At 26.0% G+C, this 115,343-nt stretch carries 128 protein-coding genes (2 of these 128 only partly in view); 94 read left to right on the forward strand and 34 right to left on the reverse strand.

Annotated features, from left to right (window positions below; translation table 11 throughout):
• From AMYT_RS04690 to AMYT_RS04705, 4 genes are all read left to right on the forward strand, one after another.
• Positions 1-1,983, forward strand: partial view of a TonB-dependent receptor gene (locus AMYT_RS04690; RefSeq protein ID WP_114841397.1) — the 3' portion only. The gene continues 3 nt to the left of window position 1, outside the view; 1,983 of the gene's 1,986 nt are visible here — the last part of the coding sequence; its start codon lies beyond the left edge, outside the window; its stop codon occupies positions 1,981-1,983.
• A 9-nt stretch (positions 1,984-1,992) separates the two neighbouring features.
• Positions 1,993-2,982 (forward strand): methyltransferase, encoded by a 990-nt coding sequence (locus tag AMYT_RS04695; RefSeq protein WP_114841398.1) that lies wholly within the window; start codon positions 1,993-1,995, stop codon positions 2,980-2,982.
• A 3-nt stretch (positions 2,983-2,985) separates the two neighbouring features.
• Positions 2,986-4,164 carry an MFS transporter gene (locus tag AMYT_RS04700; RefSeq protein ID WP_114841399.1) on the forward strand — a complete coding sequence of 393 codons (1,179 nt, stop codon included), beginning with the start codon at positions 2,986-2,988 and terminating at the stop codon, positions 4,162-4,164.
• Positions 4,165-4,277: 113 nt separating this feature from the next.
• Positions 4,278-4,874, forward strand: a complete 597-nt coding sequence (locus AMYT_RS04705) for a TetR/AcrR family transcriptional regulator (protein WP_114841400.1) — start codon at positions 4,278-4,280, stop codon at positions 4,872-4,874.
• Between the two features lie 12 nt (positions 4,875-4,886).
• Here the strand turns inward: AMYT_RS04705 and AMYT_RS04710 are convergent, their stop codons facing one another.
• The 3 genes from AMYT_RS04710 to AMYT_RS04720 all read right to left on the reverse strand — a co-directional run bounded on the left by AMYT_RS04710 (position 4,887) and on the right by AMYT_RS04720 (position 7,237).
• Positions 4,887-5,099: a hypothetical protein gene (locus AMYT_RS04710; RefSeq protein ID WP_196779630.1), complete on the reverse strand. Its 213-nt coding sequence runs from the start codon at positions 5,097-5,099 to the stop codon at positions 4,887-4,889.
• A gap of 119 nt (positions 5,100-5,218) precedes the next feature.
• Complete coding sequence (locus AMYT_RS04715; protein WP_114841401.1) at positions 5,219-6,541, reverse strand: MATE family efflux transporter; 1,323 nt, start codon at positions 6,539-6,541, stop codon at positions 5,219-5,221.
• A 270-nt stretch (positions 6,542-6,811) separates the two neighbouring features.
• Positions 6,812-7,237, reverse strand: a complete 426-nt coding sequence (locus AMYT_RS04720; RefSeq protein WP_114841402.1) for a DoxX family protein — start codon at positions 7,235-7,237, stop codon at positions 6,812-6,814.
• A 222-nt stretch (positions 7,238-7,459) separates the two neighbouring features.
• Here AMYT_RS04720 and AMYT_RS04725 point away from each other — a divergent pair, with 222 nt between their 5' ends.
• Positions 7,460-8,983 (forward strand): methyl-accepting chemotaxis protein, encoded by a 1,524-nt coding sequence (locus AMYT_RS04725; protein WP_228197917.1) that lies wholly within the window; start codon positions 7,460-7,462, stop codon positions 8,981-8,983.
• Between the two features lie 164 nt (positions 8,984-9,147).
• Here AMYT_RS04725 and AMYT_RS04730 read toward each other — a convergent pair whose 3' ends face one another.
• Entirely contained in the window at positions 9,148-9,534 is a 387-nt protein-coding gene (locus tag AMYT_RS04730; protein ID WP_114841404.1) for a class II SORL domain-containing protein, read from the reverse strand.
• A gap of 148 nt (positions 9,535-9,682) precedes the next feature.
• Between AMYT_RS04730 and AMYT_RS04735 the strand changes: the two genes are divergently transcribed.
• The 3 genes from AMYT_RS04735 (at position 9,683) to AMYT_RS04745 (ending at position 12,039) form a co-directional block, all read left to right on the forward strand.
• Complete coding sequence (locus AMYT_RS04735) at positions 9,683-10,507, forward strand: thiamine-phosphate kinase (RefSeq protein ID WP_114841405.1); 825 nt, start codon at positions 9,683-9,685, stop codon at positions 10,505-10,507.
• 11 nt (positions 10,508-10,518) lie between these two features.
• Positions 10,519-11,583 carry a tRNA pseudouridine(13) synthase TruD gene (gene truD / locus AMYT_RS04740; protein WP_114841406.1) on the forward strand — a complete coding sequence of 355 codons (1,065 nt, stop codon included), beginning with the start codon at positions 10,519-10,521 and terminating at the stop codon, positions 11,581-11,583.
• A 96-nt stretch (positions 11,584-11,679) separates the two neighbouring features.
• Positions 11,680-12,039: a hypothetical protein gene (locus tag AMYT_RS04745; RefSeq protein ID WP_114841407.1), complete on the forward strand. Its 360-nt coding sequence runs from the start codon at positions 11,680-11,682 to the stop codon at positions 12,037-12,039.
• A gap of 19 nt (positions 12,040-12,058) precedes the next feature.
• On the opposite strand, the gene AMYT_RS04750 is transcribed toward AMYT_RS04745, so the two are convergent.
• Positions 12,059-14,251, reverse strand: coding sequence for a methyl-accepting chemotaxis protein (locus tag AMYT_RS04750; RefSeq protein WP_114841408.1), 2,193 nt, complete (start codon positions 14,249-14,251; stop codon positions 12,059-12,061).
• Between the two features lie 137 nt (positions 14,252-14,388).
• On the opposite strand from AMYT_RS04750, the gene ruvA reads away from it, so the two are divergent.
• The 9 genes from ruvA (at position 14,389) to AMYT_RS04795 (ending at position 21,931) form a co-directional block, all read left to right on the forward strand.
• Positions 14,389-14,949 (forward strand): Holliday junction branch migration protein RuvA, encoded by a 561-nt coding sequence (gene ruvA / locus AMYT_RS04755; protein WP_114841409.1) that lies wholly within the window; start codon positions 14,389-14,391, stop codon positions 14,947-14,949.
• Between the two features lie 16 nt (positions 14,950-14,965).
• Entirely contained in the window at positions 14,966-16,006 is a 1,041-nt protein-coding gene (locus AMYT_RS04760) for a D-alanine--D-alanine ligase (RefSeq protein ID WP_114841410.1), read from the forward strand.
• 1 nt (position 16,007) lies between these two features.
• Positions 16,008-16,727, forward strand: a complete 720-nt coding sequence (locus tag AMYT_RS04765) for an alpha/beta fold hydrolase (protein WP_114841411.1) — start codon at positions 16,008-16,010, stop codon at positions 16,725-16,727.
• Positions 16,714-18,150: a Mur ligase family protein gene (locus tag AMYT_RS04770; protein WP_114841412.1), complete on the forward strand. Its 1,437-nt coding sequence runs from the start codon at positions 16,714-16,716 to the stop codon at positions 18,148-18,150. Before AMYT_RS04765 ends, AMYT_RS04770 begins: the two co-directional genes overlap by 14 nt.
• Before the next feature lie 9 nt (positions 18,151-18,159).
• Entirely contained in the window at positions 18,160-18,648 is a 489-nt protein-coding gene (locus tag AMYT_RS04775; RefSeq protein ID WP_114841413.1) for an HIT family protein, read from the forward strand.
• 136 nt (positions 18,649-18,784) lie between these two features.
• Positions 18,785-19,600 (forward strand): phosphate ABC transporter substrate-binding protein, encoded by an 816-nt coding sequence (locus tag AMYT_RS04780; RefSeq protein WP_196778993.1) that lies wholly within the window; start codon positions 18,785-18,787, stop codon positions 19,598-19,600.
• A complete protein-coding gene (locus AMYT_RS04785) occupies positions 19,593-20,435 on the forward strand; it encodes a PstC family ABC transporter permease (protein WP_114841414.1) in 843 nt (280 codons plus the stop codon). The genes AMYT_RS04780 and AMYT_RS04785 overlap by 8 nt, the downstream gene beginning before the upstream one ends.
• Positions 20,425-21,294 carry a PstA family ABC transporter permease gene (locus tag AMYT_RS04790; protein WP_114841415.1) on the forward strand — a complete coding sequence of 290 codons (870 nt, stop codon included), beginning with the start codon at positions 20,425-20,427 and terminating at the stop codon, positions 21,292-21,294. Before AMYT_RS04785 ends, AMYT_RS04790 begins: the two co-directional genes overlap by 11 nt.
• Positions 21,281-21,931, forward strand: coding sequence for an ATP-binding cassette domain-containing protein (locus AMYT_RS04795; RefSeq protein WP_114841416.1), 651 nt, complete (start codon positions 21,281-21,283; stop codon positions 21,929-21,931). The genes AMYT_RS04790 and AMYT_RS04795 overlap by 14 nt, the downstream gene beginning before the upstream one ends.
• Positions 21,932-21,947: 16 nt before the next feature.
• Here the strand turns inward: AMYT_RS04795 and AMYT_RS04800 are convergent, their stop codons facing one another.
• Positions 21,948-22,211 (reverse strand): hypothetical protein, encoded by a 264-nt coding sequence (locus tag AMYT_RS04800; protein WP_114841417.1) that lies wholly within the window; start codon positions 22,209-22,211, stop codon positions 21,948-21,950.
• 151 nt (positions 22,212-22,362) lie between these two features.
• On the opposite strand from AMYT_RS04800, the gene AMYT_RS04805 reads away from it, so the two are divergent.
• Positions 22,363-23,604 (forward strand): NAD(P)/FAD-dependent oxidoreductase, encoded by a 1,242-nt coding sequence (locus AMYT_RS04805; RefSeq protein ID WP_114841418.1) that lies wholly within the window; start codon positions 22,363-22,365, stop codon positions 23,602-23,604.
• A complete protein-coding gene (blaOXA, locus tag AMYT_RS04810) occupies positions 23,601-24,359 on the forward strand; it encodes a class D beta-lactamase (RefSeq protein ID WP_114841419.1) in 759 nt (252 codons plus the stop codon). The genes AMYT_RS04805 and blaOXA overlap by 4 nt, the downstream gene beginning before the upstream one ends.
• Positions 24,360-24,377: 18 nt before the next feature.
• Here the strand turns inward: blaOXA and AMYT_RS04815 are convergent, their stop codons facing one another.
• Entirely contained in the window at positions 24,378-24,794 is a 417-nt protein-coding gene (locus tag AMYT_RS04815) for a hypothetical protein (RefSeq protein WP_114841420.1), read from the reverse strand.
• Between the two features lie 377 nt (positions 24,795-25,171).
• Here AMYT_RS04815 and rpsJ point away from each other — a divergent pair, with 377 nt between their 5' ends.
• From rpsJ to AMYT_RS04935, 24 genes are all read left to right on the forward strand, one after another.
• Positions 25,172-25,486 (forward strand): 30S ribosomal protein S10, encoded by a 315-nt coding sequence (rpsJ, locus tag AMYT_RS04820; protein ID WP_114841421.1) that lies wholly within the window; start codon positions 25,172-25,174, stop codon positions 25,484-25,486.
• 15 nt (positions 25,487-25,501) lie between these two features.
• Positions 25,502-26,080: a 50S ribosomal protein L3 gene (rplC, locus tag AMYT_RS04825; protein ID WP_114841422.1), complete on the forward strand. Its 579-nt coding sequence runs from the start codon at positions 25,502-25,504 to the stop codon at positions 26,078-26,080.
• Complete coding sequence (gene rplD, locus AMYT_RS04830; protein WP_114841423.1) at positions 26,077-26,688, forward strand: 50S ribosomal protein L4; 612 nt, start codon at positions 26,077-26,079, stop codon at positions 26,686-26,688. Before rplC ends, rplD begins: the two co-directional genes overlap by 4 nt.
• 2 nt (positions 26,689-26,690) lie before the next feature.
• Positions 26,691-26,972: a 50S ribosomal protein L23 gene (locus AMYT_RS04835; RefSeq protein ID WP_114841424.1), complete on the forward strand. Its 282-nt coding sequence runs from the start codon at positions 26,691-26,693 to the stop codon at positions 26,970-26,972.
• Positions 26,973-26,984: 12 nt separating this feature from the next.
• Positions 26,985-27,812, forward strand: a complete 828-nt coding sequence (gene rplB / locus AMYT_RS04840; protein WP_114841425.1) for a 50S ribosomal protein L2 — start codon at positions 26,985-26,987, stop codon at positions 27,810-27,812.
• 9 nt (positions 27,813-27,821) lie between these two features.
• The gene (rpsS, locus tag AMYT_RS04845) at positions 27,822-28,100 is read left to right on the forward strand and encodes a 30S ribosomal protein S19 (RefSeq protein ID WP_114841426.1); all 279 of its coding nucleotides are present in this window, start codon (positions 27,822-27,824) and stop codon (positions 28,098-28,100) included.
• Between the two features lie 2 nt (positions 28,101-28,102).
• The gene (rplV, locus tag AMYT_RS04850; protein ID WP_114841427.1) at positions 28,103-28,435 is read left to right on the forward strand and encodes a 50S ribosomal protein L22; all 333 of its coding nucleotides are present in this window, start codon (positions 28,103-28,105) and stop codon (positions 28,433-28,435) included.
• Entirely contained in the window at positions 28,435-29,133 is a 699-nt protein-coding gene (gene rpsC, locus AMYT_RS04855; protein ID WP_114841428.1) for a 30S ribosomal protein S3, read from the forward strand. Before rplV ends, rpsC begins: the two co-directional genes overlap by 1 nt.
• Positions 29,134-29,135: 2 nt before the next feature.
• Complete coding sequence (rplP, locus tag AMYT_RS04860; protein WP_114841429.1) at positions 29,136-29,561, forward strand: 50S ribosomal protein L16; 426 nt, start codon at positions 29,136-29,138, stop codon at positions 29,559-29,561.
• Positions 29,548-29,739 (forward strand): 50S ribosomal protein L29, encoded by a 192-nt coding sequence (gene rpmC / locus AMYT_RS04865; RefSeq protein ID WP_114841430.1) that lies wholly within the window; start codon positions 29,548-29,550, stop codon positions 29,737-29,739. The genes rplP and rpmC overlap by 14 nt, the downstream gene beginning before the upstream one ends.
• Positions 29,740-29,750: 11 nt before the next feature.
• A complete protein-coding gene (rpsQ, locus tag AMYT_RS04870) occupies positions 29,751-30,002 on the forward strand; it encodes a 30S ribosomal protein S17 (RefSeq protein WP_114841431.1) in 252 nt (83 codons plus the stop codon).
• Positions 30,002-30,370 (forward strand): 50S ribosomal protein L14, encoded by a 369-nt coding sequence (gene rplN / locus AMYT_RS04875; RefSeq protein ID WP_114841432.1) that lies wholly within the window; start codon positions 30,002-30,004, stop codon positions 30,368-30,370. The genes rpsQ and rplN overlap by 1 nt, the downstream gene beginning before the upstream one ends.
• Positions 30,371-30,372: 2 nt before the next feature.
• Positions 30,373-30,612, forward strand: coding sequence for a 50S ribosomal protein L24 (gene rplX / locus AMYT_RS04880; RefSeq protein WP_114841433.1), 240 nt, complete (start codon positions 30,373-30,375; stop codon positions 30,610-30,612).
• Between the two features lie 2 nt (positions 30,613-30,614).
• Positions 30,615-31,163, forward strand: coding sequence for a 50S ribosomal protein L5 (gene rplE / locus AMYT_RS04885; RefSeq protein ID WP_114841434.1), 549 nt, complete (start codon positions 30,615-30,617; stop codon positions 31,161-31,163).
• Positions 31,163-31,348 carry a type Z 30S ribosomal protein S14 gene (locus AMYT_RS04890; RefSeq protein WP_114841435.1) on the forward strand — a complete coding sequence of 62 codons (186 nt, stop codon included), beginning with the start codon at positions 31,163-31,165 and terminating at the stop codon, positions 31,346-31,348. The genes rplE and AMYT_RS04890 overlap by 1 nt, the downstream gene beginning before the upstream one ends.
• A gap of 13 nt (positions 31,349-31,361) precedes the next feature.
• A complete protein-coding gene (gene rpsH, locus AMYT_RS04895) occupies positions 31,362-31,760 on the forward strand; it encodes a 30S ribosomal protein S8 (RefSeq protein WP_114841436.1) in 399 nt (132 codons plus the stop codon).
• A 9-nt stretch (positions 31,761-31,769) separates the two neighbouring features.
• The gene (gene rplF / locus AMYT_RS04900) at positions 31,770-32,306 is read left to right on the forward strand and encodes a 50S ribosomal protein L6 (protein ID WP_114841437.1); all 537 of its coding nucleotides are present in this window, start codon (positions 31,770-31,772) and stop codon (positions 32,304-32,306) included.
• 10 nt (positions 32,307-32,316) lie between these two features.
• Positions 32,317-32,676, forward strand: coding sequence for a 50S ribosomal protein L18 (rplR, locus tag AMYT_RS04905; RefSeq protein ID WP_114841438.1), 360 nt, complete (start codon positions 32,317-32,319; stop codon positions 32,674-32,676).
• A 9-nt stretch (positions 32,677-32,685) separates the two neighbouring features.
• Positions 32,686-33,129: a 30S ribosomal protein S5 gene (rpsE, locus tag AMYT_RS04910; protein WP_114841439.1), complete on the forward strand. Its 444-nt coding sequence runs from the start codon at positions 32,686-32,688 to the stop codon at positions 33,127-33,129.
• Positions 33,130-33,133: 4 nt separating this feature from the next.
• Positions 33,134-33,532 (forward strand): 50S ribosomal protein L15, encoded by a 399-nt coding sequence (rplO, locus tag AMYT_RS04915; RefSeq protein ID WP_114841440.1) that lies wholly within the window; start codon positions 33,134-33,136, stop codon positions 33,530-33,532.
• Between the two features lie 2 nt (positions 33,533-33,534).
• Positions 33,535-34,797 (forward strand): preprotein translocase subunit SecY, encoded by a 1,263-nt coding sequence (gene secY / locus AMYT_RS04920; protein WP_114841441.1) that lies wholly within the window; start codon positions 33,535-33,537, stop codon positions 34,795-34,797.
• 4 nt (positions 34,798-34,801) lie between these two features.
• Positions 34,802-35,563: a type I methionyl aminopeptidase gene (map, locus tag AMYT_RS04925; RefSeq protein WP_114843151.1), complete on the forward strand. Its 762-nt coding sequence runs from the start codon at positions 34,802-34,804 to the stop codon at positions 35,561-35,563.
• A 16-nt stretch (positions 35,564-35,579) separates the two neighbouring features.
• Positions 35,580-35,798: a translation initiation factor IF-1 gene (gene infA, locus AMYT_RS04930; RefSeq protein ID WP_114841442.1), complete on the forward strand. Its 219-nt coding sequence runs from the start codon at positions 35,580-35,582 to the stop codon at positions 35,796-35,798.
• A gap of 105 nt (positions 35,799-35,903) precedes the next feature.
• Complete coding sequence (locus tag AMYT_RS04935) at positions 35,904-37,160, forward strand: GGDEF domain-containing protein (protein WP_114841443.1); 1,257 nt, start codon at positions 35,904-35,906, stop codon at positions 37,158-37,160.
• Positions 37,161-37,248: 88 nt separating this feature from the next.
• On the opposite strand, the gene AMYT_RS04940 is transcribed toward AMYT_RS04935, so the two are convergent.
• Entirely contained in the window at positions 37,249-37,461 is a 213-nt protein-coding gene (locus tag AMYT_RS04940) for a hypothetical protein (protein ID WP_191287685.1), read from the reverse strand.
• Positions 37,462-37,586: 125 nt separating this feature from the next.
• On the opposite strand from AMYT_RS04940, the gene AMYT_RS04945 reads away from it, so the two are divergent.
• The 8 genes from AMYT_RS04945 (at position 37,587) to AMYT_RS04980 (ending at position 47,910) form a co-directional block, all read left to right on the forward strand.
• The gene (locus tag AMYT_RS04945) at positions 37,587-38,252 is read left to right on the forward strand and encodes a uracil-DNA glycosylase (RefSeq protein WP_114843152.1); all 666 of its coding nucleotides are present in this window, start codon (positions 37,587-37,589) and stop codon (positions 38,250-38,252) included.
• Complete coding sequence (locus AMYT_RS04950; protein WP_114841445.1) at positions 38,249-39,364, forward strand: hypothetical protein; 1,116 nt, start codon at positions 38,249-38,251, stop codon at positions 39,362-39,364. Before AMYT_RS04945 ends, AMYT_RS04950 begins: the two co-directional genes overlap by 4 nt.
• A 44-nt stretch (positions 39,365-39,408) precedes the next feature.
• Entirely contained in the window at positions 39,409-41,160 is a 1,752-nt protein-coding gene (gene aspS / locus AMYT_RS04955) for an aspartate--tRNA ligase (protein ID WP_114841446.1), read from the forward strand.
• A gap of 83 nt (positions 41,161-41,243) precedes the next feature.
• The gene (locus AMYT_RS04960; protein WP_162919471.1) at positions 41,244-41,957 is read left to right on the forward strand and encodes a metal ABC transporter solute-binding protein, Zn/Mn family; all 714 of its coding nucleotides are present in this window, start codon (positions 41,244-41,246) and stop codon (positions 41,955-41,957) included.
• A 105-nt stretch (positions 41,958-42,062) separates the two neighbouring features.
• The gene (locus AMYT_RS04965; protein WP_114841448.1) at positions 42,063-44,654 is read left to right on the forward strand and encodes a cache domain-containing protein; all 2,592 of its coding nucleotides are present in this window, start codon (positions 42,063-42,065) and stop codon (positions 44,652-44,654) included.
• 71 nt (positions 44,655-44,725) lie between these two features.
• On the forward strand, positions 44,726-46,477 hold the full coding sequence (locus AMYT_RS04970; protein WP_114841449.1) for a YgiQ family radical SAM protein: 1,752 nt from the start codon (positions 44,726-44,728) through the stop codon (positions 46,475-46,477).
• Between the two features lie 84 nt (positions 46,478-46,561).
• A complete protein-coding gene (locus tag AMYT_RS04975) occupies positions 46,562-47,131 on the forward strand; it encodes an adenylate kinase (RefSeq protein WP_114841450.1) in 570 nt (189 codons plus the stop codon).
• A gap of 14 nt (positions 47,132-47,145) precedes the next feature.
• A complete protein-coding gene (locus tag AMYT_RS04980) occupies positions 47,146-47,910 on the forward strand; it encodes a competence/damage-inducible protein A (protein WP_114841451.1) in 765 nt (254 codons plus the stop codon).
• On the opposite strand, the gene AMYT_RS04985 is transcribed toward AMYT_RS04980, so the two are convergent.
• The 4 genes from AMYT_RS04985 to AMYT_RS05000 form a co-directional block, all read right to left on the reverse strand.
• Positions 47,907-48,572 carry a tetratricopeptide repeat protein gene (locus tag AMYT_RS04985; RefSeq protein ID WP_114841452.1) on the reverse strand — a complete coding sequence of 222 codons (666 nt, stop codon included), beginning with the start codon at positions 48,570-48,572 and terminating at the stop codon, positions 47,907-47,909. The genes AMYT_RS04980 and AMYT_RS04985 overlap by 4 nt on opposite strands.
• The gene (locus AMYT_RS04990; protein WP_114841453.1) at positions 48,569-49,591 is read right to left on the reverse strand and encodes an alanine racemase; all 1,023 of its coding nucleotides are present in this window, start codon (positions 49,589-49,591) and stop codon (positions 48,569-48,571) included. The genes AMYT_RS04985 and AMYT_RS04990 overlap by 4 nt, the downstream gene beginning before the upstream one ends.
• Before the next feature lie 4 nt (positions 49,592-49,595).
• On the reverse strand, positions 49,596-51,428 hold the full coding sequence (gene uvrC, locus AMYT_RS04995) for an excinuclease ABC subunit UvrC (protein WP_114841454.1): 1,833 nt from the start codon (positions 51,426-51,428) through the stop codon (positions 49,596-49,598).
• Positions 51,429-51,560: 132 nt separating this feature from the next.
• On the reverse strand, positions 51,561-52,469 hold the full coding sequence (locus AMYT_RS05000) for a hypothetical protein (protein ID WP_114841455.1): 909 nt from the start codon (positions 52,467-52,469) through the stop codon (positions 51,561-51,563).
• Positions 52,470-52,579: 110 nt separating this feature from the next.
• Here AMYT_RS05000 and AMYT_RS05005 point away from each other — a divergent pair, with 110 nt between their 5' ends.
• Positions 52,580-53,260: an SOS response-associated peptidase gene (locus tag AMYT_RS05005; protein ID WP_114841456.1), complete on the forward strand. Its 681-nt coding sequence runs from the start codon at positions 52,580-52,582 to the stop codon at positions 53,258-53,260.
• On the opposite strand, the gene AMYT_RS05010 is transcribed toward AMYT_RS05005, so the two are convergent.
• Together AMYT_RS05010 and pnuC are read right to left on the reverse strand one after the other, a co-directional pair.
• On the reverse strand, positions 53,235-53,999 hold the full coding sequence (locus AMYT_RS05010; protein WP_114841457.1) for a phosphotransferase: 765 nt from the start codon (positions 53,997-53,999) through the stop codon (positions 53,235-53,237). The two genes, AMYT_RS05005 and AMYT_RS05010, sit on opposite strands and share 26 nt — an antisense overlap.
• Positions 53,986-54,642, reverse strand: coding sequence for a nicotinamide riboside transporter PnuC (gene pnuC, locus AMYT_RS05015; protein WP_322934328.1), 657 nt, complete (start codon positions 54,640-54,642; stop codon positions 53,986-53,988). Before pnuC ends, AMYT_RS05010 begins: the two co-directional genes overlap by 14 nt.
• Positions 54,643-54,702: 60 nt before the next feature.
• Here pnuC and AMYT_RS05020 point away from each other — a divergent pair, with 60 nt between their 5' ends.
• On the forward strand, positions 54,703-54,981 hold the full coding sequence (locus AMYT_RS05020; protein WP_114841459.1) for a putative quinol monooxygenase: 279 nt from the start codon (positions 54,703-54,705) through the stop codon (positions 54,979-54,981).
• Between the two features lie 10 nt (positions 54,982-54,991).
• Positions 54,992-55,612 (forward strand): hypothetical protein, encoded by a 621-nt coding sequence (locus AMYT_RS05025; protein ID WP_114841460.1) that lies wholly within the window; start codon positions 54,992-54,994, stop codon positions 55,610-55,612.
• A gap of 1 nt (position 55,613) precedes the next feature.
• Here AMYT_RS05025 and AMYT_RS05030 read toward each other — a convergent pair whose 3' ends face one another.
• Positions 55,614-56,108, reverse strand: coding sequence for a SprT-like domain-containing protein (locus tag AMYT_RS05030; protein ID WP_114841461.1), 495 nt, complete (start codon positions 56,106-56,108; stop codon positions 55,614-55,616).
• Between the two features lie 3 nt (positions 56,109-56,111).
• Positions 56,112-56,573 (reverse strand): J domain-containing protein, encoded by a 462-nt coding sequence (locus AMYT_RS05035; RefSeq protein ID WP_114841462.1) that lies wholly within the window; start codon positions 56,571-56,573, stop codon positions 56,112-56,114.
• 274 nt (positions 56,574-56,847) lie between these two features.
• Between AMYT_RS05035 and AMYT_RS05040 the strand changes: the two genes are divergently transcribed.
• Both AMYT_RS05040 and AMYT_RS05045 read left to right on the forward strand, forming a co-directional pair.
• Positions 56,848-58,539, forward strand: a complete 1,692-nt coding sequence (locus tag AMYT_RS05040) for an L-lactate permease (RefSeq protein ID WP_114841463.1) — start codon at positions 56,848-56,850, stop codon at positions 58,537-58,539.
• A gap of 78 nt (positions 58,540-58,617) precedes the next feature.
• Positions 58,618-59,787, forward strand: a complete 1,170-nt coding sequence (locus AMYT_RS05045; RefSeq protein WP_114841464.1) for a cache domain-containing protein — start codon at positions 58,618-58,620, stop codon at positions 59,785-59,787.
• Here AMYT_RS05045 and AMYT_RS05050 read toward each other — a convergent pair.
• On the reverse strand, positions 59,784-60,407 hold the full coding sequence (locus tag AMYT_RS05050; protein ID WP_114841465.1) for a DsbA family protein: 624 nt from the start codon (positions 60,405-60,407) through the stop codon (positions 59,784-59,786). The two genes, AMYT_RS05045 and AMYT_RS05050, sit on opposite strands and share 4 nt — an antisense overlap.
• 128 nt (positions 60,408-60,535) lie before the next feature.
• Here AMYT_RS05050 and AMYT_RS05055 point away from each other — a divergent pair, with 128 nt between their 5' ends.
• The 5 genes from AMYT_RS05055 to AMYT_RS05075 all read left to right on the forward strand — a co-directional run bounded on the left by AMYT_RS05055 (position 60,536) and on the right by AMYT_RS05075 (position 63,429).
• Positions 60,536-60,802, forward strand: coding sequence for a DnaJ domain-containing protein (locus AMYT_RS05055; RefSeq protein ID WP_114841466.1), 267 nt, complete (start codon positions 60,536-60,538; stop codon positions 60,800-60,802).
• Between the two features lie 9 nt (positions 60,803-60,811).
• A complete protein-coding gene (locus tag AMYT_RS05060; protein WP_114841467.1) occupies positions 60,812-61,666 on the forward strand; it encodes an ADP-ribosylglycohydrolase family protein in 855 nt (284 codons plus the stop codon).
• A gap of 8 nt (positions 61,667-61,674) precedes the next feature.
• Positions 61,675-62,094: a phosphate-starvation-inducible PsiE family protein gene (locus AMYT_RS05065; protein WP_114841468.1), complete on the forward strand. Its 420-nt coding sequence runs from the start codon at positions 61,675-61,677 to the stop codon at positions 62,092-62,094.
• Positions 62,085-62,966 carry a radical SAM protein gene (locus AMYT_RS05070; protein ID WP_114841469.1) on the forward strand — a complete coding sequence of 294 codons (882 nt, stop codon included), beginning with the start codon at positions 62,085-62,087 and terminating at the stop codon, positions 62,964-62,966. The genes AMYT_RS05065 and AMYT_RS05070 overlap by 10 nt, the downstream gene beginning before the upstream one ends.
• Positions 62,967-63,138: 172 nt before the next feature.
• A complete protein-coding gene (locus AMYT_RS05075) occupies positions 63,139-63,429 on the forward strand; it encodes an RNA recognition motif domain-containing protein (protein WP_114841470.1) in 291 nt (96 codons plus the stop codon).
• A 43-nt stretch (positions 63,430-63,472) separates the two neighbouring features.
• Here AMYT_RS05075 and AMYT_RS05080 read toward each other — a convergent pair whose 3' ends face one another.
• The 5 genes from AMYT_RS05080 to AMYT_RS05100 all read right to left on the reverse strand — a co-directional run bounded on the left by AMYT_RS05080 (position 63,473) and on the right by AMYT_RS05100 (position 66,060).
• Positions 63,473-64,258 (reverse strand): exodeoxyribonuclease III, encoded by a 786-nt coding sequence (locus AMYT_RS05080; protein ID WP_114841471.1) that lies wholly within the window; start codon positions 64,256-64,258, stop codon positions 63,473-63,475.
• Complete coding sequence (locus tag AMYT_RS05085) at positions 64,259-64,837, reverse strand: TetR/AcrR family transcriptional regulator (RefSeq protein WP_114841472.1); 579 nt, start codon at positions 64,835-64,837, stop codon at positions 64,259-64,261.
• Positions 64,838-64,845: 8 nt separating this feature from the next.
• Positions 64,846-65,499: a peroxiredoxin-like family protein gene (locus AMYT_RS05090; RefSeq protein ID WP_114841473.1), complete on the reverse strand. Its 654-nt coding sequence runs from the start codon at positions 65,497-65,499 to the stop codon at positions 64,846-64,848.
• Between the two features lie 83 nt (positions 65,500-65,582).
• Positions 65,583-65,819: a hypothetical protein gene (locus AMYT_RS05095; RefSeq protein ID WP_114841474.1), complete on the reverse strand. Its 237-nt coding sequence runs from the start codon at positions 65,817-65,819 to the stop codon at positions 65,583-65,585.
• Positions 65,791-66,060 (reverse strand): CBU_0592 family membrane protein, encoded by a 270-nt coding sequence (locus tag AMYT_RS05100; protein ID WP_114841475.1) that lies wholly within the window; start codon positions 66,058-66,060, stop codon positions 65,791-65,793. The genes AMYT_RS05095 and AMYT_RS05100 overlap by 29 nt, the downstream gene beginning before the upstream one ends.
• A gap of 101 nt (positions 66,061-66,161) precedes the next feature.
• On the opposite strand from AMYT_RS05100, the gene AMYT_RS05105 reads away from it, so the two are divergent.
• From AMYT_RS05105 to AMYT_RS05135, 7 genes are all read left to right on the forward strand, one after another.
• Positions 66,162-66,617 (forward strand): hypothetical protein, encoded by a 456-nt coding sequence (locus AMYT_RS05105; protein WP_114841476.1) that lies wholly within the window; start codon positions 66,162-66,164, stop codon positions 66,615-66,617.
• Positions 66,618-66,715: 98 nt separating this feature from the next.
• Positions 66,716-67,432, forward strand: a complete 717-nt coding sequence (locus AMYT_RS05110; RefSeq protein ID WP_114841477.1) for a sulfite exporter TauE/SafE family protein — start codon at positions 66,716-66,718, stop codon at positions 67,430-67,432.
• On the forward strand, positions 67,429-68,610 hold the full coding sequence (locus AMYT_RS05115) for an MFS transporter (protein ID WP_114841478.1): 1,182 nt from the start codon (positions 67,429-67,431) through the stop codon (positions 68,608-68,610). Before AMYT_RS05110 ends, AMYT_RS05115 begins: the two co-directional genes overlap by 4 nt.
• A 116-nt stretch (positions 68,611-68,726) precedes the next feature.
• Positions 68,727-70,169, forward strand: a complete 1,443-nt coding sequence (locus AMYT_RS05120) for an alanine/glycine:cation symporter family protein (RefSeq protein WP_114841479.1) — start codon at positions 68,727-68,729, stop codon at positions 70,167-70,169.
• A 29-nt stretch (positions 70,170-70,198) separates the two neighbouring features.
• On the forward strand, positions 70,199-70,888 hold the full coding sequence (locus AMYT_RS05125; protein WP_114841480.1) for an aspartate/glutamate racemase family protein: 690 nt from the start codon (positions 70,199-70,201) through the stop codon (positions 70,886-70,888).
• A gap of 42 nt (positions 70,889-70,930) precedes the next feature.
• Complete coding sequence (locus AMYT_RS05130) at positions 70,931-72,055, forward strand: sensor histidine kinase (RefSeq protein ID WP_114841481.1); 1,125 nt, start codon at positions 70,931-70,933, stop codon at positions 72,053-72,055.
• Positions 72,056-72,058: 3 nt separating this feature from the next.
• Positions 72,059-72,739 carry a response regulator transcription factor gene (locus tag AMYT_RS05135; protein WP_114841482.1) on the forward strand — a complete coding sequence of 227 codons (681 nt, stop codon included), beginning with the start codon at positions 72,059-72,061 and terminating at the stop codon, positions 72,737-72,739.
• An 18-nt stretch (positions 72,740-72,757) separates the two neighbouring features.
• On the opposite strand, the gene AMYT_RS05140 is transcribed toward AMYT_RS05135, so the two are convergent.
• The 3 genes from AMYT_RS05140 to AMYT_RS05150 form a co-directional block, all read right to left on the reverse strand.
• Entirely contained in the window at positions 72,758-74,107 is a 1,350-nt protein-coding gene (locus tag AMYT_RS05140) for an MmgE/PrpD family protein (RefSeq protein ID WP_114841483.1), read from the reverse strand.
• A gap of 15 nt (positions 74,108-74,122) precedes the next feature.
• Positions 74,123-75,559, reverse strand: a complete 1,437-nt coding sequence (locus tag AMYT_RS05145; RefSeq protein WP_114841484.1) for an aspartate ammonia-lyase — start codon at positions 75,557-75,559, stop codon at positions 74,123-74,125.
• Between the two features lie 129 nt (positions 75,560-75,688).
• Positions 75,689-76,351 (reverse strand): winged helix-turn-helix domain-containing protein, encoded by a 663-nt coding sequence (locus tag AMYT_RS05150; RefSeq protein WP_191287686.1) that lies wholly within the window; start codon positions 76,349-76,351, stop codon positions 75,689-75,691.
• A 121-nt stretch (positions 76,352-76,472) separates the two neighbouring features.
• On the opposite strand from AMYT_RS05150, the gene aspA reads away from it, so the two are divergent.
• Positions 76,473-77,885, forward strand: a complete 1,413-nt coding sequence (aspA, locus tag AMYT_RS05155; RefSeq protein ID WP_114841485.1) for an aspartate ammonia-lyase — start codon at positions 76,473-76,475, stop codon at positions 77,883-77,885.
• On the forward strand, positions 77,882-78,376 hold the full coding sequence (locus AMYT_RS05160; RefSeq protein WP_114841486.1) for an asparaginase domain-containing protein: 495 nt from the start codon (positions 77,882-77,884) through the stop codon (positions 78,374-78,376). Before aspA ends, AMYT_RS05160 begins: the two co-directional genes overlap by 4 nt.
• 13 nt (positions 78,377-78,389) lie before the next feature.
• On the opposite strand, the gene AMYT_RS05165 is transcribed toward AMYT_RS05160, so the two are convergent.
• Positions 78,390-78,902, reverse strand: a complete 513-nt coding sequence (locus tag AMYT_RS05165; protein ID WP_114841487.1) for a ferritin — start codon at positions 78,900-78,902, stop codon at positions 78,390-78,392.
• 114 nt (positions 78,903-79,016) lie between these two features.
• Between AMYT_RS05165 and AMYT_RS05170 the strand changes: the two genes are divergently transcribed.
• The 6 genes from AMYT_RS05170 to AMYT_RS05195 all read left to right on the forward strand — a co-directional run bounded on the left by AMYT_RS05170 (position 79,017) and on the right by AMYT_RS05195 (position 83,839).
• Positions 79,017-79,937, forward strand: coding sequence for a manganese-dependent inorganic pyrophosphatase (locus tag AMYT_RS05170; RefSeq protein WP_114841488.1), 921 nt, complete (start codon positions 79,017-79,019; stop codon positions 79,935-79,937).
• Between the two features lie 53 nt (positions 79,938-79,990).
• Positions 79,991-80,758, forward strand: a complete 768-nt coding sequence (locus tag AMYT_RS05175; RefSeq protein WP_114841489.1) for a sulfite exporter TauE/SafE family protein — start codon at positions 79,991-79,993, stop codon at positions 80,756-80,758.
• 8 nt (positions 80,759-80,766) lie between these two features.
• A complete protein-coding gene (locus AMYT_RS05180) occupies positions 80,767-81,195 on the forward strand; it encodes a GNAT family N-acetyltransferase (RefSeq protein WP_114841490.1) in 429 nt (142 codons plus the stop codon).
• The gene (locus AMYT_RS05185) at positions 81,192-81,962 is read left to right on the forward strand and encodes a helix-turn-helix domain-containing protein (protein ID WP_114841491.1); all 771 of its coding nucleotides are present in this window, start codon (positions 81,192-81,194) and stop codon (positions 81,960-81,962) included. Before AMYT_RS05180 ends, AMYT_RS05185 begins: the two co-directional genes overlap by 4 nt.
• Before the next feature lie 162 nt (positions 81,963-82,124).
• A complete protein-coding gene (locus AMYT_RS05190) occupies positions 82,125-83,438 on the forward strand; it encodes a 2-isopropylmalate synthase (protein WP_114841492.1) in 1,314 nt (437 codons plus the stop codon).
• 74 nt (positions 83,439-83,512) lie between these two features.
• The gene (locus AMYT_RS05195; RefSeq protein WP_114841493.1) at positions 83,513-83,839 is read left to right on the forward strand and encodes an antibiotic biosynthesis monooxygenase family protein; all 327 of its coding nucleotides are present in this window, start codon (positions 83,513-83,515) and stop codon (positions 83,837-83,839) included.
• Between the two features lie 9 nt (positions 83,840-83,848).
• Here the strand turns inward: AMYT_RS05195 and AMYT_RS05200 are convergent, their stop codons facing one another.
• Positions 83,849-84,910, reverse strand: a complete 1,062-nt coding sequence (locus AMYT_RS05200) for an agmatinase family protein (protein ID WP_114841494.1) — start codon at positions 84,908-84,910, stop codon at positions 83,849-83,851.
• A gap of 151 nt (positions 84,911-85,061) precedes the next feature.
• Between AMYT_RS05200 and AMYT_RS05205 the strand changes: the two genes are divergently transcribed.
• The 5 genes from AMYT_RS05205 (at position 85,062) to AMYT_RS05225 (ending at position 91,516) form a co-directional block, all read left to right on the forward strand.
• The gene (locus tag AMYT_RS05205; protein ID WP_114841495.1) at positions 85,062-86,135 is read left to right on the forward strand and encodes a DNA alkylation repair protein; all 1,074 of its coding nucleotides are present in this window, start codon (positions 85,062-85,064) and stop codon (positions 86,133-86,135) included.
• Entirely contained in the window at positions 86,132-86,599 is a 468-nt protein-coding gene (ybaK, locus tag AMYT_RS05210) for a Cys-tRNA(Pro) deacylase (RefSeq protein WP_114841496.1), read from the forward strand. Before AMYT_RS05205 ends, ybaK begins: the two co-directional genes overlap by 4 nt.
• A gap of 124 nt (positions 86,600-86,723) precedes the next feature.
• Positions 86,724-89,912, forward strand: a complete 3,189-nt coding sequence (locus AMYT_RS05215; protein ID WP_114841497.1) for an NAD-glutamate dehydrogenase domain-containing protein — start codon at positions 86,724-86,726, stop codon at positions 89,910-89,912.
• Between the two features lie 110 nt (positions 89,913-90,022).
• Positions 90,023-90,235 carry a hypothetical protein gene (locus tag AMYT_RS05220; protein WP_114841498.1) on the forward strand — a complete coding sequence of 71 codons (213 nt, stop codon included), beginning with the start codon at positions 90,023-90,025 and terminating at the stop codon, positions 90,233-90,235.
• 3 nt (positions 90,236-90,238) lie between these two features.
• Positions 90,239-91,516, forward strand: coding sequence for a SagB family peptide dehydrogenase (locus AMYT_RS05225; RefSeq protein WP_114841499.1), 1,278 nt, complete (start codon positions 90,239-90,241; stop codon positions 91,514-91,516).
• An 8-nt stretch (positions 91,517-91,524) separates the two neighbouring features.
• On the opposite strand, the gene AMYT_RS05230 is transcribed toward AMYT_RS05225, so the two are convergent.
• Positions 91,525-91,959 carry a globin domain-containing protein gene (locus AMYT_RS05230; RefSeq protein WP_114841500.1) on the reverse strand — a complete coding sequence of 145 codons (435 nt, stop codon included), beginning with the start codon at positions 91,957-91,959 and terminating at the stop codon, positions 91,525-91,527.
• A 199-nt stretch (positions 91,960-92,158) separates the two neighbouring features.
• Here AMYT_RS05230 and AMYT_RS05235 point away from each other — a divergent pair, with 199 nt between their 5' ends.
• Positions 92,159-93,094 carry a hypothetical protein gene (locus tag AMYT_RS05235; protein ID WP_114841501.1) on the forward strand — a complete coding sequence of 312 codons (936 nt, stop codon included), beginning with the start codon at positions 92,159-92,161 and terminating at the stop codon, positions 93,092-93,094.
• A gap of 22 nt (positions 93,095-93,116) precedes the next feature.
• On the opposite strand, the gene ciaB is transcribed toward AMYT_RS05235, so the two are convergent.
• The 3 genes from ciaB to AMYT_RS05250 all read right to left on the reverse strand — a co-directional run bounded on the left by ciaB (position 93,117) and on the right by AMYT_RS05250 (position 98,716).
• Positions 93,117-94,994: an invasion protein CiaB gene (gene ciaB / locus AMYT_RS05240; protein WP_114841502.1), complete on the reverse strand. Its 1,878-nt coding sequence runs from the start codon at positions 94,992-94,994 to the stop codon at positions 93,117-93,119.
• A 104-nt stretch (positions 94,995-95,098) separates the two neighbouring features.
• The gene (locus tag AMYT_RS05245) at positions 95,099-95,479 is read right to left on the reverse strand and encodes a DoxX family protein (RefSeq protein ID WP_114841503.1); all 381 of its coding nucleotides are present in this window, start codon (positions 95,477-95,479) and stop codon (positions 95,099-95,101) included.
• 36 nt (positions 95,480-95,515) lie between these two features.
• Positions 95,516-98,716: an EAL domain-containing protein gene (locus tag AMYT_RS05250; protein WP_114841504.1), complete on the reverse strand. Its 3,201-nt coding sequence runs from the start codon at positions 98,714-98,716 to the stop codon at positions 95,516-95,518.
• Positions 98,717-98,954: 238 nt separating this feature from the next.
• On the opposite strand from AMYT_RS05250, the gene htpG reads away from it, so the two are divergent.
• The 8 genes from htpG (at position 98,955) to AMYT_RS05290 (ending at position 109,393) form a co-directional block, all read left to right on the forward strand.
• Positions 98,955-100,868: a molecular chaperone HtpG gene (htpG, locus tag AMYT_RS05255; protein ID WP_114841505.1), complete on the forward strand. Its 1,914-nt coding sequence runs from the start codon at positions 98,955-98,957 to the stop codon at positions 100,866-100,868.
• Positions 100,869-101,035: 167 nt separating this feature from the next.
• Positions 101,036-103,234: a tetratricopeptide repeat protein gene (locus AMYT_RS05260; protein WP_114841506.1), complete on the forward strand. Its 2,199-nt coding sequence runs from the start codon at positions 101,036-101,038 to the stop codon at positions 103,232-103,234.
• A 114-nt stretch (positions 103,235-103,348) separates the two neighbouring features.
• The gene (locus tag AMYT_RS05265; RefSeq protein ID WP_114841507.1) at positions 103,349-104,092 is read left to right on the forward strand and encodes a sulfite exporter TauE/SafE family protein; all 744 of its coding nucleotides are present in this window, start codon (positions 103,349-103,351) and stop codon (positions 104,090-104,092) included.
• 10 nt (positions 104,093-104,102) lie between these two features.
• Positions 104,103-104,921 (forward strand): LysR family transcriptional regulator, encoded by an 819-nt coding sequence (locus AMYT_RS05270; protein WP_114841508.1) that lies wholly within the window; start codon positions 104,103-104,105, stop codon positions 104,919-104,921.
• Between the two features lie 115 nt (positions 104,922-105,036).
• Positions 105,037-105,990 carry a tetratricopeptide repeat protein gene (locus tag AMYT_RS05275; RefSeq protein WP_114841509.1) on the forward strand — a complete coding sequence of 318 codons (954 nt, stop codon included), beginning with the start codon at positions 105,037-105,039 and terminating at the stop codon, positions 105,988-105,990.
• A 107-nt stretch (positions 105,991-106,097) separates the two neighbouring features.
• A complete protein-coding gene (locus AMYT_RS05280) occupies positions 106,098-107,039 on the forward strand; it encodes a TAXI family TRAP transporter solute-binding subunit (RefSeq protein WP_114841510.1) in 942 nt (313 codons plus the stop codon).
• On the forward strand, positions 107,039-108,835 hold the full coding sequence (locus tag AMYT_RS05285) for a TRAP transporter permease (protein ID WP_114841511.1): 1,797 nt from the start codon (positions 107,039-107,041) through the stop codon (positions 108,833-108,835). Before AMYT_RS05280 ends, AMYT_RS05285 begins: the two co-directional genes overlap by 1 nt.
• A gap of 75 nt (positions 108,836-108,910) precedes the next feature.
• Complete coding sequence (locus tag AMYT_RS05290) at positions 108,911-109,393, forward strand: GNAT family N-acetyltransferase (protein ID WP_114841512.1); 483 nt, start codon at positions 108,911-108,913, stop codon at positions 109,391-109,393.
• Here AMYT_RS05290 and AMYT_RS05295 read toward each other — a convergent pair.
• On the reverse strand, positions 109,390-109,857 hold the full coding sequence (locus AMYT_RS05295) for a hypothetical protein (RefSeq protein ID WP_114841513.1): 468 nt from the start codon (positions 109,855-109,857) through the stop codon (positions 109,390-109,392). The genes AMYT_RS05290 and AMYT_RS05295 overlap by 4 nt on opposite strands.
• Positions 109,858-109,995: 138 nt before the next feature.
• Here AMYT_RS05295 and AMYT_RS15125 point away from each other — a divergent pair, with 138 nt between their 5' ends.
• From AMYT_RS15125 to AMYT_RS05305, 3 genes are all read left to right on the forward strand, one after another.
• Complete coding sequence (locus AMYT_RS15125; RefSeq protein ID WP_265936030.1) at positions 109,996-110,118, forward strand: hypothetical protein; 123 nt, start codon at positions 109,996-109,998, stop codon at positions 110,116-110,118.
• Positions 110,119-110,240: 122 nt separating this feature from the next.
• Complete coding sequence (locus AMYT_RS05300) at positions 110,241-110,804, forward strand: hypothetical protein (RefSeq protein ID WP_114841514.1); 564 nt, start codon at positions 110,241-110,243, stop codon at positions 110,802-110,804.
• A gap of 1 nt (position 110,805) precedes the next feature.
• On the forward strand, positions 110,806-111,396 hold the full coding sequence (locus AMYT_RS05305; RefSeq protein WP_114841515.1) for a hypothetical protein: 591 nt from the start codon (positions 110,806-110,808) through the stop codon (positions 111,394-111,396).
• A gap of 1 nt (position 111,397) precedes the next feature.
• Here AMYT_RS05305 and AMYT_RS05310 read toward each other — a convergent pair whose 3' ends face one another.
• A complete protein-coding gene (locus tag AMYT_RS05310; protein ID WP_114841516.1) occupies positions 111,398-112,198 on the reverse strand; it encodes a DUF4197 domain-containing protein in 801 nt (266 codons plus the stop codon).
• Positions 112,199-112,830: 632 nt separating this feature from the next.
• Here AMYT_RS05310 and AMYT_RS05315 point away from each other — a divergent pair.
• Complete coding sequence (locus AMYT_RS05315; protein ID WP_114841517.1) at positions 112,831-114,717, forward strand: sensor histidine kinase; 1,887 nt, start codon at positions 112,831-112,833, stop codon at positions 114,715-114,717.
• Here AMYT_RS05315 and AMYT_RS05320 read toward each other — a convergent pair.
• Positions 114,714-115,343, reverse strand: partial view of a methyl-accepting chemotaxis protein gene (locus AMYT_RS05320; RefSeq protein ID WP_114841518.1) — the 3' end only. 1,599 nt of this gene lie beyond the right edge of the window; only the last 630 of its 2,229 coding nucleotides appear in the window; the start codon falls outside the window, past its right edge — the gene reads right to left on this strand; its stop codon occupies positions 114,714-114,716. The genes AMYT_RS05315 and AMYT_RS05320 overlap by 4 nt on opposite strands.

A 115,343-nucleotide genomic window follows, 5' to 3' on the forward strand; every position in this document is an offset into this window, starting at 1 on the left:
AAAAAAACAAAAGTATTATTATCTTTTTCTTTATTGCTTATAACTGAACTATTAGCAAAGAATATTACTGCATTAGATGATATTACCGTAACTGCACAAAAGAAAGAAGAAAGAGTTATTGATGTACCTATTAGTTTAAGTGTATTTGATGAAATATCAATTGAAGATAAATCTATCTCATCTTTAGAAGATATTGGAAAATATACTCCAAATTTGATACTTTATAATACAGGACAAGAGGGATTAATCGTTCCTTCAATTAGAGGAATAAGTGGAAATGTTTTATCTTATTCAACACCTGTAGGGCTTTATGTTGATGGGATTCCAACTACTAGTGCTTTTGGTTTTGATGACGCATTAGGTGATATTGAAAGAATAGAGGTTTTAAGAGGGCCACAAGGAACACTTTATGGTAAAAATTCTGAAGCTGGAGTTATAAATATCATTACAAAACAGCCAAATAATGAAATAAGTGGAAAAATCTTTTCAACAATAGGAAATAATAAAAGAAAAGATGTTGGATTTAATATATCAGGGCCAATAGTAAAAGATAAATTTTATGTAGGTGTTACTTATAAACATCAACAAAAAGATGGTTTTATAAAAAATAGTCTTACAAATGAGTATATAAATGATAAAAAAAGTGATTATGGAAAACTTATTTTACGAACTACTCCAACTGATAATTTAGATTTATCCTTAATAATCTCAAAAAATAAAGAAGATAATGGTGCTCATAATTGGGTAAGTTCTAAAGATAACAAAAAGGAAGTAAGTTCAAATCTAAAAGGTTATTCAACTCCTATAGATACCACTTATGCTTTGAATATTAATTATAATTTAGATGAATATTCTAAAATAAAATCAATAACTACAAAAAAAGAGTATAAAGATAAAGCTATTGTAGATGCAGATATGACTCCTTTGACTTTAAGGCATATATATAAAAATAATGAATTAAATACAATTTCTCAAGAATTAAGATATGAAACTTTATTTGATAAAGTAGAACTAATTTCAGGAATATATTTAGATAAAAAAAATGATGATTTACATACAAGAATAGTAACTCCTTTTAATCCAACAGGCTTTGCCAATCCACAAGAAATGAATTCAAAAAGTGTTGGAATTTTTACAAATATTATTTATCCATTAAATGAAGATTGGATTTTAAAAGCAGGAGTTCGGTATGACAAAGAAAAAAAACAATTAGAAGTTAAAAATACAAATATTGATTTAGAAAGTAGTTATAGCAATATTTCTCCAAAAATAGGAATTCAATACAATATAAATCAAAATCAAATGAGTTATTTTACAATAGCAAAAGGTTATAGAAGTGGTGGATTTAATCCCTATGCTCCAGTAAATAAACAAGCTTATGGTGAAGAAAAGTTAATCTCTTATGAGCTGGGATATAAAGGTATATTTTTTGATAATCGTCTAAAATTTAATACAAATATTTATTATATGGATATAAAAGATATGCAAGTTGAAGAGGCACCAGTTGCTGGTACTATTTATATGGTAAATGCAGCAACGGCAACTTCAAAAGGTTTTGAAATGGAAGTTGAAGGAATGATAACTAATGAATTAACTTTATTTGCAAGTGTTGGAATAAATAAAACAACATTTGATAATTTTAGTGATTTAGCAGGTAATTATAGTGGAAATTATAATCTTCTTGCTCCCAAATATAATTTTAATATAGGAACTCAGTATAGAGCAAATAATGGCTTATATGCAAGAGTTGATTTTAATGGTTATGGAAAAACATATTTTGATAAAGCAAACACAAACTATCAAAAAGCGTATAGCTTAGTAAATATGAAAATGGGTTATGAAACAAATAATTTTGATATATATTTTTATGTAAATAATCTATTGGATAAAAATTATGATGCTATTGGTGCATATTTTAATGGAACAACAACTATTTTAAGAGAAGAACAAGAGTTTGGTATTAAATTAGCTTATAGATTTTAAGGAGTTTAAATGAAAAATATAAATAAATATTTAAATATGTTATTAATTCAACAAAAAACAGAAATTTTAGAAATAGCTTTAAATTTAAAAATTTTTAAATTAATACAAGAAGGTGTAAATAGAGTTTTTGATATTTCTTTAAAAATAAAAATAGATGATTCTAAAACTAAAATATTATTGGATAGTTTAGTTTTTATGGAATTACTTGAAGTAAAACAAGATAAATATTATGTTACACAATTTGCTAAAGAATTTTTTATTTGTGGAACTTCTTCATATTGTGGTGATGTTTTTTTACATAGAAAACAAATGATAGAAAATGGAAAAAAGATGATTAAATCACTATTAGAAGAAGATATAAAATTAAAAGATAATAAAACTGCAAAACTTTGGGCTGATGCTTCAAAAAAATTTTTAAAGCAAGAACAAAGAAATCTAATTGCTCCAATTGCACTTGATATTATAAAAAATTTAAAAGAGTTTAATTTTATAAATAAAATGCTTGACTTAGGTTGTGCTTCTGGAATTGTTGGTTTAGAAATTACAAAAAATCATCCAACTTTAAAAACTACTCTTTTTGATTATAAAGAAGTAACAGATATTGCAAAAGAGCATATTAAAGAGTATAAATTAGAAAAGCAAGTTACAGTTTTAAGTGGAGATATTGAAAAAGATGAAATAGGAACAAACTATGATTTAATTTGGTGTAGTAATATTTTCTATTTTTTTAAAAATAAAAAAGAAGTGATTGAAAAAATTTACAATTCCTTAAGTCCTAATGGTATTTTAGTAAGTTGTCATGTGGAGATTGATACAAAAAATAATCTTGATGAAAATAGTTTTTTTTATTTTTTATCTTTAAATTTGCAAGGTAAAAACATATTAAAACCTATGGAATTATCAAAAATTTTTGAAGAAGTAGGATTTAGTACTATAAATTCATACACAACATATAAAACTCCTATGACACCAAGTCAAATTCATATTTGTAAGAAGTAAATTATGAATCAATTGACAAAAAAAAATATCTTATTTTCAATTTTATTTACATCAATTTTAACTCCTATGATTTTTTTTGTTATGGGACTTCCTATGATTTTGCAAATAAAAGGTTTTGATGCATCATTAATTGGAATTTTTCAATTAGCTGGTTTACCAATGATATTTAAGTTTTTAATGTCACCTCCAATAGATAAAATAGTATTTGATAAAAAACATTATAAAAAATGGATATTTTATATAGGAATATTTTATATTTTTCTATTAATTGTAATTAGTTTTTTATCCTTAGAAAATAGTATTTATACGGTTTTTATAGCTATTTTAATAACAGCTTTTGTTTCGACTTTTATGGATATTCCACTTAATGCTTTGGCAATTAAAACTTTTAAAAAAGAAGAAAGAATTAGTGCAGGAAGTTATAAAATAATTGCCTATGGTACGGCATCTTTATTGGGAGGTGGAGTTTTTTTACTTATTTTTAATTATTTAGGTTGGAATTTTACATTTATTTTAATGGCTTGTTTTATTCTTTTTTCACTATTTGCTTTACATTTTATAGAAGAAAATAATGAAGTTATAAATACAGAGAAAATATCTTTAAAAAATATAATCACTTTTTTTAAACAAAAAAATATTGGAATTTGGATTTTTATTTTAAGTTTTTATTTTGTTTCAATAAGTGCTCTTTGGGTATTTATGAAGCCATATTTAATAAATAAAGGTATATCTGCTAATGATGTAGCTATTTATGTGGGAATTTATGGAAGTTTTGTAGCTATTTTAGGAGGAGGTTTAAGTAACTATATTGGGCAAAAATTTTCAAAGAGAAATTTACTTATTATTTTTATGATTTTTAATATTTTAAGTACATTAATTTTAATTTTTATTGAATACTATAATCTAACATTTTATTATCTAATAATAAGTATTACTTTTATAGCTTTAGCTATTTCTTTATCTTCAGCTATAATTTTTTCTATGATAATGGATTATTCAAGGAAAGAATCACGAGCAATTGACTATTCAATTCAATCAAGTATTTTTTCATTTACTAGGATTATTTCAGCCGTAATAGCAGGAATTATAGTCTCAAATTTTGGTTTTGCAAAAATGTTTATTTTTGAGCTTATATGTTTAATTATAGTTGTATTTTTTATTTATAAAAAATACAAAGATTGAATTGAGGGAAAGTATGTTTTGTAAATAATTAGATTAACTCAAAAGTAAAAATAACAAACTTTTTAGTCAAAATATCTTAAGATATTTACAAAATATATAATATGGAACAATAAATGCCAAAAATAGTTAACTTTGATGAAAAAATTGATTTTATATGTGAAAAAGCATACGAAGAATTTATAAAAAATGGAGTAAACAATTTTTCTTTAAATAAATTTATTGAGTCTTTAAATATGTCAAAAGGACAATTTTATTATTACTTCAAAACAAAAGAAGAGTTGATTTTTGAAGTAATTGATAAAAAAAGTGAAAAATTTTTTATTGATACGGAAAAAGAGATAAATGAGGCTCAAACATTTTCTGAGAAACTTTTAGCTCTTTTTTCTTTCTATTTAGTTCTATCAGATCCTGAAAATAAATCTTTTGATAAATTAATGAAAGATACATTTTATATGTATTTAAATGTGGAAAATGAATTTATAAAAGAAAAAAATGCTGAGTGCTATGATTATTTATTTAGTGTTACAAATGAAATCTTTGATGATATGATTGCAAAAAAAGTTTTGAAAGAAAATGCTAAAAATTTTATTCCAAGTTTAATTGCAACAGCAGATGGAATGTATCTGCAATCTATGATTTTAGAAAATTATGACTTGAAAAAGAATCTAATTGATTATATTAAAATGTTAGAAGATTTATTAAAAAGATAAATTTTATATTTTTTACATTTGTTTTTCAAACTTAAACATTTCATCATCTTCCTCATCAAAATTTTGATTTGACTTAAAATTTGGATCGGGATGATATTTACTAAAATATTCCACAATTTTAAAGCCACACTTATTTACATAAAAATGAATATTTCTTTTTTCAAAATAGGGTGTAGTAGTTTCCCATACTTTTGTCTTTGGATGATTTTTTCTATTGCTTTCCAAGCTTTATATCCACTACCTTGACTATGACAATTAGTTGATATAAAAAATAATATTTAATTTATTTGTATGGTTTTTCATAATTCATTTCCTATTTATATAGTTTTATTAATTCTATTTTCTTAAGTGATTTTTCTAGGGTTAAATTTTCTATATAAAATTACTGCGATTATAAAAGTAATAAATTCAGCCATTGGTATTGCTATAAAAATACCATCTAAATCAAATAAAAATGGTAATGTAAATATAAAAAATACAGGAAAAATAAAACTTCTTGATAACGCAATAATCATTGATTGTAAAGGCTTATGAATTGCAGTAAAATAAGCAGAAATCACAAGATTAATACCATCAAAAAGAAAAACTATCCATATAAATGTAGCAAAATTTAAAACTAATTGTTTTGTTTTATGATTAGTATCTTCTAAAAAAATATTTGCAAGTTTATCTGGAATAAATATAATTAAGCTTATCATTATAAGACCAACTAAACTTGTAGAAATAAAAGCTAATTTTAAAAACTCTTCTATTCTTTTACTCTGTTTTGCACCAAAGTTTTTACTAATAATTGGTTGTAAAGAGTCACTTATTCCAAAACTTATCATTATTCCAATAAATAAAAGATAATTTATAACTGTAAATGCTGCAATTCCTTCTACACCAAAATTCTTTATCATAACATAGTTAAAAATTAAAGTCATTATTCCTATTGAAATTTCATTTACAAACTCTGAAGCACCATTATAACAAGCTTTTGCAATTTGAATATAACTTCCTATAGGTTTTACAAATCTAAGAGTTGCTTTTTTTGAAAAAAAATGAGGTAAAAGAATAATCAACAAAGTAAGTTGAGAAATACCTGTAGCTAGAGCTGCTCCAAAAATACCTTTTTGTAAATATACAATCATAAACCAATCTAATATAAAATTTATTAGAGCACTAGAAAGTAAAGCTATAAAAGCAAGATTTGGTCTATTATCAATTCTTACAAAATAATCTAAAACTATTCCAATCATTAAAAAAGGAATAAAAAATAACATAATAGATAAATACTGTATGGCAACATTTGTTAAGTATTCATCTGCCCCAAAAAAATGTAAAATAGTCTCAATATTTAAAAATAAAACACTGCAAATTATAAAACTAAAAATAGTTACACAAATCATCGTTTTAGTAAAAATAATAGAGGCTTTTTTAATTTCTCCTTCACCTATTAGTTTTCCAGCTACAACACTACTACCAATTGCTAACATAAAAGCAAATCCAAATAAAAAAGAGAAAATAGGTAAGCTTATATTTATTGCTGCAAGTCCAAAATCTCCTACATAATTTCCTATAAAAAATCCATCAACTATATTTGCTGATGAAATTGCTAACATACCTAATACAGATGGTATTGAGTATTGAAAAAAGACTGATAATATTTTATTTTTTGTTACATTCATATAAATTTCTTTTTCGTATCTTATTATGATACATAGCTAAATCAAAGAATTTAAGTATTTGTTTCTTGATTTTCTATGATAGTTTTCTTTATTTATTATTCTAATAATATTTTCTAAAAATAAGTAATTTAATACTAGCAAAAGAATACTTTCATTTAAATAAACCACTAGTTTATTTAAAAAGTATTTTTAAATATTTAGGTTTCTTTTTAATAAAGTAGTAAGTTTTTTATAGTTTAAAAAGTGAAGAATAGACTCTTTTAAAAGAGTCTATTTTCTATATTTTGCATCTAGGCTATATTTACCTGCTCCTATAAATATTATTGAAATAGAAATTAATAGATAAATTAAAGGTAATTCAATTACTAGACCACCTGTTTCTTCTAAAGTAAATATATCTGTACTATGGGCTAAAAATATGGCAAAAAACATTGTTAAAGCAAAAAATAAAGATGAAATCCTTGTAAATAAACCAATGATTATCAAAATTGGAAAAATAATTTCCCCCAAATAAACACCATAAGCTATAAATTCAGGAAGTTTTGCTTGTGTAACTAGGAATTTTATTCCATCAATTCCATTAAAAAGTTTAAAAAAACCATGAAATAACATAAGTCCTGCTATACTTAATCTTAAGATTAATTTACCAATATTTTCATTTAAAACACAAGCTAATCTATTTTCGCAACTTGTCAAAATGTATCCTTTTTTTAATTTTTGGGATTATATTTTTTTAATGTTTAATAATTGTTAAGTAATAAAATTTTAATAATAATTTATCAAAAAATAAAAATTTTTAGATAAATTTTGTTACAATAGACACAATTAATTGGTAAAAGTGACACTTTTATTTAGATAGGAGATATTAAAATGTTTAATTTTGGAAAAACTGAAGAAGAAATAGGAAGACTTAATGCAATGGAAGAAAACTTTGCAATTATATCTTTTGAACCAAATGGTAAAATTATACATGCAAATGATAATTTTTTAAATGCTTTAGGATACAAACTTAATGAAGTTGTTGGTAATCACCATAGAATATTTTGTGATAAGACATATACAAATTCAAAAGCTTATACCAAATTTTGGAATGATTTAGCAAATGGAATATCTCAAATAGATGAATTTGAAAGATTTAAAAAAGATGGTACTTCTATTTGGATTCAAGCTTCTTATACTCCTGTAAAAAATAAAAGTGGCAAAGTAACAAGAGTTATTAAATTTGCACAAGATATTACTGATTCAAAAAAAGTGATAGATGCTGTTAAAAATTCTATTGATTTAGCAAAAACAGGAATTATGAAACAAACTATAACTGAATCAACTAAAAATGAAGGAATTGAAAATCTTAAAAATGGTATAAATGAACTATATCAAATTGTCTCTTCTAAAGTTGATGGAGATTTAAATAAAATATCTACTTCTTTAACTTCTTTTCAAAATTTAAACTTTACACATAGAATAAGTGGTGATTTAGGGGAAGTATCAATAGGATTAAATAATCTAGCAGATATTATAAATGAAATGTTAGTTGAAAATAAATCAAATGGTCTAACTTTAGATGAAAGTTCAAATATCCTTTTATCAAATGTAGATAAATTAAATATTAGTTCTAATGAAGCAGCAGCTTCTTTAGAAGAAACAGCAGCAGCACTTGAAGAAATAACATCAAATATTAGAAATACTACAAGTAATATAGCAAAAATGTCTAGTCTTTCAAATAATGTAACTACTTCAGCATCACAAGGTGAAAAGCTTGCAAGTAAAACAACTGTTGCTATGGATGAGATTAATACTCAAGTAAGCCTAATTACTGAAGCTATAAGTATAATAGATCAAATTGCATTTCAAACAAATATTTTAAGTTTAAATGCAGCAGTTGAAGCTGCAACAGCAGGAGAAGCTGGTAGAGGGTTTGCCGTTGTTGCACAGGAGGTTCGAAATTTAGCTTCTAGAAGTGCAGAAGCAGCAAAAGAGATTAAAAATATTGTTGAGACGGCTAAAAGTAAAGCAGATGAAGGGAAAGAAATAGCAAGTCATATGATAGATGGATATAAAGAGTTAAATCAAAATATTCAACAAACTATAACTCTTATTTCTGATATAGAGATGTCAAGTAAAGAGCAATTAACTGGAATTGAACAAATAAATGATGCTGTAACTCAACTAGACCAGCAAACTCAACAAAATGCACAAATAGCATCACAAGCTCATGATGTGGCACAAATAACTGATAATATAGCAAAATTAGTTGTAAATGATGCCAATACAAAAGAGTTTATTGGTAAAAATGAAGTTAAAGCAAAAAATATTAACTTAAATAAATCAAATTCGCATAATTCAAATTCAATTTATCAATCTTCTAAAAAAACTCCTATAAAAGTTGAAAGAAGTAAAACTATTACACCTAAAAATAATAATGATGAGTGGGAAAGCTTTTAAACTTCTCTCTCATACTTATATTTAACTTGTGTGATTTTTAATATATGATTATGTTTTTATTTTAAAGTGCACAAATTATAAATTTTACTTGCTAATAAGCTATTAAAATAAAAAAGGTAAGAAGTTTTTACTTCTTACCTTCCTAATAGAATAGGGCTTATAGCTTATTCTGCAACTTCTACTGTTACGGGTGTACCTTCCCAGATACCATGCTTAGTACAGTATCCATGAGCAACTAAGTTAAGTTTTTTACCAGTTGGAATAATTGTAAAAGTTGTAGTATTATGAGCTTTAACATTTCCTAATGTTCCAGGTACATAAGTAGCTTTTGCTAATAATGTTTCCCCATTAAATAATGATACAGACTCAATATAGTGATCAAAATCATCTGGATGAGTATATTCATTACCCATTTTTACAGTTACTTCAAATGGCTCTCCTGCTTTTGCAGTTTCATTACAGTGAATAAATGGCGAGTGTCTATCAATTAAATCTTTTTTCGCTTCTCTTTCAACAGTATCTATATCAACATATTTGTTAATCTTTGGCATAGTTCTAACTCCTTAAAAAAATTACAATTATTATATAATAAAAATTATTAATTAAATTGCAAGTATAGCTTTGTAAAATTATTATTTAAGAAAAAACTTAGTTTTTAACTTCAACTACTTTATACAATTATTAGGTATAATTTCCCCCATGAATAAAGAAGACTTTTTTATAGAACAATTTTCCAAACAAACTAAATTTATTGGTGATGATGGAGCAGTTATAAAAGACTTAGTTTACTCAAGTGATGCGTTTTTTGAAAATGTACACTTTAAAAAAGAGTGGATGAGCTTAAAACAAATTGCTGCAAAAGCTATGCTTGTAAATATCTCAGATGCAATTGCTATGAATGCAAGACCCCTTTATGCTCTTTTAACTGTTGCTATCCCTAAAGACTATACTCAAAGTGATTTAAGAAAATTAGCTAATGGCTTTAAAAAAGTAGCCAAAGAGTATAATATTCAAATCATAGGTGGAGATACAATATCAAATGAAAAATTAGATATTTCTATTACAATTATTTCAAAAACAAATAATCCAATATATAGAAGTGGGGCAAGAATAGGGGATTTAGTTTGTTATACTGGAGATTTGGGAACTTGTAAAAAGGATTTAAAAAAACTTTTTAAAGGTAAAAAAATTTCTTCAAAATCAAAATTTATAAAACCAAAACTAAAAGCAGAGTTTTTTTATGAAATTTCAAAATATATAAATGCTTCTTTAGATATATCTGATGGATTATTTTTTGAATTACAAAGGGTTTCAAAAGCAAGTAAAGTTGGTTTTAAATTTTTTGAAAAAATAGATGAAAATATTGGAACTTCAGGAGAAGAGTATGAGTTACTATTTACTTTTCCCAAAAAGCATTTAGAAAAGATTATGAGTGCTGCTAAAAAGCACAAAGTACCTTTAAATATATTTGCAAAAACTATAAAAGGTAGTTTTGAAACTACTTTTAAAAATCACCATTTTTAAGGAATATTATATTGACAAATTTACAAAGATATTTAAATCATTCAAAGATTGATGTTGTTTTCAAGCAAAGCAAAGAGGATTTTGTTGTTACAGAAATACCTTTATATGATTTTAGCAATGAGGGTGAACATTTAATTATTAAGTTTAGAAAAAAAGATTTAACAACTTGGGATGCTCTTTCAATTTTTGCAAATCATTTTGGTTGTAAAAGTAGAGATATTGGATATGCAGGATTAAAAGATAAAAATGCAATGACAGTTCAACATATCTCTGTGCATAGAAAATTTGAAGAAAAACTTGCTACTTTTTCCCATGACCAAATAAAAATTCTAGATACTACATATCATAATAATAAGATAAAAATTGGGCATTTAAAAGGCAATAAATTTTTTATTAGATTAAAAAGAGTAAATCTTGTAGATGCAAAAAAAATAGAACAAGTTTTAGGACAAATTGCCACTTTAGGTATGCCAAATTATTTTGGTTTTCAAAGATTTGGAATTGAGCAAAATAATTATGAAAAAGGTGAAGCGATTATAAATGGGACTTTAAAAGAAAAAGATAGAAAATTAAAGCAAATGTATATCAACGCTTATCAAAGTTATTTGTTTAATAATTGGCTTTCAAAAAGAATAGAAATCTCTAAGCTTATTGATGCTTTTGAGCCAAAAGAGATATATGAAAAAATATCTTTACCTTTAGATTTAGTAAAAAGTATGAAAAAACAAGCCCATCCTTTTAAGATATTAACAGGGGATTTAATGTCTCATTATCCTTATGGAAAGATTTTTCATGCCCAAGAGTTAGAAGCTGAAGCTGAAAAATTTTACAATAGAGATAGGGTACCTACAGGATTACTTTGTGGAAAAAGAGTAAAAAAATCAATAGATGAAGCATTAACTTTTGAAGAAGAGTTTACTAAAAATATCCCAGAAGATGGTGCTAGAAGATTTGCTTGGATTTTTCCTGAAGAAGTTGAAAGTAACTATAAAGAAGATAAAAATTGGATGGAACTTCAATTTTATTTACCAAAAGGTTCTTACGCTACAGAGTTAATTTCAGAATTAATTCATTAAAAAATCAAAAAAATGTCATCTTTGACCTATTTTTCTTATATTTATAAGTAAAAAAAAGATAGACTTATATATCTAAGTTTATCTTAAGGGTCATAGATGAAATATGAAGAGTTAATTAAAGAACTATGTGATGTAATTAAAGAGTCAGAACATAATGCTTGCAAAATATATGAAGACTTTGAATTCATCCAATCTACAATTGAATCTTTTGATTTATCAATCAGAGAAAAAGAAAAAATCTCAGAAAAAATTTCAAATTCTTTAGGCTTATTACAGCATCAAGACTTACATAGACAAAAAATTGAAAGAGTTGTTAATTTTGTTTGCGAAAAAAACAACATTGATAAATCTTTATATAATTTAGCAACTTCAGCTAAAACTATTGGTCCTTGTGATTGTAATGATACTATTTCAGATGATGAGTTAGAAGCTTTAATTAAACAGATGCAACAATAAAAGAAGTTTTAAACTTCTTTTATTTTAGTTTTTTACAAGCTACTTTTTTTAGATTATTTAATTCTGTAAATATTTTAAGAGATTCTACTTCTACTTCTTTTGCTCTATCATTTAAAGCTTTATTATCTTCTTTATTACTATTTGCTTCAACTAATTTTTGAAGTTTAGTATTTAAATTTGAATTTAATACTTTTAAATTCTCTAAAATAGCAGTATCTGCTAATGTATTTGATGATGAGTAGTTTGTTATCCATTCATTCATAGATTTATCTTCAGCTACTTTCCATTTTTGGTAAGTACCTAGTTTAGAATATACATTATCTTTTAGTCTTAAAATTTCAACTTTTAATTTAGCAGTATCATATACTAAATCTACATTTGCAACACCTTCTCTTGCTTCTTGTAAGAAACTTGCTCTTGATGCTGCAGTTACTAGTGAGTCAGACATATGTGCAATTTGAGCTGACATTTTAGAAATATCATCTGCAACTGATGCATTTTTTTGAGTTGCTTGGTCTAAGTTTGTAACTGCATCATTAATTTGAATAATTCCTCTTTCTTGTTCTTTAGATGCAGTTGCAACACTATCAATCATCTCAATTGTATTAGAGATTTGCTCATTTAGTTCTTTATATCCATCAATCATATTATCAGAGATTGATTTACCTTCATTTGTCTTTGTTGTAGCATCTTCCACTAAATCTTTTATCTCTTTAGCAGCTTCAGCACTTCTATTTGCTAAGTTCCTTACTTCTTGTGCAACAACAGCAAATCCTTTTCCTGCTTCACCGGCAGTTGCTGCTTCAACTGCTGCATTTAATGAAAGAATATTTGTTTGAAATGCAATTTGATCAATTACTTCAATAGCTTCATTAATTGCACTTACTTTTTGGTTTATCTCTTCCATTGCAGTTGCCGTTGTATTTGCTAACTGCATACCTTTTTTAGCTGAATTTGTAACATTTTGAGCTAAAGAGGCCATTTTTACAGTTGCTTCTGTATTTCCTTTAATATTAGCTGTAATTTGCTCTAATGCTGCAGCTGTTTCTTCTAAAGAAGCTGCTTGTTGATTTGAAGAACTAGATAAATTATCAGATGCTTTTGATAATAAATGAGTATTTTTACTTAATTCATCACCCGTATTCATAATCATTGCTAAAATTTCAGAAGTATTATTTCCTACAAGTTTAATTCCAGCAGCCAAAGAACCTAAGTCTCCATATATACCTTTATCATCAATTTTATAATCAAATTTTGATTCAGAATAATTTCTTAAAGTTTCATTGATTTTATCTAAAGTGGCTTTTGTACTTAATATCATCATATTTAATTTATTTTTTAAATCTTCCACATAAGGGTTAGATGCTGTTGCATTTACTTTATAAACAAAAAAACCATTTCCAGTTTTTTCCAATACATCATTTGCTTCTTCAATAACAAGTTCGTCTTTTTTTAAGCCTTCTCTTACTTTATCCATATATGAATTAAATAAGACTGCAACTTCTCCTATTTCATCTTTTGATTGAACTTCTAATTTTATATTTGTATCATTTGAAGTAAGTAGGTTTTCAAATCCTTCTTTTAACTTATTAATAGGATTTGTTGCTTTTTTTACTAAAATTAAAACAAGACCAATAGTAACCCATCCAAGTATTGTAGAAATAATTAATATTTCAACAACTAAATCATAAATTCTACTATCAGCTTCATCTAAAGAAAATGTTAAATCCATAACCCCAATAACATCACCTTCTTGCTGATTAGCATGGCACATTAAACACTCTTGTGTAGCAATCATTGGTTTAATCATTCTTAAATCATGACCAGAATCTGTTTTTACTTCTAAGATTTGAGATTTTTTATTTTTAAATGATTTTAAAATATCTTCATCAGTAGTAAATTTTTCTCCAGGATTATACATTTCAATAAGAGGTTGGCTCTTTGCAACAACAAGTTCTTTTACACCTTTTATTTCTCTTGCTTCTTCTTCAGCTTTTTGAATTTGTACAGGATCACCTGTATTCATAGCATTTCTTAAGCTTTGAAACATAGCCGTATTTAACATATCTAAGTTTTCTTTTGTTGTTGCTATTGAATCAGCTTTTACACTTTTAGTAGTAAAAAAAACAATAGTTAAACTACTTAATGTCATTAAAATAAGTAGTGAAAAGATTATTTTATTACTTATCTTTCTTGTTATTATTTCGAGCATTGAAAGCCCCTTTTTCTTTAAGTTTATTTATTATATAATGAATTTTATTTATATATTATTATTTCTAATATAAAATAGAATATTTACGTAAAAAAGTAACACTTTAATAAAAAAAATAAGAAAAGAGATATATTGAAATGATTGTTGGTTTGGAAGGTAAAATTGAGAGGAAAGAGCCTACATTACTGCATATTAATGTAAATGGAATAATCTATGAAGTATTTGTTTCTCTTAATTGTAGCTCGAAAATAACGAAAAATGAAGTGAAATTATTTGTAACACATATTATTCGTGAAGATGCTCAAAATTTATATGGTTTTGTAGATATAAATGAAAAAAAACTTTTTGATACAGTTATTAAAATAAATGGAGTTGGGCCAAAAGTTGGCCTTGCAATTTGTTCTACTTTTACACCTTCTTCTTTTTCTCAAATAGTAAGTTCAAATGATATTTCAATGCTTAAAAGAGTTCCTGGTATTGGACCAAAAGGTGCAAGTAGAATTTTAGTTGAATTATCTGGATTTGTTATTGACTTTAATGAACACGATGCAAATAGTTCAAATGCTTCACTTGAAGCTTCATTGGCTTTAGAAACTTTAGGGTTTAAAAAAGATATAGTATCAAATATATTAAAAAGCTGTACAAGTACAACTACAAGTGAACTTGTAAAAGAGGCTTTAAAAAAATTACAAAAATAATTTTAGGAGAATAAGATTGAAGTTAGGTATTGTTTTTGGTGGAGTTTCTTATGAGCATGAAATTTCAATAGTTTCGGCTATTGCTATGAAAGATGTGATTAATGCAGAATTTGTTTATATTTTTTTAGATCAAAATAGAGACTTCTATCATATCCCAACACAAATTATAAAATCAAAACTTTTTAGTAGTGGTGAATATAAAAAATGTGAAAAGGTATCTTTAAAAAAGAGTGGATTTTATACTCAAGGTGGATTTTTATCTAAAGAAAAATTATTAGATATGGATTTGGTTTTAAATATAATGCACGGTGCAGATGGTGAAGATGGAGTTATAGCTTCACTATTTGAGTTTAATAATATCTCTTATATAGGGCCTAGAAGAGAAGCATGTAGTGTAAGCTTTAATAAGTTTCTTACAAAAGGTTATGCTTCAAGTATAGGTGTAAAAACTATTGATTATAAATATTTTACAAAAAATGATAAAATAGAAATTGATGAATATCCAGTTATTATAAAACCTGTAAGACTTGGAAGTTCTATTGGTGTAACTATTGTAAATAATACTCAAGAGTTAGAGTATGCTTTAGATGTAGCTTTTGAGTTTGATGATGCTATTATTGTTGAACCTTTTATAAAAGGTATAAAAGAGTATAACTTAGCTGGTTGTAAAATAGCAGGTGAATTTAACTTTTCAATTATTGAAGAACCTCAAAAAGCTGATTTTCTAGATTTTGATAAAAAATATTTAGATTTTTCTAGAACAAGTAAAGCTTTAAAAGCTGATATTAGTGAAGAGTTACAAGAAGAAATAAAAAAGAATTTTAAAGCCATTTATAATACTTTATTTGATGGGGCAATAATTAGATGTGATTTCTTTGTAAAAGATAATGAAGTATATTTAAATGAAATAAATCCTGTTCCAGGAAGTATGGCAAACTATTTATTCTCAAATTTTGATGAGATAATTAAAAATTTAGCTACTTCTTTACCTAAAACTAGAAAGATAACTATAAACTACGAATATGTAAATAAAATTCAAGCAAGCAAAGGTAAATAACTTGGCAATTAAAAATATTGCAGTTTTTGAAAAAGAATTTGATATTGTTTATGAAATTATTAACCCTTTAGCAAAAAAAGATATAGTTTTTTTACACGGCTGGGGAAGTAATAAAGAGATTATGAAAAATGCTTTTTGCAATACTTTAAGTGAGTTTAGGCATATCTATATTGATATGCCAGGATTTGGTAAAACAAGCAATGAATATATTTTGCATACAAATGATTATGCTTTAATTATTGAAAAACTTCTTTATGCTTTAAATTCACAGCCTTTAGCAATAGTTGGTCATTCTTATGGTGGGAAAATTGCAACTTTACTAAAACCTAAAAATCTTATTCTTTTAAGTAGTGCAGGTATTTTAGAACCTAAAAGTTTTAAAGTAAAAACAAAAATCTTTTTTGCAAAACTTTTTAAAAAGTTAGGGTTTTTTAATTTAACTAAAGCTTTTAGAAGTAAAGATGTTGAAGCTATGAGTGAAAATATGTATGAAACTTTTAAAAATGTAGTAAATGAAGACTTTACAAAATACTTTGAAGAGTTTGAAAATAAAGCTTTGATATTTTGGGGAGAAGAGGACACAGCAACTTCTTTAGCTTCTGGAGAAAAAATAGCAAGTTTAATTAAAAACTCAACTTTTAAATCTTATAAAGGAGATCACTATTTCTTTTGTAAACACTCAAAAGATATAGCTATGAAAATAGAAAATGGAATACTTTGATATATTTACCGAAATAGTTTTTATAATGGCACTAGGTTGGTATTTAATTACTAATTTACAATGGTATAACTATAAGCTTGAAAGAGTTATTTTAAAACATCATAAACAAGAATGGCATTTTACATATTTTGTTTTTCCCATAATTATCTTTTATGTTTTAAATGATATAGCTTTTGCTGTATTCTTTTATGTATTTTATGCTGGATTATTTTATCTATGGAATAAAAAACTTGATAGACCACTTGTTTTAACTTCAAGGGTAAAAAGATTTTTAGCTATTTTACTATTTGTTACTTTTTCTATAAAAGCTTTATGTTTAGCTAGTCAATCTTGCCATTTTTCTGCAATTTTTATTCCTCTAATTTTAGCTTATCTTATCTCTATGGTTTTAGAAAAGATATTTTTTATCTCTTTTAAAAATCAAGGAAAGCAAAGAATAAAAGCTATGAAAGATTTAAAAATAGTAGCAATTACGGCTTCTTATGGCAAAACTTCAATTAAAAACTATTTATATCAAGTATTAAGAAAGAAATTTATTACTTATAAAACTCCAAGGTCAGTAAATACTATTGCTGGAATTGTTTTAGATGTAAATAGAGACTTACCTTCAAATGCCGAGGTTTATATTGCTGAAGCAGGAGCTAGAGAAAAAGGTGATATTGCTGAAATTACAAATTTTTTAGAGCCTCAATATTGTGTTATTGGAAGTGTAGGGGAACAACATATTGAGTATTTTAAAACTTTAGAAAATATTATTAGAACAAAGATGGAAATACTTCAATCTCCTAGAATGAAAAAGGGCTTTGTACATGAAAGTGTACATTTAAAAGACCATCCAAATATCATAAAATTCCCTGATAATTTAAATATTACTATGAGTAATCTTGATGGAATTTGGTTTGATATTGAAATAAATAAAGAAAAACAACATTTCCATGCGCCACTACTTGGAAGTTTCAATGCTATTAACTTAACAGCAGTTATACATGTGGCACTTGAACTTGGTATGAGTTTAGAAGAGATAAAACTAGCTTTTGAAGAGCTTGAATCAGTTCCCCATAGACTACAACCAATTAAAGCTGGTGGCAAGTTAATAATAGATGATAGTTTTAATGGTAATTTAGAAGGGATGTTAGAAGCTGTAAATATTTGTTCAACATATGAAGGTAGAAAAGTTATTGTAACTCCTGGTCTTGTTGAATCAACAGATGAAGCAAATATTTTATTAGCAAAAGAGATTAATGAAAAGTTTGATTTTGTAATTATTACAGGAAAATTAAACTCTCACTTATTAAGTGCAAATATAGATGAAAATAAGATTTTAGTATTAAAAGATAAATCAAAACTTGAAGAGACATTAGCTGCTAAGACACAAGCTGGAGATTTAATCCTTTTTGCAAATGATGCACCAAATTTTATTTAAGGCATTAAAATGGAAAGAATTTACGCTCCTTGGCGACATGAATATGTTACAGAAGAGAAAATAAAAGGGTGTGTTTTTTGCCATATTGCTAAAAACTTAACTGATGAAAAAATGCAAGTACTTTTTAGTGACGAATTATGCTATGTGGTAATGAATAAGTATCCTTATTCTCCTGGTCATATAATGGTTATACCTTATTCTCATACTGATAAAATTGAAGATTTAGAAGAAGAAATTTGGTTAAGAATGAGTAAAAGAGTTCAGCAAGGAGTTAAATTACTAAAAGATGTAATGAATGCTCAAGGGGTAAATATTGGTATGAACTTAAGTGATGCCGCAGGTGCAGGAATTGCTGAGCATGTTCATTATCATCTTTTACCTAGATGGAAAGGCGATACAAACTTTATAAGTGTTATTGGCAATACAAGAGTATATCCAGTGGACTTTGAGGAAATATATACTAAACTAAAAATTAGTGCATCTAAGTATTTTCTATAAGTGTTTTATTATAACTTTTTAATTTAAATTTTTATATAATTTCAAAATATAAATATAGCTTAAGTTTTAAGCAGAACATAAGAGACTACTTTCCTACTTATGCTTCATAATTTTTATAAAATTATAGGAGTAAATTTTGAAAAAATTACTACTTACAATATTCTTATCTTTTTTAACTTTTTTAAACGCCTCAGATTTAAAAGTTTTTGAAAACTTAGAAGGTTCTTTAAATATTGCAGGAGGAACTGCACATATAAAATGTGAAAAAGAAGCTATTAAAAATATAATGAGCAAATATCCTAATATTTCCATTTCAATTGCTGGTGGAGGTAGTGGAATGGGTATAAAACAAGTAAGTTCAAAGATTATTGACCTTGCAAATTCTGGAAGAAAACCTACTTTAGAAGAGATTAAAAATGGAAATTTAAAACTTTTTAGATTTGCGATTGATGGAATAGGAGTTATAATAAATCCAAAAATAAATATTGATACTTTAACAACAAAACAATTACAAGATATTTTTAGTGGAAAAATTACAAACTTTAAAGAGCTTGGATTAGCAGATGCTCCAATTAATTTATATACAAGAGATGAATCAAGTGCTACAAGAAAAGTTTTTTGGGATAAAGCTTTAGCAAAATCACCAATTTCAAATAAAGCAAGAGTTGTTTCTTCAAATGCTGCTATGAAAACAGCTGTTTCTAGTGATATTAATGCAATTGGAATTATATCTTTAGGTGTAGTAAATGATAGTGTTAAACTTATAAATATAGATGGTATTGCTCCAAGCGTTGAAAATATAAATAATAATACTTATAAAGTAGCAAGAGGTTTATATTTATTAAGTAGTGGTGAACCTTCAAAATTAGCAAGTGCATTTATTACATATTTACGAAGTAGTGAAGGTGCAAAAATTGTATCAAAGTATGGTTTTATTCCTGTAAATGAATAATATTTTTTCTAAAGGATTACTTATTATAACTTTAATAAGTAGTCTTTTGGTTTTTTGTATTTTTTTTCTTATTATTTATTTATGCATTGATATTTTTACTATAAATGAACTAAAAGAGTTTTTTTCTTTAACTTGGAGTATTGAAGATAAAAAATATGGAATCTTAGTACCACTACTTGGTTCTTTTATAATAAGTTTTTTAGCTTTGATTTTAGGATTTATATTCTCTTTTTCACTTTCTAGTATAATTTTCCTTGCAAACTCAAAGTTTATTAAATTATTTTTAGAAAAAACTGTATTACTAATGGCTACAATTCCCACTGTTATTTATGCTTTTTCAGCATTATTTATTTTTGTACCCTTTATAAGTTATTTTAAACCAAGTTCTACTCTTAGTATTTTAGTTGCAAGTGTTGTATTATCACTACTTTTAATACCTACAATGAGTTTAATATTTTTAAATATTTTTAATACTTTAGCACAAAAATATATGAAGTGTTGCCTTAATTTATCTTTGAGTAAAGAAGAGTTTTTTTTTAGTTTTGTTATAAAAAATTCAACTTATCATTTAGCCCAAGGGTTTTTATTGGCTACAACTAGGGCATTAGGCGATACTATGGTAGTATTAATGCTTGCTGGTAACGCTTTATTTCTTCCTAGTTCAATTTTTCATTCCACTAGAAGTTTAACTTCTCATATTGCTTTAATATTTGCAAATGACTTTGAATCTATGGCTTTTAAAGCAATTTTTTTATGTGCATTATTACTTTTAAGTTCAAACTTTATTTTAATATTAATTATTAGAAAAATAAAGGCTAATACATATGAAATTTAAAACATATAAATCAATATTAGCTACTTTTACTTTTATAGCAATTTTACTAGTTTATACTCTTTTGGGTTTTATAATTTATAAAGGGTTTGATACTATAAGTTTAGAATTGATTTTTCAAGATGTACGTGTACTTGATGCTATTTTATTAAAACAAAGAGTTTTTGATGGAATTTTCCCTGCAATTGTAGGAACTGTAATGCTAATATTTTTAAGTTTAGGTTTCTCTTTTATTTTTGGTTTTGCAAGTGGAATATATCTTAGTATTTATGCAAATAAAGAAATAAAAGAATATATAAATTTTTGTTTTGAACTTCTTTCTTCTGTTCCTTCTATTTTAATAGGATTGTTTTTTTTACTATTAAGTATATATTTGCATGAGAAATTTTTTACAAATTTTTTACCTTCACTTTTACTTTCATCTTTAGCCTTATCTCTTTTAATAATGCCTTATATTGTAAAAAATACTCAGTATTCTTTAGATAATATTCCAAAAAGTATAAAACTTTTATCTTTAAATCTTGGATTATCTAAAACAAAAAATTTATTTCTTGTTCTTATTCCTTACTCTTCAAAAGAGTTATTAAGTGGAGTTTTTTTAGCTTTAGGACGAGCTTGTGAAGATACGGCTGTTATTATGCTCACAGGTGCAGTTGCAAGTGTGGGGATAGCAAGTAGTATTTTTTCAAAATATGAAGCTTTACCTTTTTATATATATTATATTTCTACAAATTATAGTGATGAAAATGAATTAAATCAGGCTTTTAGTGCTGCATTAATACTTTTATGTATATCTTTATTTTTATTTTTAATTACTAAGCTTATTCAAAAGGGAGTAAAGAAAAAAAATGGTTATTATTAAAAATCTAAAATTAGAATTTTCAAATAAAATTATCTTTGATAATTTAAATATAAATATAAAAGAAAATCAAATTACAGCAATACAAGGACCAAGTGGTATTGGAAAAACTTCATTATTTTTATGTATTAATTCTATGATTAAATATGAAGAAGATTATAAGATAAGTGGAGAAATTCTTTATAAAAAAGATAATAAATATATTGATATACTAAAACTAAATGATGATGAAGCACAAGAACTTAGAAAAGAGATAATATATGTCTCTCAACACCCTGATTTACTCCCTATGAGTATATATGAAAACTTAAATTTTTTTGCAAAAACTCATAATATAAAAAATAGAAATGAAAAAATAATTGAAGTTTTAAAACAAGTATATTTATATGAGGAAGTAAAAGATGTATTAAATAAAAGTGCTTTAAAGTTATCAGGTGGACAGCAACAACGGTTAATTTTAGCAAGAGCTTTACTTTTAAAACCTAAGGTTTTACTTTTAGATGAACCAACTGCTTCTTTAAATGAGTCTTTAAGTAAAAAAATTGAACAAATGTTAAAAGAGCTAAAAATAACTATTGCAATAATTAGTCATTTTGAATCACAAATAAAAGATATTTCAAATGTAAGATATCTTTTATAAGGAGTAAATTTTACTCCTATTCTTCTTCTCCCTCAACTAAATTTGCTATATTTTCATATATCTCTTCAGCTTGAATATCATCTATTTTATCTTCTTTAATAGCTAAGATTATATTTTGAAGTTCCACAAGAAATGTCTCCATCTCCTTTATCTCTTCCATATCTTCATCAGTTTGTTTATTCTCTTTTATTAGTTCATGTAACTCTTCAAGGTATGCTTCAACTTCTGGTATCATACTTTCTTGAACTAATTCTAATAAATCTTGTTTAATTTCAGACATTATATTTTCCTATTGTATTTTTAATATTATATCAAAATAGTATAAAAAGGTATCTTTTTAAAAAGATAAGAAATATAAATTATATATAAATTTTTTTGTTAAAAAAACTATTTTTTAGTATTATTACTCTATTAGAAATAAAGGATGGTTTATGAAAAGAGAGATAATTATTATTGGTGGTGGGATAGTTGGTCTTTCATGTGCTTATTTTCTTCAAAAAAGTGGAAAACAAGTTACTATAATAGATGAAAATGATATTACAAACTCTACTTCTTTTGGAAATGCTGGATTGCTTTCTTCTTTTGATAAAACTCCTCTTAGTTATCCTGGTGTGGTATTAAATACTTTAAAACTTATGTTAAAAGGACAATCTCCAGCAATAATTCATCCTACACTTGACTTAAAAATGTATAAGTGGCTATTAAACTTCATCTTAAGTGCAAATGAAAAAAGAACTAAAAAAACAATGATGCTTTTTGAAAAATATGGAGAAATTTCTTTAAAGCTTTATGAAAAGATGGTAAAAGAAGACTCATTTGATTTTGATTATCATAGAACGGGTATGTTATCAGTATTTACAGAAGAAAACTCATATAATCAAAAGCTAAAAAAGTATAACTATATAGATGAAGAAAGATTTAAAATCTTAAACAATAATGAGTTAAAAGAGTATCTTCCAAGTGCCACTTCAAAAATCAAAGGAGCAATACTTTTTAAAAAAAATGCACATTTTGATTCAAAAAGAGTTATGTTAGAACTTAAAAGACATTTGCAAGAAGTAGGAGTTGAATTTATCTTAAATGAGAAAATAGAAAATATAAGAGTAGAAAATAACAAGGTTAAACATCTTGTTTCTTCTAGTAAAATCTATGAAGCAGAACAGTATATTATGTCCACAGGTTATCAAACTTTATTGGCTTCAAAATGTAATAGAGATTTGACGATGATTCCTGCAAAAGGTTATAGTATTACTTTTGAAATGCCAAAAGAGTTTATACCAAAAACTTCTACTATTTTCAATGATTTATTTATTGTTATGACTCCAAGAAGAGACAATGTAAGATTTACTTCAAAACTAGAAATAGGAAGTAGTGATACTAAGGTAGTTTTAAAACAAATAGAGAGTATTAAGAAAAACTTTTTTGAGTATAATCAATATTTTGAGATGAAAAATGAAGAGTTATGGTGTGGCTTTAGACCTTTAACTCCAAATGATATTCCTTTAATAGGAAGAGATGAAGAGATAAAAAATCTAACTTATGCAATGGGACTTGGTTGGTTAGGTATGACTTTTGCTCCTGCTATTGGAAGTATAATAACTGATTTGGTTGTAAATGATAAGAAAAATGCACAAAGTGATGATATTTTACTTTTTTCAGGATTCTTTCAATGAAAAAACTATTAGTATTTTTACTTGTAATTAACTTTGCTTATGCAAATAAAATTGAAGAAATTTTTAAAGAGTATAATATTGAAGGAACAATAGTAATAAAAGCTTTAAATAAAAATATACAATATATTTATAATGAACAAAGAGCAAAAAAAGCTTTGCTTCCTGCTTCAACTTTTAAAATACCAAATAGTTTAATAATCTTAAATGAAAAGCTTTTAAAAGATGAAAATGAGATAATTAAATGGGATAATAAAAAAAGATTTTTAGAAGTATGGAATAAAGACCAAACTTTAAAAACAGCTTTTAAATACTCTTGTGTTTGGTGTTATCAAAAATACTCAAAAGAAATCTCAATAGATAAATATAAATACTATTTAAAACAGTTTAATTATGGAAATAAAAAAGTAGGAAACTCTTCTTATAATTTTTGGTTACAAGGAGATATAAAAATTTCTGCTTTGGAACAAATAGAGTTTTTAAAAAACTTATATTTAGAAAATTTACCAGTTGAAAAAAAATATATAAATATAGTAAAAAATATAATGATAGAAGAGAAAGCTAAAGAGTATATCTTAAGTTCTAAAACAGGCTGGGCAACTTTTCCAAAGGAAAAACACGGTTGGTATGTGGGCTATATACAAACAAAAGAAGAGGTTTGGTTTTTTGCTACAAATTTATTAATTAGTGATTTTAATAAATTATCTTTAAGAAAAAAGCTTACTTTTAAAGTTTTTAAAACTTTAGGAATAATTTAGATAATCTTAAAAGATTATCTAAAAAACAAAGGCTATATCACTAAGAGATAGTTGATACATATTTACATTAACTCCATCTGAATCTACTATATTATATGTAATAGTATAATCATTTGGATTTTGTATATTTGGATTTTTTTGTACAAATTGTGTATATTTTTCTTCATCTATAATTGAATAGATAAAAAGAACTTTTTCTTTAAACTTTTCATTATTAATATATAAATCAAAGATTTCTTTTTGTGTATCTTTATTGTATTTATTTACAAAGTTTTTATTATATAGTTTTTCTGCTAACTCTTTTTTATTATACTCTTTAGTATTATAAACATAATAATCATCAAAAATTAACTCTTTAAAGTTATCACTAATAGAGTATTGATTATATCTTTTATAGCCATTTTCATTTGAAATTTCATTTATATATTCAATCATAATTCTCCTTTTAAGTTTAAAACTTTATATAAAAAATACTTTAAAGAGTATAAACAGTGATTTTTATAATGATTTATTTAAAAGTAATATAAAAATGCCTATAAAAAATATTCTTATCTACATTTTTACTTAAAATAGTTATTTTATTCCTTTTAAAAAGGATAAAAAGCTAATTTTTAAGCCAAAAATGACTTTAAAACTTAAAAATCTTGTTATTTACTATTTTATTCCTTATAAAAAGGAAATAAATTTTAAATATTTATTTGTGAAGCCCCATAAAACTTGACTTTTTATAGAAAATAAGTTATAATCCGCGTCCATATTAAATGGTTAGGGTGCGTTTTACGTGCATCTGACGAGTTCTTTAAAGGAAAAAAATGGAAAAAATTAGATTAAAGCTTAAAGCTTATGATCATAGAGTTTTAGACAGAAGTGTTGCTTCTATTGTTGAAGCTGTTAAAAGAACTGGTGCTGAGTTAAGAGGTCCAATTCCTCTTCCAACTAAAATTAGAAAGTACACAGTTATCAAAGGGCCTCACGTAAATAAAGATTCAAGAGAGCAATTTGAAATCAGAGTTCATGCAAGATTAATTGATATTATTGCTGCAACTCCAGATACAGTTGATTCTTTAATGAAACTTGATTTAGCTCCAGAAGTTGATGTTGAAGTTAGATCAATGGGTCAAGAATAAGAGAAAGGGTAGAGAATGGAATTCATAGTTGAAAAAATCGGTATGAGCAGAACTGTTTCAGTTCCAAGTGTTCCTGTTACACTTTTAAAAGTTCTTGATACAAAAGTATGTGAGATCACTGAAAACGGTAAAGCAATCGTAGCTTTTACAAATGGTAAAAAATTTAATAAAGCTATTGAAGGGCAACAAAAAAAATATAATTTAAGTAAAGAGTTCAACAGATTTGCAACAATGACTGTAGCAAATACTGAGGCTGGTGACTTAGATGTTTCTGGTTTAGCTGAAGCTAAAGTTTTAAAAGCAACTTTTAAAACAAAAGGTAGAGGTTTTGCTGGTGTTATGAAAAGATGGAACTTTGCTGGAGGGCCAGGTGCTCACGGTTCAAGATTTCACAGAGCTCCTGGATCAATTGGTAACTGCGAATGGCCAGGTAGAGTACAACCAGGTAGAAAAATGCCAGGACATTACGGAAATACGAACGTATCTGTAAAAAATGAAGTTCTTTCATTTAATGCTGAAACAGGTATTTTAGTTGTAAAAGGTTCAGTTGCTGGACCAAATGGTGCATTAGGAAAAGTAAAGGTTGCTAAATGAGTAAAGCAATAGTATTAAACGAAAAATTTGAAAACAATGGTGAATTAGAATTACCAGCAAGTTATGCAGAGATTAACTCTCACAACTTATATTTATACGTAAAATCTTATCTTTCATCATTAAGAGCTAATACAGCTAGAGTAAAAAACAGAACTTTAGTAAGCGGTGGTGGTAAAAAACCTAAAGCTCAAAAAGGTTCAGGTGCAGCTAGATGGGGTTCTAGAAGATCTCCATTATTTGTTGGTGGGGGACAAATTTTTGGACCTACAAAAAGAAACTACATTCAAAAAGTTAATAAAAAGCAAAAAGCTTTAGCATTATCTTATGCTTTAAATGCTCATGCTAATCAAAACTCTTTATTTGTTGTTGATTCTTTAAAAGTAGAGTCTGGAAAAACTAAAGATGCAGTTGCAGTTTTAAATAAAATTGCTAAGAGAGATACTTTAATTGTAGTTAATACAATTGAAGAGAAAACTTATTTAGCATTTAGAAACATTAAAAATTGTTATGTTGTTGAAAAGCAAGAAGTTAATGCTTATTTAATTTCTGCATACCATTCAGTACTAATTGAAAAATCAGTATTTGAAGCACTAACAAAAGAGGCGTAAAAATGGCAGATATTACAGATATTAAAGCAATATTATACACAGAAAAAACTATTGAGCTTCAAGAAAATGGTGTTATTGTTGTTCAAACAAGCCCAAGAATGACTAAAAATAGTTTAAAAGAAGTGTTTAAAGAGTATTTTGGAGTAACACCTGCGAAGGTTAATTCATTAAGACAAAGCGGTAAAGTTAAAAGATTTAGAGGAAGAATCGGTAAAAGACCTGATTTCAAAAAATTCTATGTAACATTACCTGAGGGCGCTGAAATAGCGAACCTATCAGCTTAAGGAGTATAAAAAATGGCAATTAAAAAATTTAGACCAATAACTCCTGCAAGAAGATTCATGTCTGTTATGGACACTTCTGATATTACTTCTAAGCCTACAGTTAGAAGCTTATTAAAAAGAGTAAAAGCTAACGCAGGTAGAAATAATAACGGTAGAATCACTTCTAGACACAAAGAAGCAGGTGCTAAGAAATTATATAGAATTATTGATTTCAAAAGAAATAAATTTGGAGTAGAAGGTACTGTATCTACTATTGAGTACGATCCATACAGAAACTGCAGAATTTGTTTAGTTACTTATGCTGATGGAGATAAAAGATATATCTTACAACCATCTGGATTAAAAGTTGGAGCAAAAGTTTCTGCTGCTGAGTCAGGATTAGATATTTTACCAGGTAATGCAATGAAATTAATCAACATTCCTGTTGGTACAATGGTTCATAATATTGAATTAAAACCAGGAAAAGGTGGACAAATTGCAAGATCTGCTGGTGGTTATGCACAAATTATGGGTAGAGAAGATAAATATGTTATCTTAAGATTACCATCTGGTGAAATGAGAAAAATTTTAGGTGTTTGTATGGCTACAATCGGTGTTGTTGGAAATGAAGATTTCATCAATATGGTAATTGGTAAAGCTGGTAGAACAAGACACTTAGGTATTAGACCTCAAACAAGAGGATCTGCGATGAACCCAGTTGATCACCCACACGGTGGAGGGGAAGGTAAAACTAACTCAGGAAGACATCCAGTTACTCCATGGGGTATGCCAACTAAAGGTTATAAAACTAGAAAGAAAAAAGCTAGTGATAAATTAATCATTTCAAAAAGAAAGAAGTAAGGGTTTAAGATGGCAAGATCGATAAAAAAAGGTCCATTTGTAGACGCACACCTAATGAAAAAAGTTATCAAAGCTATTGAAGCAAATGATAAAAAACCTATCAAAACATGGTCAAGAAGATCAACAGTTTTACCAGATATGATTGGATTAACTTTCAATGTACACAATGGAAGAAACTTTGTTCCTGTATTAATTACTGAAAATCATGTTGGATATAAATTAGGTGAATTCGCACCAACAAGAACTTTTAAAGGACATAAAGGTTCTGTACAGAAGAAGGTAGGATAAGAATGGCTAGAGCAATATTAAAATTTATTAGAGTTTCTCCAATCAAAGCAAGATTAATTGCTAGAGAAGTTCAAGGTATGAACGCAGAGTACGCAATTGCTTCTTTAGAGTTCACTCCAAATAAAGCTGCAGGAATTATTTCAAAAGTTATTGCATCTGCTGTTGCAAATGCAGGGTTAGAGCCTCAAGATGCAGTTATTACATCTGCTAGAGTTGATAAAGGTCCTGTTCTTAAGAGATTTACTCCAAGAGCAAGAGGAAGTGCTTCACCTAAGCATAAACCAACTGCACACATTATGATTGAAGTAGCTGCTGCTGAAAAAGGAGATAAGTAATGGGTCAAAAAGTTAATCCAATAGGTTTAAGACTTGGTATTAACAGAAACTGGGAATCAAGATGGTTTCCTTCATTTTCTAAAATGCCAGTAAATGTTGCAGAAGACGACAAAATTAGAAAATTCGTTAAAAAAGAGTTATACTATGCTGGTGTTGCTCAAACTATAGTAGAAAGAACTGCTAAAAAAGTTAGAGTTACTATCGTTGCTGCTAGACCAGGTATCATTATTGGTAAAAAAGGTGCTGATGTTGAAAAACTAAAAGATAGCCTTTCTAAATTAGTTGGAAAAGAAATCGCTGTAAACATCAAAGAAGAAAGAAAACCACAAATTTCTGCTCAATTAGCTGCTGAAAATGTTGCTCAACAATTAGAAAGAAGAGTTGCATTTAGAAGAGCTATGAAAAGAGTTATGCAAAACGCTTTAAAAGGTGGAGCAAAAGGAATTAAAGTTTCTGTTTCTGGAAGACTTGGTGGAGCTGAAATGGCTAGAACTGAGTGGTACTTAGAAGGTAGAGTTCCATTACATACTTTAAGAGCAAGAATTGATTATGGTTTTGCTGAAGCTCATACAACATATGGTTGTATTGGTATTAAAGTTTGGATTTTCAAAGGTGAAGTACTTGCAAAAGGTATTCAACCAGAAAAAGCTGAAACTTCTAAACCAAAAAGAAGACCAAGTAAAAGAAGAGGTAAGTAATCATGTTAATGCCTAAAAGAACAAAATATAGAAAAGTAATGAAAGGGCGAAACAGAGGTAAAGCTTCAAGAGGTAACTTTTTAGCTTACGGTGAGTTCGGAATTAAAGCAGTAGAACACGGAAGAATCGATTCAAGACAAATCGAAGCTGCCAGAATTGCTATGACTAGAAAAGTTAAGAGACAAGCAAAAGTTTGGATTAAAGTTTTCCCAGATAAACCTCTTACTGCTAAACCATTAGAAACAAGAATGGGTAAAGGTAAAGGTGCTGTTGATAAATGGGTTATGAACATTAAACCAGGTAGAGTTTGTTTCGAGATGGCTGGTGTTAGTGAAGAGTTAGCAAGAGAAGCTTTAACTTTAGCTATGCACAAATTACCATTTAAAACTAAAATTGTAACAAGAGATAGCGAAAATGAATTATACTGATATTAAAGATAAAAGCTTAACAGAGTTAAACGAGTTATTAAAAGAGAAAAAGGTGCTTCTTTTTGAATTAAAAGCTAAGCTAAAAACTATGCAGTTAACAAATACATCTGAATTAAGAGTGGTAAAAAAAGATATCGCAAAAATTCAAACAGCAATTACTGCAGCAAAAGCTAACTAAGGATCTGAAGTATGACACATAAAAGAGAGATTCAAGGTGTAGTGGTTAAAAAATCAGGTGATAAAACTGCGTCTATCTTAGTTACAAGATCGGTTTTACACCCTAAATACCACAAGACTGTAAAAAGATTTAAAAAATACTTAATCCATGATGAAAAGAATGAGTTAAATGAAGGTGATACTGTTATTGCTGTTGAATGCAGACCACTTTCTAAAACTAAATCTTTCAGATTAAAAACAATAGTAGCTACAGGAGTTAAATAATGATTCAAAGTTTTACTAGATTAAATGTAGCTGATAACACTGGTGCAAAAGAGATTATGTGTATCAAAGTTTTAGGTGGGTCTAAAAGAAGATATGCAACAGTTGGTGACGTTATCGTTGCTTCTGTAAAAAAAGCTCTTCCAACAGGAAAAATTAAAAAAGGTCAAGTAGTTAAAGCAGTAATCGTTAGAACTCATAAAGAAGTTCAAAGAGAAAATGGTTCTTTAATCAGATTTGATGATAATGCTGCAGTTATTCTTGATAATAAAAGAGAACCAGTTGGAACAAGGATTTTTGGACCTGTTGCTAGAGAAGTTAGATATTCAGGTTTTATGAAAATTGTTTCACTTGCTCCGGAGGTATTATAATTATGGCAGTTAAATTAAAAATCAAAAAAGGTGATACAGTAAAAATCATCGCAGGTGACGATAAAGGTAAAACTGGTGAAGTTTTAAAAGTGTTACCAAAAGAAAACAAAGTAATCGTAAAAGATTGCAAAGTTGCTAAAAAAGCTGTTAAGCCAGATCAAGAGAAAAACCCAAATGGTGGTTTTGTAAACAAAGAGATGCCTATTGATATCTCTAATGTAGCAAAAGTAGAAGGTAAATAATTATGGCAGCAAGATTATTAGAAAAATATAAAAATGAAATTAAACCAGTATTAGAAGCTGAATTCCCAAAAAACAAAATGCTAACTGCTAGAGTAGAAAAAGTAGTTATCTCTGTTGGTGCGGGTGAAGCTATGAAAGATACTAAGTTAATGCAAAATATTCAAGATACTATCTCTTTAATTGCTGGACAATATGCAGTTAAAGTTATTGCTAAAAAATCTGTTGCAGGTTTTAAAGTAAGAGAAGGTATGCCTGTTGGTGTTAAAGTTACACTAAGAGGTGAGAATATGTATAATTTCTTAGATAAACTTTGTTCAATTGCTTTACCAAGAGTAAAAGACTTTAGAGGTCTAAAAAGAAATGGATTCGATGGTAGAGGAAATTATAACTTCGGACTTGATGAACAATTAATGTTCCCTGAAGTTGTTTATGATAACATTATCAAAACTCACGGTATGAATATTTCAATTTCTACAAGTGCAGATAATGATGCTGAAGCATTAAGATTATTAGAGCTTGTTGGAATTCCATTTACTAAAGGAAGAGCGTAATGGCAAAGAAATCTATGATTGCTAAGCAAAAGAGAACTCCTAAGTTCTCTACAAGAGCATATACAAGATGTTCAGTTTGTGGAAGACCACATTCAGTTTACAGAGATTTTGGTCTTTGTAGAGTTTGTTTAAGAAAAATGGCTAACGAGGGATTACTTCCTGGTGTTAGAAAATCTAGTTGGTAGGAGAAATTAAGCTATGATGAATGATATAATCGCAGATGCTTTAACTAGAATTAGAAATGCTGCAATGAGAAAATTAGAAGTTGCAACATTATTACACTCAAATACAGTTGTTGGTATCTTAGATGTTTTACAACAAAAAGAGTATATAGATAGTTACAAAGTTATTGATGGTGAAAAAAATAAAAAAACAGTTCAAGTTACTTTAAAGTATGATGATAATGATAACTCTGTAATTAATGAATTAACAAGAGTTTCTAAACCAGGAAGAAGAGTTTATAGACCTTCTTCTGAGTTAAAAAGTTTTAAAAACGGATACGGTACTATTATTGTTTCTACAAACAAAGGTATCATTGCTAATGATGAAGCTTTCGCTTCTAATGTTGGTGGTGAAGTACTGTGTACTGTATGGTAGGAGAGTGTAATGTCTAGAATTGGAAAAAAACCTATCTCAATACCAAGTGGAATTGAAATTACTGTTGATGGTACAGTAGTTAATGTTAAAAAAGGAAATAAAGTATCTTCTGTTGAAACTCACGGAAGAGTTGGAATCGAACTTTCTGATAATCAAATTGTATTATCAAGAGCTGACGAGTCTCAACAAGCTTCAGCTTACTGGGGAACATATAGAGCTTTAATTAACAATGCTGTTGTTGGATTAAGTGATGGTTTTTCTAAATCATTAGAAATCAATGGGGTTGGTTATAGAGCAGCTATTAAAGGTAATGCGTTAGAGTTACAATTAGGTTATTCACACCCAATTAACTATGAGATTCCTGCAGGATTAGAAATAACTGTTGATAAAAACGTTATTAATGTAAAAGGTGCTGATAAACAACAAGTTGGTCAAGCAGCTGCAGTAATTAGAGGTTTCAGAAAACCAGAGCCTTATAAAGGTAAAGGTGTTAAGTATTCTGACGAAGTTATCGTTAGAAAAGCTGGTAAAACTGCTAAAAAATAAGGTGTGAAGTATGAGTAGAGCAAAAGATATAGCAAAAAAGAATGCTTTAAGAATTAAAAGAAAAAGAAGAGTTAGAGGTAAAATCTCTGGTACTGCTGAAAAGCCAAGAGTATCAATTTTCAAATCTAACAGATTTTTATCAGCTCAAGTTATTGATGACGTAGCTGGTATCACTTTAGCTTCAGTTAGTTCAAAAGCTTTAGGATTAACTGCAAATAAAGAGAGTGCTTCAAAAGCTGGTGCTGAATTAGCAAACAGTTTAAAAGCTAAAAACATTGATACTGTTACTTTTGATAGAAACGGTTATCTGTATCATGGTGTGGTTGCAGCATTTGCTGACGCATTAAGAGACAATGGTATTAAATTATAAGGGTTAATGATGGCAGCAGTAAATAGAGAAGATTTTCAAGAAGCAATCGTTAAAATCGGAAGAGTAACAAAAGTTGTAAAGGGTGGTAGAAGATTCAGATTTACAGCTTTAGTTGTTGTTGGTGATAAAAATGGTACAGTAGGTTTCGGAACTGGTAAAGCAAAAGAGGTTCCAGATGCGATTAAAAAAGCTTTAGATGATGCATTCAAATCATTAGTAAAAGTTTCTATTAAAGGAACTACAATTGCACATGATATTGAGCATAAATATAATTCTTCAAGAATTTTATTAAAACCAGCTTCAGAAGGTACAGGACTTATCGCAGGTGGTGCGGCAAGACCAGTTCTTGAGTTATCAGGTGTTAAAGATATTATTGCAAAATCTTTAGGATCAAATAATCCAAATAACCTTGTACAAGCTACAGTAGAAGCTTTAGCTAGAATTAAAGGATAATTAGATGGCATTAAATAATTTAAAACCAGCTGAAGGTAGTGTTAAAGAAATTAAAAGAGTTGGTAGAGGTCAAGGTTCAGGAATGGGTAAGACTGCTACTAGAGGAAATAAAGGTCAAAAAGCTAGATCTGGATTTAAGAATAAAAGAGGATTCGAGGGTGGTCAGCAACCATTACATAGAAGACTTCCAAAAGTAGGTTTCTTTTCAAGAACAGTTAAACCTTACTCTATCAATGTTGATAAAGTAACTAAAATTGCTACACTTGATGAGATTACTTTAGATTCTATTAAATCAGTTTATAAACTATCTAAATCAGTTGAAAAAGTTAAATTAATTGGTTCAACTGCTAAAGATTTAGCATCTAAAATTAAAGACGAAAACGTAACAACAACTGGAAATTAATCATGAGTAAAGATCTTGTAAATAAGATTCTTCTTACTTTAGGGTTTATATTCCTTTACAGGTTACTGGCATACGTGCCAGTACCTGGTGTTAATATAGATGTAGTAAAAGAATTCTTTGACTCAAATGCTAACAATGCATTAGGTCTTGTAAATATGTTTAGTGGTAATGCGGTTGAAAGATTAAGTATTATATCACTAGGAATTATGCCTTACATTACAGCTTCTATTATTATGGAACTTCTAGCAGCTACTTTCCCTGCACTTGGAAAAATGAAAAAAGAAAGAGATGGTATGCAAAAATATATGCAAATCATCAGATATACAACAATTGTTATAACATTAGTTCAATCTATTGGTGTATCAATGGGGTTAAACTCTTTAACAGGGCAAAGTGGACAAAGCGCAATATCTATTGATATGAGTACTTTTATCGCAGTATCTTCTATTTCAATGTTAACAGGAACTATGCTTTTAATGTGGATTGGTGAACAAATTACACAAAAAGGTATAGGAAACGGTATTTCATTAATTATCTTTGCAGGTATTGTTTCGGCAATTCCAAGTGCTATTGGTGGTACTATAGATCTAGTTAATAATGGGCAAATGAGTTTCTTAACAGTTATTGCTATTTTAGTTATTATTTTAGCAACAGTTGGAGCAATTATTTATGTTGAATTAGGGGAAAGAAGAGTACCTGTTTCATATTCAAGAAAAGTAATGATGCAAAATCAAAACAAAAGAGTGATGAATTATATTCCTATTAAGGTAAACTTATCAGGAGTTATTCCAGCTATTTTTGCAAGTGCGATTTTAATGTTCCCTGCAACTGTATTACAAGGAAGTCAAAACAAATATTTAGTAGCTATTGCAGATTTTTTAAATCCAAGTAGTTACACATTTAATATTTTTATGTTTTTATTTGTAGTTTTCTTTGCATTCTTTTATGCAAGTATTACATTTAATGCAAAAGATATTTCAGAAAATTTAAAAAGACAAGGTGGATTTATTCCAGGTGTTAGACCAGGAACATCAACTGCAAATTTCTTAAATGAAGTTGCAAGTAGATTAACTTTCTGGGGTGCATTATACCTTGCAGCAATTTCAACTGTTCCATGGTTATTAGTAAAATCTATGGGAGTTCCATTCTATTTTGGTGGGGTTGCAGTTTTAATCGTTGTTCAAGTTGCTATTGATACAATGAGAAAAATTGAAGCTCAACAGTATACAAATAAGTATGAAACGCTAAGTGCGGTTGGTCTATAAAAAAATGGCTATACCAATTAGAAAAGCAAATGAAATTGAAAAGCTTCGCAACGCAAACGTAATCGTTGCGAAGACTTTAAATTACTTAAGAGAAAATGTTAAAGCTGGTATGACTTTAAAAGAAGTTGATGCTTTAGGTGATAAATTTATAACTGACTTGGGTGCTAGACCTTCGTTTAAAGGTCTTTATGGTTTCCCTAATGCTATTTGTACTTCATTAAATGAAGTTATTATTCATGGTATACCAACAGATACTGTTTTAAAAGAAGGTGATATTTTAGGCCTAGATATTGGAACAGAATTAGAAGGTTGGTATGGTGACGCTGCTATTACAATGCCAATTGGCAAAATTTCAAAAGAAGATGAAGACTTAATCGCTTGTGCAAAAGATTCTTTATATCATGCTATTGATATTATTCATGAAGGTATGAGATTTAAAGAACTTTCAAAAGCTATTGAAGATTTTATAGTAGCAAGAGGGTATCAACCACTTGTGAGATTTTGTGGACATGGTATTGGTAAAAAACCTCACGATGAACCAGAAATTCCTAACTATGTAGAAAATGGGAATGTTAAATCTGGACCAAAAATCAAAAATGGTATGGTTTTTTGTATAGAACCTATGATTTGTCAAAAGAAAAGAGAACCTATTATTTTAGAAAATAATTGGGATGTAATTTCAGAAGATGGATTAAGAGGTAGTCATTATGAACATACAGTTGCTATCGTAAATGGTAGAGCTGAAATATTAAGTACAGTAGATTAATTAGGGAGACAATAAAGTGGCAAAAGATGATGTTATTGTGATTGATGGTAAAGTTATTGAAGCTTTACCAAATGCAATGTTCAGGGTAGAATTAGATAATGGACATGTAGTTTTATGTCATATCTCTGGAAAAATGAGAATGCATTATATTAAAATTTTACCTGGTGATACAGTAAAAGTTGAAATTACACCTTATTCACTTGATAAAGGTAGAATTACTCACAGATATAAGTAATTTTTATAAAAAGAGACATTTATTTATAAATGTGTCTCTTTTTTTTTACTTTTTTAGAATAATCTTGATAAAATAACCATAAAATTTTATAAAGTTGTTATAGTTATGAATGATATTAGAAAGATTATAAAAAATACTATTAAATCTCTTACAACGCAAGAAATTGTGGCTACTCCTGTTAAATATTCAAAAGAGTTTTATAAGCAAGCAAAAGAGTTAAATCTAAGCATTGATGAACTTAAAGAATTTGAAAAGATAATAAATTCTCTAAATGATGAAGAAAAATTATTTATAAGAGAAAATAATATTACAACCTACTATGAACTTACTCAAGTACTTTTAAATAGAGTTTCAAATAAAGATTTACTACGATTTATAGAACAATTAGATTTTTATCTAACTCCTTCAATTGATTATTCTATAGAGAATAAAATAGGTGAACTAAAAGAAGAACTTATAAGTGAACCTCAAAAACTTATTAAAAATAGCACTTTAAATAGAATTAGAAAATATACTAATGAAAGAGTTAGTAGAGATAAAATAGTAGTGCAAGAAAAAGCAAAAGATGTAAAAAAAGTTATAGGTCTTATGGGAAAATATTTTGATAAATGTTTACTTCAAAGTAATGATACATCAAAAGAAGTTTCTATGATTAAGGGTGAACTTGAAGCTTTAGAGCTATCAAAGCATTCAGCAAGAGATTTAGCAATGTTACAAAGCAAACTTGTAGATACTATTCATAAATTAGAACATAGTATTGAAGAGTCTCAAGCTGAACTTTTTAAAGGACAGAAAGATTGTGTCTTTTTACAAAAACAGATAAATAAATTACAACAAGATTTAAATGAAGTAAGTCGTGAAAAAGATATTGATTTTCTAACAGGTATTCCAAATAGAAGAGCTTTTGTAGCAGAAGTTGATAAAATAGAAAATGAATATGAGATTTTTAAATCAAAATATGCAATTGTTTTTTATGATATAGATCATTTTAAAACAATAAATGATAATTATGGGCATGAATGTGGGGATACTGTTCTTACTACTTTTGCAACTATTTTGAAAAAACTAACTCGTGAAGAAGATGTTATTTGTAGATATGGTGGGGAAGAGTTTGTTGCTCTTATTCATTATACAGAAGATAATGAAGTTATAAGTTATTTAAAGCGTGTACAAAATATAATTTCAACTAATAAATTTGTACATAAAGATATAAAACTAAAAGTAAAATTTTGTGCTGGAGTTGTATATAGAAATAAATATAACTCATATAAAGAGGCAATAAATCAAGCTGATATACTATTAAACAAAGCAAAACATGAAGGTAGAAATAAGATAATTATTGATACTGGAAACTATATTTAATTACACAAAGCTATGAAGCCTTATATTAGTTATAAGTTCACGCTAATAAGGTTATAACTAATACTTAGCTTCATAGTTTTGCATAAATTTAAAGTTTATTCTCCGTAAACTTAATCTCTTCTTCCAAAATATTCTTTTGATTTATCATAACTTGTAAATTTTGTCGTAAAAGCTCTTTATGCTTATACGACTCAATTATAAAGTTATAAAGTTTAGGTCTTGTTTTTTTCCAATTATGTAAAGTTGTCTTATTTACTCCTAAATCTTTTTCCAATTTTCTAAGACTTGGTAAAGTCATCATAAATCCTGTATTGTTGCTTAAACTCTATTGTACAAAATTTTTGAACAAAAAGCAATAAAAATTAATAAATTGTACAAATAAATGGAACAAATTTGGCTAAAAGTTTAAATTTTGTAAAATTTTGCATGACAAAAGCAGTAAAAAATAGAATTTTATATCAATTGAACTTCTTAAAATCTATTGGATTTGAGTATCATTGTAATGTTGATTTTGGAAATAATGAGTTATCTAACTCAACTTTACCTAATAATTTAGATGAGTTAGAAAATATCGTTAAGAACTGTTATTTATGTGATTTGTGTAAGAGTAGAAAAAATATTCTTTTTTCAAAGGGAAGTAAAAATGCACAAATTATGTTTATTTTAGATGAGCCAACTGCAAGTGAAGATGAAACGGGTGAGTTTTATATTGGAAAAAGTGGTGAAATCTTAGTTAAAATGATACAAAATGTTTTAGAATTGGAAGTGAACGATATATATATCACAAATATAGTAAAATGTAAAAGTAGTGAGGGATTTTATCCTACACATGCAAATAGCTGTAATGCCTATTTAAGTAAACAAATAGAGATTTTAAACCCAATGTTAATCGTAACTTTTGGAGAAAAAGCTTATAAATATCTAGTAAATGATAATAGTTCTTTTGAACAAGTAAGAGGAAATATTTTACCTTTTAAATATTATAATTTATTGCCAACTTTTTCACCCTCTATTTTACTTAGAAATCCATCACTTAAAAAAGATGCATATTATGATATGCTAAAAATAAAATCTATACTGGAGATAACTTGAGACAGATAGTATTAATATTAATTTCAATATTTTTATTTTTTGGTTGTACTCAAAAACAACAAGTAATTGAAATAAAAAAAGATGAGCAAGATATTGCTAAAACGCAGATACCTAAAACTGACAAAGCAGATGAAGAAAGCTTTTCACAAGAAGTAATAAATGAAGTAAAAGCTATTAAGGATGAGGATTTAGATGATGGAGTTTTTAAACTTGCAATTATTTATCCTTCAAAAATAGTAGGAAAGTATGCAAATAATACTGTAAATACTATAACAGGTTATTTGCTATTTAAAAATGAAAAGTTTAAAATTGAAACTTTTGATACTATAGATGAAACACCTACAAGTATAGAAGAGAAGATTAAAGAAATTGAAACTAAAAACTATTCTAAAATAATAGCTTTATTTACAGAAACGGGTTATGATAAAATGACTTCTTTTTCTTTTGATAGTAAGACAAAGGTATATTTTCCTTTATTAAATAAAGATAATTTATTTTTAACAAAAGAGAATTTTATTTATGGTGGAATTTCATATAAGAGACAAATAGAGCTTTTACAAACTATGTCAAATAATAAAAATGTTATGTATTTTCAAAATAATTATTTAGGAAATAAGCTAAAAACTATTTATGAAAATAGTGTACCTTCTATTGAAATTATAAAAGAAGTATCAGGTTCTAATAATGATTATAAAGCTTTAGTTGATAATGAAAAACTAGAAGAAGCTTCAATTATGTTAAATACTTCTATTATTAAAACTTCTATTTTATTATCTCAAATTAGAGGATTTCAAAAGCAACCAAGTGTTATTTTATCTACGCAGTTAAATTATAATCCCTTATTGATTTCTCTAACTCAAGCAGAAGATAGAATTAATTTTATTATTGCTAATTCTATAGATAAAACTGATGAAAAACTTGAAGATATTTTAGATTCTTTTGATTCTGAAATTGTTTATGATTGGGTTAATTATTCATCTTTAATAGGAGTAAATTTACTTTTTAATAACAATAAAGATGAACTTATTAAAACAAAAATTGAAGGAAATAAAGTTTATTATGAGCCAAAGCTTTATAATGCCACAGAGTATGGTTTTCAAAAGATTAAGTAAATCTTAGTTATAATCGCGAATATTTAAAAAGACGGAGTTTAAAATTGAGAACGCATTATTGTACTGACGTAACTGAAAAAAACATTGGTGAAGCTGTTACTGTTGCAGGTTGGGTTAATAGTAGAAGAGATCACGGTGGAATTATATTTATTGATTTAAGAGATAGAGGTGGAATCGTTCAATTAGTATGTGATCCACAAGATAGTAAAGAGGCTTTAGAAATTGCTGAAACAGTAAGAGATGAGTTTGTTTTAGTAGCTCAAGGAAAAGTAAGAGCAAGAGGAGAAGGATTAGAAAATCCAAACTTAATTACTGGAAAAATTGAAATTGTTGTTGAGAAACTAGTAATTGAAAATAGATCAAAACCTATGCCTTTTGATTTAGGTGATGAAAAAGTAAATGAAGAAATTAGATTAAGAAATAGATTTTTAGAATTAAGAACACCAAAAGCTTTTAATATTTTTAAATTAAGAAGTAAAGCAACTATTCAAGTAAGAAATACTTTAGATGAATTAGGTTTTATAGATGTTGAAACTCCAATTTTAACAAAATCTACTCCTGAAGGAGCAAGGGATTATTTAGTACCATCAAGAGTACACCCAGGGGAATTTTATGCGCTTCCTCAATCTCCTCAATTATTTAAACAACTTTTAATGGTTGCTGGATTTGATAAATATTTCCAAATTGCTAAATGTTTTAGAGATGAAGATTTAAGAGCAGATAGACAACCTGAATTTACTCAAATAGATGTTGAGATGTCTTTTTGTAATCAAGAAGATGTTATAAAAGTAGCTGAAAGATTAATTTATGATGTATTTACTGCTTGTGGAAAAGAAGTTCCTTCAACTTTCCCTAGAATTAGATATAGTGAAGCTATGGAAAAATATGGTAGTGATAAACCTGATTTAAGATTTGATATGCCTATGGTAGATGTTATTGATATTTTTGCTAACTCTACAAATGAAATTTTTTCTGAAATTGCTAAAGATAAAAAGAAAAATAGAATTAAAGCTTTAAGATGTCCAAATGGAGATAATATTTTCTCAAAAAGACAAATGAAAAGCTTTGAAGATTATGTAAGAAAATTTGGAGCTAAAGGTTTAGGATACTTCCAAATGAAAGAAGATGGATTAAAAGGTCCATTAACAAAATTCTTTAGTGAAGCTGACTTAGAAGAGATTGTAAAAGCAACACAACTTGAAGTTGGAGATGTGGTATTCTTTGGAGCAGGGGATAAAAAAACTGTTTGGGATTATATGGGAAGATTTAGATTATTCTTAGCTGACCAAATGCAAATTATTCCAGAAGATAAATATGAATTTGTATGGGTAGTTGATTTCCCTATGTTTGAAGTTGAAGATGGAAGAACTAAAGCTTTACATCACCCATTTACTATGCCAAAATCTTTAGATAATATTGAAGATTTAGAAGAAATTGAGTCTGTTGCTTATGATATTGTATTAAATGGAACTGAACTTGGTGGTGGAAGTATAAGAATTCATAAAGAAGAAATACAAGAAAAAGTTTTTGAACTTATGGGTATTAGTAAAGAAGAAGCAAATGAAAAATTTGGATTCTTATTAGAAGCTTTAAGATATGGTGCTCCAAGTCATGGTGGATTTGCTATGGGATTAGATAGAATGGTTATGCTTTTAGCTGGAACTGATTCTATTAGAGATGTTATTGCTTTCCCTAAAACTCAAAAAGCACAATGTTTAATGACACAAGCTCCAAGTGCTGTTGATAATGAACAGTTAAAAGAGTTAAGTTTAAGAATTAGACAACCACAAGCATAATTAAAAGTACACTTGATATGAAAAAAATAATTATACTTTTTTTTCTATCTTTGTGTTTTGTATTTGCCAAGCCCAAAGTGGCTGTGGCAATACCTCCACTTGATTATATAATTCAAACAATCACAGAAAAAAGATTTTTAGTTCATTCTTTATATTCTGAAAATTATTTAACAGAAAATTTAAGTAGAAAAGAAGTACGAGAAATTACTAAAAACTTAGTCTATTTAACACTAAATCTTCCAAAAGAGAAAGAACCTATAAAATATTTAAAAGCTATTTCTAAAATAGATATTGTAGATGTTTCAAAAGGAATTATTAAAATAGACAATAACCCTTATGTTTGGACTGATCCTTTAAATTTTAGAATAATTGTTTTAAATGTCTATGAAGAAATAATCAAATTAGATACTACTAATCAAGAGATATATTCTAATAATTTAGATAAATTACTTAGTGAAATTGATGAGATTTTTTTAAATACAAAAAAAGATATTTTTACTTTAGAAAATTATAATTTATATGTTTTTGATGAATTTTGGGAATATTATGCAAAAAGGTATAGATTAAATTTTTTTAAAAGAGATAAAACATATTTTGATGCAAAACAGATATATGAAACAATACTTTTTACAAGAGAAAAATCAATAAAAAAACTTTTAATTGATCCAAATGATGAACAAAAGCTAATAACTTTTTTTACTTCAAATTCAGAAACTACTGCTATTAAAAATAATATTTTCACAAGAAATTGGGAAGCAAATATAAATCAACTAACAAAAGATATAATAGAAAAATAATTTTTATTTATATTTTATACAATTGTATATTTCATATACATATTAACTAAACATTTTATTCTTTAAAAGATATATAATTTTTATATGTAATTTAGGGGAGAAACTATGTCAGAGCTAATTAATTATAAAGGTATAAATGTAAAAAAAGAGTTGTATTCTATAATCAAATATATAGAAGATGTGGATAAATATAGAGAAGAACTTGGTAGACTTAGTTCTTCTTGGGATATTTTTGCTCTTTTAGGACAACTTGGAGATATTAATATTGATATTGGTAAAACTAAAGAAAACTTTTTAAATCTTACTTCAACACTATTAAATCATTTAAGTGAACAAACTATTAAAAAAGTAACTCAAGAGATGAATTTTAAAGCTCAAGTTGCTATTGATATAGTAATTAGAAATCTTTTTGAAAGAACAGCTGATATTGGATTTTTAGCAACTGATGATGATATTAGAACTTTTATTGAAAATTATGTTTCTGATTATAATAATGAAAGTATTGAGCTTAAGCATGAAATACAAAAAAGATTTAAAGAGTATGTTGCAAAATATTCTGTATATTTTGATATTGTTTTAGCAAATACAAAAGGCAAAATATTAGTAAGATTAAATGAAGATACAAAAATAGAAAAAATTGACAATGATTTTATAAGTGAAGTTTTAAATACTACACAAGAGTATGTGGAAACATATAAATATCATGAATTCCTTCCCAAATATAAAAAATCATTAGTTTATTCATATAAAGTAACAAAGACTAATTCTTCTGAGTCTGAAAATTTAGGAGTATTGTGTCTTTGCTTTAGATTTCAAGATGAGATGAAAGGTATTTTTAATAATTTAGTAGATACTAAAAATAAAGAATCAATTACAATTTTAGATGAAGAAGGGTGTGTTATTGCATCTAGTGATAGAGCACATATACCTTTAGGTGCAAAATTACCAATTGTTTTAAATGATGAGTATAAGATTATCTCTTTTGCTGGTAGGGATTATATTGCAAAAACTTGTAAAACAAAAGGTTATCAAGGCTTTAAAGGGTTAAATTGGTATGGTCATATTATGATTCCTTTAGAGTATGCTTTTTTAAGTGATGCTTTAAATTCTAAAAAAATTGATGAAAAAATAATAGAATCAATGATGGAAAATGAGCAACATTTTTCAAAAGAGCTTCAAGAGGTATTTAATAAAAGTAAAACTATTCAAGATAACTTAAGTAGAGTTATTTGGAATGGAAATATCTCTCAAAGTAAATTAAACTCTACAAATAGAGAGTTTTCAAAATCTCTTTTAAATGAAATTGGAATTACAGGGGTAAAAGCAAACTCCTCTTTAAGTAATTTAAATCAAACAATTATAAGTTCAATTTTAAAAGATAGTGAGTTTTTATCTTCCCTTGCTATTGATATTATGGATAGAAACTTATATGAAAGAGCAAATGATTGTAGATGGTGGGCTTTAACTTCTTATTTTAAAGAAGCTTTAGAAGATTTAAATTCAATTGCTTATAAAAAAGATGAAATAAGTGCTATTTTAAAATATATAAATGATTTATATACAGTTTATACAAATCTTTTAATTTTTGATAAAGAGGGAAGAGTTGTAGCTGTTTCAAATAAAAATGAAGAGTATTTAGTAGGAAAAGTTTTAACTCAAGATTGGGTTGGTAAAACTTTAAATTTAAAGGATACTTCAAAATATTGTGTATCAAAATTTGAAAAAACAAACCTTTATAAAAATGAATCAACATATATTTATTGTAGTGCTATTAGATCAATTTCCAATGAAAAAGAAGTAAATGGAGGAATTGCAATAGTTTTTGATTCTACTTTTCAGTTTAATGCAATGTTAGATGAAACTTTACCAAGGGATAATAAAGGTGAAAAAATTGATGGAATTTTTGCACTATTTACAAATAGGGATAAAAGTGTAATTTCTTCAACAAATAGTAAATATGCAGTTGAATCAATTTTGGATATTGATGATAAGTTTTTTACTTTACCTAAGGCTCAACAATTAAGTGAGATTATTGAGTTTGATGGTAAATATTATGCAGTTGCTGTTAAGTGTTCTAATGGATATAGGGAATATAAAAGTATAATTGATGATTATAAAAATGATGTTTTATGTTTTGTATTTATATATATTGGTGAAGTAAATATTAAATCAAAATCAAAATATAAAGTAAAAGATAAATTTGCAGTCTCTTCTAAAAAAAGTCTTACAAATGATAGTGTAGATTTGGCAACTTTTTATTTGGGGAATAAATTTTTAGCAGTTGAGGCTAAAAATGTAATTCAATCAATAGGTGTTGATAAACTTGAAGCTTCAATTGAGATGGATAAAAAGAATCATTTTAAAGGTATGGTTTTATATAAAGATAAACTAATTTCTGTTTTAGATATTCGAGATTTTATAAAAGAAGATATAAAAGATGAAGAATTAACAAATATTATTCTTTTTGAATATGATAAAGATAATGTAGAACATTGTATAGGAATATTAGTTTCTTCTTTAGAAAATATAAGTGTTGTTGAAAAAAATTCTATTCAGCATATTCAAAGTCACTTTTTGGGTTCTGGAACATTAATTGAAAGTTTAGTAGATATTAATGAATTTGGAGATTCAAAAGTTGCGATGATTTTAGATATTAAAAAAATAGATGATAATTTAACTAAAAAAGATATAAGCTAATTTAAAATTTATATATTAAGTTAAAAGAGATTTGGGCAAAATACGAAAAAAGTATAAGGCTTAATATATATATGAACAAAAATGAATTTTTACCAACAACAAAAGCTGAAATGAAAAAACGTGGTTGGGATGAACTAGATGTTGTACTAATTTCAGGAGATGCTTATATTGATTCACCTTTTATGGGAATTGCCGTAGTTGGAAGAATCTTAGAAAGTATAGGCTTAAGAGTTGGAATTATTGGACAGCCTGATATAAACTCAGATATTGATATAAAAAGACTTGGTGAACCAAAACTATTTTGGGGAGTTAGTGGTGGAAGTATTGACTCTATGGTGTCAAACTATACTGCCACTAAGAAATTTAGAAATAGTGATGATTATACGCCAGGTGGAAAAAATAATAAAAGACCAGATAGAGCTACAATTGCATATACAAACTTAATTAGAAGATACTATAAAGATACAGTTCCTATTGTTTTAGGTGGTATTGAAGCAAGTTTAAGAAGACTTACTCATTATGATTATTGGACAAATAAACTAAGAAAGCCAATTTTATTTGATACTAAAGCTGATTATATGATTTATGGTATGGGTGAACAAGCAATTATTGATTTGGGTAATTATTTAAAAGAGGGCAAAGACCCAAGGACAATTAGAGGGCTTTGTTATATTTCAAAAGAGCCTGTAACTGAATATTTACAAATTCCAAGCCATGAAGAGTGCCTAAAAGAAAAAGAGAAATATATAGACCTTTTCAAAGTATTTTATGATAACAATGACCCAGTTTATTCAAAAGGCTTATGTCAAAAAATTGATTCAAGATATTTAATTCAAAATCCTCCAAGTGATTATTTAGATGAAGAAGAGATGGATAAAATTGCAGCTTTTCCTTATCAAAGAGATTTGCATCCTTATCATAAAAAAGATGGAAATGTTAAATGTTTGGAAACAATTAAATTTTCAATTATGACTCACCATGGATGTTGGGGAGAGTGTAACTTCTGTGCAATTGCCGTGCATCAAGGAAGAACAATTAGAACAAGAAGTGAAAAAAATATTATTCAAGAAGCAAAACATTTTACAACAATGAAAGATTTTAAAGGAATTATCTCTGATGTTGGTGGTCCAACTGCAAATATGTATGGATATGAGTGTAAGAAAAAATTAAAAAAAGGTACTTGTATAGATAATTATAGATGTGTTGATGACCAAAGACTTTGTAAAGCAATGAAGGTTGATCATAGTAGAAATATAAAATTATTAAGAGATATTAGAACAGTACCTGGAGTTAAAAAAGCCTTTGTTGCTTCTGGTGTTAGATATGATTTAATAACTGCTGATAAAAAAAATGGATATGAGTATTTAAAAGAGATGGTAAATCATCATATTTCTGGACAAATGAAAGTTGCACCTGAACATACAAGTGATGAGGTTTTATATCATATGGGAAAACCTGGAAAACAAACACTTATTGATTTTAAAAGAATGTATGATAAGTTAAATAAAGAATCTGGAAAAAAACAGTTTTTAACATATTACTTAATTGCTGCACATCCTGGCTGTGAAGAGAAACATATGCATGAATTAAAGCAGTTTACAACAAATGAATTAAAAATGAATCCAGAACAAGCGCAAGTATTTACTCCCACACCTGGAACTTACTCTTCTGTGATGTATTATACTGAAATGGATCCATTTACAAAGAAAAAAATCTTTGTTGAAAAAGATACTTTAAGAAAAGAAAGACAAAAAGAGATAGTTATTAAAAAAAGGACTTTTGATAAAAAAGGTAAAAATTACTCATACGGTATGCAAGGTTAAATGATACTCAACTTATATAAGTTGCTTTTTGATATAATACGCCAACTTTGAATACGTTTATAAAAATTGATAAGGGAAACATTTATGAAAAAACTTTTTTTAATTATTGGTGCGCCAGGAAGTGGTAAAACAACTGATGCTGAGTTAATTGCTCAAAAACACGAAAATATTACTCATTATTCAACAGGGGATATGTTTAGAGCTGAAGTAGCAAGTGGAAGTGATAGAGGAAAATTAATTGATTCTTATGTATCAAAAGGAAACCTAGTTCCAATTGATATTGTTATTGAGACAATTGTAGGTGCAATTAAAAAAGCTCCAACTGATGTGGTTGTTATTGATGGTTATCCAAGAAGTGGTGAGCAAATGACTGAATTAGATAAATACTTAGAAAATGAAACAGAAGTGGAACTTGTAAATACTATTGAAGTTGAAGTTTCTGAAGAAGTTGCAAGAGATAGAGTTTTAGGAAGAGCAAGAGGTGCTGATGATAATGTTGAAGTATTCAACAATAGAATGAAAGTTTATACTGAACCTTTAGCACAAATCCAAGAGTTTTATGAAGCAAAAGGATTATTAAAGAAAATCAATGGTGAAAGAACTATTGAAGAAATTGTAGATGAAATGGATAACTTTATTCAATCAAGAATCTAATTTAAAGTAGTTATATGCAAAGTGAAGAGCTAATTAATTTTTATAGTGTAATAATTGGTACGGAACTTTTAAATGGGCGTCGAAAAGACGCTCATTTTTCTTTTTTAAATCAAGAACTTCTAAAAAGAGGGTGGAGACATAAAGCCTCTTTTATTATAGAAGATGACCCTTCTTTAATGGAAAATATTTATAATCTTATAAAAGCTGATAAATACTCTGTAATGTTTAGTTATGGGGGTATTGGTTCAACACCTGATGATTTAACAAGACAAGTGGCAGCAAAAGTATTTACCAATGGAGAAATGCAATTTCAGCAAGAGGCAAAAAAACTTATTGAAGAGCAATTTAAAGAAGAAGCTTATCCCCATAGAATAAATATGTCTTATCTTCCAATAAATGCAAAACTATTAGATAATGTAGTAAATAATGTACCTGGATTTTATTTAGAAAATAGATTTTTCTTTACGCCTGGCTTTCCTTCTATGAGTCAAGCAATGGTTATGCAAGCATTAGATACTTATTACGCTAAAAATAGTGTTATAAAATATAGACTTTCTTTAACTGCAACATGTGGAGAAAGCACTTTAATAGATATAATGAAGAAAGTTGATAGTAATGTTGAATTATCTTCTTTACCTAAATTTGTTGATGGAGTTAGAAAAACAGTTATTTCTTTAAACTCTGTGGATAAAAATAAAGTTGAATCTAATTTTTCAATGTTTAAAGAGTATTTAGATAAAAATCAAATAGAGTATGTTTTAAAAGATATTAGTATTTAATTTGGCTTTGTATAAAAATTAAATTTAAAACTTTTATCTTCAGGATATTTAGCTAGATTAAAATCTTCATATACTTTTTTACATAACGGATGATTTTTTTTCATCCCTTCTGTTGCAAAAACATTTGCTCTTCCAAAATTTGGGAAAACCCCTTTCCCACTTGCATACATAAAAGCTAAATTACAATGTGCTTCTGTATATCCTTGTTTTGAGGCTGCTTCAAAATATTTAACTGCAAGTTTATAATCTTTTTCAATGGCAATTCCATTTAATAAAAACTTCCCTATCATATTTTGTGCAGCAGCATAATCAGCTTGACTTAATTCTAAAAAAATATTATATGCTTTTGTCAGATTAAAATAAGGTGAATTTCTATTTAAATATAGTTTTGCTAAATAATATGCTGATTTTTTATCTTTTAAAGTTGCTGCTTTTAAAAGTAAATCATGAGCAGCTTCTGTATTTTGTTGTATTTCTATACCTTTTAAATGTATCATTGCTAATCTAAAAATGGCTTTTGTATTCTCTTGTCTTGCCAATTGTTTATAATAACTTAAAGCTTTTAATGTTCCTTCTTTTTTCTCTAAACTTTCCACTTCTTCATAAGTTAAAGCAAAAGAAAAACTAAAAACTAGCGATACAAATAGTAGGTATTTTATCATTTTATCTCTTTTTTTATATGGGGTTTTAAAGCTGTTACAATTTCATAAGAAATAGTATTATGTATTTTAGCTAAATTTTTTGCATCATCAAATAAACAAACTTCTTCATCATCACTATTTATTGAAAGATTATCCATTGATACTCTACCTAAAACTTCATAACCTTTAGGAGTAATATATTTGTGTGATTCATTTAATCTAAAAAAACCATCACCATATCCCACATCATATGTTGAGACACACATTTCCTCTTTTGCTTCATATGTTCCTCCATAACCAACTTTTTCACCTTTTTTTAAAGTTCTTGTTGCCATTTTTTTTGCCCACAATGATAAAATTGGTTTTAAATCTGGATTAGTAATAATAGTGTCGCTTTCAAGATACCCATAAGTTGCAATACCCACTCTTGCAAAATCATCATCATAATCCTTAAATCTAAATAAAGCAGATGAATTAGCAGAATGAAACTTAGGAAAAGGTAAAAAAAGTTGTTCACATATACTTTTTACTTCTTTTTTTATTTGTCCAAAAATTGCCTTTTGCCAATAAAACTCAGTTGATAAAACATCAGCACTTCTATAGTGTGTGAATAAGCCTGTGAATTTTAAGTTTCTCTTACAAATACCATCAATAGCCTCTTTAAGCTGATTTTTATTTATTCCATTTCTATGCATACCTGTATCAACTTTAAGATGAATATTCCAATTTTGGGGAATTTTTTCAAGTTGTTCAAGTGAGTTTACAGCTATGTGAAAAGTGTGTGAATAAGTGTGAAAAATGTCCTCAGCTAAGATTAAGATTTCGTCAAATAATTTTTCGATTTTGATTGCTTCATCTAGTGTTTGAACAACTGCTTTTTTTATTCCAAATTCATTAGATAATTTTGCAATTTCTAATAAACCATGTCCATAAGCATTGTCTTTTAACACTATTGCAACTTTTTCTTTTCCTTTTGCTTGTTTTGAAATAATTTCCAAATTATGAAATAAATTTGTTTTGTTAATTACAATCTTTCCCAAAATATTAACCCTCTAAATTGTTAAAATAATTTAATAGTATTCTTGCATCTTTCTCATTTAGAACATTTTTTAGTTCTTCAAAAGTTGCATTTTTAATTTTTTCAAATTCACCAAAATATAATAAAAGCTTTTTAATCTTAGCTTCACCTATACCTTTAATTTGTAATAGTGAAATTTTACTATCTTCTTTTCTTTTTTGTTTCTTATGAAAACTAATTGCAAACCTATGTGCTTCATCTCTTAATCTTTGAATAAATTGTAATCTTTTATCACTTGGAAGTAAATCTACTCTTTTTATTTCATTATTAAGTTCATAAAACACTATATCTTTTGCACTACCTTTTGCTCTATGAGCTTTAAAATCCAATTTCTCTTTAGCTATTGCTATAATATTTAAATTTACTCCAATAGAGTTTCTAATATCAATTGCAAGTTTTAATAAAGTCTCTCCTCCATCTATTACCCATAAATCAGGTGCAGGATTTTTTTCAAAGCTTTCACTTCTTCTAATTAATGTCTCTTTCATTTGAGCGTACTCATCTTTTGCTTCTAGATTATAGTGTCTATAATCTTTTTTTACAAATTTTTCTTCCCATGTGACCATTGCTCCAACAGTTGCTTGTCCCATCATATGAGAGTTATCAAAACATTCAAATCTATTTGGAGTAGTATTTAAAGAAAATAACTCTTTTAACTCTTCATATATTGTAGTTGTATTTACTTTTTGAAGCCTTAATAGCTCTTCACAGTTATTTAAAGCAATTTGAATAATTTGTGTTTTTTTACCTCTTTTAGGGTAAATAATAGGAATGTTTTTTTCAAATCTCTCTTTTAAAAACTCTTCTATTTCTTCTAAATCTTCAGTTATTTCATTTGCAACAATAATCTCTTTTGGAAGTAGGGGAATTTCATTATCATAATAGTTAATAATTGCTCGTTTATAGGCTTCATTTATATCTATTTCAAGTTCACCTTGATTTATTTTTAAATAATCATGATTACTTGAAGCTAATTTCCCATCTCTAAAGAACATTCTAACAACTACTGCTTTTTCTTTTGAAACTTTAATAGCAAAAAGGTCTAAATCTTCTTTTGTTGCTAAATCCATACCTGTTTGAATTTGAGATTTTTCTATTGTTTTAATTCTATCTCTTAATTTCATAGCTTCTTCAAATCTAAACTCTTCTGAATATTGCAACATTTTTTCATTTAATTTTTTTACAATTTTTGATTTATTATAAATATATTCTAAAGCTTCTTGTATTAGTTTTGCATAATCTTCTTTTGAAATTTTACCAATACAAGGAGCATGACATTTATTTATTTGATGAAATAAACAGGCTTCTTTTCCTTTTATACAAGATTTTTTTTGAACTAAAGGTATGATTTCATATATACTATCAAGCATATCTCTAGCCCCTGTTGAGTAAGGACCAAAGTATTTAATATTTTTATCTTTTAAAACTTTTCTAGTAATTTCTAGTCTTGGAAAATCTTCTTTATAATCAATTACTATATAAGGATAAGTCTTATCATCTCTTAATAAGATATTATATTTTGGTTTTAATTGTTTAATAAGTGAATTTTCAAGTATAAGTGCATCATGTTCATTTGGTACTACAATCCATTCTAAGGATTTTACTTCACTAATCATTTTAAAAATTCTAGGGCTTAATTTATCAGCTGGTGCTAAAGTAGGAGTAAATTTAAAATAGGATTTTACTCTATTTTTAAGCACTTTAGCTTTTCCTATATATAATAAATGTCCCTCTTTATCAAAGTATTGATATACCCCAGCATTATTTGGTAATTCTTTTAGTTTTTCTTCTAGATTCATTTTGGAATTTTATCTAAAAATACTTTTATTTCTTGTTTATGATAGTTGAAAATTTTAAGAATTATTTTTATAATTTTTCTTTTTTTAATTGATATACAAACTATCTATATATAGCTATATAGATAATTTATTTTAATGAAAGTTAATATAATAAGGTTTAACCATTATTTTTTGTGTTCCCACAGGTTCTAAGCCCATTATTTGTTTAGGTGTCATTAATGGTTTTTTATCATTGTTATAAAAAATTTTAAACCCCCCAATAGCTTTATTTGTTTGAGAATTTGCATATAAGCTATTATAGATTTTTACTTTTACTTCACCTTTACCATGTCCATCAATATTATAAATTAGATTGATATTATCATAGTTTTGTACAGCTTCTTTATCTCTTAACATTCTTTCATGAAACATATGAACAATAAGATTCTTCTTTTCAAGTATATTATTTTGTTTTAAATAGTTACTAATTAACTCTTGTGCTTCATTTAACTCATTACCATAAATATGCCCAATATATTTCCCCGGAGGGTATTTTCTATGTTTTGGAATTTTAAATTCAGGATCAATTGCTAAATGTACATTTTCATATTTTAAATATTTTAATACAGGTTTTATTGCTTCTGCTGGAGTGTATGTTCCAAGTTGTAAGTCGATAATTACAGAAAAGCCTTCTTTTTTTGCTCTATTAATATATTTCATTACACTTTCTTCACTCATTCCTAACAGATAATCATTTCTTCTTCCTGCATCTTTTGTTGCAAGTGAGTGTATAATATGAAAAGCAAGTTCAATATCAAAATTATTTTCTAATTCTTTATTGAAATACTTCTCTTTTTGCTTCATTTTATTAATTACTTCATCAATATTACTTTCACCTAAAATTCCCAGTGAAGCAGCATTTGGTCTTCCATAGTAGCCAATTAATAGTTTGTCTTTTTTTGAGTAATCTGTAATCTCTTTTAAATCTTTTGTAGTAGTTGTAGCATTAAGGCTATTATTTAAAATTGTAAAAAATATAGTAATAAAAATTAGTTTCTTCATATTGTCAATTTATTCCAAAAAGTTATTTAACTTTAAAAGTATAATATAATAATTTGAAAGAAAATTTAAATTTTCTAAAATAGACACAAATATAAAGAAATAGGAGACAAATGCCAGGAAGAGTTTCAATATATAATGATATTTTATTTAAAAAAGATGCCAAAGAATTTATTAGAAATGATTTAATACAAAAACTTAACTCAAATTATAATATTGCACCTACTATGCCAATACCAACACTTTTAAATGATGGTACATATTTATATACACATTTTGGATTTTTACCTTCTTGGGCTAGGGAAAAAAGTTCTATGAATATAAATGCTAGAAGTGAAAGTATTTTTGAAAAAATTACTTTTAGAGAGGCTTTTAAATTTAGAAGGTGTATTATCCCTATAAATGGTTTCTTTGAATGGAAAAAAGAAGAAAAAATACCTTATTATGTAAGCTCATTAAAAAGTGATTATTTGGCATTGGCAGGAATTTGGGATGAGTGGTTTGATAAAAAATTAAATCAAAAAATTATTACAGTTGCATTAATTACTTGTGAGGCAAATGAGAAACTAGCACCAATTCATCATCGAATGCCAATAGTTTTAGAAAAAGAAGAGTTTTCTTTATGGTTAAATTCTTCAAATTTACAAGAGGTTATAAAACTTTTTAAAGTCTATAAAAGTGAAAATACAAACATCTATGAAGTATCTACTAATGTAAATAAGGTTTTATATAATCAAAAAGATTGTATTAAAGAGATAAAAAAGAACACTATTGGACAACTTTCTCTTTTTTAAACCAAAGTTTACAAAGAAGTTTATAAATAAGTTTGTATAAAGCTAGTTTTTTTAAATGTTCTTTTTCTAAATTTTTAAAGTATAAGTTTAAAAGATATATTTGTTTCTTCTTTGATAGTTTAAACTCTACACAAAGAGAAGCTAAATCAAAAAATATATCATCAAGTCTTGCATATTCCCAATCAATAAATATAACTTTTTTTCTTTGAAAAATAATATTTTTGGGATTTAAATCATGATGACACAAACTTTCCCAAAAAGTGTATTTTTTTAGTTTTTTTATCTGCTTTTTTGCCTTTAAAATTTGTTTATTTGTTTTTTTATCTTTTAAAAAAAGTCTATAGTTCTCAAAAATATTTGCTAAATTTTTTAAATTGTAAGAGCTTTTTTTTATAGAAATTTGATGAAGCTTTTTAATACTTTTAATAAGTAGTTTTAAATCAGCTTTTTTTAGTTTTGTTTTATGTTTGCCTTTTATATATTTATAAATTAGATAATTGTTCTTTTCAAAATAGTAAGGTTTTGCACTAATGTTTTTTAAAAAAGCTTTTTTTTGTATTTTATATTCAAGTTCTCTATTTAAATTATCTTTTGAATTAAAAATTCTAAGTACATAGTTTTTTTTTGAAGTTTTTATTAAATAGTTTATATTATTATACCCTTGATTTTTTAGTAAAGAAAAACTTTTTATTTTTTTATTTTGAAAAAAAGGAAGATTTTCTATTTCAATTATTTGCATAAACTTTTTTCCAGTTAATATAAGCTATAAAAGCTAAGATAGTATAAAAAATAAATAATATAGAAGTTATATAAAAACCTTTATTTATATAAATATAAACTGAAATAGTATCAATTACTATCCAATATAACCAATTTTCAAGAATTTTTTTAGCTAATAAAAAAGTGGAGAAAATCGCAAAAACAGTAGTAAAAGTATCCAAATAAGCGTATTGAGCTTGTGTATAATTATCCATTATATAACCTAAAATAATACTCAAAAAAGTAAGTATTAAAATAGAATTTAGATTTGTTTTTAATGAAAGCTTTGAAATTTCTAAATTCTTTTTTTCTATTAGTTTATTTGTATATTTCCAAGAATACCAGCCATAAATAGACATAAGCAAATAGTATAAATTTAAAAAAGAATCCATTAAAAGAAGTGCATCATAAAATAAAATAGTATAAATTAAGGTACTGAAAAATCCCGCAACCCAGCACCAAATATTTTGTTTAATTGCTAAAAGTAGATATAAAATTGATAAAGTCATAGCAAAAGCTTCCCAAAATGTTACTATTTTTAGTGAATCTAAAACTATATTTATAAAATTTTCTATACTTAATCCTTTTGTAAAAGTGGAAATATATCCAAACCTAGATAAAATTACATAGTTGTAAGTGCTATATTAGTACCTTACAATTTTAAAATAATTTATAGGAAAAAAATGAGCATAGTAAAGCAGACAGTTTATATTGCAAATCAATCAAAGCAGAATGATTTAAAAAAACTACTATTTACTCATCTTTTAAATATTAAAAAATTTAATGGATGTCTAAATTATGAAGTTTACGAAGCTGATGATGATGAACTAGAGTTTTTAGTTTATGAAGAGTGGGCTAGTGAAGAAGCAATTGCAAATTACAAACACAGTCAAGAGTATGAAAAATTTATGGGGTTAAAAAAGGTATTAGTAAGAAGAGAAGAAATCCTTCCAAGCTTTTAAAAGGAAAAAATTGTTAGATAAAAAGCAACTACTACAAGAAATAGAAACTACATATAAAAATCATAAAAAAATAAAAGAGATATTAAAAGATTTTGAATATGGAATTAATTTAAATAATTGGGCTTACCAATTTACAAAAGAAGATTTTGGTAAAAATATAGAACTTTCAAGAAAACTTTTTCATTTTACTTTATCAAATGCCTCAGAGTTTAGAGATTATATAGACTTTGCAAAGTATATTAGTAAAAATGATGGATTATCTGATAATGAATTAGCAAAAGAGGCATATAAATTGGCTCTAAGTAAAGTAACACTATTAAGAGATTTAAGAAATTTAGCAGATATTTTAGCTTTAAAAAAGGACTCTTTTTATGATAAAGATATGGCTAAAGAAGTATATAAAGAAGCACTTTTGAAAACTACTTCACCTTATGATTATTTATGTATTGCAGAATCTTTATGTAATAAAGATATGTTAAATGATAAAGTTTGGGCAAAAGAAGTATATAAACTTGCAATAAAGGCTAGTTCTAATAGTGATGATTTAGAAGCAATTGCTCAATCTGTAGCTTTAGAAGAGAATTTAAATGATGAAGAGTGGTCAAATAAAATCTTTTCAATGAATATTTAAATTAAAAAGGATTTGTTTTCTCTATGATAATATCATCATGAGTTACAAATCTATCACATCTTTTACCTTGTAGATTTTTACAAATATTTTCCCATTTTAAAGTATGTCCTGCATTTTCATTTGAAAAATCACCCAATAAAAACATTATTGCATGGGCATATTCATGGGGTAAAGTATCTTCTATCATATATTCAAGATTTTCTTTAAATCTATTTTTATTTAGATATATTGCAACATCTTTTTTATTGAAAATTGCCATTCCAAAAAGATTATTTTTCATTTTATCTGAGATTATAATAGGTATATTATATGTAATATTGTAGTTTTTGTAAGCTAGTGCTTTTAACTCTCTTGTTTTTGCTTCAATTTTTTTTATTATTTTTTCATCTAAGGCAGAGTTGTTAAATTTATAATCTTTATACCATAAATAAATTAGAAAAAAAGCACTAATTATAGTGATAAATAAAAAAATATTTGATATTTTTTTTATTTCCACTTTTTAACCTACATATTTTAATAAAACATCTTTATAATGATTTAATTCTTGCATTAAGGTATCATCACTATTATTTATATCAGGATGATATTTTTTTGCAAGTTCTTTATATCTTTTTTTAACTTCTTCTTTAGTAGGATTATGTGTAAATCCAAAAAACTCTTTTGCTTTTTCTACTTCATTAAAAGTGGGTTTTTGAGCAAATTGTTGGTTGAAACTATTAAAATCAAAATCTTTAAAATCAAAATTTGAATTTTGTCTAAAATCATTTTGAGTATAAGTAAATTTAAAACCATTTGACATTTTTTTTAGTTTTTTATAAACAAAAAAGTATCCCAATAAAAATATTGTTACTAATATTATTAAAAAAGTACCAAAGTTTGTAAAAATAAGATATAAAATAAATAGTAAAATACCAACTCTTAAAAGTTTATTGAAAATATAAATAATTGTATTATTGTTCATAACTGTATTTGTATCCTTAATTTTAAATTTGTAATTATATTATAATCATATAAAATCTTTGTAAAATCTATAAATTATACAAAAAGAAAACTACAAAGCAATAAAAATAAATTATAATTTAATACTTTTCTTGGTTCATAAAAATATATAAAAAGTAGTGTTACAAATATACTCATTTAAAATATTATACTAGTTATTTTATTGCTACTATTTTTTTATCATACGAATATCACATTTATTTTTTATCATTCTTTTTAAGTTCAAAGGAGAGAATATGGACATTAGTACACAAGCACTTTATGCTGCACTACCTATTTTTATTGCAGCTATATTATTAATTGGTCTTAGATTGCCTGCAAAAAAGGCTATGCCAGTTGTTTATGTTGCTACTGCTTTAGTGGCATTATTTGTTTGGGAAGTATCATTCAATAGAGTTTTAGCTTCTACAATTCAAGGTCTTCTTATAACAGTTGCAGTTTTATGGATTATTTTTGGTGCGATTTTACTTTTAAATACACTAAAACATTCAGGTGCAATTGCTGTAATTAGACAAGGTTTTAATAATATTAGTCCAGATAGAAGGGTTCAAGTTATTATTATTGCTTGGTTATTTGGATCTTTTATTGAAGGGGCTTCTGGATTTGGAACTCCTGCTGCAATTGCTGCACCACTTCTTGTTGCAATTGGTTTCCCTGCAATGGCTGCTGTTATGGTTGGTATGATGATTCAAAGTACACCTGTATCTTTTGGTGCTGTTGGAACACCAATTTTAATTGGAGTAAATAAAGGTTTAGATAGTGAAGGTATTAGCTCTACACTTCAAACACTTGGTTCAAGTTGGGATGTTTATTTACAAATTATTACTTCAGAAGTTGCAATTGTTCATGCTGTTACAGGAACAGTAATTCCTTTATTTATGGTTGTTATGCTAACAAGATTCTTTGGAAAAAATAAATCTTGGACAGAAGGTTTATCTATTTTACCATTTGCAATTTTTGCAGGTCTTTCTTTTACAATTCCTTATGCACTAACAGGTATTTTCTTAGGTGCTGAATTCCCTTCTTTAATTGGAGCTTTAATTGGTCTTCCAATTGTTACTTTTGCTGCTAAAAAAGGTTTTTTAATTCCAAAATCAACTTGGGATTTTGCACCAAAAGAAGAGTGGCCAATTCACTGGGTAAGTAAGTTAGAAATTAAACTTGATGCAATGAGTGCAAAAGTTCCTATGTCTTTAACAAAAGCATGGATACCATATGTTTTAGTTGCTATTATTTTAGTTATTACAAGAGTTAGTTCAGAAGCTAAAGCTTTTGTTTCTTCTTTAATAATTCCTTTTAAAAATATTTTAGGAGAAGGTCTAGGTTATACAATTGCTCCTTTATATTTACCAGGTGGAATTTTAGTTTTTGTAGTTTTAGTAACTTTCTTTTTACATAAAATGGAATTTAAAGAGTTAAAAGAAGCTGTTAGTGAATCATCAAAAGTTATGTTAGGTGCAGGATTTGTACTTATTTTTACTATTCCACTTGTTAGAATTTTAATTAATTCAGGAGTAAATGCTTCTGGTTTTGATTCTATGCCTGTTGCAATGGCAAACTTTGTTGCTACATCAGTTGGAGATATTTATCCATTATTTGCACCAATGGTTGGGGCATTAGGGGCATTTATTGCTGGAAGTAATACTGTTTCAAATATGATGTTAAGTCAATTTCAGTTTGGTGTTGCAGAAGCTTTAACTATCTCTACAGCATTTATGGTAGCTTTACAAGCAGTTGGGGCAGCAGCTGGAAATATGATTGCAATTCACAATGTTGTTGCAGCATCAGCTACAGTTGGATTACTTGACCAAGAGGGTGAAACTTTAAGAAGAACTATTATTCCTACAATTTACTATTGTTTAGTAGCAGGGATTTTAGGACTAATTGGAATGTATACTTTAGGATTAACTGACCCACTTATGAAATAAAAGAGGATATTCCTCTTTTATTTGACACATCTTATTTTTTGAAGTATACTTAAGTTATAAGGTCTTTAGGAGATTATTATGACTGGTACAATAAATGTTTCAACAAAAACTAAAATTTTAGTTATTTCTATTTTTATTATTCTTTTTTTAGCAATTGTTACTTTAATTGGAACAATTATTGCCGTAAATTCTATAAATAAATCCAATATTGAAAATTATAAAACTGATATTTACTTAAAAACACAAACAGAACTTCAAAATTATGTACAAGTAACTATTCAAACTATTGAATCTTTTTATCAAAGAACTTCAAAAGAAAAGATAAAACAAGAGGTTCAAGAACATCTAATAGAACAGATGGGATTACTTTTTTCAATTTTAGAAGAGACTTATAAAAATCATAAAAATACAATGAATAAACAGCAGTTAAAGCAGCATCTTTTAAAAACTATTAAAGCTTCAAAATATGGAGAAAATGGTTATTTTTGGGTAAATGATTTTAAAGGTATTATGCTAATGCACCCCATACAAACTGAACTAAATAATAAAAATCTTATAAAAATGAAAGATGAAACAGGAAAAGAACTTTTTAAAGCTTTTATTCATGTGGCATCTACAAATAAAGAGGGCTTTGTTGATTATTTATGGCCAAAACCAGGCTTTGAAAAAGCTCAAGATAAAATCTCTTTTATAAAAGTTTTTAAGCCTTTCAATTGGATTATTGGAACAGGTGATTATGTGGAAGATGTTACAAAAAAACTTCAAGATGAAGCTTTAAAAACAATTTCTCAAATTAAGTATGGAGAAAACGGTTACTTTTGGATAAATACAAGTGAACCAAGAATGGTAATGCATCCAATTTTTAAAGAACTTAATGGAAAAAATCTAAGTGAATTTAAAGATAAAGAAGGTCAAAAAATCTTCTTAGAATTTGCAACTTTAGCAAATAAAAAAGAAGAGGGTGGTTTAGTTTTATATTCTTGGCCAAAGCCAGGAGAAGATGAACCTAAACCAAAATTTTCATATGTTAAAAAGTTTGAGCCTTGGGATTGGATAGTTGGAACAGGTGCTTATATTGATGATGTGGAAACAAAGATAAAAAACATGGAAGAGAAATCTCAAAAAAGTTTACAAATTATTACAATTATAAGTGCAATAATTTTTGTAATTGTTCTTATTGTTTTATCTTTAATTACCCTTGCTTTATCCACTAGAAGAGATAATAAAAACTTTAATGATGAATACTAAAAATAAATATTAGAAGTTAAATCTTTTATTTGTTTTAGCATTTTTAATGGTTCATTATATTGTATATTTATAGGATAAATCTCTTTTTTATATTTTAAAAGAAGTGTTGGAAATACTCTTACTTTTAGTTTTCTTCTTAGATTTAAATCCTCTTCTAAAAGAGTTTGTGCTTTATTACTTTTTATTTTTTCTTCAAACTCTTCTTTAGGGATATTTAACTCTTGGGCTAAAGAAATTAAAGTTTCCCAATTTGAAGGATTTAAAGCTTTTTGATAATAAGCTTCTTGAATAGCTTCTATCATTTGCTCTTCTTTATTGTACTGTCTTGCAATTATTACAGCTTTGCAAGCTTCATAGGTTGAACGTCTAGGAGTACAAACTCTCCAAAAGTTATGATTAAATTTAGTACCTACTTCATTTTCTATTTGATACCAAATATTTTCAATCATTTCTTGCATATCTTTTGGCATTGGTTCTTGTGTGTGTTTTGCTAATCCTCCAACAATATTTATAAACTTATAATCTTTATCTAAAGAGTTTTTAATTTCATTTAAAGTTGGTTTAAAAGCATAACACCAAGAACACATAGGGTCATGGATATAATAAAGAGTATATTTCACAGTTTACCTTTTAAGTTTTTTTTATAATAGCATCTTAAATAAAAAGTTACTATATTATTACAAATTAACTTTTTATAATTAAAGAATAAATAAGTTATGATAAAACTAGATATGAATTTAGGAAAATTATGGATAAAGAAGAGTTTGAAAAAGCAGTTGATATATTTGGTATTTTAACTAAAACTTCAAAAAAACAGTTAAAACAAAAGTATTTAAAGCTTTCAAAAAAATATCATCCAGATACGCCAACTGGTAGTGAGCAAAAATTTCAAGAACTAAAAGATGCATATGATTTATTATTAAGTTATATGGAAAATTATAAATTTAGTTTTGAAGAAGAAGAGTTTAAATCTCAATATCCTTCATTTACAAATTATAAAAACTGGAATATTTAGGAGAAAAAAATGTTTGATAAAAAAAGAGTTAAAGAGATAGTTTTAGCTACTTTAGTTGCAGATTCTTATAGTTTAGGTGCCCATTGGATATATGATGAAAAGCAATTATTAAATTTAAAAATAGACTGGAACGAATTAAATGCACCTTGTGCCATTTGGCATAAAGGGAAAACTGCTGGAGATTTTACTCATTATGGTGATCAAACTATTTGGTTATATGAATTTTTAAAAGATAAAGAGAACTTTGATGAAAAAGAGTATGCAAAATATTGGCTAGAACAAATAAAAGTATATAATGGCTATATAGACTCTTCTTCAAAAAACTCTATTAATCTATTAGAAAAAGGTGAAGTTCTAGGGGCTTCTTCATCTGATTTATCAATAGTTGGAAGGATAGCTTCTTTACTTTTAGTTTCAAAATCAAAAAAAGAGTTTTTATCAAATGTTGAAAAGTTTGTAAAACTTACACATAACTCTTTAGAAAGTATTAATGCTTCAATATTTTTTGCAAAATTACTTTTAAAAGTATTTGAAGGAATACAAATAAAAGAAGCAATACTTCAACTAAAAGATGAAAGCAGTTTTGATATTCAAGAGTTTATTTTAAAAGCGCAAGAGACAAAAACAGCAGATACTTTAAAAGTAATTAGAGAGTTTGGTCCTGCTTGTGGAGTAAATGAAGGTTTTGGTGGAGTATTACATTTACTATTTAAATTTGATAATTTAAAAGATATGTTATTTTGTAATGCAAAAGCAGGTGGAGATAGTAGTGCTAGAGCTATGCTTGCAAGTATGATATTTTCAGCAAAATATGGTATAAATTCATTTCCAAAATCTTGGTTAAAAATCAAAAAAAATATATAAGAGGATAAATGGAAAAAATAGTTGATTTCTTAAAAAATAAATCATATATAGAAATAGTAGTTGCAACAATATTATTTATTATTGCAATAGCTTTAGATATGCTTATGGATTTTATTATCTATATGTTGTATTTTATTATTTTTTTAGAAATAGTAAGAGCTGTAATTCATTTTATAAGGGAACAAAGAGTTGTTTTAAGTATCTTAGTTGATGCTTTTATAATTTTAACTTTAAGAGAATTTATTGTAAATGTGGTAAAAGTAAATACTGTTGAGTTAAAATCCTTTGAAGCAGTTTTCTCAAATCCAGTTAATTTTAATATTTTAATACTATCAGGGGTTATTATATTTTTATTAGTTGTTAGATATTTATCTATTAAAACATCTCAAGATTATATAAAAAAAGATATAAATAATAGATGTTCTTAAATTATGAAGAGCCTTTATATAGGCCACCTGCTGAAGCAAATTCTTTAATTCTTCAAGTAACATTTGGGTGCAGTTTTAATAACTGTGCCTTTTGTAGTATGTATGAAACTAAACAGTATAAACAAAAAGATATTAAAACTATAAAAAAAGAAATAGAGTCTATTTCTTCTTACAATAATACAATTACAAGAGTTTTTTTAGCTGATGGAGATGCTTTAAGTTTAAAAACTAATATCTTAGTGGAAATTTTAGATAGTTTAAATGAAGCTTTTCCAAATTTAAGAAGAGTATCTATTTATGCCTCTGCTTTTAACTTACTTGAAAAAAGTTTTGAAGAGTTAGAACTTTTAAGAAGTAAAAAACTTAGTCTTATTTATTATGGCATAGAATCAGGTAGCTTTGAAGTTTTAAAAAAAATCAATAAACCAATTTCAAATGAAAAGATGATAGAGGGATTAAATAAAGCTTCAAAAGCAAATATTAAAATCTCTGCAACAGTTATTTTAGGAGTTGCAGGTAAGGCATTAAGTTCTTTACATATAAAAAAAACAGCAGAACTTATTAATCAAACAACAATTAATTATTTATCTACTTTACAATTAATTTTGGATTCAAATTCTTATTTAAAGTATATTAAAAACTTTGGAGTTGATTTTGAATTTTTAGATGATAAAGAAATGCTTGAAGAGCAAAAAAAGTTATTAAAAAATTTAAATCCTACAAAACAAATAATATTTCGTTCAAATCATGCTTCAAATTCATTGGCTTTAGCTGGAAATTTACCAAAAGATAAGCAAAGGTTAATAAAAGAAATTGAGTTTGCATTAACTAATGAAAACACCTTAATTCCGAACTTTCTAAGAGGTTTTTAAAACATTTTTTTTCAAAAGTATTGTTTTTTTATAAAAAAATGATAAAAACACAGATTATTATAGTATAATGGCTTTACTAATATTTTTGATGTGCCTATACAGACAATATGAATCAGCGTAAAGTATGTATAAGTCCGTTATAAAATATAAATATCAAAGGAAAAGAGAAAAAATGCAAATTTACGTTGGGAATATGTCTTATGGGACTACTGAAGAGAGTTTAAGAGCTTTATTTGCTCAGTATGGAGAAGTTAATTCTGTTAAAATCATCACTGATAGAGAAACAGGAAGAGCAAAAGGTTTTGCATTTATCGGAATGAATGATAATGGTGCAGGACAAAATGCTATTGATGAATTAAACGGAAAAGAATTCGAAGGAAGAACTCTTAAAATCAATGAGGCAAAACCAAGAGAAGAAAGACCAAGAGAAGATAGACCAAGAAGAAGTTTTAATAGAAACTAATAACATTGGTTATTCACGAGGCAAGGTTTTACCTTGCCTTTTTTTATAGTTTTATTTCTAATACAATAGGGCAGTGATCACTTCCCATATACTCATTTAATATATATGCATCATTAATATTATCTTTTAAATCTTCACTTACATAAAAATAATCAATTCTCCAGCCAACATTATTTGTCCTAGCATTAGCTCTATAACTCCACCAGCTATAATTATGAGGTTCATCACCGTTTATATACCTAAAAGTATCAATATATCCATGATTTAAAAATTTTGTAATCCATTCCCTTTCCATAGGAAGAAAACCAGAAGTCTCTTCATTTGCCTTTGGCCTTGCTAAATCTATCTCTTTATGGGCAGTATTTACATCTCCACAAACTATTATAGAAAAACCATCTTTTTTAAGATTTTCGCAGTGTTCTAAAAATCTATCATAAAATTGCATCTTATAAGTTAGTCTTTCATCTTTACTTTGCCCATTTGGAAAATATACATTAAAAAAAGCAATTTTTTTATTATTAAAATTAAAGTGAGCTTCGTTAATTCTTCCTTCTTTTAAAATATCTACATTTAAAGTTTTATCTGCAAAAAAAGGTTCTATATCACTATATAGTGCAGTTCCAGAACGACCTTTAATACTACAAGGATTTATATGTTTAAAAGAAAATTCTTTTTCAAAAATAGTTTTTGGGATTTGATTTTCTTCAGCTTTTATCTCTTGTAGTCCTAAAATATCAACTTTTTCATTATCAACCCACTTTAAAGCTTCTTTTTTTTCCACTGCTCTAATCCCATTTACATTCCATGAGATAAATCTATATATTTGCATTTAATTCCTTACTCTTAAAGAGTTTATATAAGATATTAGTTGATTCATTGAAGCTACAAATAGTTTGTCTGTTGTGTACTTCTTTGTAAGTAAAAGTGCCCCTTGAATTGAAGACATTAAAAATATTGCTAACTCTTCTATATTTGTATCTTCTTTTAACTCTTTATTATCTTTAGCTTTTTGCAAGATATTAATAAATTGATTTTTCCATTTATCTAAAATAGTATTTAGTAATTGTTCAAACTCTTTATCTTCATTAAGAAACTCTTGAAGAAGATTTCCCAAAGGACAACCATAAGTTAAATCCCAATTAGGAGTATCTTTTAAAATAGCAATAAAAGCGTCTAAAATCCCTTTATCTTTCTTTTCTAAGGCTTCCCATTTAATTTTTAATCTATTTTCAATTTTCTCTTCAATCATAGCTAAAACCATATCTTTTTTTGAAGGAAAATAGTGATACATAGAACCTTTTTTAGTATTGGCTTTTTCTAAAATATTTGATAATGAAGCTTTATTATATCCTTGGGAAAAGACCTCTTGAAAAGTTGCTTCAATCAATCTTGTCCTAATATCTTGCATATAAACCCTTATTTATTTTTTTGTATTATATCTAATATTGTTTGAGGTTCGCTTCTTTTTGTATAGTCCTCATCTACAAATGAGTAAATAATTTCTTTGTTTTTATTTATTACAAATGTTGCTGGCATTGGAAGTTTAAAGCTATCTTCATTGTTTGCAGTAATTATATCTATTCCAAAGCTTTTATATATTGGTCTTAACTCTTCATCTAAAGAAAATACCAATCCATACTCTTTTGCAACTTTATTAAATTCATCGCTTAAAACTTCAAATTCTAGTTCATTTTTTTCTTTAGTAGTTAAACTATTATCTGGTGTTTGAGGAGAAATTGCAATAATTTTTCCATTTAAAGCTTTAAGTTGTGCATTAATACTTTGTAAAGCTTGTAATTCCAAATTACAATAAGGGCACCATTGTCCTCTATAAAAATTTAGAACTATAAAATCATTTTCTTTTAATTGTTCTTCTAAACAAATCTCTTTATAATTTGCATTTTTTAATTTAAAAGTAATTGCTTTATCCCCAACTTTTAAGGCATTTTTACTTAGTTTTTGTTCTTGTAGCTTTTTTGTGGCTTTTAACATAAGCTCTTGAATATCTTGGGGAACTTTTTGTTTAAAACTCTCTTGATATTTTTTAATTTCTTCTTGTAATCTTGACATTTTTGATCCTTTTAGTTTAAAACCGACCGGTCGGTCTATTTGAAATATTAACAAGTTTTAAACTTTATGTCAAGGGCAAAAAACTACTTTGAAGTAGTTTTTTTACTCTCTATTCTAAAAGTTGCGTCCATTTTTACTTCTATTTTTTTTTCTTCTTTTTTATTTAAAGTTTTTCCTAAACTTTGAAAATTAGATTTATTGAAGTTTTGGTTTTTATTAATAATTACATCACTTTTACCACCATGCATATCAATCTTGCCATATTCATTTGCACTTACAATAGTATAAATACTAAGGATTAAAAGTATTAATTTTTTCATTTTTTTTCTTCCTTAAATTTTTATAGATTCCATAAATTGTAATTATAATCCAAAATATTTCTATTATAAAAGAACCTAAATTAAAATGAACACATAGTGAAATAAGTAATAAAATTGCACCAACTAAATTTAATAATTGATATTCAATACAGTGAATATCATATTTATTTGTTTGTAAAAAAAAGTAAGCACCAACTACAAATGCCATTCCTAAAAAGCCAATCCATTGGAATATATCCATTTAAAACCTTTCTTAATTATTTTTTAAATTAAAATCTTAGTAAACATTAAAATATTATTTTTATTTTAATATTTTATAATTCCACTAAAAAAAGAGAACCTTTGAAAAAAATTATCTTGTTATTTATCTCATTTTTTTATCTACATGCTAACTCATATGAATATAATAAGATTAATATGGAAGCAAATTTTAATATCTTAGATAAAAACAATTCAAAAAATATGAAATTTTATTATAAGCTAGGTATATATTATGATACACTAAATGGGTTTAAAGAAAAGTCATACTGCTTTTTTAATACAAAAGTAAATTATGATACTTTTAATAAGCCAAAATACAAAATATGTCTAAAAAATGATAATAAAGCACAAATTTATATTTTAAATAAATCAAATAGATACTCTTCTAGTGATGAATTTAATATTCAAATAAAAGATATTTCTTTAAAAATTATAAATAAAAAAAGAAATAAAAGTTGTAATTCAAAAGCAACTTCTTATTCTAATTTAAATAAAAAAATCACCAAATGCTTAAAAGATGTAAATGAACTAATCTAAAAAACTTATATTTTAAATATATATTATAGTTAATCTATATATTTTTTCTCTTTATAAGATATTTTTAGCTATTTTACTTTTATTTATAAAGATTACAAATGACTACAGAAATTTTACTTGGAATTATCACCTTTTTCACATCAACTATTGCAGGAGTTGTTGGACTTGGTGGAGGAATGATTCTAATTGCAATACTTCCTTCTTTTTTACCTTTAAATGCTCTTATTCCTATTCATGGATTAACTCAAATGACTAGTAATTTTAGTAGGGCAGTATTTGGATATAAAGATGTCCAATATCAAGTTTTACCTAAATTTATTTTAGGTTCTTTATTAGGTGTAGGAATTATTTCCTTAATTATTTATCATATTTCTTTAGAATATATCCCTTTATTTATTGGTATTTATATTCTTTTATCTTTATGGTCAAGTAAATTTAATGAAAAAATAAAAAAATTTGAAAGTTATTTTTTGATTGGATTTATACAAACAGGGGTTTCTTTAGTAGTTGGAGCAACTGGTCCTCTTAGTATGACTTTATTATTTAAAGATTATGAAGATAAAAATAAAGTAGTTGCAACAGGTGCAGCGCTTATGGCAATAACACATATTTTTAAGGTTTTTGTATTTATTTTTTTTGGTTTTGCTTTTTTTGAATATATTTGGCTTTTACTTTTTATGATTATTGGAGCAATTGCAGGAAGTTATGCAGGAACTAAACTAAGAGATAAAATTGATGGAAAAAAATTTAGAACTTTATTAAAAGTTTTATTGTCACTTTTAGCTATTAAAGTAATAGTGAGTGTGTTTATATGAAAAGAACATTTTTTAAAAGAATCTTCGTCTCAAAAGAGATTTTATTATATTTAATAACTATTGCTATGATTGTATCTTTTTCTGCATGGATGAGCCTTTTAAACAACTTTGTTGTGGAAAAAGCTTCTTTTGATGGAAGTCAAATAGGAATACTTCAAAGTTTAAGAGAAATTCCAGGCTTTTTAGCTTTTAGTGTTATTTTAGTAATTATTTTTATATGTCAGCAAAGATTAGTTTATATTTCTATGATTACTTTAGGTTTTGGTACTTTTTTAACAGGGCTTTTCCCTAGTGCTATTGGATTATATATTACAACTATTATTATGTCTTTGGGATTTCACTATTTAGAGACTTTAAATCAATCTTTATCTTTACAATGGTTAGATAAAAAGAAAGCTCCTTTAATTTTAGGAAAGATTTCTGCTATTAAATCTTTTACAGGTTTAATTGTATTTGTATTAATTTATATTTTAATGAACTTTTTAAATGTAGAGTATAAATATGTTTATATGATATTTGGTGGAATTACAATTATTATAGGTATTGCTGCTTGGATTTTATTTGCTCATTTTAAAGAAAAAGTTCCACAAGAAAAGAAAATTAGATTAAAAAAAGAGTATTGGCTTTTTTATCTTCTTACTTTTTTAGCTGGGGCAAGAAGACAGATTTTTATAGTTTTTGCAGGGTTTTTACTTGTTGAAAAGTTTGGTGTAGATATTCATAATATGGTTATTTTGCTATTTATAAATGCAGTTTTAAATATCTATTTTGCACCTAAAATTGGTAAGTTTATTGTAAAATTTGGAGAAAGAACTACTTTAAGATTTGAATATATGGGGCTTATTTTAGTATTTATCTCATATGCTTTTGTGGAAAATGTATATATAGCTTTTGCTTTATATGTAATTGATCATTTACTTTTTTCAATGGCAATAGCATTAAAAACATATTTTCAAAAAATAGCAGACCCTAAAGATATAGCTTCTGCTTCTGCTGTTAGTTTTACTATAAATCACATAGCTGCAGTTTTTTTACCTGCTTTTTTAGGTCTTGTATGGTTATATTCTTCTTCTTTAGTATTTATAATAGGTGCAAGTATTGCTTTTATTTCTTTTATTTTATCTTTTTTAATTCCAAAAGAACCCCAAAGAGGTTTTGAAACTATACTTGTAAAATAATAAGAAATATTATTTTTACTTATATTTTTTATAAAATTTGCAAGTTTTAACATAAAAACTACACTTTTACCCCTCCTTTGAATGTTACACTTTTCAATAACACAAAAGGAGATGGGATGTTAGTAGAAATCAATGATTTTCTAAATAATCTTATTTGGGGTAATATCTTAATATATTTACTACCAATTTTAGGTATATTTTTTACAGTAAGTTCGAGATTTGTACAGTTTAGATATTTCTTTAAAATGTTTAATATTTTAAGAGATACTGTACATGATAAAGATGGACATATTAGTTCTTTTCAAGCACTTATGTTAAGTGTTGCTGGAAGAGTTGGTGGGGGAAATATTGCAGGGGTTGCCGTTGCTATTACTTTAGGAGGTCCTGGAGCAGTATTTTGGATGTGGATAATTGGGCTTATTGGTATGAGTACAAGTTTCTTCGAATGCTCATTAGCACAATTATATAAAGAAAAAGATAAGCAAGACTCTTGCGTATATAGAGGTGGGCCTGCTTATTATGCTACAAAAGCTTTAGGGCAAAAGTGGATAGGTATTATAATCTCTGTTCTTCTAATGATTACTTTTGGTTTTGCTTTTAATGCAACTCAATCATTTATTATTTCAACTTCATTTGCTTCTTCATTTTCTGTTCCAACTTGGGTTACAGGAATAGGATTAACAATTATTTTTGGTATAACAATTTTTGGTGGAATTAAAAGAATTACAAAACTATCTGAAGTTATTGTTCCTATTATGGCTTTAGGATACCTTTTAATAGCAGTTGTTGTAATTTCTTTAAATATTACAGAAATACCTGCTTTATTTAATCTTATAGTATCTGAAGCTTTTAGTCCAAGTTCTGCTATTAGTGGTGGTATTGGAGCAGTTATTTTACAAGGTGCAAAAAGAGGAATGTTCTCAAATGAAGCTGGGCTTGGTTCTGCTCCAAATGTTGCTGCTGTTGCTTATGTTGCACATCCAGTTCAACAAGGAATAGTTCAATCTTTTTCAGTATTTATTGATACTATTATATTATGCTCTTGTACAGCATTTATTATTCTTTTATCTGGAGTTTATGTTCCAGGTGCGGAGGGTGTTCAAGGGGTATTATTAACTCAAAATGCACTTATTGAGCATATTGGGCCATATGGTGGATACTTTGTAACTATTGCTTTATTATTATTTGGTTTCTCTTCAATGTTATATAACTACTATCTTGCTGAAAATAGTTTAAACTTCTTTAGTAAAGGAAATATACCTTTATTTAATATTTTTAGGGTAGTTTGTATTTTATTAATTGTTTGGGGTTCATTTCAAGATTTAGGTTCTATTTTCTCATTTGCTGATTTATCAATGGGATTACTTGCTGTTATTAATATGATTGTAATTGCAATTTTATATAAACCAGTATTAAGACTTATTAAAGGGTATGATAGACAAATTAAAGAGGGAATAAAACCAGTTTTAAGATATAATGACTATCAAGAATTTAAAATTGATAAACAAATTTGGAAAGAAATTGTTGATAATATCAATGATAAAAGAGATAAGGAGTAAGAAGTAAGTCTTCTTACTTCTTTTTTTTTATGAGAAAAAAAATTGGAATTATTACAGGCTCTGGGCCTGAAGCTGGAATTGATTTATGGCAAAAAATTTTATATGAAAATAAACTATATTTAAAAGATAAGTTTAATGGAGATTTAGATGCTCCTAATATAACTATTTTTTCAATTCCTAATTTAGGTCTTTCTATGGAATTAGAAAAAAACTATGATATAGTTTGGGAAACTTTAAAGCAAGGTATTATTGAAATTTGTAAATATGTGGATTATTTTGTAATTGCATGTAATACTTTAAATTTGTATGCATCTAAAATAGAAAGTATAGGATATAAAGATAAATTCTTATCAACTTTAGATGTGGTAAATGAATATATAGAAGAAAATAATTTAAAAAAAATAGCAATAATTGCAGCACTACCTATTTTACAAATGAAAGAATATTCTGTTTTTAAACCTTTATATGAAAATTTTGATGTGGAACTTCCAAAAGACTTTTTAAAAGTTCATAATTTAATTTATGAAGTAAAAAAAAGAGGTGGAAAAGATACTAAAGTTATAGAAGAATTTAAGAAAATAGTTATAAACTTAGATTCAAAAGAGATTTTTTTAGCTTGTACTGAACTTCCTTTAATTAACTATAAAACAAATAATAAAAACTTAATTGATGTAACTGAATTATTAGCTAAAAAATTAGTTCAAAAAAGTTTTAAGTAAGATTTAGCCATTATATGTAATATAAATAATCAGAGGTTTTTTATGTTTAGAAAAGAAGGAATTCCCTTTTTTACCATTATTATGCCTTTTTTAAGTATCTTATTTATAGCTTTTTTTGCAACTTCTTACTATTTGAAACTATCAGATAGAAACTTTGAAGCTGATTTAAAAGAGTATAAAGAGATATATCTTAGTAAAAGCAATGATAGAAGAACACTTAATATTTTAATTGAAAAGAAAAAAGAACTACATATTAAAAGACAAGAAGAATTTAAAAATTTTATGTCTGTTTTAACAAAAGTAGTTCTTTTTTTTATGGTACTTTTTTCTCTTTTAATGATTTCTATTATTAATGATGTTGTTAAAAAATATAAAAAACAAGTACAAACAAATGAGGATAAACTACAAAGGCTTAATGATACTTTATCTTATAAGGTTCAACAAGGAATTGAAGAAGCCAAAAGAAAAGATAAAGCAATTTTACAGCAATCAAGGTTAGCCAGAATGGGTACTATGCTTAGTATGATAGCCCATCAATGGAGACAACCTTTAACTCAATTATCAGTTATTTTAATGGAATTAGAAACTGCAACAAGATTTAAAAAAGTTACAGAAGAACATATTTTAAACTCTATTGAAAAAAGTGATAAAATGATAGAGTTTATGTCAAATACAATTGATGACTTTAGAAATTTTTATAAACCAGATAAGAAAAAAGAGAATTTTTATGCTTATGATTCATGTCAAAAAGCCATAAGTTTAATAAATGCAACTTTGGATAATAGTGGAATATTTTTAAATGTTGATGTGAAAAATGATAGACAAATTTACGGTTATCCAACGGAATATTCTCAAGTTATTTTAAATCTTATTTCAAATGCAAGGGATATTTTAGTTGAAAGAGATATTCAAAACCCTCAAATTGATTTAATAATAGATAGTAAAAATTATCATAGTATTGTTACAATTAAGGATAATGCTGGAGGGATTAAAGAAGAAAATTTTGATTTAATTTTTGATCCATATTATAGTACAAAAGACTCTTCTAAAGGAACAGGTCTTGGATTATATATTTCAAAACTTATAATTGAAACAAATATGCATGGTGAACTTAGCGTTTATAATGATGAAAATGGTGCAGTGTTTAAAATCTCATTGAGAGGATAAAAAATGAATGAAAGATTATATAAAGAGTTAAAAAATATACCAATATTATGTGTTGAAGATGAAAATGGTATTAGAGAAGTTATTGTTCAAACTTTAAAATACTATTTTGATGAGGTTTATGAAGCAAGGGATGGAAATGAAGCTTTTGAAATTTATGAATATTATAAACCTAAAATTATTTTAACTGATATTCAAATGAAAAATTGTGATGGGGTTGAGTTTATAAAAAGAGTAAGAGAAAATGATTTAAATACTACAATTTTTGTTTTAACTGCTTTTTCAAATGAAGAGTATTTAATGAATTTGATAAATCTAAATATAAATCACTATATTTTAAAACCTTTAAATTTAAAAAAACTAAATGAAGCTTTGATAAAATATTTAAATAAAAATCATAAACCCATAAAGATAACTGAAGATTTAATTTTAGATATAGAAAAAAGGGAATTAATTTATAAAGATAGTGAAATAATTCCATTACGTAAAAGAGAAAAAGATTTTTTACAATTATTAGTACAAAGAAGAGATTCAATAGTAACTTATATGCAAATTGAAGAGGAACTTTGGTTAGATAAAGAGATGACTAGTCATGCTTTAAAATCTTTTATTAAAGATTTAAGGGCAAAATTGCCACTAAATATTATAAAAAATGTTCCCCAAGAGGGATATACTTTAATAATATAAAATAAGAAAAAGTTTTTCTTATTTTATATACTCTAAAAGTCTTAATAAGTTTTTTTCTTTTTCAAAACTTTTTAGTAAATTAAAAAGTTTTTCTTGGTTTTCTAAGCCTTTAGTGCATTGAAAAAACTTATCTTTTATCTCTTGTTCGGATAGTTTTTTTTCTGGATTTCCTTTTGCAAGATAATTTATCTCTTCAATTTCTATATTTTTTGTTTTAATTTTAATTCTAGTGGGTGAGGTACCTATAAATCCTAGTTTCTTAAATTCTGAATCAATAGAAATATCTATTTTTTTCATTAATTCTTGAACTTTTTTTTCTTTTACTTTTTTATTTGTAAACTCTTCTAATCCAAGATTTTTATAAATTATCATTGATGCAATTGCATATCTCATTGAAAATTTTGCTTCAAGGGCATTTTTAGGAAAATCACATATTAATTCTTTTGGGGCCAATAAAGAACAACCAACTTCAATTTTTTCTATATTTATATCTTCCAGTAAATATTTTTGAGTTAAATTTTTTATTAAATCAGCAGCAGGATGTGAGGCACTGCAACAAGGATATTGTTTAAAAACTAAGCCAAACTCTAATAAATCCCAATTTACTCCTAGATTTAAATTATAATCTTCAAGTAAATTAATATCTGCATAAGTTTGAATAAAACCATCTGTATCTTCTAAGGCTTTAACTGATGAATTTAAACCATATGTTGCCAAATAAAGAGTTTCAATTGCATTAAAAGAAGCCAATCCTGCATGATATGATTTTGTACCAGTTCCAAAGTTTGATCTTATACCAGAAGCTTTAGATGCAGCAATTCCTATTGCATTTATTATTACTTCAAAAGAAGAACCTTTTAATACAGAAGCTGCTACTACTGCTCCAAAAACTCCATAAACACAGGTTGTATGCCACCCTTTTTTAGAGATATTTGGCATAGTTTTTTGTGCAAGTTTGTGCATAACTTCAACCCCTAAGGCATAAGCTAAAATCACATCTTTTGCTGTTTTATTATATTTTTCAGCCATTGCAAAAGCAACAGGTGCAACAACAACTGTTGGATGTCCTATTGTTGTCCAGCTTACATCATCATAATCTAAAATATGTGAAGCCATAGCATTTATCATTGCAGTATATTCAACTGAACTTTGTTCTTTACAGCCAAAGATTGTTGCTTCTTTTAAGTTGGTTCTTGTTTTTATATACTCTTTTGTATCTACTACATTTTTAACCTCTTTCCCTGCAATTGTAACACCTACATAATCAATAAGGGCCTCTTTTATTAATTCAATTAATTCTAAAGGAAGATTCTCATATTTTGTATTTTTTACAAAATAAGCAATTTGTTCAGAAAGTGATTTTTCCATTTTTAATCCTTGCTTTTAACATTCAACTTTATTATAAATTTTTTGATATTTTAAAATCATATTTGAACTAATTTGTTCATTAGTCATATTAAAAGGGTCTAATACTTCTTCTGTCTCTTCTTTTGATAAAAGTTCTAATTCTAAAACTACTTCTTTTATAGTTTTTTCTTCATTAAACGCTTTTCTTGCAACTAATGTTCCAGTTTTATAACCAAAAATGGCAGAAATAGTAGTTGATAAGGCTAAAGTATCTGAAGCATATTTTGTACTGATTTTTTTATTTGGTGTTAAATTTGCAATACATTTTTCACTAAAGATTCTAATACCATTATTTAATAATCTAAATGATTCTGATAAATTTTTAATAATAATTGGCTCCCACACATTTAAATCTAACTCTCCACCTTCAACTGCCATTGAAATAGTCATATCATTTCCACAAACTTGATAAGCAAGTTGATTTACAAGTTCTGGAATTACAGGGTTTACTTTTCCTGGCATAATTGAACTACCTGGTTGAACAGCAGGTAAATTTAGTTCTTGAAAACCAGCTTTAGGTCCAGATGATAAAATTCTAAAGTCTGTTGCTATTTTAGATAGTGTTGTTGCAATTCTTTTTAGTGTTGCAGAAACTTCTATATAAAGATCAGCATTTTGTAACCCATCAAAAAAGTTTTCTTCTTTTTTAAATTCTATTTTTGATTCACTTTGTAAATATTTATATACATTATTTAAATATCCCGGTTGAACAGATAAACTAGTACCAATAGCAGTTGCCCCTAAAGGTAGTTCTAAACACTCTTCAAGTAGGTTTTTTACTTTTTTTTGCATTCTTTGTACAAAACTAACATATCCACTAAAATATTGTCCAAAAGTCATTGGTAAAGCATCTTGAATACAAGTTCTTCCCAATCTTAAAATGTTTTCATACTTTTTTTGTCTATCTATTAGGGTTTTTTCTAGAATTTCTAAAGGTATTAAAAGCTGTTCTAGATTTTTATATGTAGCTATTTTCATGGCAGATGGAATTACATCATTTGTTGATTGTCCCATATTAACATGAGTATTTGGATGAATTTTTGAGTATGATTTAGTTCCCGTTAAGATTTCATTTGCTCTACAAGCAACTACTTCATTTACATTCATATTTGAAGAAGTTCCTCCTCCCCCTTGAATAACATCAATAGGAAAACTTGAAGAGTGTTTCCCCTCTATAATCTCATCACAAGCCTCGCATATAGCTTGAGTTATCTCTTTATTTAAAGCTTTTGAGTCATAATTTGCTAAAGCTGCTGCTTTTTTTATTAAAGCAATACTTTGAATATATTCATTCATTTCATAATGAGTTGTACCAGAGATATTAAAATTTTGTATAGCTCTTAATGTTTGAACACCATAATATACATCATTAGATATTTCTACTTCCCCTAAGAAGTCGCTATCTTTTCTCATAATTATTCCTTTTGTTTTTATATTAGGTCTATTGAAATTATAATAGTTGAGTAGTGATGAAATAGTGATATTTTTTATATATTTTTAGTTTTTGAAAAAATTTTGAAAAAGTTGAAATAAGGTTATTTTTTATATTTCTTTTGATAAATAATAGCCTTTTGCTGAGATATTTTTAATTATATCTTGATTTATTTTTTTCTTTAGTCTATAAACCATAGATTTTAAAGAGACTTTATCCATTTTATTTTCTGGGTCAATTGCTAAGAAAATTTCATCATAATTGGCAACTTCTCCTTTTTTCTCATATAATAAAAATAAAAAAGAGTTTTCAAGTCTAGTTAAACAAATAGTAATTCCACTATTTAAGTTTATTATTCTATTTGAGGGATTATATCTTCCAATTGAATATAACTCTAAACCATTATCTAAACAGTAGCTATCTGAAATCTCCACAAGTATAGTTACAATAAACTTTTTATCTTCAAAAGTATAAATATAATCTATTACTTTAAAAATACTCTCTTTTTTATAACATTGATTAAACTCTTTAATTATTGTAAAAGAGTTCATTACATTATTAAAAAGTAGTGAGTCAATTTTTTTTAGATGAAGTATAAATCTTTCATCCATAAAAATATCTTCATAGTTTCTATTAATAATTTCTTTATATGATAGTTTTAAAATATCTAAAACAAGTTCATTTGCATAAACAATTTTGTGATTAATATCTCTTATATATACCCTATATGGTAAGTTTTTAAAAATTGAGAAATCCATAACGAATAATATCATATTCACTACTTTAAACCTCTTAAAAATTTATTAAAATAAATTTACATAAGAGAAAAGAAAATACACTTTTTATATACTTTTATAATATATGCTTTTATGAATTTATTTTAAGAGGTTATAAATGAGAGAAAATGTAAGAATTGAAAAAGATTTTTTAGGTGAAAAACAAATAGATAAAGATGCTTATTATGGTATTCAAACTTTAAGAGCAAAAGAGAATTTTGATATTACAAAAACAAATTTATCTTTATTTCCAAACTTTATTAAATCTCTTGCAAAAGTTAAAAAAGCTTGTGCTTTAACTAATTATGAGTTAGGTGATTTAACTGATGTTCAAAGAGATGCGATTATTCAAGCTTGTAATGAGATAATTGATGGTAAATTTCATGATCAATTTATTGTTGATCCTATTCAAGGTGGAGCAGGAACTTCAACTAATATGAATGCAAATGAAGTAATAGCAAATAGAGCTTTAGAAATCTTAGGAAAACCAAGAAGCTCTTATGATATTATTCATCCAAATAATCATATTAATATGAGTCAATCAACAAATGATGTTTATCCAACAGCAATTAAGCTTACTTTACATGAATTAATTTATAAATTAAAAGATTCACTTAGATTTTTAAGAGATGCTTTTGAAGCAAAATCTATTGAATTTAAAGATGTTTTAAAAATGGGAAGAACACAGCTTCAAGATGCTGTTCCTATGACTTTAGGTCAAGAGTTTAAAACATTTGCTGTTATGATTGATGAAGATATTTATAGATTAAGGGATTGTCAAGCACTTTTAAAAGAGGTAAATTTAGGTGCAACTGCTATTGGTACAGGAATTAATACAAAACCAGAATATCAAAGAAAAGTTATTAAAAATCTAAGAGAAGTAACTGGAGTTGATTATGTAAGTGCTGGAGATTTAATTGAAGCTACTCAAGATACAGGAGCTTTTGTTCATATTTCTGGAATCTTAAAAAGAGTTGCTATAAAAATTTCTAAAATTTGTAATGACTTAAGATTATTAAGTAGTGGTCCTAGAGCTGGATTAAATGAGATTAATCTACCAAAAATGCAACCAGGAAGTTCAATTATGCCAGGTAAAGTAAACCCTGTAATTCCAGAAGTTGTAAATCAAGTTGCTTTTGATGTAATTGGTGCAGATACATCTATTTCTATTGCTTGTGAAAGTGGGCAATTACAATTAAATGTATTTGAACCTTTAGTTGCTTATAAACTATTTACTTCAATTAATATGATGAGAAGATCTTTTTATACTTTAGCAGATAAATGTGTAAAAGGAATTACAGCAAATGAAGATATTTGTATGGAATATATTTTAAACTCGGTTACTCTTGTAACTTGTTTAAATCCTATTTTAGGGTATGAAAAAAGTTCAGCTTTAGCAAAAGAGGCTTTAGCAACTAATAGAAGAGTATATGATATTATTTTAGAGCAAAAACTATTTACTAAAGAAGAATTAGATGAACTTCTACACCCTAGAAATATGGTAAATAATTATGATAAGGATGAAAATTGAAAGTAACAGTTATTAATACAGGTGGAACTTTTAATAAAAGATATAACCCAATAAAAGGACAACTTGAAGTTCCAACTGACAATATTGCTTTAGATAAAATTATTGCTGCTTGCCATAATATTGAATTTGAAATTAAAAATATAGTTTCAAAAGATAGTTTAGATATGACTGATGAAGATAGAGTTGAAATTTGTGAAGCAATAAAAAATAGTGCAAATGATAAAATAATTATTATTCATGGAACAGATACTGTTCATTTAACAAGTGCTTTAATAAAAGAGCAAATAAATGATAAAAAAATAGTTTTTACAGGTGCTATGGTTCCTATGAGTATAGAAGAAGTTGAAGCAACAATGAACTTCTCTTTAGCTTTAGGATTTTTAAGTGCAACTGTGGAAAATGGAACTTATATTGCTATGCATGGAGTTGTAGTTGATTCTTCAAAATTAGTTAAAAATAGACAATTAGGACAATTTTTAATTACAAAATAAGAGGTGTTTCCTCTTATTTTGCAGCAGTTGGGTCTGTAAAAACTCTAGTTGCTAACTCTTTATCTATTGTATAAAGTCCATATCCATTATCTCCCACAAGTTTAACATGGTCAATTATTCCTTTTACTGTTGCTTCTTCTTCAACTTGTTCAGTTACATACCACTGTAAAAGATTATATGTTGCATGGTCTTTATCTTTCATAGCTAAATCACTTAAAATATTTAAGTTTTTAGTCATCATTTGTTCATGGGCTAAAGATTTTTTAAAAACATCTAAAAATGAATTATATTCAACTTTTACCCCTTCAATTGCAGGAAGTTGAATCTCCACATCTTGATCTTCTAGATATTTAAATAGTTTCATTCCATGGGCTATTTCTTCTTGATATTGAATTAAAAACCAATGAGAAGCGCCATTAAAACCCTCTTTAGAACAGTAAGCACTCATACCAAGATAGATATAAGCAGAATGATATTCTTTATTTAGTTGTTCAATTAATGCTTTTTGTAACTCTTTACTAATCATCTTTACTCCTTTAGATTTTTAAATTATAACAATTTATAGTAATACAACTCTTTAAAAGTAACATAACTTAACTTTAGGTAAAATCACAAAAAATTTAAAATAGGAAAATTTGGTATGGCAATTTATACATGTGGACACACAACTCCAGATTCAGATTCTATCTGTTCAGCTATTTCTTTAGCATACTTACTAAATAAAATAGGAAGAGAAGCAATTCCTGCAAGACAAGGACCTGTTAGTCCTGAAACTCAATTTATTTTAGATAAATTTGGATTTGATGCTCCAGAATTAAAAACACAATTTGCTGGATGCGAATTATATATTACAGATTATTCTGATAGGGGACAAGCTCCAAAAGATTTAGACCAAGCAACAGTAGTTGGTATTGTTGACCATCATAAACTAGGAGATATTACTACTTCTACTCCTTTAGAGTGTTGGATTAGACCAGTTGGTTGTACAAATACAATTGTTAAAGAAATGTATGAATATTATGGTGTAGAAATTCCTGCAAATATTGCTGGAATTATGATGTGTGCTATTTTATCTGATACAGTAATTTTTAAATCTCCAACATGTACAGAAATTGATATTAAAGCAGTAAGACAATTGGCAGAAATTGCTGGTATTGAAGATTTTGGTGCAGTTGGCATGGAGATGTTTAAAGTTAAATCAGCAGTTGAGGGTGTACCTGTAAGAGAGTTAGTTTTAAGAGACTATAAACCTTTTGATATGCATGGACATAAAGTTGGAATTGGACAACTTGAAGTTATTGATTTAGCAATTTTTGATAAAATAAAAGATGAATTACAAGCTGATATTAATAAATTAAGAGAAGAAGAAAATTTGCATACAGCTTGTTTAATTTTAACTGATATTATGAAAGAAGGATCTGAAGTATTAGTATCTTCTGTTGATTCTTCAATCTTTGAAAAAGCGTTTAATGTAAAACTTGAAAATGGAAAAGTATGGCTTGATGGTTGTCTATCAAGAAAAAAACAAATTATTCCTTTCTTAGAACCTGCATTTGCTTAATATAAAAAGATAGCTTTTAAGCTATCTTTTTTACTTCACTTTAAGGCTTACTTATGGAACTTTTTTCTGATATTTCCCTTTCTTGGGTAATTGGCTTTATAATAGCTGGCTTTATTGCTGGTTATATTGACTCTATTGCTGGTGGTGGAGGAATGATACAAGTACCAGTTCTTTTATTTAGTGGTATTTCTCCTATTCACGTTTTAGCTTCAAATAAAATAGCAAGTGTTTTTGGTGTTTTAATGGCTACAATTAAATATGCTTTAAGTAAAAAAATCTCTTGGAAGGTGGTTAGTATCGCTATTATTCCTTGTTTAGTAGCTTCTTATATAGGAAGTAGTTTGGTAATGTATTTATCAGATGAAGTTATAAAATGGGCTATTTTAGTAGCTATTCCTATTGCTATGATATTTTTATTTAAAAAAAGTAAAAAAATACAAGAAGAAAAAATAGAATTAAATAAAAAAAATATTATTCTTTCAACTGCACCTATTGGTTTTTATGATGGGTTATTAGGTCCTGGTACTGGTACATATATGACTATTTCTATGAAAAAGTTTTTAAGACTTGATTATTTAGTTTCAACAGCTTCTACAAAACCTTTAAATTTTGCTACAAATTTGGGTTCAGCAATTGCTTTTATAATGGCAGGAAAAGTTCTTTGGCTTGTTGCTATTCCTATGGGATTAGCAAATGTAGCAGGTTCTTATGTGGGAAGTCATTATGCAATTAAAGGTGGAGAAGAGTTTATAAAAAAAGTACTTATTTTTGTACTTATTTTTATGTTAATTGCAAATATTGTAAAAATTGCACTTTCTTAGGATTTTAAATGATTAGGCTTGCAAAAGAAGAAGAGTTTAAAAAGCTAATTGAAATTTGGGAAGATTCAGTAAAAGCTACACATACTTTTTTATCTTTAGAAGATATAGATTTTTTTAGACCTAAAATATTAAATGAGTATTTATATGCAGTAGAAGTTTATGTATATGAAGAAAATCAAGAGATTTTAGGTTTTATTGGTGTTTTAGAAAATAAAGTAGAAATGCTTTTTATTACTCCTTTAAAGTTTAAAAAAGGTATAGGAAAAAAACTTTTATCTTTTGCAATTAATACTTTAAATATAGATGCACTTGATGTAAATGAACAAAATGAAAATGCTGTAAACTTTTATAAATATATGAATTTTAAGGTAATTGGTCGCAGTGAAATTGATGGTTTAGGAAAGCCTTTTCCTTTATTACATTTAAAGTTACAATGAAAACAAAGATTTTTAAAAATAGTAAATTAGAATTTTTAGAATTAAGATATGTTGAGAATATTACTCAATGTCAAAAAATGCATCTTCATGAAGAAGTAACTATAACAGCACTTAAAGAAGGTTCATTAAATATATCTTTTAATGAAGCTTCTTTTATTTTAAATCCCTTTTTTTTAGTTTTTATAAACTCCTTTATTGCTCATTGTGCTACTTTAAATAGTAAAGTTGCTAAGGGTGGATATGTTTTATATATTAAAAAACAGTATTTAAACTTATTAAATATAACTTTTGAAAAAGAGTATTATTTTAAACAGGATTTGCAAAATAAATTTATAACTTTATGTGAACTTTTACTTAATAAAAAAGTTTCAATTTTAGAAAAAGAAGAGCATTTTTTAGAGTTTTGTTTTGAGTTTTTTTCATTTAAAGATAAGTTTGAAAAAAAAGAACAAACTTTAAGTTTAAAAATAAAAAGCTATTTGGATGTAAACTTTTTAGAAGAGTTAAGTTTAGAAGAAATAGCTAAAAGCTTTGATTTAAGTGTAGTTCATCTAATAAGAGTTTTTAAAAAAGAGTTTAAAATTCCTATACATTCCTATATTTTAAATAAAAAAGTACATCTAGCAAAAGAGTTATTAAGTTCAAAACTTCCTATTTCTCAAATAGCACAAGAGTGTGGTTTTTTTGATCAAAGCCATTTTAATAGGTCTTTTAAAAGAGTATTTCAACTTACACCAAAAGAGTTTCAAAAAAATATATTTTCTTAAAATGTTAATTTTGTACAAGATTTAAATTTTTTCTTTATGTACAATAGTAAAAATCAAAAAGGAGAAAAGATGTTTATAAATAAAACTTCTATTACTATTTCTTTCCTACTCTTTTAATTTTCTTTCAAAATAACTTTCTTAATACTAATCTTGGAGATAAAAATGAATTATAAAAAATATAAACAATATCCTATTGTTAAAAATTTTGATAGAAAATGGCCAAATAATGAGCTTAATAAAGCGCCTATTTATTGCAGTGTAGATTTAAGAGATGGAAATCAAGCTTTAGTAAATCCTTTAAGTATAGAACAAAAGCTAAGGTATTTTAAAACTTTAGTTCGTATGGGATTTAAGCATATTGAAGTTAGTTATCCAAGTGCTTCTCAAACAGATTTTGATTTTACAAGAAAATTAATTGAAGAGAATCATATACCAAATGATGTGTATATTCAAGTTTTAATTCCTGCAAAAAAAGAGTGGATAAAAAGAAGTGTTGAAGCAATGAAAGGTTCAAAAAAAGCTATCTTTCATCTATATAATCCCACAAATGAGTTTCAAAGAAGAGTGGTTTTTAATAAAACAGATAAACAAATAGTTCAAATGGCAGTTGAAAATATGCAATATTTAATTGAACAAACAAAAGAGTTTGATGGTGAAGTTATTTATGAATATTCACCTGAAAGTTTTTCCCAAACTAATTTAGAATTTGCTTTAGAGATTTGTAATGAAGTAATAAAAGTTGTAAAGCCTACACCAAATAAAAAAATGATTATAAATCTTCCAAATACTTTAGAAGCTTGTAGTGCAAATATTTATGCTGATAGAATAGAGTGGATGTGTAATAATTTATTATATAAAGACTCAATAATTGTAAGTGTACATCCTCATAATGATAGGGGAACTTCTGTATCTTCTGCTGAATTAGCAGTATTAGCAGGTGCTTCAAGAGTTGAAGGAACTTTATTTGGAAATGGTGAAAGAGCTGGAAATTTGGATTTGGTAAATTTTGCTTTTAATATTTATTCAAATGGGATTGATGCGAAACTTGATTTATCAATTATTGATGAAGTAAAAAAAATGTATGAAGAGCTAACTTCTTTAAGTGTTCCTTTAAGACATCCATATGTTGGAGAGATGATATTTACAGCTTTTAGTGGAGGGCATCAAGATGCTATTAAAAAAGGTATGGATTATCAAAGGCAAAAAGCTTTAGAAACTTGGAGTGTTCCATACTTGCCAATTGACCCTAAAGATATAAAAAGAGATTATGAAAAAGTTATAAGAGTAAATTCCCAGTCAGGAAAAGGTGGAGTAAGCTTTATAATAAGTGAGTTTTTTAATGAAAATTTATCTAAGCAAGATAGTATTGCTTTTGGACAAATAATAAAAGAAGAATCAGATAAATTACAAAGTGAGTTAAGTAAAACTCAAATTATAAATTTATATAAAGAGTTTAAAAAAGCTAAAAATATTTAATTTATCTTGCAAATTGAAATATTCTTAATTAACTAAAAAATTTATACTATAATAGACTAAAAAGGAGTGTTATTATGTATGGTGTAATTTTTGAAGTGGAAATAAAAGCTAATAAAAAAGAACAATATTTGCAAATTGCCTCAAAATTAAAAGAGCAATTAGTAAAAGAAAAGGGTTTTATTTCAATAGAGAGATTTCAATCTTTAGTTCAAGAAAATAAACTTCTTTCTTTATCTTTTTGGGAAGATGAAAAAGCTATTTTAAATTGGAAAAAGAATTTAGATCATATGAAAGCTCAAAAAGAAGGAAGAGATAGTATTTTTATAGATTATAGAATACGGATTGTGGAAGTAAAAAGAGATTATACTTTACAAAGTAGTGAGTTTAAAAGTAAGTTTTAAAACTTACTTTTATTTATATTCTATTTTCCCTTGAGAAGCAAGTAGTGCTGCACAAAGTTGATATAAAACCCTAGCACCAACATTTGCATCCCAACCATCTTGACTATCTCCAACTTCACATAAGTCAAAACCTATAATATTTTTCCCACTTTTTACTATCATAAATATTAGGTGTTCTAATTGTCCATATTTTAAGCCACCTGGTACAGGTGTACCTGTATTTGGACAATTTAATGGTTCTAAACCATCAATATCAATTGATAAATAAACATTATTTGGAAGTTTTTCTATATATGGTTTATAAACCTCTTCTAAAGATTTACCACTTGCTAATTGTTGTTGCATATGTGTATCATATAAACATGCACCTTTTTTACCATATTCAATTAATCTTTGAGCCTCTTCTTTACTATAATCTCTAATTGCTATTTGAACAAGATTAGAGATTTTTTTACATTCATTCATTGCATTATAAAAAATTGAAGCGTGAGAGTAAGTAAATCCTTCATATGCTTTTCTTAAGTCATGGTGAGCATCAACATGTAAAATTCCAAACTCTTCTTTTTGCGTATCATTTAAAGCTTTAATAAGTCCCAAGGGAGATGAATGATCTCCTCCTACAACTGCCACAAATTTACCTTTTTTAAGTAAATCAATTGATTTATTATAAACAGAACTATTTAGTTCAATAGAAGCTTCATTTACAAATTTTAAAGCTTTTTTATTTGATTTTCCCTTTTCTAATGCTTCAATAACTTTTATTGCTTTTTTTCTAGCTTTATTACTTAGTTTTAATAACTTTTTATCAGTTTCAAGCATAGCAATACCAGCTGTGTAAGGTTTAATGTAGTGAAAAGTTTCCACATCAAGTTGATGACTTGAAGTTCTTATTGCATCAGGAGCTTTTGCTGTTCCTTCTCCAAATGAAACTGTGGCTTCCCAAGGTACTGGAACTAAAACTAAACTAGCTTCATTTGGGTCTAATCTTCCTCCTATAAAACCATCATCTTCTTGTGGAGGTAAGCCTAATTCTAATACTTTTATTTCTTCTTCTAAAGTTCTGTAAGACATTATTTTCCCTATTTTAAATGTATATTTTGAATTATAGAATAAATAAGGCAATAAAAATGTTAATTTTTAAATAAATTTTGTTTTTAAATAAGGAATAAGGAAAAGGTTGTACTATTACAGATAAATTATAATAAAATAATTAAGGTGAAATATGGCTGAACTTTTAAAAAATATATATACTAAAAGTTATATAGAGAATTTAGCTTTAAAAATATCAAAAGTCTATTTACAATTCAATAAACAAGGGTTTATATCTTCTATTTTTTGCCCTTTGTGGGAAGAGTATGAATTAAAAATGCGTATGAGACATATTGCACTTACCTTAAATACTTTTTTACCTTTTTCATATAAAGAACAACTAGAGATTTTAAAAGAAGTCTCAAAAGATTTTTATTCATATGAAGCTATGTTTTTCCAAGATTTTGTAGAGCTTTTTGGTTTAGAGGATTTTGAAACTTCTTTTGCAGCCTTAGAAGTTTTTACAATTGATTCAACAAGTGAGTTTGCAATAAGAGCTTTTATCTTAAAAGATGAAAACAAAACAATAAACCAGATGAAACTTTGGGCAAACTCTTCAAATGAACATATAAGAAGATTAGCTAGTGAGGGATGCAGACCTAGACTTCCTTGGGGAATTTCACTTCCTAAATTTAAAAAAGATCCTCTAAAAATTTTGGAGATATTAGAAATTCTTAAAAATGATAAAAGTAAATATGTACAAAAAAGTGTAGCAAATAATTTAAATGATATTTCAAAAGATAATCCTCACCTTGTAATAGAGTTTGTTTCTAAAAATCTTGGAATTTCAAAAGATTTAGATTGGATTTGTAAACATGCAAGTAGAACTTTACTTAAACAAGCAGAAGAAAAAATTTTAAATTTATTTGGATATGATGATTCTTCTTATATAAATATAATAAATTTTAAGTATGATACGACTTTACAAATGGGAGAAGAGTTAAACTTCTCTTTTGATATACAAAGTGAAAAAAATATTGGTAATGCTAGAATAGAATATGCAATATATTATAAAAGAGCCAATAATAAGCATAATAAAAAACTATTTATGATAAGCCAAAATGAGATAAAACAAAAAACTAAGAGTTTTGCTAAAAAACAAAGCTTTAAAAAATTAACTACTAGAAAACATTATAAAGGCAAACATTTTATCTCTATTATTATAAATGGAAAAGAGAAAATAAAAAAGGAGTTTACTCTTTTATGACACCTGCAATTAATTTACTAAAAAAAAATAAAATAAAATTTGAAATACACAAGTATGAGCATGACCCTTTAAATAATGATTTTGGAAATGAAGCAGTTGAAAAACTAGGTTTAGATGCCAAACAAGTTTATAAAACGCTACTTGTGGAAGTAGCACCAAAAAAACTTGCAGTAGCAGTAGTTCCTGTATCAAATCAATTAAGTTTAAAAAAAATAGCATCAGCTTTAAATGAAAAAAAAGCAATAATGGCAAATAAAGAAGAAGCCTCAAAAGTTACAGGTTATTTATTAGGTGGAATTTCTCCCCTTGGACAGAAAAAATTATTGCCCACAGTTTTAGATGATACTGTTTTACAATTTTCTTCTATTTATGTAAGTGGTGGAAAAAGAGGATTGGATATAGAACTAAATCCACTTGATTTAAAAAAGATTTTAAATGCAAAAGTAGAAGATATAAAAGCATAAACTTAAAATTAAAGAGTAGTTTAGAAAACCCTTTTAGAACTTATTTAAAAAGTCCTATCCTTTAAGTTATATATAAAGTTTGTTAATAGATAATTTTTTAACTTACATTTTTAAGGGAGGGACTATGGCTACATCAGATATAGAAGCAATTTGCTCACAATTGCTTACAAAAGAGGATTTGAAAGTTTCTGATGAATTTTTTCAAGAAATTCTAAAAGAAGAAGTTATTACAAAAATCTTAAAAAATAATAATTCTAATTATATAAAGATTTTTTCTACAAAACAATTATATTTATCTTCAATTATCCCTATTTTACATGATATTGGTTTTGAAATTATTGATGAGGTAACTTATAATATTTCTAATAAATCAAAAGTTGTGTATGTAAATAGATTTAATCTTAGTATAAAAGATGAAGAGGTAGTAAATAAAGCTCAAGAAAATCTACAAAGAGTTATTAGTCAAACTCTTTTAGATAATTCAATAAAACATTCAAGATTATTTTCTTTAGTTTTATTTGAAAATCTTACAATTAGAAAAATACAATTATTAAAGGCTTTTATAGAGTATTTAGACCAAGCTATACTTACTATTAATACTGAAGCTATTTTAAATACAATTACTTCACATCATAAAATTTCAAATGAATTTATTGAGTATTTTATTACTAAATTTGACCCAAATTTTAAAGGTAAAAGAAAAGAGGTTTTAGAAAAATTAGAAGGTTTAATCGAGGAGCAGATTAAAACTATTCCTCAAATTATGGATGATAGAATTTTAAAACTAATGCTGTCATTTTTAAAGTCTTTATTAAGAACAAATTATTTTTTAGAAAAAGAGACTATTTCTTTTAAAATAGATACTAAAACTTTTAGTGAAAATTTAAAAGGATTACAACCAAATATAGAAAACTTTATTTATCATAGTGATTTTTATGGAGTTCATTTAAGAATGAGTAAAATCTCAAGAGGTGGACTTAGATGGAGTGATAGACATGAAGATTATAGACAAGAAGTAAAATCTCTTATGATAACACAAGAGGGAAAAAACTCTATAATTATTCCTGATGGATCTAAAGGTGGTTTTGTAATAAATAAAGACACCTCTTTAATTTCAAAAGAGTATTTTGAAAAAATATATTCACTTTATATAAATGCTAATTTAGATTTAGTAGACAATATGGTAAATGGCAAAGTAATTAAAGATGAAAATATAATAGCTTATGATGGAGATGACCCATATTTTGTAGTTGCAGCAGACAAAGGAACTGCTTCTATGAGTGATGTTGCTAATAATATAGCAATAAGTAGAGGTTATTGGCTTGGTGATGCTTTTGCAAGTGGTGGTTCAAATGGATATGGGCATAAAGATTTAGGAATTACTGCTCGTGGTTCATTAATGTCTACAAAAAGATTTTTTATTGAAGAGGGCATTGATATTTACAAAGACTCAATCACAGTTATGGGAATAGGTTCTATGAGTGGAGATGTTTTTGGAAATGGAATGATTGAATCAGATAAGTTTAAACTTCTTGCTGCAATTGGACATAAAGAGATATTTATAGACCCAAATCCAGACCCAAAAGAGAGTTATGAAGAAAGAAAAAGACTTTTTGAATCTAAAAATGGCTCTTGGAGTAATTATGATAAGAGCAAAATTTCAAAAGGAGGAGGAGTATTTTTAAGAAGTGATAAGGAAATAGTTTTATCACCAGAGATAAAAAAACTTCTTGGTATTACTAAAAAAAGCCTTAGTGGTGAAGAGTTATGCGTAAAACTTATTACTATGAATGTGGATTTACTTTTTAATGGTGGAGTTGGAACTTATGTAAAAGCTAGTGATGAAAATAGTCTTGATATAGGTGATAAACAAAATGAAGCTGTTAGAGTTGATGCAAATGAGATTAAAGCTAGAATTGTATGTGAAGGTGGAAATTTAGGTTTTACTCAAAGAGCAAGAATTGAGTATGCTATAAATGGTGGTAAGATTAATCTTGATGGAATTGATAATGCAGGAGGAGTAAATACTTCTGACCATGAAGTTAATTTAAAAATCTTATTAAATATTATAAAAGAGCAAGGTTTAGTAGGTGAAGAAGAAGCTAATAATATACTTCATAGTTTAACTGAACAAGTTGTTTCTCTAGTTTTACAAAATAATTATGACCAAGCTTTATCTATTTCTATTGATGAAAGATTTTCAAGAAAATATCAAAATGATTTTATAAAATCAATTGAAGTTTTAGAAAATAATCTAGTGGCTTTTAATAGAAATGATTTTTATATTCCAAAAAATGAAAATATCCATGAAATAGTTGATATTAATGGCTCAATTGTAAGACCTGTTTTAAGTTCTTTACTTTCTTATTCTAAAATTTTTGTTAAAAAAGTTTTATTAGAGTCTGATTTAGTAGATGAACAATTTGCTACACAATATTTATATAGATATTTCCCTAAATCTTTTGTGGGTGCATATGAAAGAGAAATTTTATCTCATCCTTTAAAAAGAGAGATAATTGCTACAAAAATAGCAGATATTATAATTAACTCTCAAGGGGTTACTTTTGTTAGTGATTATGAAAAGTTAGGTAAAGAAAAGTTTTTACAAAAAATTAAATCATATTTAATAGTAAAACAACTATTTGGATCAAATGAAATAAGAGAAAAAATCTCAAAACAAGATTATATTCTTGATGCAGAAAAACAATATAAACTAATTAATAAATTAGAATATATTTTATATGCTAGTACAAAATGGATGGTAAAATATCTAAATAAAAATCAAATAGATTCTTCTCATATAATTGACCATAAAAATGAGTTATTTGCCCAATTAAGACAAATACATAATCAGCAAGTAGAAGTAATAATTGAAAATGATGTAGAGTTTAATCTATTTTATAGCGTAATTGATTATTTAAGATTTGCAGTTGCTGCAATAGTAATTAAAGAAAATACTCAACATCCTTTTAAAGATGTAATTGTATTATTTTATCAATTAATACATGAATTTAATATTTTAGAGATTATTGTATCTTTAAATAGAATTAAAATTTTATCAAAAAGTGATTTGATTTTACGAAATCAAGTTTTACAATTTATTGATCATATAGTAGTTCATTATACGAAAAAAATATTAGATTTTCAAAGGATAAATGAAGAACCTGAAGTTGCATTCTCAAACTTTATTGCAAATGAAAAAGATACTTTTTATAAAATTAGAGACCACTTAGATGTATTTATGTCTAGGGAAATAAAAGATATAAAAGAAATAGCAATAACAGTAAATCAACTTATGGTTTCAACAATATAATAGATACTTTTTAGTATCTATTATAAAGAAATGTTTAAATAATATTATAAGTTAAACTTATGACTACTGTTTTAAGATTTTATTGGTTATATTAAAAAAAAGGAGTTCTTATGAAAAAAGTTGAAGAAGATGAACTAAGTATGCATAAAATTGAAGATTATAATAACAATGAATCAAAAAGTAAAAGAAATACTGTAAAATTAGTTATTTTAATTGGTTTATTAATTGGAGTAATTTATACAGTTTTTAAATATAATTATAGTGAAGTAAATGATTATATTGGAACAAAAGAGAATCCAGGAATAGATACTACAAAAAGATAATTTATGTATTTTAATGATTTTTTTGAATACCATCTACAAACAAAACATTCTTATTTCTCAGTAAGAAATTTCCCCAATAGATTAGATTGGAATAATCAACCAAAAGTTTTTAAATCATATAAAAATTTTGAAAAAATATCTTTAAATTTGGATATTTTAAATCATAGTTTTTTATACTATATTGCTGGAATAAGTGCAAAAAAAGTCTATCCAGGAGTTGAATATTATCTTAGAGTAAATCCAAGTGCAGGAGCCCTTTATCCAAATGAAATATATTTTCAAAGTAGAAATAATGATGATATACCAAATGGAATTTACCATTTTGATATAAGTAGTTCTTCTCTTACACTTTTAAAAACTATAAATAATGATGGACTTGAAAAATATCTAGGATTTAATACTAATATAAATGGTTTTATTTTTTTTATTTCATCTTTATATTATCGCTCTTCTTGGAAGTATAAAAATAGAGCTTTTAGATATTGTTTATTGGATAGTGGACATTTGCTTGGGAGTTTAGAAGCTAGTTGTTATATTTTTGATAAGAAATATAAGATTAAATATGATTTTAATAAACAGCTATTTAATAAGCTATTTAATTTTTCCAATGAAGAGTTTTTTCAAACTTGTATAATTGTAGGAGAGCAAACAAATACTAAAAGTAAAGAAGTAGAATTTTCTTTGCCAACTGTAGATGGAACTTACTATTTTGAAAAAAATAAATTTATTGAAAAAGCCTATAAAGACTCATGTCTTATAAAAGAAAAAAAGCAACAAGAGTTAAATTCACAATTTATTTATAATAAAGAGATTTTTAAGCAGATTGTTTATAATAGGCGTTCTATTCGAGAATTTTCCAAAAGAGCTATAAAAAAAGAGGAATTTTTTAAAATTTTAGAAATTTTAAAACAGCCTATTTGTAGTGATTGTGATGAAAATGTAGAGATTTATTGTGTTATAAATAAAATAGTAGGTATGCCTTTAGGTTTATATAAAGATAATAAATATCTAAAAGAGGGTGATTTTAAAACTCAAGCTGGATATTTATGTTTAGAACAAAGTCTAGGAAAAGATAGTGCAGTTACATTTTTCTTAACTTCTAAAGGGAAAAATTATCAAGAATTATATCAAAAAGCAGGAATACTTGGACATAGATTATATCTTGTATCAAACTATTTGGGGTATGGTTGTAGCGGTATTGGGGCTTATTATGATGATGAAGTGTGTGAGTTTTTAGAAGAAAATAGTATGGTTTTATATGCACTTGCAATAGGAAACTAAGTTAAAACTTAGTTTTCCATACTATTCATCATCCAAATAGAAAAAATATCTATATAGTTCCAAAAAGATTTTTTCACTTCTTCTGGAATTTGTAATGGTGCTAAAACCATAGCATAACTTTCTAACCAGATTCTTCTTGCTTCTTGATTGATTTTAAAAGGTGAGTGTCTTGCTGCCATCATAGGTGCACCTCTTTTTTCATTAAAATATTTTGGTCCTCCACAAATTTGTATAAAAAAATCAGCAGAATGTTCTTTTGCTAAAGCAAAACCTTCATCTGTTGGAGGAAATAGCCCTTTAATATTACTTTGTCTTAATAAATCATAGTGATCTGATACAAGCTTTCTAATTCCTTCTTCTTTTAAAAGTTCTAAAAATTGTGGTGTTGGAAGTGAAACAGGTGGTCTTGTACCTACTTGTGCAGGTGTTATTGTGAATTGCATTTTATTACCTTTTATTTTTGTAAAAATATACAGTTTCTTTTTTTTATAAAAAAGAAAAAAATCTTTTAGCTTTAAAAATTAATATTTCTTTTTGTTTTTGAATATAGTTTTATAAATAATAAATCAAGTTATATTTATTAAGTAAAAAAATAATATAATATGTTATTTTACTGTTAAAATAGTATATAAAGGATATTTAATGATTGAAAAGAATATATCTTTTAAAGATATTGATGCAAAATTAACAAAAAAGTGGTTACATATATGTGTAGAAAGATTTTCTGTAAAATTACCTTATTCAATAATTAACTATTCAATTCATAATTATAATAATATAAAGTTTGAGTTAATTCCAAATCAAAATATCAATAGTTTTAATGCTTTAATAGATAAAAGAAAAAGAGAAATAAAACGATTAGAAGTACCCAAAGGACTTAGCTCCACTATTAGAAGGGAAGAAAAAAAGTTAGGAAGCTATTTAATTACTTTTAGATCTTTTGGTAATAAGTTCCCAAACTATATAGCTATTGAAGGATACTATTTAGCAAATAATTATATTGTTTTTTATAAAACATATACTAAAGATGGATATTTATTAGAAAATCCAGAGGTATTAAATGATAATTTTGAAAAAGAATATACTTCAATTAAAAATATAAAAGATAATCTTTTTTGTATTTTTGATAAAAGGAAAATTGATAGAGGTTTTTGTTTAGAAAATAAAGCTATTATAAAAATAAAAGAAAAACAAATACAAAATTCATATGTAAGTGTACATTTTAGAAATAAATATTTTAGAGGATATATTCGAGTTAAAGCAGGCTCAAATGTAAAAAAAGATTTTAATTTTGAAAAATTAGAATTAGAAAATGAATTAATAGAAATCTCAAAATGTATTATAAATGGATATGAAGGAGTTTTATCAAAAATTGTAAATAAAGTATATAAAAATAATACTACTTTTTATAATGCTGAATATCTTTGGGGGTATGAAAAGGCAAATGGTGATATAGATTACCCAATAATAATTATAAATTTAAAAGAATCTTTTAAAAGCCCTTATATTCAGCAAAAGGATAAAGGTGAACTTGATAAAATCTTTAATAATATTTTAGCTTCTTTTCACAAGCGATAAATAAAACACAAAAAATTGTGTTTTATCTTAAATAATTACTTTTTTTGTCAATTGTATCTAACTCTTGACCTATATCTTTATATTTTTCAAAATAAAATTTTACAAAAGAGTTTATAGTAGGATTTGTTGGCATAAAATATTTTTCTTCTTTTATAGCAAATTGATTTAAAAATTGTGTTGCATCTTTCTTTTCTAAATAGTGTTTTGCTAAATTTGTATATGTTGTAATATACCATTTTTTAAGTTCATCAATCTTTTGTTTACTTAAATCAATACTTAAAACTTCTTTTTCAAACTCTAATACTTTTGTATCAAAAAGTGCATTTAGATGAATAAGTCCTTCACAATAATATGGCTGTACTTCATCAACTTCCATCCAACCAATAAGCCCTACTGCTCTTTTTACTAAATCAATTAAAACTTGTTCTTCCAACTGTTTTTCATCATTTGATTCATCACAAAAAAATGAGATAAGTCCTCCTGTTGTTGCTTTAAACTCTTCAATATTTTTAAAATTTCCAGTTTTATTCATCACTGCTTCAGTTTCATTATCACACCATAAAATATGTCCAAATTCATGACCAATTGTACTTATATCATAAACTTGATGCCATTTTTCAGTCTCATTAAATAAAAATTCTCTATCTTTTGTAAGTAACTCTTGTCCAAAAATTTCACGACTAAGTCTTAAGAAAGGTTTTGCTCGGCTACTTTGAAGAATTTCATCACTAAAAGCAAAGATTTTTTTACCTTCTTCTTTTGATACTATTTCATCATTTGGTACAACTTGTGCAGAAAATAGTCCATTAAATCCTGCTGCAAAAAATAGGGCAGGTCTTCCAATATATAATTGTACTTTATCTAAAGATTTTAATGAAAATTTATAAATATCTTCATATTTTTTATTTGTTTCAAAACTATTATAAATTTTCTCAAATGCAGCTTTTATTTTATTTACTCTATTTTCATTTTTTGCAAAACTTGGATTTGTAAGTCTTATATCCCACTCTAATGCAACAGCTTTTCTAAAATGATCTTCATAATACTCTAATGGATGTCCTATTTGAATTGGAGTTGTAATTTTCATCCAAGCTCTATCCACATCAGCCCATCTATCTACAAGTAAATTTACGTCATCTTCACTAAATGCTTTAATTAAAGCTTGTATATATAAAATATAATCCCATTTTTGATTATATATTTCATCTTCCAATTCTATTAAATTGTCAGCAAAGTTTTCAAGGGCATCAACTACACTTGTCACTTCTTTTTTAAAGGCTTTTATATATGCTTGTGATTCATATTTATCTTTATTTTTTACAAGAGCAGAATAACATCTATCTGCTATTTCTCCCCCATGTCCTAAATCAAATAGTTTTTCCTTTTCTAAATATTCAAATACTTTTTTTTCATCACCATTAAATTTTGCAAGTAAGTCTTTATTTGTTTTATTTATAATTAGTGCTGTCCATGAACTTTGCCAAGTACTCATAACTTTACCTACGCTAAATACTCCATTAAAAATTGTTCTATAAAATGGTGTAAGAAGTCTATTTTCATTTATAAAGTTAATTAGTTTTAAGTGTTTTTCTTCCCAAAATTCTTTTACAAAAATATAAGCCTTTTCTTGTAAAGTAATAATTTCTTCTTCTTTTTTAGCAAGTTTTTTTAGAACTTGTACAAGGGAATCATCTCTTAAATTTACTACTCTTGTAACAAGTGCAAATCTTAAATTATCATCAAGTGTTAATCCTAAAGTTTTTGCAAAATCATCAATAATAGTTAGTTTTTCAAACTCTTTATTTTCAAGATTTTTAATAATTTCATTTATACTATTTTTTTCATTTTCTAAAAATTGATATATTTTTTCTACATCTTTTAAAAATTGATTTTCAGTCATTTCAATCCTTTTTTATAGATTTTGTAAGTCTATCTTTTTTAATCTTTTTTTTAAATAAGTAGTATTTAGTAATTTTAAAGAATTTATAAACTTTAGACTTTTGTCTAAAGTTCATTATTTTTAAATAGAGTTGTTTGATTTTTTAAAGTATATGATACTATTAAAATAGCTAAGAATATTAAAGGAATAATAATCTCTTCTATACTATTTTTTGAACTATAGTGAGAATACGAGGCAAATAGAAAGTCAAGAGCAAATCCTACATATGCAAATTCTCTAATTCTATCAAGTTTTTTAGGTAATAAAAGCATAGCCCCACCAATAATTTTTAAAACACCAAGTGCAGTAAAAAAATATAAAGGGTATCCTAAATCATTTGCAACTTTTATAACTGAATCCGTAAGCAAAATATCTACTGCTCCACCTACAAAACCAACTAATACAACTATAATAAGTGTCGAAATAATGTAAACTTTTCTCTTCATATAAATATCCTTTGCGTAAGTATAGAGAAAGTTTCTTTATTTTTTATTTAGTAATTTAATTGCTTCATTTGCTTTAAGCGGTTTACTAAAATAATATCCTTGATAAATATAGCTATTTTTGGTTTTTAGATACTCTAATTCTTCTTCATTCTCAACACCTTCAATTATTAAATTTAAGTTTAATTTTTGAGAAACTTCAATTATCATATTTATAATAGAATCATTTATCAGTTTATCTTTTTTTCTTAAAAAACTTCTATCAAGCTTTATTGTATCTACAGGAACTTTTGAAATATAATCAAAAGAGGTATATCCTATTCCTACTCCATCTATGCTACAAGAGATACCTAGTTTTTTTAATTCTTTAATTCTTTTTATTACAAAATTTAAATCTTTAAACATAGCATTTTCATTAATTTCAAATTCCAAATATTTTGTATCTACTTTATACTCTTTAATAGTATTTTGTAAAAACTCTAAAAAATCAAGTTGTTCAAATTCAAGGGAAGAGATATTTATAGAGATTTTAATATCTTTAAATTCTTCTTCTTTTTGCCAAATTTTTATTTGTTTTATTACTTCTTTTATTACTAATCTTCCAATTTGTATAATTAAATCAGATTTTTGAGCAACTTCTAAAAAGTAGTTTGGATAAACTATTCCTTTAGTTGGATGAATCCATCTAATTAAAGCTTCAAAACCAATAATTCTATTATTTTTATAATCAAATTTATTTTGATAGTGAATTTCAAACTGTTCTTCTTTTATGGCTGCTCTTAATTCATTTTCAATTTTTAAGAAAGTTTTTGTTTTTTTATCTAAATCTTCATGATAAAACATAACTTTATTTTTACCATTTTCTTTAGATAAATACATAGCCGAATCTGCATTTTTAACTATATCAATAGAACATTTATTTTTTTCTGGAAATAATGCTATACCAATAGAACAAGTAGTAGTTAGATTATGCTGATTTATTTTTATAGGATTATCTAAAGCATCTCTTATTTTATTTGCAAAAGTTTCAACTTTAATTATTGCTTGTGTTTTTTGGTAATTTAAATTTTGAACTAAAATTACAAATTCATCTCCTCCAAGTCTTATTATAATATCATCTTCCCTTGAGTTTGACTTTATAATATTTGCAATTTTTATTAAAAATAAATCTCCTATATCATGCCCTAAAGAGTCATTTATATATTTAAAATTATCTAAATCTATGAAAATCAAAGCTCCAAAGTTTTTTGTTCTATTAGCAGAGGCTATTGCTTGTGATAATCTATCATTTAAAACTGTTCTATTATAAAGTCCTGTTAAACTATCTGTTTGAACTTGTCTAATAAGTTTTTCTTGATTATCTTTTATTTCTGTAATATCAAAAAACTGTGCAATAAAATGAGTGATTTTCCCCATACTATTTTTAATAGCAGTAATTGTAGCTCTTTCTGGATATATCTCAGAATTTTTTCTTTTATTATATATTTCACCACTCCAAGAACCATAAGTTAGTAAATCTCTCCACATTTTTTCATAAAACTCATCACTATGTTTTCCTGATTTTAGAATTTTTGGGTTTTTACCTATAACTTCTTCTTTTTCATAACCTGTGATTTTTGTAAAAGAGCTATTTACTTTTATAATATTGGCATTTGCATCTGTTATTGCCATAGCTTCTTGTGAGTCAAAAGAGTATGAAGCAATTCTTAGTTCTTCTTCATATTCTAATCTTAGTTTTTCATTTTCTTCTTTTTCTAAACCATATGATAAATCATTTGTCATCTTATCAAAAATAGTTATTATCTCTTCATCAAAATACTCTTCATCACTTGAACAAAAAGCCATAATACCTACGGCTTCATCTTTTTTATATAAAGGATAAACAGCTATTGATTTAATAGAAGAGATTTTTTCTGTTGAAAAGTCGATTGAAGATTTATCTTTTAATATATTATTTACAACAATATTTTTTCTTTCAATTAAAGACTTTTTATATATTTTATGATTATCGTTTGTTTCTAATTTTGATAAAATCTCTTTTTTTTCTCCATTACTTTCAACTATTTGTAATTTATCTTTATTTAATAAACAAATAAAACTAAGAGATAGTTCTAACTCTTTTGTGGCAAAACTACAAGCTTTATTTAGAACCTCTTCCATTGTATAGTTATATATAATAAGTTCATTTGCATGATTTAAGATATTGTACATCTTTTTTTGTTTTTTTAGATTTTTAAAACTAATATTCTCTTTTTTAACAATATTTTTAATAGCAAAAATAGAAAATATAGAAGCAGCAATACTTAAAATCCATAAAATAAAGCTATAAATCAAACTATTAATAATTGATTCTTTTAAAAATTTTGATTCTTTTAATACTTTTTTTACAAAATATTCAATTATTTCTCCTAATGCATCAATTCTTTTAGTAGAGAGTTCCCACCATAGTTTTGCATCTGAGTTTTCTACTTGATAGCTATCAAAGTTATAGATTTTTTTTCTAAAATTTTGTACATTTTCTATTAGTTTACTATTATAGGTTTTATAAAAATAATCAAGATCTTCAATAGTAGTTATATTCTTAAAATTTTTAATATTATTTTTTTGTAAAGAGATAAACTCTATAATTTTATTATAGTCTTCTTTTTTTAAATTTTTTTTTGAAAAAGTATTTGATAACATAGCCCTTTCAAGTCCTGCAAACTCTTTTATATTTACTAAATATAATAAGGCTTGAAGTTTATTATCTATTTGTGAATTTTGTTTTTTTACTTGCAAAATGTTCATTGAGTTTATAATACTATTTGTAATTTGGTTATACTCTTTTAACTCTTCATTTAAAGTAAGTTTTACTTCATCTACTTCTTTTCTTAATCTTTCTAAATTAAAAATTTCTTCTTGAATTTTTTTTATATGTGTATTTTGCTTTGCAAAGCTATTTTTTAAGATAAAATTTTCAAAGATTATTTTAGATTCATTTGTAAGAATTCTTTGGTGTTTTAACTCATTTATAAACTTTTTACCTTTTGAACCAATAAAACCAGCAGACATTCCTCTTTCTTTTTGTATATTATTTAATAAGAATTCTGCATTTAAAAGATAATTGATATTTGAATCAATGCTATTTAAATTTTCCAAGGCTTTATATTTGTTATAGATATAAACACTACTGAAAAATATCATACCAAAAGTTGGAATAAGTGAAATAAGAATAAGTTTAAATAAAACTTTGTTTTTCATATTTTAGCTCTTTTATAAAATTATTATAAAATAATAATACTCTTATTCTTTTAAAGTTAATATTAAAGATTCTATTTCTTAGCACTTAAATATTAAAAGTGCTAAAAAAATATTAAACTTTAGCCAACTTTTATAAAGTTGTGATAAAATTCCTTTATTAAATTAAAAAAATATAGGAGAAATTTATGGTACACATTGCTTTAGCAATTTGTCCATTTCCTAAAAGGAGAAATAACTAATGGCAAAACATCAATTTCAAACAGAAGTAGGACAATTATTACATTTAATGACGCACTCTTTATATTCAAATAAAGAGATTTTTATAAGAGAGCTTGTTTCAAATGCAAGTGATGCAATAGATAAATTAAACTATTTAAAATTAACAGATGAGAAAATGAAAGCTTCTCTTCCTGAAGATTGGAAGGGAGAAATAAATATCTCTTTTGATGAAAAAGATAAATCTTTAACAATCGTAGATAATGGTATTGGTATGAATGAAGAAGATTTAATTGCTTCAATTGGTACTATTGCAAAATCTGGAACAAAATCTTTTGTTGAAGCTTTAACAGGAGATGCAAAAAAAGACTCAAATTTAATTGGACAATTTGGAGTTGGGTTTTATTCAGTATTTATGGTAGCTTCAAATGTGGATGTGATTTCTAAAAAAGCAGGTGAAGAACAAGCTTATAAATGGTCTAGTACAGGTACTGGTGAGTTTGAGATTATCCCTGTTATAAAAGAATCAAATGGTACAGTTATTTATATCAAATTAAAAGATGAAGAAGCGCAAGAGTTTGCTTCTAAATATAGAATTAAAAATATTGTTGGAAAATATTCAAATCATATTGCATATCCAATTTTCTTAAATTATCAAGAAGAAGTAAGTGAAGAGTTAAGTGAAGAGGATAAAAAAGCTGGAAAAGAGCCTGAAAAAAAACTTGAAAAGAAACATGAAAAAATCAATGAAGCAACAGCTTTATGGACTCAGCCAAAAGCAAAATTAAAGCAAGAAGAATACAATGATTTTTATAAATCAATTTCTCATGATAGTCAAGACCCACTTTTAACTATTCATACAAAAGCAGAGGGTGTAAATGAATATACAACTTTATTTTATATTCCTAAAACGGCACCTATGGATATGTATAGAGCTGATTATCAACCAGGTGTTAAATTATATGTTAAAAGAGTATTTATTACTGATGATGAAAAAGAACTTTTACCAACATATTTAAGATTTGTAAGAGGTATTATTGATAGTGAAGACTTACCATTAAATGTAAGTAGAGAAATCTTACAAGAAAATAGAATTTTAGCAAATATCAAACAATCTTCTGTTAAAAAAATCTTAAGTGAAATTAAAAAACTTTCAAAAGATGAAGAGAAATATGAGGAGTTTATCTCTCAATATAATAGACCTTTAAAAGAGGGGGCTTACCAAGATTTTACAAATAAAGAGGCTATTTTAGAGCTTTTAAGATTTAAATCAACAAAAACTGAACTTGGTAAAATGACTTCATTAGAAAGTTATAAACAAAGAGCAGAGAGTGAGCAAAAAGCTATTTATTATATTGTTGGAGAAAATGAAAAAGTATTAAGAAATTCTCCACTATTAGAAAGTTATAAGAAAAATGATATTGAAGTTCTAGTTTGTGATGATAAAGAATTAGATGAGATTATCACTCCTGCACTGCAAGCTTATAAAGAGTGGGAATTTAAAGATATTACTTCTTGTGAACCTCCAAAAGTAGAGCAAAGTGAAGAAGAGAAAAAAGAAGTAGAAGAAAAATTTCAAGATATTACTAAAAAAATTAAAGAAGTTTTAGGTGAAGCTGTAAAAGAGGTAAAAGTTACAAATAGACTTTCTGATTCTGCATCTTGTGTAGTAAAAGATGCAAGTGATGCTCAAATGGCACAAATGATGCAAATGATGAGAGCAATGGGACAAGAGATGCCTGAAAGTGCTCCAATTTTAGAGATAAATCCTGAGCATGAAATTGTTAAAAAATTAAATGGTTGTAAAGATGACTCTTTAGTTGAAGATGTATCATGGGTACTATTAGACCAAGCTAAGTTAAGTGAAGGTATGGAAGTAACTGATGCAGTTTCTTTTGCACAAAGAGTATCAAGAATCACTGCAAAAGCTTTATAAAATAAAAACTATTTGCACGCAATTTTGCGTTGCAAATAGGCTTTTTTACTTAATAAAAACTACTTAGCTTCTTAATTATAAAATAAATTTTACAACACCAATATAGCTTAACTAAAAACATAGTAATTAAATAATAAAATATAATTTATTTTTTATTAGGATTATTTATGAATAAAAACTTTTTTAAAATCTTTTTTCTTATAACATTTTTTCATATTTTTTTATTTGCTTCAAAAGTAGAAACTTCACAAACTCAAATAAATAAACTAAATAGTGAAATAACAAATTTAAAACTTGCAAATGAATATGAAAAAAAGCTAAATGAAGAAAAACTAAAAATCTTCTTTTCTAAAATAATAGAAAAAGAAAATGAAATAAAAGAGTTAAAAAAAGAGTTTAAAGAACTAGAAGATAAGTTTAATAAAAATAATATAGATAAAGAAAAAATACAAAAAGATTTTGAAAATAATAAGATAATAATAGATAGACAAGATAAAAGAGTAGAAGATTTACATTCAGATATTAATTTTTGGGGTGTAGTATTTACATTAGTTGGGACATTAACTGCAATTATTGTAATTGCTTTTACTTTAAGATTTGGCTCAATTGCTACAAATGAGGCAAAAGAAGAACTGCAAAAATGGATAGATGAAAAAGCTGATAAAGAGTTTCAGCCTAAAGTGGATAAATATTTAATGCAATTAGAAAAAGAAACAAAAGAGTTATTATTAAAAATAAAAGCTAATGTAAATAATAAAATAGATTCTTTTATTTCAGGTTTTGTAAATAATAAATTAAATAATGTTGAGTTAAATTATGAAAAATTATTTAATTATATAATGGAAGAATATAATAAAGGTAATATCAAAGAAGCTTTTAAATATATAGAAAAAACTATAAGTATTAGTAAAAATGATGATGAATTATCAAAATCTCTATTTATTAAAGCCGAAATTCTAAAAAAATTAAATCAAAAAGAAGAAGCCCTTAATATTTATGATAAGTTAATTGAAAACTTTAGTACTTCAAAAAATAAAAATGTTTTAAATCAAGTTAAAAATGCTTTAATTAATAAAGCTTATGAGTTAAGTTTAATAGATAAAAGTGAAGATACATTAAAAATATATGATGAATTATTAAATAATTTTAGTGAATTACTTAATTTAGAAGAAAAAGCATTTATATTAATCAATAAAGGATATTTATTTACTTTAAGTGCAGAAACTAACAAATCTTTAGAATGTTATGAAAAAGTTATATTAGACTTTTCTAATATAAAAAATGATTTTACTATTGTTTCTTATGTTATTTATTCTTCTGTAAATAAAGCAAATATTTTATGGGATATAGATAAAAACTCTTCTCTTGAAATTTATAATAATTTAATAGAAAACTATAAAACTTCGTCTAATATATTAATTCAAAGGCAGTTAATAAATGCTTATTTAAATAAAGCTTTTAATATAGGTAAAGAAGATAAAAAAAGAGCCATTGAATTATATAATGAAGCAATTGAAAAATATAAAGAAACTAATGATGAAGTTTTAATATCAAGATTATTTAGTGGATATATAAATAAAGCTATTTATCTTGTTGATTATGATAAAGAAAAAGCCATTGAATTATATGATGAAGTAATTGAAAAAAGTAAAGATTTTAAAAATATTGAAATTATTGAACAAAAATTAAATGCACTTATTAATAAAATAACTTTAATAACTAATAAAGAAAAAGCTATTGAATTATATGATAGCTTAATTAATGAATATAAAGAATTTAATGATATTCGAATATCTTATATTGTTAATGTAGCTTATATAAATAAGGCTTCCTTCCTTGAAAATCAAAATGCAATTTTATGTTATGATGAAGTAATAAAAAGATTTAATAATTCAAATAATTTAAAAATTAAAGAACAATTTATTAAAGCTAATATCTATAAAGCAATGGTTTTACATAATTTAAAAGAATCTTATAATGCAAAGGATATATATTCAAATATAATAGATGTTTTTAAAGACTCTAAAGAAAGCGCAATTTTAAATAATGTTTTACTTGCTTTAATAAATAAAATTGAATTAAATATTATATTAAATCAAGAAAATTTACTAGAAGATATAGATTTATTTAAAGACTTAGTAAATGAAAATAAAGAAAAACTAATACAACTTGAAATGCTTCAAATTCTTGAAAAAGCTAAAATAATAACTCAAGATAATGAAGTAAAACAATGGCAAGAAAAATATAAAGATATTTCTCTTAATAATTGGAGTTTTAAGGAACTTGATATTTGGGTGGAATCTTTAGAAGAAGAGCCAAAACAAAGGCTTAAAAAATATTTAACTATTTTTAAAGATCATAAATAAAAAATCTTTTAACTATAAAAAAATATTCATAATACTTTTATCTTTTCTAGATATAATGCTTAGTAATATCTTTTGGTATTACAAATAATTATATGTAATATTAAGGATAGTCATATGGAAATAAATTTTATTATTGCTTTGGCAGTGATAGTTTTATGGTCTTCTTTGGTTCATGGAAGTATTGGTTTTGGTTTTGGGATGATTTCTACGCCCTTAGTTGCTCTTTTTACTGATATTCAAACTACAATAACATATATGTTAATTCCCACAATGGTTGTAAATATAGTAAGTATTTTAAGTGAAGGTAAATTTTTTGAAGCTTTAAAAAAGTTTTGGTTTATTATTTTGCTTATGGTAATTGGAAGTGCTTTAGGTACTATATTGCTTGTTTATACAAATTCTGAGTATTTTAAGCTTTTACTTGCTTTTATAATTTTTGTATATCTTTTACAATCAGTAGTAAATATAAAAGCAACATTTGTTTCAAAGTATCCAAAGAGTTCCACTTATGGTTTAGGCTTATTTGGAGGAGTTTTATCTGGACTTACAAATATAGTAGCTCCTTTAATGATAATGTACACTTTAGAATTAAAATACTCTAAAAAAGATACAATACAACTATCAAATTTATGTTTTTTATTTACAAAAATAGGACAATTAACAGTTTTTTTATACTTTGGAACTTTTACTTTACAAGCCTTTGAGATTTCAATATTTAGTGTGCTTGTGGTTTTTTTAGGTATGTTTTTAGGAATAAAAATAAAAAAAGGTATTGATGCTAAATTTTATGCAAAAATATTAAAGATTTTACTATTTATTATAGCTTCAACTTTAGTTATACAAACTTTACATTTTTAAAAGGTAATTTATGGATTCAAATTTACTAAAAGTATTTATTAGTGTTGCAAATACTAAAAGTATCTCTTTAGGAGCAAAAGAGTTAAATTTTACTCAATCAAATGTTACATTAAGGATAAAACAGCTTGAAAAAAGTTTAGGATATGAGCTATTTTATAGAACAAATAGGGGAGTTGTTTTAACTTTAGAGGGAGAAAAACTTTACCCTTATGCTGTTGATATTGTAAAAAAAGTTGAAGAAGCAACGTTAAAAATGAGAAATATTAATTATCAAGAGTTATTAAAAGTTGGCTCAACACAATCAAATACCACAATAAGATTAAGCAAGTTTCTAAAAAAATTAAATAATGACTTTAAAGATATGAAATTAGAGTTTGTTGTTGATAGTAGTTTAAATCTAATAGAGCAATTACTTAATTATAAACTTGATATTGCTTTTGTAAATGGCAATCCAAATCATAAAGATTTAGAAATTTTAAATATTTTTAAAGAAGATATAGTTTTAGTTGAACCAAAAGATAAAATTGCTTTAAATACTATTTTTGCATATAAAAATGGATGTTTAAATAGAATTTTTTTAGAAAAATATCTAAGTGAAAGTAGTGAAACTTTATATAAAAGCGTAAATTTAGAAAATTATGAACTAATTTTATCTTGTGTGGAAGCTGGATATGGAGTTGCACTATTTTCAAGGGAAATAATTGAAAAGTTTGGATATATAAATAGATTAAAAGTTACAAAAATGGATTTTAAATTAGATACTCATCTTATTTGCAAAAAGGATTTTATTCCAATGATTGAAGAGTATTTAAGAAAAATAAAATTATAAAATATTCAATTTTTAACTTAAAATATAGTTTATAATTAAAATAATTACCAAAAATTAAGATTCTCTATTATATTTTTATACTTTGAAAAAATATTATTATTTTTTAGGAGTAAAATTGAGTCAATTAGAGTTTAAAAAATTATATAATGAATTTACAATAAGATTTCAAAATAAAGAGTATAAAGAAGCTTTAGAATTAACTTATGATTTATTAGATATAGCACAAGATATAGAACTTGAAGTAGCTTATACTTTAATGGCAAAAGCTAGAGTTTTAACTGCTTTAAATAGATTAAAAGAAGCTACAGATACTTATGATGAAGTAATAGAAAAGTTTGATAATACAACTGATGTTTTAATTTTAAATCTTCTTGCTTATGCGTATTATAATAAAGCTTTAATATATGCAAAAGAAAAAGAGTATAAAAAAGAGTTAGCTACTTATGATAAATTACTTGAAAAGTTTATTGAAGATACTTCTTTAGAACTTGAAATAGTTTTAGTTAAAACATATCTAAATAAAGCAATTTGTCTTAAAGAGTTAAAAGATACAAATGAAGTGATTTTAGTATATAAAGAGATGATTGGCAACTTTGAACACTCAACAAATGAAGAGGTCTTATCTGATGTTGCTATAGCTTTATTTAATATAGGATTACTTTACTCAAAAGAAGAAAAAAATAAAGATGCTATAAAAGTATATAATGAACTAATAAATAAATTTAAAACAACTAAAAATAAAAATACTTTAGAACTTGTTGTAAAAGCTATGGTAAATAAAGCAGCAAGATATAAAGAGTTATTAAAGTATAAAGAAGCTTTAAAAGTTTATGATGAAGTTATAAAAAAATATGAAAAAAATAAGGAAGAAAAAATCTTAATCCAAGTGGCTCTTTCTTTGCATAATAAAGCAATTTTACTTGGTGAAATGGCAAATGAAGAACAATTGCAAGAAGTTTGTGATGAAATTATAGAAAAATTCTCAAATAGTAAAGATGAAATAATTAGTAATATAGTATTAACTGCACAAGTTATTAAAGATAAAGAAAAATTTAATAACTCTTTTTAATATTTGGAAAAAATAAAAAGCTCAATAGTTATAATTTATTGCAATTTTCTAGAAATATTAGTATTTAATTGCTATAATCTTTTTAATTTATAGAAGAGAGAATATAAATGAAAAAAAAATTTATAACAACTTTACTTTTAACTTGTGGTTTAATTACAAGTTTAAATGCTCAAAGACTTACTTTTAAAGCTGCAAAATCTTCATCTTCTTACTATCAAATGGCAGTTCAAATTGGCGAAAATGTTAGTAAAAACTCAAATCTTAGTTTAACGATTGAAGAGAGTCAAGGATCAGTTCAAAATGTAAAAGAAGTTAGAAAAAGAAGTGGCAATTATGTTTTTACAACGCCACCTGTTTTAATAGAACTTGCAAAATCAAAAAAAGCAATGTTTAAAAATGACAATCCAGCTGATTATGAAAAAATTAGAGCACTTTTTCCTATTCCTTATCTTACTATGCATGTGGTTGTAAGAGCTGATTCAAATATAAATAGTTTTAAAGATCTAAAAGGTAAATCATTACTTATTGGAAAAGGAACATATGGAGCAAATGAAGCTAAAAAATATATAGAAGCATTTGGGTTAAAGGGTGATGTAAAACTTATTGGTGCTGAGTTATCAGGTGCAGTTTCTGCACTTAAAAATGCTCAAATAGATGGTTTTGCAACTTCTGGGTCTTATCCTGCACCAAATGTAATTGAAGCTGCTGCTAGTATAAAGATTAAACTATTAAGTATGAGTGATGAAGAAATTGCAAAAACAAAAAGGGATAAGATAATAATCCCAGCAGGTACTTATGCTGGTCTTAAAGAAGATATAACAACAACTACCTTACCTGTTGGAGTTTATACAACTACACAAATGAGTGAAGAGACAGCTTATGAACTTACAAAGGCTTTTTGGGAATCTAAAGAAAATTTAGAAAAACAAAATATTTGGTGGAAAGCAATTACAGTTAATAATCTTAAAATGTTTAAAACAAAGCTGCATAAAGGTGCTTTAAAATATTATAATGAAGTAAATACAACTATTCCAATAAGCTTAAAATAATGACAAAAGAAATATTTAAACTACTATCAGCTAAATATCTGATAGTAGCCACTTTAGCTATTATTACTGTGGGGTTTCATATATATTTAATTTTTACAGGACTTATGCCAAATTTAGTAAGTAGACCTATTCATTTACTTTTGGTTTTACCTTGGATTTTTTTACTTACTCAAGATGAAAATATATCAAAATTTACTAAGTATCTAGGGTATATTTTACTAGCTTGTGCTATGTTTTCATCATACTATATTATAGTAAATCATATTGATTTAGAAGAACAATATGGTTCTTTAGAAGGAACTTTACAATATTTTGTAGCTATTAGCTTACTTTTAGCAGTACTAGAAATGGCAAGACGAGCTATAAAATTAGCTCTTCCCCTAACAGCTATAATTGCACTTGCTTATGGTCTTTTTGGTCATTATATTCCTGGTGATTTTGGTCATCAAGAGATACCTTTAGATAGTTTTTTAGGAACTTTAGTTATTGCTGAGGGGGGAATATATGGAAGCTTAACAGGAATTTCCGTAAATGTGGTTGCAGTATTTGTAATTCTTGGAGCTTTTGTAGGAGTAGGTGAGGGTGGCAATGCTTTTATGTCTTTATCCACAAAGATAGCTGGAAGATTAAGAGGAGGTGCAGCAAAAGTATCTGTTTTAGCTTCTGCATTTTTTGGTTCTATTTCTGGTTCTGCTTCTGCAAATGTGGCTTCAACAGGAGCTTTTACTATTCCTACAATGAAAAGGTTAAATTATCCTGCTAGTTTAGCTGCTGCAAGTGAAGCTGTTGCTAGTACAGGAGGTCAAATAATGCCTCCTCTTATGGGAGCTGGTGCATTTATTATGGCAGAACTTTTAGGTGTTCAATACTCTTTTATTATGAGTTCAGCAATTTTCCCTGCATTATTGTTTTTCTTTACGGTTTGGATAGGTATAGATGTTTTTGCTAAAAAATATAATCTAATATCAATAAGCAATAATGATATTCCAAAAATAAATTTAGTTTTAAAGCTTAGTCCTTTTTTTATATTGCCTTTTGGTGTACTTTTATATGCTTTAATCATTATAAAAAAAACTCCTCAATTTTCAGCTGCTTTAGCTATTTTTATTTCAATTTCTCTTCTTTTAGTAAATAAAGATTGGCAGTTTAGTTTTAAAGAGTTTATATTTAAGTTTTTAGATGGATGTATTAGTGCTTCAAAACAAATAGCAACAATTGCTTCTGTTATTATTTGTGCTGGGATTATTATTGGAGTTTTAAATATAACAGGAGTAGGGGTAAAAATAACTTCAGCAATTTTATATTTATCAAATGGAGAGTTATTTACAGCTTTACTTTTAACTGCATTTGCTTGCCTAATTTTGGGAATGGAAGTACCAACAACAGCAGCATATATTATTTGTGTTTCAATTGCTGGTCCAATATTACAAGAGTATGGGCTATCAGCTATTCAAGCTCATTTATTTATTTTCTGGTTTGCTCTTTTATCAACAATTACTCCACCTGTTTGTGGAACAGTATTTATTGCTTCTGGAATAGCACAGGTAAATTGGCTTAAAGTAGCTATTAAATCCATGAAATTAGGCTTAGGTTTATATTTAATTCCTTTATCTTTTATAGTAAATCCATATTTAATAAAACCTGATACTCATTTTACTTTAGCTTTTATTTCTTTTATAAAAATAGGACTTGGATTATGGTTTATATCAAATGCTTTAGTAAACGATAAACTAAAATTAATATATAGAATTTTACTTAGTTTATTTGGTTTAATAATTGTTTTTTTCCCTTTATAATAAATTTATAGTTTATTTATAAAAGATTAAGCTTAACTTGTTATATTTTCTTTTTTAAAAATGGAGAAATATAATATGGAAAAAATTATTTTAAGAGAAGCAACAATAAATGATTCTCAAACAATCTTTAATTTTGTAAAAGAATTAGCAATTTATGAAAAAGCAGAACATGAAGTTAAAACAAGTGTAAAGCAAGTTGAAGAGTCAGTATTTGGAAAAGATTCAGTTACTTATGCAATTATTTGTGAATTAGATAATAAACCAATTGGAATGGCATTATATTTTTTTAATTACTCTACTTGGTTAGGAAGAAATGGAATTTATTTAGAAGATTTATATGTTAGTCCACAATATAGAGGAGTAGGGGCAGGAAAAGCATTACTAAAAAAACTTGCTCAAATTGCAGTTGAGAAAAAATGTGGAAGAATAGATTGGCAAGTTTTAGACTGGAATAAGCCTTCTATTGATTTTTATGATAGTATTGGCGCAAAAGGTTTAACTGAATGGATTCCTTATAGATTAACAGGAGAAGCCTTAGAAGAGTTTGCTAGAAGTTAATTATTTTCTTCTAGCTGTATTAGTGACTGCATTATTGCAGTTGCTACTTCATCAGTAATTATTTCACCCCACTTTTCAAGTTGTTTGCTATGATTACTTTGGCATATTTCAATCATCGTTCTATTAAAGAAAAACCCATCATTTATATCATTAATAATTGGTTCAATCTCAATTTTTGATTCTTTTACTGCTTGAAGATTTTCATTAATAAAGTTTTGAGTTGCATCCATAGCTGCTTGTTTTCTTAATTCATCTTCAAAAAGTTCTTCGCCATTATCTAAAGTTTGTAAATCTTTTAATAATTCATAAATCGAACCTAAAGCATATTGAAATTCAATTTGAGTTGAAGCATTATTATTTTTTGTGATGTTTATAAGCTTACCTATTGAGATTTGATAGTACATATCGTACTTTGCAAGATTTTCTATAATATTATTTTTTGAAAAGTGTCTTTCTAAATTCATAGTGTTTCCTCTTATTTTAACTTTTAAGTATATCTAAACTTAACCCAAAATTATATAATTTCTTTCATTTTGTAATATAATCCAAATCTTAAAAAAAATTATTGTATTATTCCCAAATAAAAAAATAGAGGTGATTTTATGCTTGAAATTTTAACTTTTTTAGTTATTTTTTTCTTAATTTTATCCGGACTTTATTATAATGAAAGAGCAAAAGAGAAAGATAAAATGCCATTTAATATAAGAAAAAAAATCAAACTTTAGTCATAAAAATGACACACTACTAAAATTTAACAGAAAAACCATAAAAAAGACTCAAATACCTTGAAAAATATAATTTAATATGTTAAAGTACAATTCTTAATATTAAATAAAAGGTAGAGATTATGGGTTTTTTTAAAAATCTTTTAAAATCAATTGCAAAGGTATCAAGACCAATTGTTTCTATGGAAGCAAATCAATTGAATTTTAAGATAAATTCAGACTTTTTTTATACCTATAATCTTGAAAATTTTGATATAAAAACAAGACATGACCCTTATACGGTAGATGCTTTTACTATTAAAACAGATAAGTTTTATATGGAGTATATTAAAGTAGATGATGATACTACATGGCAAGGCCAAGCATTAAGTTTATATGAGGGATTTTTAGTAGAACAGTTAAAACTTAAAAAATTAGAAACTCTTGAAGAAATAGAATATGAACACTATACTTTTAAAATATATAAAGTAGATGACTTTGCAATACTGCATATGATTTATATTTGGGAAATAAATAAAGATGTATTTATTTTAGATTTCGATAGTGAACTATTTAAAACTTTAATTACAAATTTAGATAAAAACTATATTTATAAATATGAAAACTATTCAAAACTTAGTGTTGATTTTGATAGTAGTATTGTTAAACTAAATGCTTTTAAAGACTATTTTAATTTAACGATGTAAAATGAAAAAGTTTATACTTATTATAATTGCATTTTTTTTAGCTGCTTGTAATGATATAGAAGATAATTCTAGTTTTTCTTATAAACAAAATAATATAAAGTTTAAAGTTGATTCAAAAGAAATTTTATCTTTTAGTTTAAATAACTTTATTTATGAACCAAGAGCAAATCAATATTTACAAGAAGGATATACTTTAAAAGTACAAGATAATGAGTTTGATTTTTTCTTAGAGTATATTCATCTTTCAACTCAAAGTAAATGGAATGGACAAGCAAGAAGCTTTTATGAAGATTTTTTTAAAGAAAAACTAAAATTAAAAAGTTTTAAACTTCTAAATAGATTTGAAGAAAAAAATTATGAATTTTCAACTTATTTAGTAAATGAAGATAAAATTATACAACTAATATATATTTGGGATGTTTATAAAGATACATTTATTTTTGATAAAAATGGAAAACTATTTAATAGTTTAGCAACTAAATTAAATAAACAGTACAAAGATAGTTTTAAAGAGTATAAAAGAGCTACTTTAGAGTTTCCATACTCTTTAATTGTTCAAAATAGAGTTAATTCATATTTTAATAAAAATTAATTTATCCAAAAATCTTTTTTAGTAAAGAAGTTGTTTGTTCAACAGGATTTTCTCTAATTGATTTTTCTTTTTCTTCAATCATTTTAAATAGTCCATCTATAGCTTTAGTTGTAATATATTCATCTAAAGTTTTTGTATCATTTGGAAGATAAGAATCAAGATTAAAGTTTTTTGCTAAATTCATTATTTGAGTATTTTGTATATACTCTTTTGCATTTGTTTGATAAAAACTATTAAAAGTATCATAATATGTAGCTACTTGATTTGATTTTATTGACTCTTTTACAATAGGAGTAATACTCTTTTTTAACTCTTCATAACTACTTGTTTTAAAGTAACTTGTTAAGGCATTTTCTTTACCTGCAACTATATTTTTAGCATCATTAATTGTTAGATTATTTATACTTTTTAAAAAAATATCAGTTGTTTTTATTGCTGCATTTGAAGCTGCATCATTCATTGATTTAATTAAATCATCAACAATTTTATCTCCTCCTGCTTTTCTAATAATTCCCTCAGCTTTATCTAAATTATTTGGAAGAGGAATTTTTACTAAAGCATTATTTAAATAACCATCTTTTTGAGATAGAGTTTTTGTTGAATAATTAACTGCTATTTCTAAAGCTTGTTTTAATCCACTAATCATAGTTGATTCACTTAAGTTTTGTTCTTGATTTTCTACTGTTTTTGTATCTTTTGAAGTAGTTATTTCATCAATAACACCCTTTGCTAAATCTTGCCATGAAGCATTTGCAAGTGAAGAAAATAGGAGTATTGAAGCAATTGAAAGTTTTATTTTCATCTTTATTCCTTTGATAATATTTATGATTATATAAGATTTTTGTCTATTTTTAGATAATTTGATATAATTATGCAATTTTTTTAAAGGATTTATTATAGATATAATCAATCAAGTAACAGATTTTTTTCATCAATTTAAAAATAAAATTGTACAAACAGATGAAATTGTAACAGAGCATCAAGAAGCAATAAAAGAGTATGCTACTATTTTAAAAGAAGATTCTTTATTTGAAGAGTATTATGAAAACTATCTAACAATTTTAGGATATGCTTATAGATTAGAGCATATAAATGATAGACTTTTTTACACTTTTCAAGAAGCTGTTTATGCTATTGATTTAGCAAAACAGTTAAAAGATCATAATGGTATAGAGTTAAACTCTTTTGTTTATATATTAGTTATAAATACTTTTATAGAGGAGTATTTTGGGAACTTATTAAATGAACAAGAGAAACAAAAAGCTATAGATACTTATAAAAAAATCGAAGAAAAAAGAACAAAAGAAGCTCAAAAATATCATATTTACCAATGATAATTTGAAATATAAAAAGATTAATATAATCTTTTTATAAAACTCACCCAAAGCCCACTTTATCTAGTTATTATAAAGTATTATAAAATTAGGAAGATTTATGTTTAGTGAAAAAAATATACCAAAGCTTATAATTTTAACTCCTATTGTAACAGTACTTTTAATTGCATTTTTTACTATTTATTTTTTTATTCAAAACCAATATAAATATTTTGAAGATGAAAGTAGAAGAGTTGAAAAAGAGTTTATATTAAAACAAAAAAATATTTTAAAAAAAGAGATAAACTCTGTAATTTCATATATAGATTATCATGAAAAAAAAGCTCAAGAAGAGATTAAAACAAGGGTAAAAAATACTGTTGAGCTTCTTTATAATCAACTAATGATTTTAATAAAAGATAAGCATTTAGATGATTATAAAAAAGCCCAATTGATTAAGCAATTAATAGATTCAAAAACCATAGAACAAAATGATTATTTTTTTGCTTATGATGTTCAAAATGATAAATTTATCCAACCTTTTAATAAAAGTATTCAAAAAGATTTTGAACTAGATGATAAGTTTATAAAAAACTATTTATATCCTGATACAGGAAATTTTATAAAATTAAAAGATAAATTAGTTTATATAAAACATATTTCAAAACTTGATTGGATTATTGGAACTGTTGAAGATAGCCAAAAAAATATAATACAAATAAAAAAAGATTTGATTAAATATATTGAGACTATTAGATATGAAAATAATGGATATATTTGGATACACGATACAGGTTACCATCTAATTGCACATCCTTTTAGAAAAGATAGTATAGGAAGATATGATATTGATTTAAGAGATGCTTCTGGACAATTAGTAACTAAAAAGTTTGTTGATGAAACTATAAAAAATCCAAATGGAGTATTTGTAGAATATAATTGGCAAAAACCAAATGATGAAGAGTTTACAAATAAACTTGGGTATTTTAAACTCTATAAAAAATGGGATTGGGTAGTTGGTGCAGGGCTATATATGAATGATATTCAAAACTCAATTTTTGAAAATAAAAAACTTTTAGAAAAAAGAGTTGATAGATATATTGAAACCGTTGTAGTTATCTCTTTTTTAGTAATTTTTGTAATTGGGATTTTGTCTTTTTTTATTTCAAATAGAATAAATCAAGCTTTTAATGATTATAAAAATAGCGTAACTAAAAAAGAGCAAGAACTTCAAGAGTTAAATAAAACTTTAGAGTTAAAAGTAAAAAAAGCTATTCATGATGTACAAAAAAAAGATAGGGCAATGTTGCATCAATCAAGACTTGCAAGAATGGGAGCTATGCTTAATATGATAGCTCATCAATGGAGACAACCTTTAAGTGAATTATCAGGAGTTTTAATGGAGCTTGAAACAGCAAGTAAGTTTAAAATGCTAGATGATAAGATAATTCAAGAATCAGTAAAAGAGTCAAATAAACTAATAGGTTTTATGTCAAATACAATTGAAGATTTTAGAAACTTTTTTAAACCAGATAAAAAGAAAGTATATTTTTATGTTGATGATGCTTGTAATGAAGCTTTAACTTTAGTAAATGCTTCTATAAAAAACTTTAATATAAATTTAGTAAAAAAAGTAAAATGTAATAGTGTAATTTATGGATATGAAAGAGAATTTGCACAAGTTATGTTAAATCTTATTTCAAATGCAAAAGATGTTTTAGTTCAAAGAAATATTAAGAATCCAAATATTTATGTGGAGGTAGATGCCATTGGAAATAGTGCCATAATAAAAGTTTTAGATAATGCAGGTGGGATAGAAGAAGAGTATTTAGAACTTATTTTTGAGCCATACTTTACTACAAAAAGCAGTGCAAAAGGTACTGGACTTGGACTTTATATGGCAAAAATGATTGTTGAAAAGAATATGGAAGGAGAAATTAGTGTTGAAAATACACCAAAAGGGGCACTGTTTTTAGTGACCCTTCCTTTTAAAAAAGCAACTTCTTAGAAACTTTCCCATTCATCATCACTTGATGACGTAGTATTTTTTATTTGAGGTTTTTTTATCTCTTTTTTTATTTCAAGAGGTTTTGAAGTTTTCTTTAAAACCTCTTGAGAAGTTTGTTTTTTTTCTACTTGTTTTAAAGTATCTAAAATTTCATGTTTTTTATCAAACTCTTTTTTATCAACTTCATTTACTATATTAATAGCAATATTATTTGTATCTTCTGCAATACTTTTTGTTTCAACTGCAATTGAAGCATTTCTTTGTGTTTGTTGGTCTAATTGAGTAATTGCATCATTGATTTGCTCAATTCCTGATTGTTGTTCTTTACTTGCATTTGCCACATCACCAATAATTCTTAAAGTGCTACTAATATTTGTATTAAGTTTACTATAACCAGTTATCATAATATCAGAAATTTTTTTACCTTGATTTGCTTTTAGTGTAGCTGTTTCCACTAAAGATTTTATCTCTTTTGCAGCTTCAGCACTTCTACTTGCTAGGTTTCTTACTTCTTGTGCAACAACAGCAAATCCTCGTCCTGCTTCTCCTGCTGTTGCTGCTTCAACAGCAGCATTTAATGATAAAATATTTGTTTGGAAGGCTATTTGGTCAATTACTGTAATTGC

Source organism: Malaciobacter mytili LMG 24559 (assembly GCF_003346775.1).
In the GTDB taxonomy this organism is placed as follows: Bacteria; Campylobacterota; Campylobacteria; order Campylobacterales; family Arcobacteraceae; genus Malaciobacter; species Malaciobacter mytili.

Bases quoted from the DNA above. Each gene is read 5' to 3' on its own strand.
- AMYT_RS04730 (WP_114841404.1), bottom strand. From the start codon at position 9,534: ATGCCAAAGATTAACAAATATGTTGATATAGATACTGTTGAAAGAGAA.
- AMYT_RS04715 (WP_114841401.1), bottom strand. From the start codon at position 6,541: ATGAATGTAACAAAAAATAAAATATTATCAGTCTTTTTTCAATACTCA.
- AMYT_RS04980 (WP_114841451.1), top strand. From the start codon at position 47,146: ATGCAAAGTGAAGAGCTAATTAATTTTTATAGTGTAATAATTGGTACG.
- AMYT_RS04985 (WP_114841452.1), bottom strand. From the start codon at position 48,572: ATGATAAAATACCTACTATTTGTATCGCTAGTTTTTAGTTTTTCTTTT.
- AMYT_RS04890 (WP_114841435.1), top strand. From the start codon at position 31,163: ATGGCAAAGAAATCTATGATTGCTAAGCAAAAGAGAACTCCTAAGTTC.
- AMYT_RS04785 (WP_114841414.1), top strand. From the start codon at position 19,593: ATGAATAATATTTTTTCTAAAGGATTACTTATTATAACTTTAATAAGT.
- AMYT_RS05005 (WP_114841456.1), top strand. From the start codon at position 52,580: ATGCCAGGAAGAGTTTCAATATATAATGATATTTTATTTAAAAAAGAT.
- htpG (WP_114841505.1), top strand. From the start codon at position 98,955: ATGGCAAAACATCAATTTCAAACAGAAGTAGGACAATTATTACATTTA.
- rplD (WP_114841423.1), top strand. From the start codon at position 26,077: ATGAGTAAAGCAATAGTATTAAACGAAAAATTTGAAAACAATGGTGAA.
- AMYT_RS05080 (WP_114841471.1), bottom strand. From the start codon at position 64,258: ATGCAAATATATAGATTTATCTCATGGAATGTAAATGGGATTAGAGCA.
- AMYT_RS05190 (WP_114841492.1), top strand. From the start codon at position 82,125: ATGAATTATAAAAAATATAAACAATATCCTATTGTTAAAAATTTTGAT.
- rplO (WP_114841440.1), top strand. From the start codon at position 33,134: ATGGCATTAAATAATTTAAAACCAGCTGAAGGTAGTGTTAAAGAAATT.
- AMYT_RS04975 (WP_114841450.1), top strand. From the start codon at position 46,562: ATGAAAAAACTTTTTTTAATTATTGGTGCGCCAGGAAGTGGTAAAACA.
- AMYT_RS05145 (WP_114841484.1), bottom strand. From the start codon at position 75,559: ATGAGAAAAGATAGCGACTTCTTAGGGGAAGTAGAAATATCTAATGAT.
- AMYT_RS05310 (WP_114841516.1), bottom strand. From the start codon at position 112,198: ATGAAAATAAAACTTTCAATTGCTTCAATACTCCTATTTTCTTCACTT.
- AMYT_RS04700 (WP_114841399.1), top strand. From the start codon at position 2,986: ATGAATCAATTGACAAAAAAAAATATCTTATTTTCAATTTTATTTACA.
- AMYT_RS04695 (WP_114841398.1), top strand. From the start codon at position 1,993: ATGAAAAATATAAATAAATATTTAAATATGTTATTAATTCAACAAAAA.
- AMYT_RS05100 (WP_114841475.1), bottom strand. From the start codon at position 66,060: ATGGATATATTCCAATGGATTGGCTTTTTAGGAATGGCATTTGTAGTT.
- AMYT_RS05125 (WP_114841480.1), top strand. From the start codon at position 70,199: ATGAGAAAAAAAATTGGAATTATTACAGGCTCTGGGCCTGAAGCTGGA.
- AMYT_RS04705 (WP_114841400.1), top strand. From the start codon at position 4,278: ATGCCAAAAATAGTTAACTTTGATGAAAAAATTGATTTTATATGTGAA.
- AMYT_RS05035 (WP_114841462.1), bottom strand. From the start codon at position 56,573: ATGAACAATAATACAATTATTTATATTTTCAATAAACTTTTAAGAGTT.
- AMYT_RS04965 (WP_114841448.1), top strand. From the start codon at position 42,063: ATGTCAGAGCTAATTAATTATAAAGGTATAAATGTAAAAAAAGAGTTG.
- AMYT_RS05280 (WP_114841510.1), top strand. From the start codon at position 106,098: ATGAAAAAAAAATTTATAACAACTTTACTTTTAACTTGTGGTTTAATT.
- AMYT_RS05265 (WP_114841507.1), top strand. From the start codon at position 103,349: ATGGAAATAAATTTTATTATTGCTTTGGCAGTGATAGTTTTATGGTCT.
- ruvA (WP_114841409.1), top strand. From the start codon at position 14,389: ATGATTGTTGGTTTGGAAGGTAAAATTGAGAGGAAAGAGCCTACATTA.
- AMYT_RS05055 (WP_114841466.1), top strand. From the start codon at position 60,536: ATGGATAAAGAAGAGTTTGAAAAAGCAGTTGATATATTTGGTATTTTA.
- AMYT_RS05285 (WP_114841511.1), top strand. From the start codon at position 107,039: ATGACAAAAGAAATATTTAAACTACTATCAGCTAAATATCTGATAGTA.
- AMYT_RS05215 (WP_114841497.1), top strand. From the start codon at position 86,724: ATGGCTACATCAGATATAGAAGCAATTTGCTCACAATTGCTTACAAAA.
- rplE (WP_114841434.1), top strand. From the start codon at position 30,615: ATGGCAGCAAGATTATTAGAAAAATATAAAAATGAAATTAAACCAGTA.
- rpsC (WP_114841428.1), top strand. From the start codon at position 28,435: ATGGGTCAAAAAGTTAATCCAATAGGTTTAAGACTTGGTATTAACAGA.
- AMYT_RS05270 (WP_114841508.1), top strand. From the start codon at position 104,103: ATGGATTCAAATTTACTAAAAGTATTTATTAGTGTTGCAAATACTAAA.
- rplB (WP_114841425.1), top strand. From the start codon at position 26,985: ATGGCAATTAAAAAATTTAGACCAATAACTCCTGCAAGAAGATTCATG.
- AMYT_RS05065 (WP_114841468.1), top strand. From the start codon at position 61,675: ATGGAAAAAATAGTTGATTTCTTAAAAAATAAATCATATATAGAAATA.
- rpsE (WP_114841439.1), top strand. From the start codon at position 32,686: ATGGCAGCAGTAAATAGAGAAGATTTTCAAGAAGCAATCGTTAAAATC.
- AMYT_RS04940 (WP_191287685.1), bottom strand. From the start codon at position 37,461: ATGATGACTTTACCAAGTCTTAGAAAATTGGAAAAAGATTTAGGAGTA.
- AMYT_RS04775 (WP_114841413.1), top strand. From the start codon at position 18,160: ATGGAAAGAATTTACGCTCCTTGGCGACATGAATATGTTACAGAAGAG.
- AMYT_RS05205 (WP_114841495.1), top strand. From the start codon at position 85,062: ATGGCTGAACTTTTAAAAAATATATATACTAAAAGTTATATAGAGAAT.
- rplN (WP_114841432.1), top strand. From the start codon at position 30,002: ATGATTCAAAGTTTTACTAGATTAAATGTAGCTGATAACACTGGTGCA.
- AMYT_RS04790 (WP_114841415.1), top strand. From the start codon at position 20,425: ATGAAATTTAAAACATATAAATCAATATTAGCTACTTTTACTTTTATA.
- AMYT_RS04725 (WP_228197917.1), top strand. From the start codon at position 7,460: ATGGAAGAAAACTTTGCAATTATATCTTTTGAACCAAATGGTAAAATT.
- AMYT_RS05180 (WP_114841490.1), top strand. From the start codon at position 80,767: ATGATTAGGCTTGCAAAAGAAGAAGAGTTTAAAAAGCTAATTGAAATT.
- rpsS (WP_114841426.1), top strand. From the start codon at position 27,822: ATGGCAAGATCGATAAAAAAAGGTCCATTTGTAGACGCACACCTAATG.
- map (WP_114843151.1), top strand. From the start codon at position 34,802: ATGGCTATACCAATTAGAAAAGCAAATGAAATTGAAAAGCTTCGCAAC.
- AMYT_RS05040 (WP_114841463.1), top strand. From the start codon at position 56,848: ATGGACATTAGTACACAAGCACTTTATGCTGCACTACCTATTTTTATT.
- AMYT_RS04745 (WP_114841407.1), top strand. From the start codon at position 11,680: ATGAAATATGAAGAGTTAATTAAAGAACTATGTGATGTAATTAAAGAG.
- AMYT_RS05110 (WP_114841477.1), top strand. From the start codon at position 66,716: ATGACTACAGAAATTTTACTTGGAATTATCACCTTTTTCACATCAACT.
- AMYT_RS05185 (WP_114841491.1), top strand. From the start codon at position 81,192: ATGAAAACAAAGATTTTTAAAAATAGTAAATTAGAATTTTTAGAATTA.
- rplX (WP_114841433.1), top strand. From the start codon at position 30,373: ATGGCAGTTAAATTAAAAATCAAAAAAGGTGATACAGTAAAAATCATC.
- AMYT_RS05085 (WP_114841472.1), bottom strand. From the start codon at position 64,837: ATGCAAGATATTAGGACAAGATTGATTGAAGCAACTTTTCAAGAGGTC.
- AMYT_RS05010 (WP_114841457.1), bottom strand. From the start codon at position 53,999: ATGCAAATAATTGAAATAGAAAATCTTCCTTTTTTTCAAAATAAAAAA.
- secY (WP_114841441.1), top strand. From the start codon at position 33,535: ATGAGTAAAGATCTTGTAAATAAGATTCTTCTTACTTTAGGGTTTATA.
- AMYT_RS04805 (WP_114841418.1), top strand. From the start codon at position 22,363: ATGAAAAGAGAGATAATTATTATTGGTGGTGGGATAGTTGGTCTTTCA.
- AMYT_RS05175 (WP_114841489.1), top strand. From the start codon at position 79,991: ATGGAACTTTTTTCTGATATTTCCCTTTCTTGGGTAATTGGCTTTATA.
- AMYT_RS04800 (WP_114841417.1), bottom strand. From the start codon at position 22,211: ATGTCTGAAATTAAACAAGATTTATTAGAATTAGTTCAAGAAAGTATG.
- AMYT_RS05305 (WP_114841515.1), top strand. From the start codon at position 110,806: ATGAAAAAGTTTATACTTATTATAATTGCATTTTTTTTAGCTGCTTGT.
- AMYT_RS05250 (WP_114841504.1), bottom strand. From the start codon at position 98,716: ATGAAAAACAAAGTTTTATTTAAACTTATTCTTATTTCACTTATTCCA.
- aspA (WP_114841485.1), top strand. From the start codon at position 76,473: ATGAGAGAAAATGTAAGAATTGAAAAAGATTTTTTAGGTGAAAAACAA.
- rplV (WP_114841427.1), top strand. From the start codon at position 28,103: ATGGCTAGAGCAATATTAAAATTTATTAGAGTTTCTCCAATCAAAGCA.
- rpsJ (WP_114841421.1), top strand. From the start codon at position 25,172: ATGGAAAAAATTAGATTAAAGCTTAAAGCTTATGATCATAGAGTTTTA.
- AMYT_RS04735 (WP_114841405.1), top strand. From the start codon at position 9,683: ATGAATAAAGAAGACTTTTTTATAGAACAATTTTCCAAACAAACTAAA.
- AMYT_RS05225 (WP_114841499.1), top strand. From the start codon at position 90,239: ATGTATTTTAATGATTTTTTTGAATACCATCTACAAACAAAACATTCT.
- AMYT_RS04945 (WP_114843152.1), top strand. From the start codon at position 37,587: ATGACAAAAGCAGTAAAAAATAGAATTTTATATCAATTGAACTTCTTA.
- AMYT_RS05090 (WP_114841473.1), bottom strand. From the start codon at position 65,499: ATGTCAAGATTACAAGAAGAAATTAAAAAATATCAAGAGAGTTTTAAA.
- AMYT_RS05150 (WP_191287686.1), bottom strand. From the start codon at position 76,351: ATGATATTATTCGTTATGGATTTCTCAATTTTTAAAAACTTACCATAT.
- ciaB (WP_114841502.1), bottom strand. From the start codon at position 94,994: ATGACTGAAAATCAATTTTTAAAAGATGTAGAAAAAATATATCAATTT.
- AMYT_RS05200 (WP_114841494.1), bottom strand. From the start codon at position 84,910: ATGTCTTACAGAACTTTAGAAGAAGAAATAAAAGTATTAGAATTAGGC.
- AMYT_RS05165 (WP_114841487.1), bottom strand. From the start codon at position 78,902: ATGATTAGTAAAGAGTTACAAAAAGCATTAATTGAACAACTAAATAAA.
- uvrC (WP_114841454.1), bottom strand. From the start codon at position 51,428: ATGAATCTAGAAGAAAAACTAAAAGAATTACCAAATAATGCTGGGGTA.
- AMYT_RS05075 (WP_114841470.1), top strand. From the start codon at position 63,139: ATGCAAATTTACGTTGGGAATATGTCTTATGGGACTACTGAAGAGAGT.
- AMYT_RS04815 (WP_114841420.1), bottom strand. From the start codon at position 24,794: ATGATTGAATATATAAATGAAATTTCAAATGAAAATGGCTATAAAAGA.
- AMYT_RS04795 (WP_114841416.1), top strand. From the start codon at position 21,281: ATGGTTATTATTAAAAATCTAAAATTAGAATTTTCAAATAAAATTATC.
- AMYT_RS04970 (WP_114841449.1), top strand. From the start codon at position 44,726: ATGAACAAAAATGAATTTTTACCAACAACAAAAGCTGAAATGAAAAAA.
- AMYT_RS05295 (WP_114841513.1), bottom strand. From the start codon at position 109,857: ATGAATTTAGAAAGACACTTTTCAAAAAATAATATTATAGAAAATCTT.
- AMYT_RS05020 (WP_114841459.1), top strand. From the start codon at position 54,703: ATGAGCATAGTAAAGCAGACAGTTTATATTGCAAATCAATCAAAGCAG.
- AMYT_RS05130 (WP_114841481.1), top strand. From the start codon at position 70,931: ATGTTTAGAAAAGAAGGAATTCCCTTTTTTACCATTATTATGCCTTTT.
- rplC (WP_114841422.1), top strand. From the start codon at position 25,502: ATGGAATTCATAGTTGAAAAAATCGGTATGAGCAGAACTGTTTCAGTT.
- AMYT_RS05300 (WP_114841514.1), top strand. From the start codon at position 110,241: ATGGGTTTTTTTAAAAATCTTTTAAAATCAATTGCAAAGGTATCAAGA.
- AMYT_RS05135 (WP_114841482.1), top strand. From the start codon at position 72,059: ATGAATGAAAGATTATATAAAGAGTTAAAAAATATACCAATATTATGT.
- AMYT_RS04935 (WP_114841443.1), top strand. From the start codon at position 35,904: ATGAATGATATTAGAAAGATTATAAAAAATACTATTAAATCTCTTACA.
- AMYT_RS05195 (WP_114841493.1), top strand. From the start codon at position 83,513: ATGTATGGTGTAATTTTTGAAGTGGAAATAAAAGCTAATAAAAAAGAA.
- AMYT_RS05140 (WP_114841483.1), bottom strand. From the start codon at position 74,107: ATGGAAAAATCACTTTCTGAACAAATTGCTTATTTTGTAAAAAATACA.
- AMYT_RS05000 (WP_114841455.1), bottom strand. From the start codon at position 52,469: ATGAAGAAACTAATTTTTATTACTATATTTTTTACAATTTTAAATAAT.
- AMYT_RS05220 (WP_114841498.1), top strand. From the start codon at position 90,023: ATGAAAAAAGTTGAAGAAGATGAACTAAGTATGCATAAAATTGAAGAT.
- AMYT_RS05290 (WP_114841512.1), top strand. From the start codon at position 108,911: ATGGAAAAAATTATTTTAAGAGAAGCAACAATAAATGATTCTCAAACA.
- AMYT_RS04770 (WP_114841412.1), top strand. From the start codon at position 16,714: ATGGAATACTTTGATATATTTACCGAAATAGTTTTTATAATGGCACTA.
- rpsH (WP_114841436.1), top strand. From the start codon at position 31,362: ATGATGAATGATATAATCGCAGATGCTTTAACTAGAATTAGAAATGCT.
- rplF (WP_114841437.1), top strand. From the start codon at position 31,770: ATGTCTAGAATTGGAAAAAAACCTATCTCAATACCAAGTGGAATTGAA.
- rpmC (WP_114841430.1), top strand. From the start codon at position 29,548: ATGAATTATACTGATATTAAAGATAAAAGCTTAACAGAGTTAAACGAG.
- AMYT_RS05070 (WP_114841469.1), top strand. From the start codon at position 62,085: ATGTTCTTAAATTATGAAGAGCCTTTATATAGGCCACCTGCTGAAGCA.
- rplP (WP_114841429.1), top strand. From the start codon at position 29,136: ATGTTAATGCCTAAAAGAACAAAATATAGAAAAGTAATGAAAGGGCGA.
- AMYT_RS05235 (WP_114841501.1), top strand. From the start codon at position 92,159: ATGATTGAAAAGAATATATCTTTTAAAGATATTGATGCAAAATTAACA.
- AMYT_RS05260 (WP_114841506.1), top strand. From the start codon at position 101,036: ATGAATAAAAACTTTTTTAAAATCTTTTTTCTTATAACATTTTTTCAT.
- AMYT_RS04835 (WP_114841424.1), top strand. From the start codon at position 26,691: ATGGCAGATATTACAGATATTAAAGCAATATTATACACAGAAAAAACT.
- AMYT_RS05245 (WP_114841503.1), bottom strand. From the start codon at position 95,479: ATGAAGAGAAAAGTTTACATTATTTCGACACTTATTATAGTTGTATTA.
- AMYT_RS05170 (WP_114841488.1), top strand. From the start codon at position 79,017: ATGGCAATTTATACATGTGGACACACAACTCCAGATTCAGATTCTATC.
- AMYT_RS04750 (WP_114841408.1), bottom strand. From the start codon at position 14,251: ATGCTCGAAATAATAACAAGAAAGATAAGTAATAAAATAATCTTTTCA.
- ybaK (WP_114841496.1), top strand. From the start codon at position 86,132: ATGACACCTGCAATTAATTTACTAAAAAAAAATAAAATAAAATTTGAA.
- AMYT_RS05095 (WP_114841474.1), bottom strand. From the start codon at position 65,819: ATGAAAAAATTAATACTTTTAATCCTTAGTATTTATACTATTGTAAGT.
- AMYT_RS05115 (WP_114841478.1), top strand. From the start codon at position 67,429: ATGAAAAGAACATTTTTTAAAAGAATCTTCGTCTCAAAAGAGATTTTA.
- AMYT_RS05045 (WP_114841464.1), top strand. From the start codon at position 58,618: ATGACTGGTACAATAAATGTTTCAACAAAAACTAAAATTTTAGTTATT.
- AMYT_RS05120 (WP_114841479.1), top strand. From the start codon at position 68,727: ATGTTAGTAGAAATCAATGATTTTCTAAATAATCTTATTTGGGGTAAT.
- AMYT_RS05230 (WP_114841500.1), bottom strand. From the start codon at position 91,959: ATGCAATTCACAATAACACCTGCACAAGTAGGTACAAGACCACCTGTT.
- blaOXA (WP_114841419.1), top strand. From the start codon at position 23,601: ATGAAAAAACTATTAGTATTTTTACTTGTAATTAACTTTGCTTATGCA.
- AMYT_RS05315 (WP_114841517.1), top strand. From the start codon at position 112,831: ATGTTTAGTGAAAAAAATATACCAAAGCTTATAATTTTAACTCCTATT.
- AMYT_RS05060 (WP_114841467.1), top strand. From the start codon at position 60,812: ATGTTTGATAAAAAAAGAGTTAAAGAGATAGTTTTAGCTACTTTAGTT.
- rplR (WP_114841438.1), top strand. From the start codon at position 32,317: ATGAGTAGAGCAAAAGATATAGCAAAAAAGAATGCTTTAAGAATTAAA.
- AMYT_RS15125 (WP_265936030.1), top strand. From the start codon at position 109,996: ATGCTTGAAATTTTAACTTTTTTAGTTATTTTTTTCTTAATTTTATCC.
- rpsQ (WP_114841431.1), top strand. From the start codon at position 29,751: ATGACACATAAAAGAGAGATTCAAGGTGTAGTGGTTAAAAAATCAGGT.